This window comes from Streptomyces rishiriensis, from assembly GCF_003112535.1.
In the GTDB taxonomy this organism is placed as follows: domain Bacteria; phylum Actinomycetota; class Actinomycetes; order Streptomycetales; family Streptomycetaceae; genus Streptomyces; species Streptomyces rishiriensis.
On the sequence record NZ_BEWA01000013.1, the window covers coordinates 114,125 to 229,467 of the forward strand.

Annotated in this window: 97 protein-coding genes, 1 tRNA gene and 2 pseudogenes (2 of these 100 running past the window's edge); 43 read left to right on the plus strand and 57 right to left on the minus strand. The window is 71.5% G+C overall.

Annotation, left to right across the window (positions count from 1 at the left end; translation table 11 throughout):
* The 8 genes from tmk to bldG all read right to left on the minus strand — a co-directional run.
* On the minus strand, window positions 1-1,921 hold the 5' portion of the coding sequence (gene tmk / locus Sri02f_RS23575; RefSeq protein WP_109003301.1) for a dTMP kinase. Its footprint begins 1,430 nt before the window's first position; only the first 1,921 of its 3,351 coding nucleotides appear in the window; the start codon lies at window positions 1,919-1,921; the stop codon falls past the left edge of the window.
* Window positions 1,922-2,063: 142 nt separating this feature from the next.
* A complete protein-coding gene (topA, locus tag Sri02f_RS23580) occupies window positions 2,064-4,928 on the minus strand; it encodes a type I DNA topoisomerase (protein WP_109003302.1) in 2,865 nt (954 codons plus the stop codon).
* 359 nt (window positions 4,929-5,287) lie between these two features.
* A complete protein-coding gene (locus Sri02f_RS23585; RefSeq protein WP_109003303.1) occupies window positions 5,288-5,485 on the minus strand; it encodes a hypothetical protein in 198 nt (65 codons plus the stop codon).
* Between the two features lie 547 nt (window positions 5,486-6,032).
* On the minus strand, window positions 6,033-7,574 hold the full coding sequence (locus Sri02f_RS23590) for a DUF7059 domain-containing protein (RefSeq protein ID WP_373865119.1): 1,542 nt from the start codon (window positions 7,572-7,574) through the stop codon (window positions 6,033-6,035).
* A 55-nt stretch (window positions 7,575-7,629) separates the two neighbouring features.
* Window positions 7,630-8,238, minus strand: coding sequence for a small secreted protein (locus tag Sri02f_RS23595; protein ID WP_109003304.1), 609 nt, complete (start codon window positions 8,236-8,238; stop codon window positions 7,630-7,632).
* Window positions 8,239-8,432: 194 nt separating this feature from the next.
* The gene (locus tag Sri02f_RS23600; protein ID WP_109003305.1) at window positions 8,433-10,838 is read right to left on the minus strand and encodes a sodium-translocating pyrophosphatase; all 2,406 of its coding nucleotides are present in this window, start codon (window positions 10,836-10,838) and stop codon (window positions 8,433-8,435) included.
* A 369-nt stretch (window positions 10,839-11,207) separates the two neighbouring features.
* Entirely contained in the window at window positions 11,208-11,636 is a 429-nt protein-coding gene (locus Sri02f_RS23605; protein WP_109003306.1) for an ATP-binding protein, read from the minus strand.
* A gap of 117 nt (window positions 11,637-11,753) precedes the next feature.
* Window positions 11,754-12,095 carry an anti-sigma factor antagonist BldG gene (gene bldG / locus Sri02f_RS23610; protein WP_009189842.1) on the minus strand — a complete coding sequence of 114 codons (342 nt, stop codon included), beginning with the start codon at window positions 12,093-12,095 and terminating at the stop codon, window positions 11,754-11,756.
* Between the two features lie 81 nt (window positions 12,096-12,176).
* On the opposite strand from bldG, the gene sftH reads away from it, so the two are divergent.
* Window positions 12,177-14,723: a DEAD/DEAH box helicase gene (gene sftH, locus Sri02f_RS23615; RefSeq protein WP_245970750.1), complete on the plus strand. Its 2,547-nt coding sequence runs from the start codon at window positions 12,177-12,179 to the stop codon at window positions 14,721-14,723.
* Between the two features lie 106 nt (window positions 14,724-14,829).
* Here sftH and Sri02f_RS23620 read toward each other — a convergent pair.
* The 7 genes and pseudogenes from Sri02f_RS23620 to ssd form a co-directional block, all read right to left on the minus strand.
* Window positions 14,830-15,117, minus strand: a pseudogene (locus tag Sri02f_RS23620) (Rv3654c family TadE-like protein); the annotation flags it as partial.
* Between the two features lie 71 nt (window positions 15,118-15,188).
* Window positions 15,189-15,563: a TadE family type IV pilus minor pilin gene (locus Sri02f_RS23625; RefSeq protein WP_174855691.1), complete on the minus strand. Its 375-nt coding sequence runs from the start codon at window positions 15,561-15,563 to the stop codon at window positions 15,189-15,191.
* A gap of 94 nt (window positions 15,564-15,657) precedes the next feature.
* The gene (locus Sri02f_RS23630) at window positions 15,658-15,867 is read right to left on the minus strand and encodes a DUF4244 domain-containing protein (RefSeq protein ID WP_109003307.1); all 210 of its coding nucleotides are present in this window, start codon (window positions 15,865-15,867) and stop codon (window positions 15,658-15,660) included.
* Window positions 15,868-16,089: 222 nt separating this feature from the next.
* Window positions 16,090-16,875 carry a type II secretion system F family protein gene (locus Sri02f_RS23635; RefSeq protein ID WP_109003308.1) on the minus strand — a complete coding sequence of 262 codons (786 nt, stop codon included), beginning with the start codon at window positions 16,873-16,875 and terminating at the stop codon, window positions 16,090-16,092.
* Window positions 16,876-16,957: 82 nt separating this feature from the next.
* A complete protein-coding gene (locus Sri02f_RS23640) occupies window positions 16,958-17,818 on the minus strand; it encodes a type II secretion system F family protein (RefSeq protein ID WP_109003309.1) in 861 nt (286 codons plus the stop codon).
* Window positions 17,811-19,025 (minus strand): TadA family conjugal transfer-associated ATPase, encoded by a 1,215-nt coding sequence (locus Sri02f_RS23645; protein WP_109003310.1) that lies wholly within the window; start codon window positions 19,023-19,025, stop codon window positions 17,811-17,813. The genes Sri02f_RS23640 and Sri02f_RS23645 overlap by 8 nt, the downstream gene beginning before the upstream one ends.
* A complete protein-coding gene (ssd, locus tag Sri02f_RS23650; protein ID WP_109003311.1) occupies window positions 19,022-20,125 on the minus strand; it encodes a septum site-determining protein Ssd in 1,104 nt (367 codons plus the stop codon). The genes Sri02f_RS23645 and ssd overlap by 4 nt, the downstream gene beginning before the upstream one ends.
* 581 nt (window positions 20,126-20,706) lie before the next feature.
* On the opposite strand from ssd, the gene Sri02f_RS23655 reads away from it, so the two are divergent.
* Entirely contained in the window at window positions 20,707-21,540 is an 834-nt protein-coding gene (locus Sri02f_RS23655) for an HAD family hydrolase (RefSeq protein ID WP_109003312.1), read from the plus strand.
* Window positions 21,541-22,138: 598 nt separating this feature from the next.
* On the opposite strand, the gene Sri02f_RS23660 is transcribed toward Sri02f_RS23655, so the two are convergent.
* Entirely contained in the window at window positions 22,139-22,963 is an 825-nt protein-coding gene (locus Sri02f_RS23660; RefSeq protein ID WP_109003313.1) for a Fic family protein, read from the minus strand.
* Window positions 22,964-23,064: 101 nt separating this feature from the next.
* Here Sri02f_RS23660 and Sri02f_RS23665 point away from each other — a divergent pair, with 101 nt between their 5' ends.
* A complete protein-coding gene (locus Sri02f_RS23665; RefSeq protein ID WP_109003314.1) occupies window positions 23,065-24,045 on the plus strand; it encodes an ATP-binding protein in 981 nt (326 codons plus the stop codon).
* Window positions 24,046-24,078: 33 nt separating this feature from the next.
* On the opposite strand, the gene Sri02f_RS23670 is transcribed toward Sri02f_RS23665, so the two are convergent.
* The gene (locus tag Sri02f_RS23670; RefSeq protein ID WP_109003315.1) at window positions 24,079-25,356 is read right to left on the minus strand and encodes a polysaccharide deacetylase family protein; all 1,278 of its coding nucleotides are present in this window, start codon (window positions 25,354-25,356) and stop codon (window positions 24,079-24,081) included.
* 337 nt (window positions 25,357-25,693) lie between these two features.
* Between Sri02f_RS23670 and Sri02f_RS23675 the strand changes: the two genes are divergently transcribed.
* The 6 genes from Sri02f_RS23675 (at window position 25,694) to Sri02f_RS42990 (ending at window position 34,610) form a co-directional block, all read left to right on the plus strand.
* The gene (locus tag Sri02f_RS23675) at window positions 25,694-28,561 is read left to right on the plus strand and encodes a SulP family inorganic anion transporter (protein WP_109003316.1); all 2,868 of its coding nucleotides are present in this window, start codon (window positions 25,694-25,696) and stop codon (window positions 28,559-28,561) included.
* A gap of 350 nt (window positions 28,562-28,911) precedes the next feature.
* Window positions 28,912-30,873: an acetate--CoA ligase gene (gene acs, locus Sri02f_RS23680; protein ID WP_109003317.1), complete on the plus strand. Its 1,962-nt coding sequence runs from the start codon at window positions 28,912-28,914 to the stop codon at window positions 30,871-30,873.
* A gap of 465 nt (window positions 30,874-31,338) precedes the next feature.
* Window positions 31,339-32,799, plus strand: a complete 1,461-nt coding sequence (nhaA, locus tag Sri02f_RS23685) for a Na+/H+ antiporter NhaA (protein WP_109003318.1) — start codon at window positions 31,339-31,341, stop codon at window positions 32,797-32,799.
* A 59-nt stretch (window positions 32,800-32,858) separates the two neighbouring features.
* Window positions 32,859-33,347: a phage holin family protein gene (locus Sri02f_RS23690; RefSeq protein ID WP_109003319.1), complete on the plus strand. Its 489-nt coding sequence runs from the start codon at window positions 32,859-32,861 to the stop codon at window positions 33,345-33,347.
* Window positions 33,344-34,300 carry an alpha/beta fold hydrolase gene (locus tag Sri02f_RS23695; RefSeq protein WP_109003320.1) on the plus strand — a complete coding sequence of 319 codons (957 nt, stop codon included), beginning with the start codon at window positions 33,344-33,346 and terminating at the stop codon, window positions 34,298-34,300. Before Sri02f_RS23690 ends, Sri02f_RS23695 begins: the two co-directional genes overlap by 4 nt.
* A 127-nt stretch (window positions 34,301-34,427) precedes the next feature.
* On the plus strand, window positions 34,428-34,610 hold the full coding sequence (locus tag Sri02f_RS42990; RefSeq protein ID WP_109003321.1) for a hypothetical protein: 183 nt from the start codon (window positions 34,428-34,430) through the stop codon (window positions 34,608-34,610).
* Between the two features lie 34 nt (window positions 34,611-34,644).
* On the opposite strand, the gene Sri02f_RS23705 is transcribed toward Sri02f_RS42990, so the two are convergent.
* The 3 genes from Sri02f_RS23705 to nth form a co-directional block, all read right to left on the minus strand.
* Window positions 34,645-35,844, minus strand: a complete 1,200-nt coding sequence (locus tag Sri02f_RS23705; protein ID WP_109003471.1) for a MarP family serine protease — start codon at window positions 35,842-35,844, stop codon at window positions 34,645-34,647.
* A 13-nt stretch (window positions 35,845-35,857) separates the two neighbouring features.
* Entirely contained in the window at window positions 35,858-36,553 is a 696-nt protein-coding gene (locus tag Sri02f_RS23710) for an NUDIX hydrolase (protein WP_109003322.1), read from the minus strand.
* Window positions 36,554-36,827: 274 nt separating this feature from the next.
* A complete protein-coding gene (gene nth / locus Sri02f_RS23715; RefSeq protein ID WP_109003323.1) occupies window positions 36,828-37,793 on the minus strand; it encodes an endonuclease III in 966 nt (321 codons plus the stop codon).
* Window positions 37,794-38,121: 328 nt separating this feature from the next.
* Between nth and Sri02f_RS23720 the strand changes: the two genes are divergently transcribed.
* Together Sri02f_RS23720 and Sri02f_RS23725 are read left to right on the plus strand one after the other, a co-directional pair.
* Window positions 38,122-38,796: a Crp/Fnr family transcriptional regulator gene (locus Sri02f_RS23720; RefSeq protein ID WP_020129286.1), complete on the plus strand. Its 675-nt coding sequence runs from the start codon at window positions 38,122-38,124 to the stop codon at window positions 38,794-38,796.
* A 26-nt stretch (window positions 38,797-38,822) separates the two neighbouring features.
* Window positions 38,823-39,677, plus strand: coding sequence for a nucleotidyltransferase domain-containing protein (locus tag Sri02f_RS23725; protein WP_109003324.1), 855 nt, complete (start codon window positions 38,823-38,825; stop codon window positions 39,675-39,677).
* On the opposite strand, the gene Sri02f_RS23730 is transcribed toward Sri02f_RS23725, so the two are convergent.
* The 4 genes from Sri02f_RS23730 to sp36 form a co-directional block, all read right to left on the minus strand.
* On the minus strand, window positions 39,674-40,504 hold the full coding sequence (locus tag Sri02f_RS23730) for an MBL fold metallo-hydrolase (protein WP_109003325.1): 831 nt from the start codon (window positions 40,502-40,504) through the stop codon (window positions 39,674-39,676). The two genes, Sri02f_RS23725 and Sri02f_RS23730, sit on opposite strands and share 4 nt — an antisense overlap.
* A gap of 169 nt (window positions 40,505-40,673) precedes the next feature.
* A complete protein-coding gene (locus Sri02f_RS23735; protein ID WP_109003326.1) occupies window positions 40,674-41,552 on the minus strand; it encodes an NUDIX hydrolase in 879 nt (292 codons plus the stop codon).
* 185 nt (window positions 41,553-41,737) lie between these two features.
* Window positions 41,738-42,202, minus strand: a complete 465-nt coding sequence (locus Sri02f_RS23740; RefSeq protein WP_109003327.1) for a RidA family protein — start codon at window positions 42,200-42,202, stop codon at window positions 41,738-41,740.
* Window positions 42,199-42,357, minus strand: a complete 159-nt coding sequence (gene sp36 / locus Sri02f_RS23745) for a Sp36 family protein (protein ID WP_020129281.1) — start codon at window positions 42,355-42,357, stop codon at window positions 42,199-42,201. Before sp36 ends, Sri02f_RS23740 begins: the two co-directional genes overlap by 4 nt.
* Window positions 42,358-42,476: 119 nt before the next feature.
* On the opposite strand from sp36, the gene bagA reads away from it, so the two are divergent.
* Both bagA and bagB read left to right on the plus strand, forming a co-directional pair.
* Window positions 42,477-43,454, plus strand: a complete 978-nt coding sequence (gene bagA / locus Sri02f_RS23750; RefSeq protein ID WP_109003328.1) for an ATPase BagA — start codon at window positions 42,477-42,479, stop codon at window positions 43,452-43,454.
* Entirely contained in the window at window positions 43,451-44,950 is a 1,500-nt protein-coding gene (gene bagB, locus Sri02f_RS23755; protein WP_109003329.1) for an ATPase BagB, read from the plus strand. The genes bagA and bagB overlap by 4 nt, the downstream gene beginning before the upstream one ends.
* A 14-nt stretch (window positions 44,951-44,964) precedes the next feature.
* Here the strand turns inward: bagB and wblA are convergent, their stop codons facing one another.
* Window positions 44,965-45,303, minus strand: a complete 339-nt coding sequence (gene wblA, locus Sri02f_RS23760) for a transcriptional regulator WblA (protein ID WP_062651442.1) — start codon at window positions 45,301-45,303, stop codon at window positions 44,965-44,967.
* A gap of 407 nt (window positions 45,304-45,710) precedes the next feature.
* Here wblA and Sri02f_RS23770 point away from each other — a divergent pair, with 407 nt between their 5' ends.
* Window positions 45,711-47,993 (plus strand): transglycosylase domain-containing protein, encoded by a 2,283-nt coding sequence (locus tag Sri02f_RS23770; protein ID WP_109003330.1) that lies wholly within the window; start codon window positions 45,711-45,713, stop codon window positions 47,991-47,993.
* Window positions 47,994-48,247: 254 nt separating this feature from the next.
* On the opposite strand, the gene Sri02f_RS23775 is transcribed toward Sri02f_RS23770, so the two are convergent.
* Entirely contained in the window at window positions 48,248-48,712 is a 465-nt protein-coding gene (locus Sri02f_RS23775) for a GatB/YqeY domain-containing protein (RefSeq protein WP_109003331.1), read from the minus strand.
* Window positions 48,713-48,806: 94 nt separating this feature from the next.
* Here Sri02f_RS23775 and Sri02f_RS23780 point away from each other — a divergent pair, with 94 nt between their 5' ends.
* From Sri02f_RS23780 to Sri02f_RS23805, 6 genes are all read left to right on the plus strand, one after another.
* Window positions 48,807-49,733: a metallophosphoesterase gene (locus Sri02f_RS23780; RefSeq protein WP_109003332.1), complete on the plus strand. Its 927-nt coding sequence runs from the start codon at window positions 48,807-48,809 to the stop codon at window positions 49,731-49,733.
* Between the two features lie 112 nt (window positions 49,734-49,845).
* Window positions 49,846-50,631 (plus strand): Pr6Pr family membrane protein, encoded by a 786-nt coding sequence (locus Sri02f_RS23785; RefSeq protein ID WP_109003333.1) that lies wholly within the window; start codon window positions 49,846-49,848, stop codon window positions 50,629-50,631.
* A 42-nt stretch (window positions 50,632-50,673) separates the two neighbouring features.
* Window positions 50,674-50,747: transfer RNA gene (locus Sri02f_RS23790), tRNA-Pro, on the plus strand.
* Between the two features lie 384 nt (window positions 50,748-51,131).
* On the plus strand, window positions 51,132-51,518 hold the full coding sequence (locus tag Sri02f_RS23795; RefSeq protein ID WP_159106771.1) for a hypothetical protein: 387 nt from the start codon (window positions 51,132-51,134) through the stop codon (window positions 51,516-51,518).
* Window positions 51,519-51,755: 237 nt separating this feature from the next.
* Window positions 51,756-52,172: a hypothetical protein gene (locus Sri02f_RS23800; protein ID WP_109003335.1), complete on the plus strand. Its 417-nt coding sequence runs from the start codon at window positions 51,756-51,758 to the stop codon at window positions 52,170-52,172.
* Window positions 52,169-55,939: a caspase, EACC1-associated type gene (locus tag Sri02f_RS23805; protein WP_109003336.1), complete on the plus strand. Its 3,771-nt coding sequence runs from the start codon at window positions 52,169-52,171 to the stop codon at window positions 55,937-55,939. The genes Sri02f_RS23800 and Sri02f_RS23805 overlap by 4 nt, the downstream gene beginning before the upstream one ends.
* Window positions 55,940-55,972: 33 nt before the next feature.
* On the opposite strand, the gene Sri02f_RS42995 is transcribed toward Sri02f_RS23805, so the two are convergent.
* A complete protein-coding gene (locus tag Sri02f_RS42995; RefSeq protein WP_245970751.1) occupies window positions 55,973-56,410 on the minus strand; it encodes a restriction endonuclease in 438 nt (145 codons plus the stop codon).
* Window positions 56,411-57,325: 915 nt separating this feature from the next.
* On the opposite strand from Sri02f_RS42995, the gene Sri02f_RS23815 reads away from it, so the two are divergent.
* The 9 genes from Sri02f_RS23815 to Sri02f_RS23850 all read left to right on the plus strand — a co-directional run bounded on the left by Sri02f_RS23815 (window position 57,326) and on the right by Sri02f_RS23850 (window position 68,270).
* On the plus strand, window positions 57,326-59,410 hold the full coding sequence (locus Sri02f_RS23815; protein WP_109003338.1) for an N-6 DNA methylase: 2,085 nt from the start codon (window positions 57,326-57,328) through the stop codon (window positions 59,408-59,410).
* A gap of 273 nt (window positions 59,411-59,683) precedes the next feature.
* Window positions 59,684-60,067 carry a transposase gene (locus Sri02f_RS41335; protein WP_159106772.1) on the plus strand — a complete coding sequence of 128 codons (384 nt, stop codon included), beginning with the start codon at window positions 59,684-59,686 and terminating at the stop codon, window positions 60,065-60,067.
* Between the two features lie 203 nt (window positions 60,068-60,270).
* A complete protein-coding gene (locus Sri02f_RS23820; RefSeq protein ID WP_245970752.1) occupies window positions 60,271-61,188 on the plus strand; it encodes a DDE-type integrase/transposase/recombinase in 918 nt (305 codons plus the stop codon).
* A gap of 48 nt (window positions 61,189-61,236) precedes the next feature.
* Window positions 61,237-61,728 carry a DoxX-like family protein gene (locus Sri02f_RS23825; RefSeq protein ID WP_218029890.1) on the plus strand — a complete coding sequence of 164 codons (492 nt, stop codon included), beginning with the start codon at window positions 61,237-61,239 and terminating at the stop codon, window positions 61,726-61,728.
* A complete protein-coding gene (locus tag Sri02f_RS23830) occupies window positions 61,725-62,657 on the plus strand; it encodes a BtaA family protein (RefSeq protein ID WP_109003339.1) in 933 nt (310 codons plus the stop codon). The genes Sri02f_RS23825 and Sri02f_RS23830 overlap by 4 nt, the downstream gene beginning before the upstream one ends.
* Window positions 62,658-62,686: 29 nt before the next feature.
* Entirely contained in the window at window positions 62,687-63,436 is a 750-nt protein-coding gene (locus Sri02f_RS23835; protein WP_109003474.1) for a DUF2071 domain-containing protein, read from the plus strand.
* Window positions 63,433-64,182 (plus strand): methyltransferase domain-containing protein, encoded by a 750-nt coding sequence (locus Sri02f_RS23840; protein ID WP_159106773.1) that lies wholly within the window; start codon window positions 63,433-63,435, stop codon window positions 64,180-64,182. The genes Sri02f_RS23835 and Sri02f_RS23840 overlap by 4 nt, the downstream gene beginning before the upstream one ends.
* The gene (locus Sri02f_RS23845; protein ID WP_109003341.1) at window positions 64,179-64,604 is read left to right on the plus strand and encodes a hypothetical protein; all 426 of its coding nucleotides are present in this window, start codon (window positions 64,179-64,181) and stop codon (window positions 64,602-64,604) included. The genes Sri02f_RS23840 and Sri02f_RS23845 overlap by 4 nt, the downstream gene beginning before the upstream one ends.
* A gap of 993 nt (window positions 64,605-65,597) precedes the next feature.
* Window positions 65,598-68,270: an ATP/GTP-binding protein gene (locus tag Sri02f_RS23850; RefSeq protein ID WP_109003342.1), complete on the plus strand. Its 2,673-nt coding sequence runs from the start codon at window positions 65,598-65,600 to the stop codon at window positions 68,268-68,270.
* A 536-nt stretch (window positions 68,271-68,806) separates the two neighbouring features.
* Here Sri02f_RS23850 and Sri02f_RS23860 read toward each other — a convergent pair.
* Window positions 68,807-69,589 carry a TIM barrel protein gene (locus Sri02f_RS23860; RefSeq protein WP_109003343.1) on the minus strand — a complete coding sequence of 261 codons (783 nt, stop codon included), beginning with the start codon at window positions 69,587-69,589 and terminating at the stop codon, window positions 68,807-68,809.
* A 214-nt stretch (window positions 69,590-69,803) separates the two neighbouring features.
* On the opposite strand from Sri02f_RS23860, the gene Sri02f_RS23865 reads away from it, so the two are divergent.
* On the plus strand, window positions 69,804-70,841 hold the full coding sequence (locus Sri02f_RS23865; RefSeq protein ID WP_218029891.1) for a LacI family DNA-binding transcriptional regulator: 1,038 nt from the start codon (window positions 69,804-69,806) through the stop codon (window positions 70,839-70,841).
* A 67-nt stretch (window positions 70,842-70,908) separates the two neighbouring features.
* Here the strand turns inward: Sri02f_RS23865 and Sri02f_RS41340 are convergent, their stop codons facing one another.
* Window positions 70,909-72,195 (minus strand): hypothetical protein, encoded by a 1,287-nt coding sequence (locus tag Sri02f_RS41340; protein ID WP_245970753.1) that lies wholly within the window; start codon window positions 72,193-72,195, stop codon window positions 70,909-70,911.
* Between the two features lie 311 nt (window positions 72,196-72,506).
* On the opposite strand from Sri02f_RS41340, the gene Sri02f_RS23875 reads away from it, so the two are divergent.
* Entirely contained in the window at window positions 72,507-72,728 is a 222-nt protein-coding gene (locus Sri02f_RS23875) for a hypothetical protein (RefSeq protein ID WP_069768375.1), read from the plus strand.
* A 911-nt stretch (window positions 72,729-73,639) separates the two neighbouring features.
* Here Sri02f_RS23875 and Sri02f_RS23880 read toward each other — a convergent pair.
* The 5 genes from Sri02f_RS23880 to Sri02f_RS23900 all read right to left on the minus strand — a co-directional run bounded on the left by Sri02f_RS23880 (window position 73,640) and on the right by Sri02f_RS23900 (window position 77,212).
* On the minus strand, window positions 73,640-73,825 hold the full coding sequence (locus Sri02f_RS23880; protein ID WP_109003346.1) for a ferredoxin: 186 nt from the start codon (window positions 73,823-73,825) through the stop codon (window positions 73,640-73,642).
* 25 nt (window positions 73,826-73,850) lie between these two features.
* Window positions 73,851-74,366, minus strand: coding sequence for a hypothetical protein (locus Sri02f_RS23885; protein WP_109003347.1), 516 nt, complete (start codon window positions 74,364-74,366; stop codon window positions 73,851-73,853).
* A 376-nt stretch (window positions 74,367-74,742) separates the two neighbouring features.
* Window positions 74,743-75,138 (minus strand): luciferase domain-containing protein, encoded by a 396-nt coding sequence (locus Sri02f_RS23890; protein ID WP_109003348.1) that lies wholly within the window; start codon window positions 75,136-75,138, stop codon window positions 74,743-74,745.
* 113 nt (window positions 75,139-75,251) lie between these two features.
* Window positions 75,252-76,019: a TIGR03943 family putative permease subunit gene (locus tag Sri02f_RS23895; protein WP_109003349.1), complete on the minus strand. Its 768-nt coding sequence runs from the start codon at window positions 76,017-76,019 to the stop codon at window positions 75,252-75,254.
* A complete protein-coding gene (locus tag Sri02f_RS23900; RefSeq protein ID WP_245970754.1) occupies window positions 76,016-77,212 on the minus strand; it encodes a permease in 1,197 nt (398 codons plus the stop codon). Before Sri02f_RS23900 ends, Sri02f_RS23895 begins: the two co-directional genes overlap by 4 nt.
* 188 nt (window positions 77,213-77,400) lie before the next feature.
* On the opposite strand from Sri02f_RS23900, the gene Sri02f_RS23905 reads away from it, so the two are divergent.
* Window positions 77,401-79,293, plus strand: coding sequence for an NAD(P)-binding protein (locus Sri02f_RS23905; RefSeq protein ID WP_109003350.1), 1,893 nt, complete (start codon window positions 77,401-77,403; stop codon window positions 79,291-79,293).
* Between the two features lie 176 nt (window positions 79,294-79,469).
* On the opposite strand, the gene Sri02f_RS23910 is transcribed toward Sri02f_RS23905, so the two are convergent.
* Window positions 79,470-81,287: a S9 family peptidase gene (locus tag Sri02f_RS23910; protein ID WP_109003351.1), complete on the minus strand. Its 1,818-nt coding sequence runs from the start codon at window positions 81,285-81,287 to the stop codon at window positions 79,470-79,472.
* Window positions 81,288-81,433: 146 nt separating this feature from the next.
* On the opposite strand from Sri02f_RS23910, the gene Sri02f_RS23915 reads away from it, so the two are divergent.
* Window positions 81,434-82,291: an SURF1 family protein gene (locus Sri02f_RS23915; RefSeq protein WP_109003352.1), complete on the plus strand. Its 858-nt coding sequence runs from the start codon at window positions 81,434-81,436 to the stop codon at window positions 82,289-82,291.
* On the opposite strand, the gene Sri02f_RS23920 is transcribed toward Sri02f_RS23915, so the two are convergent.
* From Sri02f_RS23920 to Sri02f_RS23935, 4 genes are all read right to left on the minus strand, one after another.
* Window positions 82,261-83,292, minus strand: coding sequence for a hypothetical protein (locus Sri02f_RS23920; protein WP_109003353.1), 1,032 nt, complete (start codon window positions 83,290-83,292; stop codon window positions 82,261-82,263). The two genes, Sri02f_RS23915 and Sri02f_RS23920, sit on opposite strands and share 31 nt — an antisense overlap.
* 128 nt (window positions 83,293-83,420) lie before the next feature.
* Window positions 83,421-84,122, minus strand: a complete 702-nt coding sequence (locus Sri02f_RS23925; protein WP_109003354.1) for a SigE family RNA polymerase sigma factor — start codon at window positions 84,120-84,122, stop codon at window positions 83,421-83,423.
* Window positions 84,123-84,475: 353 nt separating this feature from the next.
* A complete protein-coding gene (locus Sri02f_RS23930; protein ID WP_167467607.1) occupies window positions 84,476-85,534 on the minus strand; it encodes an aspartate-semialdehyde dehydrogenase in 1,059 nt (352 codons plus the stop codon).
* Window positions 85,534-86,811 (minus strand): aspartate kinase, encoded by a 1,278-nt coding sequence (locus Sri02f_RS23935; RefSeq protein WP_109003356.1) that lies wholly within the window; start codon window positions 86,809-86,811, stop codon window positions 85,534-85,536. The genes Sri02f_RS23930 and Sri02f_RS23935 overlap by 1 nt, the downstream gene beginning before the upstream one ends.
* A 215-nt stretch (window positions 86,812-87,026) precedes the next feature.
* Between Sri02f_RS23935 and Sri02f_RS23940 the strand changes: the two genes are divergently transcribed.
* Entirely contained in the window at window positions 87,027-87,740 is a 714-nt protein-coding gene (locus Sri02f_RS23940) for a response regulator transcription factor (protein WP_109003357.1), read from the plus strand.
* A 15-nt stretch (window positions 87,741-87,755) separates the two neighbouring features.
* Window positions 87,756-89,108, plus strand: coding sequence for a sensor histidine kinase (locus tag Sri02f_RS23945; RefSeq protein WP_109003358.1), 1,353 nt, complete (start codon window positions 87,756-87,758; stop codon window positions 89,106-89,108).
* A gap of 10 nt (window positions 89,109-89,118) precedes the next feature.
* On the opposite strand, the gene Sri02f_RS23950 is transcribed toward Sri02f_RS23945, so the two are convergent.
* The 4 genes from Sri02f_RS23950 to Sri02f_RS23965 all read right to left on the minus strand — a co-directional run bounded on the left by Sri02f_RS23950 (window position 89,119) and on the right by Sri02f_RS23965 (window position 91,514).
* The gene (locus tag Sri02f_RS23950; RefSeq protein WP_109003359.1) at window positions 89,119-89,625 is read right to left on the minus strand and encodes an SgcJ/EcaC family oxidoreductase; all 507 of its coding nucleotides are present in this window, start codon (window positions 89,623-89,625) and stop codon (window positions 89,119-89,121) included.
* Between the two features lie 196 nt (window positions 89,626-89,821).
* Complete coding sequence (locus Sri02f_RS23955) at window positions 89,822-90,487, minus strand: DUF5063 domain-containing protein (protein WP_109003360.1); 666 nt, start codon at window positions 90,485-90,487, stop codon at window positions 89,822-89,824.
* Window positions 90,480-91,079 (minus strand): recombination mediator RecR, encoded by a 600-nt coding sequence (recR, locus tag Sri02f_RS23960; RefSeq protein WP_109003361.1) that lies wholly within the window; start codon window positions 91,077-91,079, stop codon window positions 90,480-90,482. The genes Sri02f_RS23955 and recR overlap by 8 nt, the downstream gene beginning before the upstream one ends.
* Before the next feature lie 90 nt (window positions 91,080-91,169).
* Window positions 91,170-91,514: a YbaB/EbfC family nucleoid-associated protein gene (locus Sri02f_RS23965; protein WP_109003362.1), complete on the minus strand. Its 345-nt coding sequence runs from the start codon at window positions 91,512-91,514 to the stop codon at window positions 91,170-91,172.
* 336 nt (window positions 91,515-91,850) lie between these two features.
* Between Sri02f_RS23965 and Sri02f_RS23970 the strand changes: the two genes are divergently transcribed.
* Window positions 91,851-92,585, plus strand: coding sequence for an SLATT domain-containing protein (locus Sri02f_RS23970; protein ID WP_109003475.1), 735 nt, complete (start codon window positions 91,851-91,853; stop codon window positions 92,583-92,585).
* A 57-nt stretch (window positions 92,586-92,642) separates the two neighbouring features.
* Here Sri02f_RS23970 and Sri02f_RS23975 read toward each other — a convergent pair whose 3' ends face one another.
* From Sri02f_RS23975 to Sri02f_RS23985, 3 genes are all read right to left on the minus strand, one after another.
* Complete coding sequence (locus Sri02f_RS23975; RefSeq protein WP_109003363.1) at window positions 92,643-94,550, minus strand: serine/threonine-protein kinase; 1,908 nt, start codon at window positions 94,548-94,550, stop codon at window positions 92,643-92,645.
* Window positions 94,551-94,642: 92 nt separating this feature from the next.
* Complete coding sequence (locus Sri02f_RS23980; RefSeq protein ID WP_109003364.1) at window positions 94,643-95,101, minus strand: MarR family winged helix-turn-helix transcriptional regulator; 459 nt, start codon at window positions 95,099-95,101, stop codon at window positions 94,643-94,645.
* A complete protein-coding gene (locus Sri02f_RS23985) occupies window positions 95,098-95,730 on the minus strand; it encodes a type 1 glutamine amidotransferase family protein (RefSeq protein WP_109003365.1) in 633 nt (210 codons plus the stop codon). The genes Sri02f_RS23980 and Sri02f_RS23985 overlap by 4 nt, the downstream gene beginning before the upstream one ends.
* Window positions 95,731-95,995: 265 nt before the next feature.
* Here Sri02f_RS23985 and Sri02f_RS23990 point away from each other — a divergent pair, with 265 nt between their 5' ends.
* From Sri02f_RS23990 to Sri02f_RS24005, 4 genes are all read left to right on the plus strand, one after another.
* Entirely contained in the window at window positions 95,996-97,351 is a 1,356-nt protein-coding gene (locus Sri02f_RS23990) for an aspartate aminotransferase family protein (protein WP_109003366.1), read from the plus strand.
* 280 nt (window positions 97,352-97,631) lie between these two features.
* Complete coding sequence (locus Sri02f_RS23995; RefSeq protein WP_109003367.1) at window positions 97,632-98,333, plus strand: GntR family transcriptional regulator; 702 nt, start codon at window positions 97,632-97,634, stop codon at window positions 98,331-98,333.
* Window positions 98,330-100,858: a glycosyltransferase gene (locus Sri02f_RS24000; RefSeq protein ID WP_373865120.1), complete on the plus strand. Its 2,529-nt coding sequence runs from the start codon at window positions 98,330-98,332 to the stop codon at window positions 100,856-100,858. The genes Sri02f_RS23995 and Sri02f_RS24000 overlap by 4 nt, the downstream gene beginning before the upstream one ends.
* Window positions 100,859-100,945: 87 nt before the next feature.
* A complete protein-coding gene (locus tag Sri02f_RS24005) occupies window positions 100,946-101,596 on the plus strand; it encodes a putative DNA-mimic protein (protein WP_069768357.1) in 651 nt (216 codons plus the stop codon).
* Window positions 101,597-101,683: 87 nt separating this feature from the next.
* On the opposite strand, the gene Sri02f_RS24010 is transcribed toward Sri02f_RS24005, so the two are convergent.
* Together Sri02f_RS24010 and Sri02f_RS24015 are read right to left on the minus strand one after the other, a co-directional pair.
* Entirely contained in the window at window positions 101,684-101,977 is a 294-nt protein-coding gene (locus tag Sri02f_RS24010) for a DUF3303 family protein (RefSeq protein WP_109003368.1), read from the minus strand.
* Window positions 101,978-102,071: 94 nt separating this feature from the next.
* Window positions 102,072-102,659: a TetR/AcrR family transcriptional regulator gene (locus tag Sri02f_RS24015; RefSeq protein WP_109003369.1), complete on the minus strand. Its 588-nt coding sequence runs from the start codon at window positions 102,657-102,659 to the stop codon at window positions 102,072-102,074.
* A 97-nt stretch (window positions 102,660-102,756) separates the two neighbouring features.
* Between Sri02f_RS24015 and Sri02f_RS24020 the strand changes: the two genes are divergently transcribed.
* On the plus strand, window positions 102,757-103,605 hold the full coding sequence (locus Sri02f_RS24020; RefSeq protein ID WP_245970755.1) for an SDR family oxidoreductase: 849 nt from the start codon (window positions 102,757-102,759) through the stop codon (window positions 103,603-103,605).
* A gap of 188 nt (window positions 103,606-103,793) precedes the next feature.
* On the opposite strand, the gene Sri02f_RS24025 is transcribed toward Sri02f_RS24020, so the two are convergent.
* On the minus strand, window positions 103,794-105,077 hold the full coding sequence (locus Sri02f_RS24025) for an adenylosuccinate synthase (protein WP_109003370.1): 1,284 nt from the start codon (window positions 105,075-105,077) through the stop codon (window positions 103,794-103,796).
* 266 nt (window positions 105,078-105,343) lie between these two features.
* Here Sri02f_RS24025 and Sri02f_RS24030 point away from each other — a divergent pair, with 266 nt between their 5' ends.
* Window positions 105,344-106,384 (plus strand): diacylglycerol kinase family protein, encoded by a 1,041-nt coding sequence (locus Sri02f_RS24030; protein WP_109003478.1) that lies wholly within the window; start codon window positions 105,344-105,346, stop codon window positions 106,382-106,384.
* Window positions 106,385-106,461: 77 nt separating this feature from the next.
* Window positions 106,462-106,650: pseudogene (locus Sri02f_RS24035) on the plus strand (efflux permease Rv1217c-related protein); the annotation flags it as partial.
* An 80-nt stretch (window positions 106,651-106,730) separates the two neighbouring features.
* On the opposite strand, the gene Sri02f_RS24040 reads toward Sri02f_RS24035, so the two are convergent.
* The 8 genes from Sri02f_RS24040 to Sri02f_RS24075 all read right to left on the minus strand — a co-directional run.
* Window positions 106,731-107,948: a cytochrome P450 gene (locus tag Sri02f_RS24040; RefSeq protein WP_109003371.1), complete on the minus strand. Its 1,218-nt coding sequence runs from the start codon at window positions 107,946-107,948 to the stop codon at window positions 106,731-106,733.
* A 177-nt stretch (window positions 107,949-108,125) separates the two neighbouring features.
* Window positions 108,126-108,791, minus strand: a complete 666-nt coding sequence (locus Sri02f_RS24045) for a response regulator (RefSeq protein WP_109003372.1) — start codon at window positions 108,789-108,791, stop codon at window positions 108,126-108,128.
* A complete protein-coding gene (locus tag Sri02f_RS24050) occupies window positions 108,788-110,158 on the minus strand; it encodes a sensor histidine kinase (protein WP_174855692.1) in 1,371 nt (456 codons plus the stop codon). Before Sri02f_RS24050 ends, Sri02f_RS24045 begins: the two co-directional genes overlap by 4 nt.
* Before the next feature lie 112 nt (window positions 110,159-110,270).
* Complete coding sequence (locus Sri02f_RS24055) at window positions 110,271-110,948, minus strand: response regulator (protein WP_109003374.1); 678 nt, start codon at window positions 110,946-110,948, stop codon at window positions 110,271-110,273.
* A complete protein-coding gene (locus Sri02f_RS24060; RefSeq protein WP_245970756.1) occupies window positions 110,945-112,393 on the minus strand; it encodes a sensor histidine kinase in 1,449 nt (482 codons plus the stop codon). The genes Sri02f_RS24055 and Sri02f_RS24060 overlap by 4 nt, the downstream gene beginning before the upstream one ends.
* Window positions 112,394-112,403: 10 nt before the next feature.
* Window positions 112,404-113,585, minus strand: a complete 1,182-nt coding sequence (locus tag Sri02f_RS24065; RefSeq protein WP_109003479.1) for an acyltransferase family protein — start codon at window positions 113,583-113,585, stop codon at window positions 112,404-112,406.
* 133 nt (window positions 113,586-113,718) lie between these two features.
* The gene (locus tag Sri02f_RS24070) at window positions 113,719-114,864 is read right to left on the minus strand and encodes an alpha/beta hydrolase (RefSeq protein ID WP_245970757.1); all 1,146 of its coding nucleotides are present in this window, start codon (window positions 114,862-114,864) and stop codon (window positions 113,719-113,721) included.
* A gap of 154 nt (window positions 114,865-115,018) precedes the next feature.
* On the minus strand, window positions 115,019-115,343 hold the final stretch of the coding sequence (locus Sri02f_RS24075) for an alpha/beta hydrolase (RefSeq protein WP_109003376.1). The gene runs 578 nt beyond the window's last position; 325 of the gene's 903 nt are visible here — the last part of the coding sequence; its start codon lies off the right edge, out of view; its stop codon occupies window positions 115,019-115,021.

The window sequence follows — 115,343 nt, forward strand, 5'->3', positions numbered from 1 at the left end:
GCAGGACCGTCAGATGCGGCACCAGGCCGTCCGTCGCCCAGCGCGAGATCCGCGCGATCTCGGTCGGGGACAGATCGCGGCCGGCGCCCTGGTAGGCCACGGACGAGTCGACGTACCGGTCGCTGATCACGACCGCGCCGCGCTCCAGGGCGGGCCGCACGACCGTGTCGACGTGCTCCGCGCGGTCCGCCGCGTACAGCAGGGCCTCCGCGCGGTGCGAGAGGCCGGCGCTGGACACGTCCAGCAGGATCGAGCGCAGCCGCTTGCCCACGGGCGTGGCACCCGGCTCACGCGTGAGGACGACCTCGTGGCCCTTGCCCCTGATCCACTCGGCGAGCGCCTCGGCCTGGGTGGACTTGCCGGCGCCGTCGCCGCCCTCCAGGGCGATGAAGAAGCCGTTCGCGGCCGGGGCCGTCACCGGGTCGTCGCCGCCCAGCAGCGCGTCCCGCAGGTCCTGCCGCAGGGGGACGCCGGAGCGGTCGTCGACCTTGGCGAGCACCAGTGCGGCCACCGGCAGCAGCAGCGCGCCGACCAGCATCAGCGTGAAGGCGGCTCCGCCGTGCGCGAAGACGAACTTGCCGTTCTCCAGCCGGTGCGGCCCGATGAGCGCCGCGACCAGCGGGGCGAGGACCGCGCCCAGCGCCACGAGGACCCGCACGACCGCGTGCAGGTGCTCGGTCGTCCGCGTCCGGCGGTGGTCCTCGGTCTCCTGGTCGAGCAGCGCGTGCCCGGTGTTGGCGGCGACGCCCGCGCCGACGCCCGCAAGGACCATGATCAGCAGCACGCTGGTGACGTCCGGGACCAGCCCGGCGGCGAGCAGGGCGACGCCGGTGAAGGCGATGGCCAGCGCGAGCAGCCGGCGCCGCGACAGCGACACCAGGACCTTCGGCGCCGTCCGGACGCCGACGACGACTCCGCCGGTCAGCCCGAGCACGAGCAGTCCGTACAGCACCGGGCCGCCGCCCAGGTCCTTGGCGTGCAGCACGGCCACGGCGACGGCGGCGGAGGCCGCGCCGGCGACGGCGGCGCACGCGAGCACCAGCAGCGGGATCACACCCGTGCGGCCCGAGTCGACGCCGGTGGCGGTCCTGGGTCGACGCAGGCCCTCGAGGGGTGACCGCGCGCGCGGGGTGCGCACCGCAGGCAGCTCCAGGAAGGTCACGATGGACAGGCACCCGGCGAAGAGCCCGCCGGCGACGTACGAGGCGAGGGCCGCCTGGTGCTGGTCGAACCAGGCGATCCCGGCGCCGAGAAGATTGTTGAAGAGGGCGGCGACGACCAGCGCGGCCGCGCCGAGCGGGATCGTCACGAAGCCCGTGCGCAGCGAGAGGCGGCGCAGGGCGTCCATGTGGTCGGGCAACGGTCGTACGGTCGCGCCCTCCGGGGGCGGGGCGGGCAGCAGGGCGGGCGCCGCGCTCTCCCGGGCGACCGTCCAGAACCGCTCGGCGACGCCCGTCACGAACACCGTGACGAGCAGCAGGGCCAGCGCGTTCTGCGGCGTCCAGTCGATCCACAGGGGCGCGACGATCAGCAGCGCGGCGCGCAGGCCGTCCGCGCCGACCATGGTCCACCGGCGGTCGAGTGGACCCTCCGGCGAGGTCAGTGCCGTCAGCGGGCCCAGAAGGACGGCGCCGAAGAGGAGGGTGGCCAGGATCCGTACCCCGAAGACGATCGCCACTGCGAACGCCACGCCTCGGTAGCCGCCCCCGAAGGAGCCCTCGGCGATGGCCGCCTGGAGGACGAGGAGGACGAACACCAGGAGGGCGAGGGTGTCTGCGACTCCGCCCACCAACTGCGCGCTCCAGAGGCGCTTGAGCTGCGGCTCGCGCAACAGGGCGCGTACGGCGCGCTCGCGGGAGTCGGCCACCAGGGCGTCGTCCGGGGCCGGGTGGTGGGCCGTTGGCTGCTCGGCTCGCGTCATGCTTTCAGCCTATCGGCCGCGACTGACAGCCCGGAGCCCCCGTCCGTACGTACGACCGCCCCGACACCAAAGTGATGCCGGGGCGTTCGTTTCGCGAACCTGCCGTGAAGGAACGGTGGCGGGATCAGGACCCGCCGGGCCGTCAGTCCTCCGACGAGGACGACGGGGAGGCCGTCGCCTTCTTCGCGGTCGTCTTCTTGACGGTGGTCGTCTTCTTGGCGGTGGTCGTCTTCTTGGCGGCCGTCGTCTTCGCGGTGGTCTTCTTGGCGGCCGTCGTCTTCTTCGCCGGGGCCGCCTTCTTGGCCGTCGCCTTCTTCGCGGGGGCCTTCTTGGCCGTCTTCTTGACCGGCGCCTTGGCGCGCTTCTCGGCGAGCAGCTCGTAGCCGCGCTCCGGGGTGATCTCCTCGACGCTGTCGCCGGAGCGCAGGGTCGCGTTGGTCTCCCCGTCGGTGACATACGGGCCGAAGCGCCCGTCCTTGACGACGACCGGCTTTCCGCTGACCGGGTCCGCGCCCAGCTCCTTCAGCGGCGGCTTGGCGGCGGCCCGGCCGCGCTGCTTGGGCTGCGAGTAGATCTCCAGCGCCTCTTCGAGCGTGATCGTGAAGAGCTGGTCCTCGGTCTGCAGCGAGCGCGAGTCCGTGCCCTTCTTCAGGTACGGGCCGTAGCGGCCGTTCTGCGCGGTGATCTCCACGCCCTCGGCGTCCGCGCCGACGACACGCGGCAGCGACATCAGCTTCAGGGCGTCCGCCAGCGTGACCGTGTCCAGCGACATCGACTTGAACAGCGAGGCCGTGCGCGGCTTCACGGCGTTCTTGCCGGTCTTCGGGGTGCCCTCGGGGAGCACCTCGGTGACGTACGGGCCATAGCGGCCGTCCCTGGCGATGATCTGGTGGCCCGACTCGGGGTCGGCGCCCAGCTCGAAGTCACCGCTCGGCTTGGCGAGGAGCTCCTCGGCGAGCTCGACGGACAGCTCGTCGGGCGCGAGGTCCTCGGGGATGTCCGCGCGCTGGTGGCCCTCGGAGTCCTTCTCGCCGCGCTCGATGTAGGGGCCGTAGCGGCCCACCCGCAGCACGATGCCGTCGCCCACCGGGAACGAGGACACCTCGCGGGCGTCGATCGCGCCCAGGTCGGTCACCAGCTCCTTGAGGCCGCCGAGGTGGTCCCCGTCGCCGTTGCCGGCGTCCGCGGCGCCGCCCTCGACCGCGCCGGTGCCCTCGCCGAAGTAGAACCGCTTCAGCCACGGCACGGCCCGCGCCTCACCGCGGGCGATGCGGTCGAGGTCGTCCTCCATCCTGGCGGTGAAGTCGTAGTCGACGAGCCGCCCGAAGTGCTTCTCCAGGAGGTTGACCACGGCGAACGACAGGAAGGACGGGACGAGCGCGGTGCCCTTCTTGAAGACGTAACCGCGGTCGAGGATCGTGCCGATGATCGACGCGTACGTCGACGGGCGGCCGATCTCGCGCTCTTCGAGCTCCTTGACGAGGCTGGCCTCGGTGTAGCGGGCCGGGGGCTTGGTGGCGTGCCCGTCGACCGTGATCTCCTCGGCGGAGAGCGCGTCGCCCTCGCCCACCTGCGGCAGGCGGCGCTCGCGGTCGTCCAGCTCGGCGTTCGGGTCGTCGGCGCCCTCGACATACGCCTTCAGGAAGCCGTGGAAGGTGATGGTCTTGCCGGAGGCGCTGAACTCGACGTCGCGGCCGTCGGCCGCCGTGCCGGCGATCTTCACCGTCACGCTGTTGCCGATGGCGTCCTTCATCTGGGAGGCGACCGTGCGCTTCCAGATCAGTTCGTAGAGCCTGAACTGGTCGCCGCTCAGACCCGTCTCGGCAGGCGTGCGGAAACGATCACCCGAGGGGCGGATCGCTTCGTGCGCCTCCTGCGCGTTCTTGACCTTCCCGGCGTAGGTACGCGGCTGCGCCGGCAGGTAGTCGGCGCCGTACAGCTGCGTGACCTGGGCGCGAGCGGCGGACACGGCGGTTTCGCTCAGCGTCGTGGAGTCGGTGCGCATGTACGTGATGAAGCCGTTCTCGTACAGCTTCTGCGCGACCTGCATGGTGGCCTTGGCGCCGAATCCCAGCTTGCGGCTGGCCTCCTGCTGCAGCGTCGTCGTACGGAACGGGGCGTACGGCGAGCGCCGGTACGGCTTGGACTCGACGGACCGCACGGCGAACCGTGTGTTCTCCAGGGCGGCGGCCAGGGCGCGGGCGTTCGCCTCGTCGAGGTGGAGGGTGTTCGCGCTCTTGAGCTGTCCCAGCGAGTCGAAGTCGCGGCCCTGCGCGACCCGCCTGCCGTCGACGGCCTGCAGGCGGGCGACCAGCGACGACGGATCCGACGAGTCTCCCGCGCGGCCGGTCGCGAAGGTGCCCGTCAGGTCCCAGTACTCGGCAGAACGAAACGCGATGCGCTCGCGTTCCCGCTCGACGACGAGACGGGTGGCGACGGACTGGACACGGCCGGCCGACAGGCGCGGCATGACCTTCTTCCACAGGACCGGCGAGACCTCGTAGCCGTAGAGGCGGTCGAGGATGCGGCGGGTCTCCTGGGCGTCGACGAGCTTCTGGTTGAGCTGGCGCGGATTGGCGACGGCGGCCCGGATCGCGTCCTTGGTGATCTCGTGGAAGACCATCCGCTTGACGGGGATCTTCGGCTTGAGGACCTCCTGGAGGTGCCAGGCGATCGCCTCGCCCTCGCGGTCCTCATCGGTGGCGAGGAAGAGCTCGTCGGACTCCTTGAGCAGGTCCTTGAGCTTCTTGACCTGCGCCCTCTTGTCGGCGTTGACGACATAGATCGGCTGGAAGTCGTGTTCGACGTCCACACCGAGGCGGCGCACCTCGCCCGTGTACTGGTCCGGCACCTCCGCGGCGCCGTTGGGAAGGTCGCGGATGTGCCCGACGCTGGCCTCGACGATGTAGCCGGGGCCGAGATAACCCTTGATCGTCTTCGCCTTGGCAGGCGACTCGACGATCACGAGTCGGCGGCCGCCGTGTGCGGTCTCGCTGGTCGGGGACAACTTCGCTCTTCTCTCCGGATCGACGCTGGGGCCTCCCCAGGCCTTGCTCCCGGGGTCGGGTCATGGGGACGCTGCGGAGTGTGACGGTACATCCCGCCCCCCTGTCAAACGGGAAAAGCCCGCAACGGCCACTCGAACGGTAACCCGACTACCGCCATTCCTGCCGCCTGGAGTACCGACCGGTGCTTTTCCGTACGTCCGGAACACGCCGTCCCCTTTATCGGCGGGACATCGACGGGATCATGCTCACGCCGCTCGAACGAAGATCCGGCGACATCCCCGAAGAGGGCTCACGACCCGGTCCCGTCGGTGGTCCGCGCGGTGATCCCGCCGTATCCGGACGTGATCCCCCAGCGGCCTCAGAGGCGGGTGAAGCACCACGCGCCGAGGGCCAGCGTGGCGACCGCGGCGAGGCCGGCCAGCGTCGCCGATGCGACGGGGCTCACATCCTGGGCCACAGGTTCGCGGTGCCGCACCCGGACCGCGGTCCACACCAGGAGTGCACCCCCGAACAGGACGAACACCATCCCCGCGAAGACCGTCGGCCCACTCTCCATGCTCGTCCCCGCCCCTGCTCTCCCGCTCACGCACGCCCCGGCTCCGGGGAGACTGGCACGCGCGGGCGGCGACCCGGCGAACCCGAGGTGAACGGCGGGACTACGAGCGGGGTCGCGGGGCCGCAGACAGCCACTGAGCGGGGCACGGCGGAGGCGACGGGAGCGACGGGACGGCGGAAACCCGCGGGACGGCCGGGGGAGGCGACGGGACGGCGGAAACCGGCGGGAGGGCCGGGGGGCGAGCGGGCGAGCGGGCGAGCGGGCGAGCGGGCGAGCGGGCGAGCGGGCGAGCGGGCGAGCGGGCGAGCGGGCGAGCGGGCGAGCGGGCGAGCGGGCGAGCGGGCGAGCGGGCGAGTGCAGGCTCCGCCGCAGCGCGGGTTGGTCCGCCGCACGGCAAGGTCCTAGCGCCGACCCGCGGGTTTCCGCCGTTCGACCGCAGGCTCCGCCGCCGACCCGCGGGGTTCCGCCGACGCACCGCAGGCTCCGCCGCCGACCCGCGGGTTCCGCCGTCCCAGCGCAGGCTCCGCCGCCCCGCGCCATTCCGCCGTCACTCCGCAGGTTCGAGGAACCCCTGCTCCACCAGCAGGCGGATCTGGGCCGGAGTGCGGTCCCGCAGCAACACCGGGTCCTCGCCGACCAGTTGCGCGATGGCGTCGAGGATCCGCCCGGCGCTCAGCGAACCGTCGCACACGCCCGCGAAGCCCGCGCCGACCGTGTCCACCTTGGTGGCCCGGCGCATGCCGCGGTTCTGGCGCAGCACGACGTGCTCCGGGTCCTCGGCGCCGGGCAGCCCGACCTGTTCCTGGACGACCTCCGCGGCCAGGCGGAAGCGTCCGGCGAGGAGGGCCGCGTCGTCGTGCGTGCGCAGGTGGTCGAGTCGCTCGAAGTGGGCCAGGACCGTGTCGCCGAGCGGCTGTTCGACGGCGTGCGGCCATTCCTCCACCGTGATCACGGGCTCCGCGGCTTGCGTCCTGCGCAGCGTGATCCAGCCGAATCCGACGGCCTTCACCTTGCGCGCCTCGAACTCGTCCAGCCATGCGTCGTAGCGTGCCTGGTACTCGGCCTGGTCGCCCCGGTGGTCGCCGGCGTCGCGCAGCCACAGCTCCGCGTACTGCGTGACGTCCTGCACCTCACGCTGCACGATCCACGCGTCGCAGCCTCGTGGCACCCATGACCTGAGCCTGTCCTGCCAGTCCTCCCCCTCCACGTGCTGCCAGTTCGCGAGGAACTGTGCGAACCCGCCGGCGTTCAGTCGTTCCCCCGCTCCCTGAACGACCGAGCGGCACAGATCGTCCCCGCCCATCCCGCCGTCCCGGTAGGTCAGCCGGGCGCCCGGAGAGATCACGAACGGCGGGTTCGAGACGATCAGGTCGTACGTCTCGTCCTCGCGGAGCGGCTCGAACAGGGAGCCCTCGCGCAGGTCCGCGGCCGGGGCTCCGGACAGCGCGAGCGTGAGCGCGGTGATGTGCAGGGCGCGCGGGTTGAGGTCGGTCGCCGTCACGCGCGTGGCGTGCTGCGCGGCGTGCAGCGCCTGGATGCCGGATCCGGTGCCGAGGTCGAGAGCCGCGGACACGGGCTTGCGGACGGTGATGCCGGCGAGGGTCGTCGACGCCCCGCCCACGCCCAGGACGACCGCCGCGTCGGCCTGCCGGCCTCCGCTCGCGCTGCCGCCGGCGCCGCCGACCGCGCAGCCCAGGTCGGACACGATGAACCAGTCCTCGCCGTCCGGGCCGCCGTACGGGCGGACGTCGACGGTCGCGGCCACCTCGTCCGGGCCGGCGGGGGCCAGCCAGCCGCTCTCCACGCACGCGCGTACCGGCAGGAACTCCGCCACGCGCGCGTGCGGCGCCGGCTGCTGGAGCAGGAAGAGGCGGACGAGCGTCTCCAGCGGCGTGTCCCCGCGGGTCGCGCGCAGCGCGGGCACGGTCTCGCTGCGGGCGAGGGCCGCGTAGGCGGGGGCGCCGAGCAGTTCGAGGAGGCCGTCCGCGGTGAAGGAGGCCGCGAGCAGGGCTTCGCGCAGCAGGGCGGCGACCTCGGGGCGGTCGGCCGAGGGCAGGGGGGACGGGGTGGCGTTACTCACGCCTCCCATTGTGTCCCGTCGCCACTCGGGTGGCGTCCCCCGGAGCACCCCGGGCCGTGCCGCGTCAGCTCGTCGTCGCGCGGGCCTTGGCGGAGGAGGCGACCTTCTTGCAGGTCTCCTGCTTGGCCATGGCGTCCTTGACGTCCCCCTGTTCGAGGTTCTTCAGCGCGGTGTTGCCGCTCTTGCTGAGCTTGCCGAGGTCGGTGGCGATGTTCTGCAGGCCGTCGGCGAACTTCGCCTGGTCCTTGGTGTCCAGCGCGTCGACCTGCTTCTTCAGGCCGGCGTAGGAGGTCGAGAGGGTGGTGAGCGCCGAGACGGCGTCCTTCTGCTTCTTCTCGCCGCCGTCCACGCCGGGCGGCGTGCCCGCCTTCTGGACGGCCTGGGCGAGCGCGTTGTAGGCGTCGGACATGTCCTGGAAGGCCTGCGAGTCGGTCTTCTGGACGTTCGCCGGAGCGTTGTTGTCCGTGGCGGCCTGCTTGATCGCGGCGTTCGCCGCGTCGACCTTCGCGTCCTGGGCGGGCAGGGCGTCGCAGACCTGCTTGGCCCAGGCGTCGAGTTCCTTGTTGCCGCCGCCGTCGCCGCTGCTGCTGCATCCGGACAGCGCCAGTACCAGTACCGCACCGCCGGACAGTGCGGCCGCGAGCTTCTTGTTCACCGGATTGGTCCCTTCCATGGCTCTCGGCCCCGGAACATACACGCCAACCGGGCGACAGCCCCAGAACGAATGTCCGCTATACCGATGAATGAAGCCATTTGCACCAAGAGAGAGAAGGGTCACGGCATGGTCACACGTCCGACACGGCGGGCGGGCGGCGCGGCAACCCGCGCCGCCCGCCCGCCCTTTGAGCTGGGCCCCGGTGAGCGGGCCTACGAAACCACCGCGGGATCGGCCGACTTGGACGCCGTTCCCGCGTTGTCTTCGTCACCCACGGCGATCCCGCGCCGCTTGGAGACGTAGACGGCGGCCACGATGACGGCGAGCGCCAGGACCGCGATCATGATCCGCACGCCGATGCTCTTGTCCTCGCCGTAGCTGAACTTGATCACTGCGGGCGCGATGAGCAGCGCCACCAGGTTCATGACCTTCAGCAGCGGGTTGATCGCGGGACCGGCGGTGTCCTTGAACGGGTCGCCGACCGTGTCGCCGATCACCGTCGCGGCGTGCGCCTCGCTGCCCTTGCCGCCGTGGTGGCCGTCCTCGACGAGCTTCTTGGCGTTGTCCCACGCGCCGCCGGAGTTGGCCAGGAAGACGGCCATCAGCGTGCCGGTGCCGATCGCGCCCGCCAGGAACGCGCCCAGCGCCCCGACCCCGAGGGTGAACCCGATGAAGACGGGCGCCAGCACGGCGAGCAGTCCCGGTGTGGCCAGCTCGCGCAGGGCGTCCCGGGTGCAGATGTCGACGACCTTGCCGTACTCCGGCTCCTCGCTGTAGTCCATGATCCCGGGGTGCTCGCGGAACTGCCGCCGCACCTCGAACACCACGGAACCGGCCGACCGGGACACCGCGTTGATCGCCAGACCCGAGAAGAGGAAGACGACCGCCGCGCCCGCGATGAGGCCGACGAGGTTGTTGGGCTGCGAGATGTCCATCATCAGGTTGAGGGGCGCGCCCGCTCCGGAGAGTTCCTCGCCGACGTCCTGCGCGCCGGTCGTGATCGCGTCCCGGTAGGACCCGAAGAGCGCCGACGCCGCCAGGACCGCGGTGGCGATGGCGATGCCCTTGGTGATGGCCTTGGTCGTGTTGCCCACGGCGTCGAGGTTGGTGAGCACCTGCGCCCCCGCGCCCTCGACGTCACCGGACATCTCCGCGATGCCCTGCGCGTTGTCGGAGACCGGCCCGAAGGTGTCCATCGCCACGATCACGCCGACCGTGGTGAGCAGCCCGGTGCCGGCCAGCGCCACCGCGAACAGCGCCAGCATGATCGACGTGCCGCCGAGCAGGAACGCCCCGTAGACGCTCAGGCCGATCAACAGGGCCGTGTAGACAGCCGATTCGAGTCCGACCGAGATACCGGCGAGGACGACCGTGGCGGGGCCGGTCAGCGACGACTTGCCGATGTCGCGCACCGGGCGGCGGGTGGTCTCCGTGAAGTAGCCCGTCAACTGTTGGATGACAGCGGCCAGGAGGATGCCGATCGCGACGGCGACCAGGGCGAGGATGCGCGGATCGCCGTCCTTGCCCCGGACCGCCGCGTCGGTGACGCCGTCGAGGTCGGCGTACGTCCCGGGGAGATAGAGGAAGACGGCCACGGCGACCAGCGCGAGCGAGATCACCGCGGAGATGAAGAACCCCCGGTTGATTGCGGACATGCCACTGCGGTCGGCGCGTCGCGGGGCGACCGCGAAGATCCCGACCATGGCCGTGAGCACGCCGATCGCGGGGACGAGCAACGGGAAGGCGAGCCCGGCGTCGCCGAAGGCCGCCTTGCCGAGGATCAGGGCGGCCACCAGGGTCACGGCGTACGACTCGAAGAGGTCCGCCGCCATGCCCGCACAGTCGCCGACGTTGTCGCCCACATTGTCGGCGATGGTCGCGGCATTGCGCGGATCGTCCTCCGGAATGCCCTGCTCGACCTTGCCGACCAGGTCGGCGCCGACGTCGGCGGCCTTGGTGAAGATGCCGCCGCCGACCCTCATGAACATGGCGATGAGGGCCGCACCGAGGCCGAAACCCTCCAGTACCTTCGGCGCGTCGGCCGCGTACACCAGCACCACGCAGGCGGCCCCGAGCAGACCGAGCCCCACCGTGAACATGCCGACGACGCCGCCCGTACGGAATGCGATCTTCATCGCCTTGTGCGAAACGGTGGTGAGATCTTTTTCAGGTTCGCCTTCCGCCGGAGTCGCTTCCCGGGCCGCCGCGGCGACGCGCACATTACTGCGCACGGCGAGCCACATGCCGATATAGCCGGTGGCCGCCGAGAACGCCGCGCCGATCAGGAAGAAGATCGACCGCCCGGCGCGCTGACTCCAGTTGTCCGAGGGCAGCAGCATGAGCAGGAAGAACACGACGACGGCGAATACGCCGAGCGTGCGCAGCTGCCGGGCCAGATAGGCGTTGGCGCCTTCCTGGACCGCCGCCGCGATCTTCTTCATGCTGTCGGTGCCCTCGCCGGCCGCGAGCACCTGGCGCAGCAGTACGCCCGCGACCACGAGCGCGGCCAGCGCCACGACCGCGATGACCACCACGAGCAGGCGGTTCCCGTGGGTCAGTTCTGCCGCTGCGAGAGTTGTGGGGTGGTCCAACGGATGAGAGGTAGAAAGCCCCGCCATTCGTCCTCCTTGACGCTTGGGCTGAGCTCAAGATGTGGACGGATTGTAGGTACCGGAACCTGATCAAAACAGAGCGTGGGAAACGAAATTCGCCTTTTCGTCAAGTAATGCCCTCAAGGCATTGATCGTGAATTGCTTCACGAATTGCAGTCGATTTTCGCCACCGTTTGACTCGGCGTCCCATGATTCACTTTCACGAGACCACTGTCAGCATGCACGAGCACCCGGGTGCGCGCATGCCGAAGGGCCCCACCTGAGTGGGGCCCTTCGGGTGAAGAAAAGCACTGGCCGGCTCGGACCGGCGTTGCGGACTCGGACCGGCGTCCGGATCAGACCGGCGTGGCCGGCTCGGACCGGCCGGTGTCCGGCTCAGACCGGCGTGGCCGCCGCCGAGGCCCTCGGCCAGGTCATGCGGATCTGTCCGCCGTGTTCTCCGGCGGTGACCTCCACGTCGTCGACCAGGCCGCTGATGACCGCGAGGCCCATCTCGTCCTCCTCGGCCTCCACGTCCCCGCCGGAGCCGGGCGCGCGGTCACCGGGCGCCGAACGCGGCGCCTCGTCGCCGACCTCGATGGAGAACTGCTTCTCCTCCTCGATCAGCAGCACCTTCACCGGCGCGGTGATGCCGACACTCTGGTGCAGTCCGACGGCGCGTGAGCAGGCCTCGCCGACAGCGAGTCTGACCTCGTCGAGGACGGCCTCGTCCACTCCTGCCCTGCGCGCCACCGCTGCCGCCACCAGTCGGGCGGTCCTGACGTGCTCGGGCAGCGCGCTGAAGCGGAGTTCAACGGTGGCCATGCGTCCCCCTCGGAACTACGGGCGTGCTGTCAGGGGGCCGGGCCGTCTCGGCCCAGACCCCCTGCTTTGTTCGACCAACCGCGCCCGGGCCGCGCGAGGCGACCCGGGACGGGGTGATCAGTCGGTGGCAGCGACCGCTTCGTCGACCGAGGTGTGAATCGGGAACACCTTGGTCAGACCGGTGATGCGGAAGATCTTCAAAATACGCTCCTGGTTGCAGACCAGGCGGAGCGAGCCCTCATGGGCACGCACGCGCTTCAGTCCGCCGACCAGCACGCCGAGCCCGGTGGAGTCGAGGAAGTCCACGCCCTCCATGTCGACGACGAGGTGGAAATTCCCGTCGTTCACCAGCTCGACCAGCTGCTCGCGCAACTTGGGCGCGGTATATACGTCGATTTCGCCACCGACCTCGACGACCGTACGATCGCCGACGGTACGGGTCGACAGGGACAGGTCCACGGATCCTCCAGCACCTTGCTATCGAGCGGTCGTCCCTCGGAACACCTGAGCAGGAGCCCCCGGGACGGTACGCCAGCCGCGATGGCATTCAATCACTTACCGGCAGGCGTGCACGACGCCTTGGCTCCATTGTCCGTCACGCCAGTGACACACTCGGTGCCGATGGCCAAGAATCACCGATCCGATCGACCCCCGTCCGAGGCCGCGCCCCGCCTGTCTCCGGGCGAGGTCCTGGACCGGCTCGCCCCGGGACCGAGCCGGGCGTCGCGCATCACTCATACGGAGCACTTGCCCCCGCGTGCGGGCCGCCATGCAGTCTGGCCGGACCGGATTCGTTCCGAGGTCATCGCGGCCGTGCAGGCCGGCGGCATCGAACACCCCTGGGCGCACCAGGCCCGGGTCGCCGAGCACGCCCTGGACGGCGAGAGCGTGGTCGTCGCCACCGGCACCGCCTCCGGCAAGTCCCTGGCGTACCTCGTGCCGGTCCTGTCGGCCCTCCTGGACGGCTCGGAGGCCCCCAACGGCCGCGGGGCCACCACCCTGTACCTGGCCCCCACCAAGGCGCTGGCAGCGGATCAGTGCCGTTCGGTGAAGGAACTTTCACAACCTCTCGGCAACGCCGTACGGCCGGCCGTGTACGACGGCGACACACCGTTCGAGGAACGGGAGTGGATCCGCCAGTACGCCAACTACGTCCTCACCAACCCGGACATGCTGCACCGGGGCATACTCCCGTCCCACCCCCGCTGGTCCTCCTTCCTGAAGTCCCTGAAGTACGTCGTCATCGACGAGTGCCACACCTACCGCGGCGTGTTCGGCTCCCACGTCGCCCAGGTGCTGCGCCGGCTACGCCGTCTGTGCGCCCGCTACGGCGCCTCTCCCGTCTTCCTGCTGGCCTCCGCGACGGCCGCCGAGCCCGCCGTGGCCGCGGGCCGTCTGACCGGCCTCCCGGTGGTCGAGGTCGCCGACGACGCCTCACCCCGCGGCGAACTGGTGTTCGCCCTCTGGGAGCCCCCGCTCACCGACATGGTCGGCGAGAAAGGTGCACCCGTCCGGCGTACCTCCACCGCCGAGACCGCCGACCTGCTGACCGACCTCGCAGTCCAGGGCGTGCGCACCGTCGCCTTCGTCCGCTCCCGGCGCGGCGCCGAGCTGATCTCGGTGATCGCGCAGGAGCGCCTCGCCGAGGTCGACCGCTCACTGGCCCGGCGTGTCGCGGCCTACCGCGGCGGCTACCTCCCCGAGGAACGACGCGCCCTCGAGCAGGCCCTGCACTCGGGCGAACTCCTCGGTCTCGCCGCGACCACCGCCCTGGAGCTCGGCATCGACGTCTCGGGGCTCGACGCCGTCCTCATCGCCGGCTACCCGGGCACCCGCGCCTCCCTGTGGCAGCAGGCCGGCCGGGCGGGCCGGGCAGGGCAAGGCGCACTGGCGGTCCTCATCGCCCGTGACGACCCCCTGGACACCTTCCTCGTCCACCACCCGGAAGCCCTGTTCGACCGCCCGGTGGAGTCGACGGTTCTCGACCCCGACAACCCCTACGTGCTCGCACCACACCTGTGCGCGGCGGCGGCGGAGCTCCCGCTGACCGAGGAGGACCTGGACCTGTTCGGCCCCGAGACCGAGGGCCTGCTGCCGCAACTGGAGGCCGCGAAACTGCTGCGCCGCAGGACCAGGGCCTGGCACTGGACCCGGCGGGAGCGGGCCGCCGACCTCGCGGACATCCGCGGCGAGGGCGGCCGGCCGGTCCAGGTCGTCGAGGCCGGCACCGGCCGACTCCTCGGCACGGTCGACGCCGGCTCCTCCCACACCACCGTCCACGAGGGCGCGGTCCACCTCCACCAGGGGCGCACCTACCTCGTGCGGTCCCTGGACCTGGAGGACTCCGTGGCCCTGGTCGAGCAGGCCGACCCGCCGTACTCGACGGTCGCCCGCGACACGACGTCGATCTCCGTCCTGGAGACGGACGTCGAAGTCCCCTGGGGACAGGGGCGGCTGTGCTACGGCTCCGTCGAAGTCACCAACCAGGTCGTCTCCTTCCTGCGTCGACGTGTCATCACCGGTGAAGTCCTGGGCGAGTCGAAGCTCGACCTCCCTCCTCGTACGCTCCGCACGCGTGCCGTGTGGTGGACGGTCACGGAGGACCAGCTCGACGCGGCCCGGATCAACCCCGAGATCCTCGGCGGCGCCCTGCACGCCGCCGAGCACGCGTCGATCGGCATGCTGCCCCTCTTCGCGACCTGCGACCGCTGGGACATCGGCGGGGTGTCGGTGCCCCTCCATCCCGACACGCTGCTGCCGACGGTCTTCGTCTACGACGGCCATCCCGGCGGCGCGGGCTTCTCCGAGCGCGCCTTCCACACGGCCCGCGCGTGGCTGACCGCCACCCGCCAGGCCATCGCCTCCTGTGAGTGCGACGCCGGCTGCCCGTCCTGCATCCAGTCCCCCAAGTGCGGCAACGGCAACGATCCTCTGCACAAGAGGGGCGCGGTCCGCCTGCTCACGGAACTCCTGCGGGAGGCTCCCGAGGAGAAGACGGGGGCAGCGGTGGAGCAGGCATCGGGGCCGTCGGCGACATCTGCGACCTCGGGGTCGTCGGCGACGACGGGGCCGGGGCCGGAGGCGTAGAGGAGACGAACGGGGCCTGCGGGGGCGCAGAGGGGACCTGGCAGGGGCGCGGGTGGGGCCCGCAGGGCGCGGGTGGGGCCTGCAAGGGCGCGGGTGGGGGAATCTGCGCCGCGTCCGGCGGGCCGGCTCGCGCCCTCATCTCGGCGGCGAACAGCCCGCGCCCGGAAGCCGCCGTCACGTCCGAGATCTCACCGACGACCGCACAGCGCACCACCCGTGCACCCTGTGCCCGGGCCACCCGCTCCGCCCGGGCACAGGCCTGCGCGACACCCTCCGACCAGTGATCGGCTGCGGCGAGCGCCGCGAGATCGGCGCCGCCCGCGGCACGGTGCCGGGCCGCCACGGCCTGCCCGAGGGCGAGGACGAGGCCGAACACGACACACAGCACGGTCATCGCTCCGAGACTCCAGACGGTGGCGGAGCCACGATCGGCGTCCCCCGGCCCCCGGCCGAAGCGCCGGGCGCTCACGGCCCCGCCCCTGAGTCCGAGGGCACCTCTGAGTCCGAGGCCCCCCCTCCCGCAGCCGACGCCTCCTCCGCCGCTGCCACGGCTTCTTCCCGCACCTCGATAGGCAGCCCCCTCAACGCCACGGGTTTCGCCACGACCACCACGCGGACCTGATCTCCCTCCCGGCTGACCGTCACGTCCGCCCCGCGCGGCGCCGTCGCACGGGCCACCGCGAGGACCGCGTCGGCCGGGTCCTGCCGGGCCGCGGCCCGCGCCCCGGCCCTGGCCGCGTCCACGCACCTGATCTGGGCGGACATGACGAGCAGCCCCCAGACCAACGCCATCGCGAACGCCACCAGGACCGGCAGCACGACGGCCGCCTCCGCCGTCACGAACCCCCCGTCCCCGGCGAGCACCCGGCGCCGTCCGCGCCTGGACCTGCCTCCACGCACACGCCCACGCCCAGCCACATGCGCCGGCACACGCTCACGCCCCTGCACCGAGCGCCTGCCTTACCAGGGACGTCAGTTGAGCGGAGACCCCCTCGCTCGTCACCACCTGATGGAGAAGCACCGCGAAGCCGACGGCCGCCACGATCCCCATCGCGTACTCGGACGTGACCATTCCCGCGTCCTTGCGCGCCGCACGCGCCCCGCACTTCAGGGCGCACAGCCGCGCCCGTACCGCCTTGTACATTTCAACCCCCGTGAGGTTCGGTTCAGTCGATCTCTGGTCGTCAGGACGTTCACTGTCATCGCGCCCGTGGCGCTCGATGGTGCCCCCATGGCACCTCCCGGCACCGCAGGGCGCCGCGTTCGCATCGCACCGCGCCCGCATCGCACCGCGTCCGCGTCATGCCGCACGGCACCGCACGGCACTCGATCGCGCCGGCCGCGTTGCTCACCGTGGTGTCATCGGTCATCGCCCACCCCCTCCCATCACCCCGCCCGCGAGCCCGATCACGATGGGAAGCACGCCGACCGCGATGAAGGCGGGCAGGAAGCACAGCCCCACGGGCGCGGTGACCATGACAGCCGCCCGCCGTGCCCTCGCCGTCGCGGCCCGCGTCCATTCGGCACGGATGTCGGCGGCGAGCCGGGCAACCGGTCCGGCCGCAGGCAGACCGGAGACGTCGGCCCGTTCCAGCAGCCCTGCCAGGGGTGCCGCCCCCGGCATCGAGGCCAACCTTCTCCACGCGGTGGACGGTTCACCGCCCAGCCGGACCTCGGCGGCGCCACGCGCGAGCCCCTCCCCCACGGGGCCGCCGAGCGCCTCCCCCACGGCCTGCGCCGCGACCACCGGACGGGCGCCGGCTGCGATGCATGCCGCCAGCAGGTCCGCGGCGAGCGGGAGTTGGCGGGCGGCGGGGCGGACGTCTGCGTCGCTCACCACCGCCGACGCCCGCTGCCGACGTCGCCACCGCCCCAGTACGACCGCGGCCGCCAACCCCGGGGCGAGACCGGTCACGCCACCGAACAGGAGCCATCCGGCGGCCGCCACCAACACCTCCGGAAGCCAGCGCAGTACGGCCTCCCGCGTGACGAGCGGCGGACCGTCCCGCCGGCGTCCCGCGCCCAGCACTTCGGCCACTCGTCGTCGCGCCCGGCGTTCGCCTCGTACGCTCTCCAGCCGACGTCCCAGCCACCAGAGGGCCGTCACGATCCCCACCGTCACCCCCAGCCTGTGGACAACTTCCCCGCTCATGCCGCCTCCCTCCTCGTCGTCCGCCCTCGCCGCCGCGCGCGCCCCGTAGCCGGTGCCGCCCGACGTTCGCCCTTCGCGCCCTTCACGTCGCCTCCGCGTTGCGCACGATCCGCAGGGCCCACCACGCGCCCGCAGCCTCCAGCGCGCCGCCGATGAGCAGGCAGCCCAGCCCGGCTCCGCTGTGCAGCAGGACATGCAGGGGGTCGGCGCCGAGCGTGGCGCCCAGCAGAAGGCCGAGGGCCGGCAGGCCTGCGAGCATCACGACCGTGGCGCGCGGGCCGGACAGCTGGGCGCGCAGGTCGGCTCGCTGGTCCCGTTCGGCACGCAACGCCGCCTCGAGGCGGTCGAGCCCGGCCGCCAGGCCCGCGCCGCGGTCCACGGCCACCCGCCAGCACGCCGCGAGCCCCAGCAGCCCTTCCGCCCCCGGCTGCCGTGCGGCGACCGTGAGGGCGTCGGGCACGTCTCCGCCGAACCGGGCGGCCGCCAGCACCGACGGCTGCGCCGCTCCCAGCCCTGCGGAGTCGCGAGCCGCCCGCTGCAGCGCCTCTCCGGGCTGCCGGCCGGCCAGAACTTCCCCGGCCAGCGCCGCGCAGAGCGCGATGACCGCGTCCCCTCGGCGTTCCTGTGTCCGCCGCGCGTCGGCGGCACGTCGCGCACGGCGCAGCAGCGGCACCCCGGCCGCCCCCGCGACGACCGGCAGCACGGAGCCGCCCAGCACGGCCAGGACCAGCCCGGCGACCGGCGCCCACCATTCGGGCCGCCACCGCACCCGCAGTCGTCGGAGCTCGCGATTCAGCAGCTCCCACGACGGGGGCCCGCTGCCGACCGTCCCTTCGCCGGCGAGCATCAACCGTGCGCGCCTGGCTCCGGATTGCGGTCCGCCCAGCAGCCAGGCTGCCGCCCCGGCGCAGGCCACGGCCGCCGCCATCGGCATCTCACCCATCCCGACCGTCCCTCTCCTCGTTCTCGTGGTGGCTCCGCAGCAGCTCGCCGAGCCGCTCCCATCCCCGCTCCTGGACAAAGGCGTCCGCCCGCCATCGCAGCGCCGGCACGGTGCGCACCAGCCCGGACGGGTCCCGCTCCAGCACGTGCACCTCATCGATCCGCCGCCGCCCGGCAGGGTCGCGTACCAGGTGCAGGACCACCGACAGGGCTGCCGCCAACTGGCTGTGCAGGGCGGCCCGGTCGAGCCCGGCCGCAGTCCCGAGCGCCTCCAGACGAGCGGGGACGTCCGCGGCGGCGTTGGCGTGAACCGTGCCGCACCCGCCCTCATGGCCGGTGTTCAGCGCGGCGAGCAGATGGACGACCTCGGGACCGCGCACCTCGCCCACGACCAGCCGGTCCGGACGCATCCGCAGGGCCTGGCGCACCAGGTCCTCCAGCGTGACGAGCCCGGCTCCCTCCTGGTTGGCGGGTCTGGTCTCCAAGCGGATCACATGCGGGTGATCCGGGCGCAGCTCCGCCGAGTCCTCGGCGAGCACGATCCGCTCCCCCGGTCCGACCAGACCGAGCAGCGCGCTCAGCAAGGTCGTCTTGCCGCTGCCGGTGCCGCCGCTGACCAGGAAGGACAGCCTCGCCCGCACCAGGGCCCGCAGCACCCGGTCGCCGCCGGGCGGCACCGTGCCCGCGGCCACCAGTTCGTCGAGCGTGAAGGCGCGCGGCCGTACGACGCGCAGCGACAGGCAGGTGCAACCGACGGCGACCGGGGGCAGCACCGCATGCAGTCGTGTCCCGTCGGGCAGCCGGGCGTCGACCCAGGGCCGGGCGTCGTCCAGACGCCGCCCGGCCACCGCGGCCAGACGCTGCGCGAGGCGGCGCACGGCAGCCGCGTCCGGGAACGAGACGCCGGTCAGCTCCAGGCCCCCGCCCCGGTCGACCCAGACACGGTCGGAGCCCGACACCAGCACGTCGGTGACCCGGGGGTCTGCGAGCAGTGGCTCCAGGGGGCCGCTGCCGATCAGTTCGGACCGCAGTTGTCGGGCCGCGCCGAGGACCTCCGCGTCGCCGAGGACCCGCCCTTGTTCCCGCAGTGCCTGCGCCACGCGCGCGGGCGTCGGTTCGGCCCCGCTCTCGGCGAGCCACTGCCGTACGCCGTCGAGCAGCGTCCCGGTGCTGCTCCGCGGCCGCCGCAGGCCGGGCGGCGTGCTCATGACCCGCCCGCCTCGGTCAGCGCTCGCTCCCAGAACTCCTTGCAGAAGCGGGCAAGAGGCCCCCGCGCGTTGGCGCCCGGCGGAGCCTTGCCGCCGTCCGGACGCAGCAGTCCCGACTCGACGGGCACCTCGCCGGCGAGCGGCAGTCCGAGCAGTCCGGCGACCTCGGTGTCGTCCAGTCCGGGTGCGTAGGGGCCGCGCACCGCGACCCGCAGGTCGCGCACCACCATGCCGACGGCGGAGGCCACACGGCCTCCTGCCGCGACCGCGCGCAGTTCGGCCGGGACGACGAGGAGCCCCAGGTCGAGCTGGGCCAGGACCTCGGCGACCCCGTCGTCGATGCGGCGCGGCAGGTCGACGACGACCGTGCCGCCCCGGCGGCGGGCCGCGGCGAGCACCGCGCGAACGGCCTGGGGGGCGATGGCGACACAGTCGCCCCGGTCCCAGCTGAGCACCCGCAGTGAATGCAGCCGGGGCAGCGACTCCTCCAGGGCGCCTCCGCCGACCCGGCCGCGCGAGGCGGCGAAGGCAGGCCAGCGCAGGCCTTCGGCGCTTTCGCCGCCCAGCAGTACGTCGAGTCCGCCGCCGAGCGGATCGGCGTCCACCAGGAGCGTGCGCAGGCCCTCACGCGCGGAGGTGACGGCGAGGGCGCACGCGAGCGTGGACGCTCCGGCGCCGCCGCGGCCGCCGATCACGCCGACGGTGAGCGCGGGCCGTCCGACGCCCTCGGCCACGTCGGCGATGCGGTCGACGAGCCACTGCTCGCCGTCGGGCAGCATCAGGACGTGGTCGGCGCCGATCTCGACGGCGCGTTGCCACACCCCCGAGTCGTCCTGGTCGCGTCCGACGAGGACCACTCCGCGACGGCGGACGGCCCGGCGGACGCGGCGTGCCGCGTCGTCACCGACCAGGACGAGCGGCGCGGTCTCCCAGCTGCCCCGGCGCTCCGGCACCGAATGGTGCACTTCCGGTGTGGCGCCGGCCGCGGCGCACAGGCGCAGCAGATCGTCGAGGAGGTCCACGTCCTCCGTGACGATCAGCGGCTTGCCGGGCCGCCCTCCGGTGGCGGGCGGCAGATTGTGTGTGACGGTTCCGGCCATGATTTCCAGCCCCCTTCGCCGCGTGACACGCAGTCACTGCGGTCCCGCGATTCCCGAACGTGTGGAGAACCGGCATCCGGTCTCCATATGAACGGCCGACAGAAACCGGCCGCAGACGCCGACAAACGGAACCGGCCATGGGAAGCCGGCACGAGCGGACGTCTGGGAATCACGGTGCAGCGATCCCGGAAATCGTGTGGATCTTGGTGGATAACTGTGGACGAGTGGACACTTGTGAATATCGCCGTCACCCATACCGGTGACGCGCCCGCCATCTCGTGTGCGACTTCCGCAGAGCAGCCCGACGATCACACACGGTGACTGTGGGCAGACATGCAGGTGAGGCGGCCACAGGCCGCCTCGATGTGATGCGAAGGTCGCGTACAGAAGGTGAAAACCCACCCGGACATGCGACGACCCCCGCCGGGGGGGAGAGCGGGGGTCGTCTCCACGGCCGACTCGGGGGGGGAGGAGCCGGACCGGGTTAGCACGGTCGCGAACGATCCGTGACTTCCATGGTGTACCCGAGAGGCCTCTCAGGCAAACCCACGCGCTCACCTTACGCCGAATGGGCTGCCTCTATGCTCTCGGTTGTGGAAAACCACTCCCTGCCCCGCACAGCGGCCTTCTTTGACCTGGACAAGACGGTCATTGCGAAGTCGAGCACGCTCACCTTCAGCAAGTCCTTCTACCAAGGCGGTCTGATCAACCGCCGGGCGGCCTTGCGGACCGCATATGCCCAGTTCGTGTTCCTCGTGGGCGGTATGGACCACGACCAGATGGAACGGACCCGGGAGTACCTGTCCGCCCTCGTACGCGGCTGGAACGTCCAGCAGGTGAAGGAGATCGTCGCGGAGACCCTTCACGACCTGATCGATCCGCTGATCTACGACGAGGCCGCCTCCCTGATCGAGGAGCACCACACCGCCGGCCGCGACGTCGTCATCGTGTCGACTTCGGGCGCCGAGGTGGTCGAGCCGATCGGGGAACTGCTCGGCGCGGACCGGGTGGTCGCCACCCGCATGGTCGTGGGCGAGGACGGCTGCTTCACCGGCGAGGTGGGGTACTACGCGTACGGCCCGACGAAGGCGGAGGCCGTCAGGGAGCTGGCCGAGTCCGAGGGCTACGACCTCTCCCGCTGCTACGCCTACAGCGACTCGGCGACCGACCTGCCGATGCTGCAGGAGGTGGGGCATCCGCACGCCGTGAACCCCGACCGGGCCCTGCGCCGCGAGGCCGTGGCGCGCGGGTGGCCGATCCTCGACTTCCACCGGCCGGTGCGCCTCAAGCAGCGGATTCCCTCGTTCTCCGTGCCGCCCCGCCCGGCGCTCGTCGCGGCGGCGGCCATAGGAGCGGCAGCCGCGACGGCGGGCCTCGTCTGGTACGCGAACCGGCGGCGGGCGGCGGCCGTTTGACGGGGCCGCGTGCCCGGAGGCCCGCCGCTACCCGCCACCGCCCCGGCACCGCCCGTTTAAGGCGCGTTTGGACGCAAAAGCAAAGAACTGCTGTCTGCACTTCCGCTTGTCCGGGTCCTGGAGTACAAAGGACTTAACGGCCCGCGAGACCAAGGACATCCGCGAGGATCCCCTTAACAACGCATTTGGCCCCACGGACCGCGCATGACCACCGGGCACCCACGCGACGTCGACCCGTCGATTACGGGCCAGCCGCACCAGGTGACGGGCGAAGTTCCCGACCTGATGGGCAATACATCGAGGACGCTTGGTAACCGGGTGAGCATGCCAGCGGCGGTACGAGAACTCGTACCGCCGCAACCCTTTTCCGGCCCATACACGTGCCGACACTTTCACCGGCCCCCGAGCGGGGCCATTTTCATGCCGCCGTCCGACGCCCCCTGAGCGCCCGCACTTCGCGCGGCGCAGGTACTCCGCGCGGCGCAGGTACTCCGCACGGCGCAGGTACTCCACACGGCGCAGGTACTCCACACGGCGCAGGCGCTCCGCACGGCGCAGGCGCTCGACACGGTGCAGGTACTTCACCCGCGTGTGGCGGTTACGCGGCGCCGCGCTGCAGCGCCTCGCACACCGCCGTCGACTCCCGGGCGCCGAGTTCGACAGCCCTGCCGCAGTGGGCGATCCACGCCGCCATGCCGTCCGGGGTTCCGGACGCATAGCCGTCCAGAGCCGCCGAATAGGCGGCCCGTCCCAGCTCGGCGTGGCCCACCTCGGCCGGGCACACCGACTTGGGATCCAGGCCGCTGCCGATCAGGACGATGCGTTCGGCGGCCCTCGCGATCAGACCGTTGTACGAGGTGAAGGGCCGCAGCGCCAGGAGCTCGCCGTGGACGACGGCGGCCGTCACCAAAGCGGGCGCGGACCCGCCCGCGATGATCAGCTCCGACAGTCCCTCCAAGCGGCCGGCGACCTCGTCGGCACTCGGCAACGGAAGCTCGATCAGCGGCTCGTCGACGGCTTCGCCGGCCTGCCGCGGACGCCCGACCTCGTCGCCGTCGCTCGCCGCTGCCACCAGGTGCAGCCGTGCCAGCACCCGCAGCGGCGACTGTCGCCAGATGGACAGCAGCTGGCCCGCCTCCGCGGTCAGCCGGAGCGCGGCTCCCATGACCCGCGCCTCGCCGTCGACACCGAAGTCGCTCCGCCGGCGCACCTCCTCCAGCGCCCAGTCCGCCCCGGACAGCGCCGCCGAGCCGCGCGCACCGCGCAGGGCCGCCTCGGAGGTGATCGCGTTGCTGCGGCGGCGCATGACCCGGTGCCCGTAGACGCGGTCCACGGCCTTGCGCACGGACTCCACGGACTCGGCCACACCGGGCAGCGAGCCCAGGGCCGCGAGCGGATCGGCGGACGCGCCTGTCGTACTCATGAGTACGACATTACGCAACGCGCGCCCGCACCCCACGAAGGAGTGGTCTTCTTCACGCACACCTGTCACATACAGCTAGACGGGCACTACGCTTGGTGAACATGAAAATTGCTTTCGTCGGGAAGGGCGGCAGCGGCAAGACGACCCTGTCCTCCCTGTTCATCCGCCACCTCGCAGCCTGCGGCGCGCCCGTGATCGCGGTCGACGCGGACATCAACCAGCATCTGGGCCCCGCGCTCGGCCTCGACGAGGCGGAGGCGGCCGCACTGCCCGCTTTGGGCGATCGACTGCCGCTGATCAAGGACTACCTGCGTGGCTCCAACCCCCGCATCTCCTCCGCCGAGACGATGATCAAGACCACGCCGCCCGGCGAGGGCTCCCGGCTGCTGCGGGTGTGCGAGAACAACCCGGTGTACGACGCGTGCGCCCGCTCGGTGGAACTCGACGGGAACGCCGTCCGTTTGATGGTCACGGGCCCCTTCACGGATGCCGACCTGGGGGTCTCCTGCTACCACTCCAAGACCGGAGCGGTGGAGCTGTGCCTGAACCATCTGGTGGACGGGCGCGACGAGTACGCGGTGGTCGACATGACCGCCGGCTCGGACTCCTTCGCCTCCGGCATGTTCACCCGCTTCGACGTGACGTTCCTCGTCGCCGAACCGACCCGTAAGGGGGTCTCCGTCTATCGCCAGTACAAGGAGTACGCCCGCGACTTCGGCGTCGAGTTGAAGGTCGTCGGCAACAAGGTGCAGGGACCGGACGACCTGGAGTTCCTGCGCGCCGAGGTCGGTGAGGACCTGCTCGTGACGGTCGGGCACTCGGACTGGGTGCGCGCCATGGAGAAGGGCCGGCCGCCCCGGTTCGAACTCCTGGAGGACGCCAACCGGAACGCCATGAGCCTGCTGCGGACGACCGTCGACTCGGCGTACGACAGGCGCGACTGGAAGCGCTACACCCGGCAGATGGTGCACTTCCACCTGAGGAACGCCCAGTCCTGGGGCAACGAACGCACCGGGGCCGACCTGGCTGCGCAGGTCGACCCCGGGTTCGTCCTCGGGGAGGGCGTCACGGCCTCCGTGTGACGGCGGAGCGGCGGGCGTCGTGCACGTCTGCCGCTACTGCCTGACCGCCGGCGCCCCGGGCACGCCCTTCGGGGCCGGGGCCGGGCCGCCGGAGAGGAAGGAGGCCCAGCCCTGCTTCGGGGCTTCGCCGACGTCCAGTGTGCGCAGCTTCGCCAACGTCTTCGGGTCCTGGGCGTCCAGCCAGTCCGCCAACTGCCGGAAGGACACACAGCGCACGTCGGGCTTGTTGCAGACGTTCTCCACGACCTCCTCGACGGCGCGCATGTAGGTGCCGCCGTTCCAGGACTCGAAGTGGTTGCCGATGATCAACGGCGCACGGTTGCCGTCATAGGCCCGGTGGAAGCCCTTGAGCAGGCTGTCGCGCATCTGGTCGCCCCAGAACGCGAACTTGTCGGGGTCGCCCTGGGTGGCGGTCCCGGACTGGTTGACCATGTAGTTGTAGTCCATGGAGAGCTGTTCGTACTTGTGCCCGGGGAAGGGCAGGAGCTGCATCGACAGGTCCCACAGGCCCTGCTTCCTGGCGGGCCAGACCTGGTTGTCGACGCCGCTGGTGTCATAGCGGAAGCCCAGTTCGCGGGCGGCCTCCATGAAGTTCTTCTGGCCCTCCAGGCAGGGAGTGCGGGCCCCCACGAGTTCTTTGTCGTAGTCGAAGGGCAGCGGTGCCGCCTTGTTCAGGCCCGTGTTCGTCTTCCAGGTCTTCACGAACTGCTTGGCCTGCGCGATCTCGTCCTTCCACTCCTCGACCGACCACGCGCCCACTCCGGTCTTCCCGCAGAAGTGACCGTTGAAGTGGGTTCCGATCTCGTTGCCCTCCAGCCACGCCAGCCGCAGCTGTTTCACGGTGTCGGCGATGCCGCGCTCGTCGTTGAAGCCGATGTCGGAGCTGCCGCGCGAGTGCTGCGGCGGTCTGTAGAGCTCCGCCTTCTCCTCCGGCAGCATGTACACGCCGCTGAGGAAGTACGTCATCGTCGCGTTGTTGGCCTTGGCCACCTTGCGGAAGTGGGAGAACAGCTTCTGACTGTCCTCACCGGCGCCGTCCCACGAGAAGACCACGAACTGCGGTGGCTTCTGGCCGGGCTTCAGCCGCTCGGGCCGCGGCAGGTGGGGTTGGGCTCCGGTGTACGCCGTGGAACCGTCGCCGATCAGGCGGACGACGCTCTTGGGCGCGGGGGCGGGCTTCGCCTTCCGCGCGCCCGACGCGCCTTCCGCGGAACCGTGGGAGTCGTGCGGTCCCGTCCCACAACCGGCGAGTGACACGGCGACAGCCGCGGCGACCGCGGTGCCGACGGCGATCCTCTGGGTGGCGGCCATCTTCCGCCCACCTTCTTCCTTCTCTCGGCCAACGCCGACGAGGGCGTTCTCTGGTGACGCGCCGGGCGAGCCGGCAGCGCGGTCAAGGTCGCATGAGGGCCGAGAGGGAATTAATACGACAAGCCGACAAAAAGACCACTTCACTCTTGCGAGTGATTCATTGCACTATTTGCCAGAAAAATCCATGCTTGACCTTTACTCTGCATTACGATTCGTTTACCGAGCGTTGATCTTTTCATCCCGCCACTGCACGCCGTGACCCACGGCCGCGACCGCCCCCGCCACAGCCGGGGGACCACCTGTTCCGCGACCGCGCTGCCCCGGAGGAGACGGGAACATGTCCGCCTGCGTCCCCACCCGTACTGCCCACCCGACGCACACCGAGCGCGTCCACCAGTCCCACAGCTCCCCACAGGCCCCGCGCCGCCGCTTCCGCGTCGAGAGCGCCGACGTGTCCGCCTCGATCGCCGTCTTCCTGATCGCGCTGCCCCTGTCCCTGGGCATCGCCCTCGCCACCGGCGCGCCCCTCCAGGCCGGTCTCGTCGCCGCCGCCGTGGGCGGGATCGTCGCCGGCCGGGTCGGCGGATCGCCGCTCCAGGTCAGCGGTCCCGCGGCAGGGCTGACCGTCGTCACCGCCGACCTCATCCACCGCTACGGCTGGCGGACGACCTGCGCCATCACCGTCCTCGCCGGGTCGGCTCAACTGGGCCTCGGCTGCCTGCGCGTGGCGCGCACGGCCCTCGCCGTCAGCCCGGCCATCGTGCACGGCATGCTCGCCGGCATCGGCATCACCATCGCCGTCGCCCAGTTGCATGTCGTCCTCGGCGGCACGCCCCAGAGTTCGGTCCTCGACAACCTCCGGGCCCTGCCCGCCCAGTTGGCCCGGCTGCAGCCCGCGGCCGTCGTCGTGAGCCTGCTGACCCTGACCCTGCTGCTGCTCTGGCCGCGCATCCCCGGCCGGGCCGGCCGCCTGCTGCAGAAGGTGCCCGCCGCGCTCGTGGCCGTCACGGGCGCCACCGCCATCGCCTCGCTCACCGGTCTCACCCTGCCGAAGGTCGACCTGCCGTCCTGGAGCAGTCATGCCCTGGCCGGGCTCCCCGACGGGCCGGTGCTCGGGCTCGCCGCCGCCGTCCTCACCACCACGCTGGTGTGCAGCGTGCAGTCACTGCTCGGCGCGGTCGCCGTGGACAAACTGATCGCCTCCCGTCCCGGCCTGCTCGGCTCCCGCGCCCCCCGGCTCGGCCGCTCCGACCTGGACCGTGAGCTGCTCGGTCAGGGCGCGGCCAACATCGTCTCCGGCGCGCTCGGCGGACTGCCCGTGGCGGGCGTGGCCGTGCGCAGTTCGGCGAATGTGCGAGCCGGCGCGGTGAGCCGGAACTCCACGATGCTGCACGGCGTTCTCGTAGTAGTCGCCGCGCTGCTGATGGTCCCGATCCTGGATCTCATCCCGCTCGCCTCACTCGCCGCCCTGGTGATGGCCGTCGGCATCCAGATGGTGTCCCTGCACCACATTCGCACGGTGACCCGCCACCGAGAGGTGCTGGTGTACGCCGTCACCACCCTCGGCGTGGTGTGCCTCGGCGTCCTGGAAGGCGTGCTGATCGGCGTCGCCGTCGCCGTCGCCGTCGCCCTCCACCGCCTCACCCGCACCCGCATCACCCACCACGAGAAGGAAGGAGTCCATCACGTACATGTGAGAGGCCAGTTGACGTTCCTCGCCGTGCCACGACTCAGCCGCACCCTGCACCTCGTACCTCAGCACACACACGTGGTCGTCGAGTTGGACGGATCCTTCATGGATCACGCCGCGTACGAGGCCCTGCAGGACTGGCAGAAGGCCCACACCGCCCACGGCGGCACGGCAGAGCTGACCGGCCGCCGGCCCCGCACCGGGCTCGACCCCACACCCGACGCCAGGAGGGGAGCGGGCGACGGCGCGGAGGCCGACGGGGAAATGTGGCCCGCTCCCCCGGGCCTCGAACCCGCCCGCGCCGGCGACGTCCCGATCGCCGACTGTCGCTGTCGCCCCTGGACACCCTGGCGCAACCACCAGTGCGAGGTGCCACAGCCGACGACAGCGACCACCGGCCCACCGAAGACCGCCGCCCCGTCGAACCGGACCGGCACGACGGGCACAACCGGCACCACAGGCACGACAGGCACGACAAGCACGACTGATCCGGCCTGCACGTCGAGCACGAGAAGCACGTCAGGCACGTCAGGCACGAGGAGCAGGCCGGGCTCGACGAGCACATCGGCCTGGGCAGACTCGGCGCCGACAACGGCGGCGGGCCCCGCGCAGGCTGCAGATCGGGCGGACCTGACAGGCCCGGCGCACCCGGCACACCCGGCACGCCCGGCTGACCCCGCAGGGGCGGTCGGGTCGGCAGAGGCGTCACCCCCCTCCGGGGCCGGAGAACCGGCACACAGGAAGGAGACCGGAAAGACCGCGGTGACGAACGGGCACGCCGAGCCTGCTGCGCCCCGCCTGGAGGCGGCTCAGACCCTTGAACCGAGTGGGCATCAACTGGTGCGCGGCATCAGCGCGTTCCAGCGCAACACGGCGCCGCTGGTACGGGGTGAGCTCGCCCGGCTGGCCCGGGAGGGGCAGCGGCCCACCCAGCTGTTCCTCACCTGCGCGGATTCGCGGCTGGTCACCTCGATGATCACGTCCAGCGGTCCCGGCGACTTGTTCGTGGTGCGCAACGTGGGCAACCTCGTGCCGCCGCCCGGGGACGAGAGCGGGGACGACTCGGTGGCGGCCGCGATCGAGTACGCGGTGGACATCCTGGAGGTGCGGTCCATCACGGTGTGCGGGCACTCGGGGTGCGGCGCCATGCAGGCGCTGCTCAACGCCGAGCCCGGCGAGGCGCGAACCCCGCTGAGACGGTGGCTGCGGCACGGTTTGCCGAGCCTGGAGCGGTCGGCCGACGACGACCGGCCACGAGCCCGGCTGGCCGGGCGCGCCCCTGCGGACGAGGTCGAGCAGCTCTGTCTGACCAACGTGGTCCAGCAGTTGGAGCATCTGCGGGCTCACGAGTCGGTGGCCCGGGCCCTGCGGAACGGGGTGTTGGAGCTGCACGGACTGTATTTCCACGTGGGGGAGGCCCAGACGTATCTGCTCACCGAGGCCACCGGGAGCGGCGGGAACGGCGGGGACGGAGGGGTGTTCGACCACGTGGGGATGGTGGAGGCGTCCGCCTGAGCCGGCGTCGGGGTGCCGTCCGCGTCGGGGCGGGACCGACATGCCGGCGTCGTCACGGGAGGTGAAAGGCGTCACACCGGCTGAACTCCGTTCGCCCGGCGTCCGTGGGTACGGATGACCACCGGGCGAGCGGCCACCGGCCGGCACGGGCGACCTGGGCCAGGGGTGCCGAGCAGCAGCAGGGGCAGCACTCAACAGAGGTCTAAACCAATCCGTCGGCGGCCCTTGTCACCAGGCCCCTGGGTCTGATGAGCTGTGGCCTGGGACACAACGGACACGGACACCCTTCGAAAGGGAGATGTCGTGAGCAACGAGAGCCTGGCCAACCTGCCGAGGGAGGAGAGTGGCGTATGAGCGAATCTCCCTCACTTTCCAACCTGCTCAAGGAAGAGCGCAGGTTCGCGCCGCCCGCCGACCTGGCGGCTCACGCCAACGTCACGGCGGAGGCGTACGAGCAGGCCAAGGCTGACAGGCTCGGCTTCTGGGCCGAGCAGGCCCGCCGACTCGCCTGGGCCAAGGAGCCGACGGAGACGCTGGACTGGTCGAACCCGCCGTTCGCCAAGTGGTTCAAGGACGGCGAACTGAACGTCGCCTACAACTGCGTCGACCGTCATGTGGAGGCCGGGCACGGCGAGCGCGTCGCCATCCACTTCGAGGGCGAGCCGGGCGACAGCCGCGCCATCACCTACGCCGAGCTCAAGGACGAGGTGTCGAAGGCGGCCAACGCGCTGCTGGAGCTGGGCGTCCGGAAGGGCGACCGGGTCGCGGTCTACATGCCGATGATCCCGGAGACGGCGATCGCGATGCTGGCCTGCGCGCGGATCGGCGCCGCGCACTCCGTCGTCTTCGGCGGCTTCTCGGCGGACGCGCTGGCCACCCGCATCCAGGACGCGGACGCCAAGGTCGTCATCACGTCCGACGGCGGTTACCGGCGCGGCAAGCCGTCGGCGCTGAAGCCGGCCGTCGACGACGCGGTCACGCGCGTGGACAACGTCCGGCATGTGCTCGTGGTGCGGCGCACCGGCCAGGACGTCGCCTGGACCGAGGGCCGCGACGTGTGGTGGCACGAGGCGGTGGACCGTCAGTCGACGGAGCACACACCCGAGGCGTTCGAGGCCGAGCACCCGCTGTTCATCCTGTACACCTCGGGCACCACGGGGAAGCCTAAGGGCATCCTGCACACCTCCGGCGGCTACCTCACGCAGACCGCGTACACGCACCACGCGGTCTTCGACCTCAAGCCGGAGACCGACGTGTACTGGTGCACCGCCGACGTCGGCTGGGTCACCGGGCACTCGTACATCGTCTACGGACCGCTGGCGAACGGCGCGACGCAGGTCATGTACGAGGGCACGCCGGACACGCCGCACCAGGGCCGGTTCTGGGAGATCGTGCAGAAGTACGGGGTGACGATCCTGTACACGGCGCCGACCGCCATCCGCACGTTCATGAAGTGGGGCGACGACATCCCCGCGAAGTTCGACCTCAGCAGCCTGCGGGTGCTGGGCTCGGTCGGCGAGCCGATCAACCCCGAAGCGTGGATCTGGTACCGCAAGCACATCGGCGCCGACCGGACGCCCGTCGTGGACACCTGGTGGCAGACCGAGACCGGCGCGATGATGATCTCGCCGCTGCCGGGCGTGACGGCGACGAAGCCGGGTTCCGCGCAGACTCCGCTGCCCGGCATCTGCGCGACGGTCGTCGACGACGAGGCGAACGAGGTGCCCGACGGCGGTGGCGGCTATCTGGTCCTCACCGAGCCGTGGCCGTCGATGCTGCGGACCATCTGGGGCGACGACCAGCGGTTCCTCGACACGTACTGGGCGCGCTTCGAGGGCAGGTACTTCGCCGGCGACGGCGCGAAGAAGGACGACGACGGGGACATCTGGCTCCTCGGGCGCGTCGACGACGTCATGCTCGTGTCGGGCCACAACATCTCCACCACGGAGGTCGAGTCGGCGCTCGTGTCCCATCCGTCCGTCGCCGAGGCGGCTGTCGTGGGCGCGATGGACGAGACGACCGGGCAGGCCATCGTGGCCTTCGTCATCCTGCGCGGCACGGCGAACGCCGAGGACGAGCAGCTCGTCGCCGACCTGCGCAACCACGTCGGGGCCACGCTCGGCCCGATCGCCAAACCGAAGCGGATCCTGCCGGTCGCCGAGCTGCCGAAGACACGCTCCGGCAAGATCATGCGGCGGCTGCTGCGGGACGTGGCGGAGAACCGTCAGCTGGGTGACGTCACCACCCTGACCGACTCCACGGTCATGGACCTCATTCAGGCGAAGCTTCCGGCGTCCCCGAGCGAGGACTGACCCCCGGCGGGACAGAGCACCCGGGGGCCGAGCACTGAAGCCCGGCCCCCGGACCTCCCGCGCCGCACCCCCGGACGACCTCCGGGCCCGCACCCCCCTGGCCGGCCGGTCCTCCAGCCCGCCGGAAACCGCGGAAGGCTGCCGCGCCTCACCGAAAGGCGCCCCTCTCGAAGCGGCACGCTGCGGCACGACACGGCATGAAGCGGCACCAAGCCGCACGACACGGCCCGACACCCCGAGTGCCGTGAAGCAGCCCGAGTCGCCATGAAGCAGTACGAGACGTCCTGAAGCAGAGCGAAGCGGCGTGGCACCCTTTTTGCGCCTACCGTGAAAGGTGCCGGATGCCGCCCGACGCCCCGGGCTGCCTTTTAGGTAAACTAAACAAAACAACGTGACGTTCAAGGTGCGCCGGGAAGTCTGGTCGGCAAGTCGCTCTGTCCTGCCCACCGACCGGAGGCCGCCGCCGTGACCGCCCCCCGCACCCCGAACCCCCGCAACGTTCTCGGGCGGCTCTCCCTCCCCGAACGGAACTTCGTCGCGGAGGCGCTGCGCACCGAGACCGTCGGCGGCGTGCTGCTGCTCGTCGCCGCCGTCGCCGCGCTGGTCTGGGCGAACATCCCGGCGCTGCACGACAGCTACGAGAGCCTCAGCGACTTCCACCTGGGCCCCGAGGCCCTCGGACTGCACCTGTCCGTCGCCCACTGGGCGGCCGACGGACTGCTCGCCGTCTTCTTCTTCGTCGCCGGCATCGAGCTCAAGCGCGAACTCGTCGCCGGCGACCTCAAGGACCCCCGGGCGGCCGCGCTCCCCGTGGTGGCCGCGCTGTGCGGTATGGCCGTGCCGGCGCTCGTCTACACGCTCACCAGCCTCACCGGCGGCGGCTCCCTGGCCGGTTGGGCCGTGCCCACGGCCACCGACATCGCGTTCGCCCTCGCCGTGCTGGCCGTCATCGGCACGTCCCTGCCGAGTGCCCTGCGCGCCTTCCTGCTCACTCTCGCCGTCGTCGACGACCTGTTCGCCATCCTGATCATCGCGGTGTTCTTCACGAGCACCATCGACTTCGCGGCGCTGGCCGGCGCGGTCGCCGGGCTCCTCGTGTTCTGGGTGCTGCTGCGCCGGGGGGTACGCGGCTGGTACGTCTACCTGCCGCTCGCGCTCGTGATCTGGGCCCTGATGTACAACAGCGGTGTGCACGCCACGGTCGCCGGCGTCGCGATGGGCCTGATGCTGCGCTGCACGACGCGCGAGGGCGAGGAGCGCTCCCCCGGCGAGCGGATCGAGCATCTCGTGCGACCGCTCTCCGCCGGTCTCGCGGTCCCGCTGTTCGCCCTGTTCAGCGCCGGTGTGACGATCTCGGGCCAGGCCCTGGCGGACGTGTTCGGCAAGCCGGAGACGCTGGGCGTCGTCCTCGGTCTCGTCGTCGGCAAGACGGTCGGCATCTTCGGCGGAACCTGGCTGACGGCCCGATTCACCCGTGCCTCGCTCAGCGAGGACCTCGCCTGGCCGGACGTCTTCGCCGTCGCGTCCCTCGCCGGCATCGGCTTCACCGTCTCGCTGCTGATCGGGGAGCTGGCCTTCGAGAGCGACCCGGTCCTGACCGACGAGGCCAAGGCCGCCGTCCTGCTGGGGTCGGTGATCGCGGCGAGCCTGGCGACGGTCCTGCTGAAGCTGCGCAACGCCAAGTACCGCCGGATGTGCGAGAACGAGGAGCGCGACGAGGACCTCGACGGCATCCCCGACGTCTACGAGCAGGACGACCCGTCGTACCACCTGCGCATGGCGGACATCCACGACGGCAAGGCCGCGGAGCACCGCCGGATCGCCGCGGAGATCACCCGCCGGCTCGCCCGCGAGGACGACGCCGCGCGCCACGGGCTTGCCGAAGTACCGGGCGGGGCAGGCGAGGACGACGACCGTCCGGCATGATCTGACGGGACGGTACAAAAGAAGTCAGAAACACAGAGCAGCATGAATGGGAGAACGCGATGAGCGCACCCGACGGCAGCCCGGTCGGCGCCGAACGCAGCATCGGCCAGCTGTTCGCCTCGGCGACGACCGAGTTGTCGGCGCTGGTGCACGACGAGATCGCGCTGGCGAAGGCCCAGCTGAAGCAGGACGTCAAGCGCGGCGCGGTGAGCGGCGGGGCCTTCTCGGTGGCCGGCGCGGTGCTGGTGTTCTCGCTGCCGATGCTGAACTTCGCCCTGGCGTACGGCATCCGGACGTGGAGCCACTGGAACCTCGCGGTCTGCTTCCTGCTGTCCTTCGCGGCGAACGTGCTGGTCGCGCTGGTCCTCGTGCTGATCGGCGTGGTCTTCGCGAAGAAGGCGCAGAAGAGCAAGGGCCCGCAGAAGGTCGCCGCGTCCATGAAGGAGTCGGCGGGCGTCCTGCAGAACGCCAAGCCGCACCCGCGGCCCGAACTCGCGCAGGACCGGGTCCCGGCGGCCATCGAGGCTGTGGCACGCTCATCGTCATGACGGACCCCGACGGCACCACCCCTCCGGCCCAGCCCGCTTCGGTCGTACGGCCGGACGCCGTCTTCGGCGCGCCGGTCACCCACCGCGAGGTCGCCGCGAACGGCGCGCGGTTCCACATCGCGGAGATGGGCGACGGTCCGCTGGTCATGCTCGTCCACGGCTTTCCGCAGTTCTGGTGGACCTGGCGGCATCAGCTGGTGGCCCTGGCCGACGCGGGCTTCCGGGCCGTCGCGATGGACCTGCGGGGCGTGGGCGGCAGCGACCGCACGCCCCGCGGGTACGACCCGGCCAACCTCGCCCTCGACATCACGGGCGTGATCCGCTCCCTGGGCGAGCCGGACGCCGCGCTCGTCGGCCACGACCTCGGCGGCTACCTGGCGTGGACGGCGGCCGTGATGCGGCCCAAGCTCGTCCGCCGACTCGCGGTCGCCTCCATGCCCCATCCCCGGCGCTGGCGATCGGCGATGCTCGCCGACGTCCGGCAGACCTCCGCGAGTTCCCACATCTGGGGGTTCCAGCGGCCGTGGATCCCCGAGCGCCGGCTCACCGCCGACGACGGCGAGCTGGTGGGCCGGCTGATCCGGGACTGGTCCGGGCCGACGCTCCCGGACGACGAGGCGGTGGAGACGTACCGGCGCGCGATGTGCATCCCCTCCACCGCGCACTGCGCCGTCGAGCCGTATCGCTGGCTGGTGCGCTCCCTGGCCCGTCCGGACGGCGTCCAGTTCTACCGGCGCATGAAGCGGCCCGTGCGGGTGCCCACGCTGCATCTGCACGGCTCCCTCGATCCGGTGATGCGCACCCGCAGCGCGGCGGGCTCCGGCGAGTACGTCGAAGCGCCGTACCGCTGGCGGCTGTTCGACGGACTCGGACACTTCCCGCACGAAGAGGATCCGGTCGCTTTCTCCACCGAACTGGTCAATTGGTTGAAGGATCCCGAACCCGATCGGTGACAGATCGACAGCGCCCGGTATCCGGATCTGAACGTCTGTACTACGAACAGCCAAATGCCCGACGCATAGGCCAATTGGCGGCCCTGAGGGCGGTTATCGACCTTGGGGCAGGGGCAGACGTCCGGGTATGGGCTGGACGCACGACTACAGTGACGCAGCACGCACCCGCCGCTCGGCCAGTGGCCTGAGCCCCCACCAGCGAGGTGCCGACCCGCAGCTGCCGGGTACCGATCTGCGCGTGGGAATCCCGCGCATCCTGCGTCGCCGGGCCCGCTGGGTGTCGGTCCGCCTGCGTCACCCGCGAGGCTGATCACCCGAACGGCCCAGGGCCCGCGCGAAATTCCTCACAGGGCGCAGCTGTCGCTGTCGACCTGCTGACCGGCCGTCCGGCCCGCCGTGATGTCCTGGCGGATCTCGTCGGCGGTGAGGGCGTAGCCGGTCTCGGCGTCGTCGAGTGACTTCGCGAAGACCACGCCGTACACCTTGCCCCCGGTGGTGAGCAACGGGCCTCCGGAGTTGCCCTGACGGACGATCGCGTACAGCGAGTACACGTCACGGCGCACGGTGCCGCGGTGGTAGATGTCCGGGCCGTTGGCGGTGATGCGACCGCGTACCCGCGCGGCCCGCACGTCGTACGACCCGTTCTCCGGGAAGCCGGCCACGATCGCGCCGTCGCCGCTCGCCGCGTCGTCGGTGGAGAACTGCAGCGCGGGCGCGTCGAGTTCCGGTACGTCGAGGATGGCGATGTCCCGCTTCCAGTCGTACAGGACGACCTTGGCGTCGTACTTGCGGCCCTCGCCGCCTATCTGGACGGTCGGCTCGTCGACGCCGCCCACGACGTGCGCGTTGGTCATGACGCGACGCTCGCCGAAGACGAAGCCGGTGCCCTCCAGGACCTTGCCGCAGCTCTCCGCGGTGCCCATGACCTTGACGATGGAGCGCCGCGCGCGCGTGGCCACCGCGCTCTTGGTCAGGGCCGGGTCGGGCGGCTGGACGTCGGTGATCGGCTCGTTGGAGAACGGGCTGAAGACCTGCGGGAAACCGTTCTGCGCCAGGACGGAGGAGAAGTCGGCGAACCAGGTGTCGGCCTGGTCGGGCAGCGCCCGGGACACGCCCTGCAGCACGTTGGAGCTGCGGACCTCCTTGCCCAGCGTCGGCAGGGTGGTGCCGGCGAGGGCGGATCCGATCAGCCACGCGACCAGCAGCATCGCGACCACGTTGACGAGTGCGCCGCCCGTGGCGTCCAGCGCGCGGGCCGGCGACCAGGTGATGTACCGGCGCAGCTTGTTGCCGAGGTGGGTGGTGAGAGCCTGGCCGATCGAGGCGCAGACGATCACGACGATGACCGCGACGACGGCGGCCGTGGTGCTCACCTCGGAGTTCTCGGTCAGGGCGTCCCAGATCACGGGCAGCAGGTAGACGGCGACGAGGCCGCCGCCCAGGAAACCGATCACCGACAGGATGCCGACGACGAAGCCCTGGCGGTAGCCCACGACCGCGAACCAGACGGCCGCGACCAGCAACAGGATGTCCAGCACATTCACGGGGATCACCCTGTCATGACCGCCAGTCGAGCGGGACCTGCTTCTGCCGGTCCCAGGGGACCTCCCAGCCCGCGAAGTGCAGCAGGCGGTCGATGACACCGGCCGTGAATCCCCACACAAGAGCGGATTCGACCAGGAATGCCGGGCCGCGGTGACCGCTGGGATGCACGGTCGTGGCCCGGTTGGCCGGATTCGTGAGATCCGCCACGGGGACCGTGAAGACACGGGCCGTCTCGCCGGGATCGACGACGCCCACCGGGCTCGGCTTGCGCCACCAGCCCAGGACCGGCGTGACGACGAACTGGCTGACCGGGATGTACAGCTTGGGCAGCGCGCCGAAGAGCTGGACGCCGGACGGATCGAGGCCCGTCTCCTCCTCCGCCTCGCGCAGAGCAGCCCTCAGCGGCCCGTCACCGTGCGGATCGCCGTCCTCCGGATCCAGGGCGCCGCCCGGGAAGGAGGGTTGGCCGGCGTGGGAGCGCAGGGAGCTCGCCCGCTCCATGAGCAGCAGCTCGGGGCCGCGCTCGCCCTCGCCGAAAAGGATCAGGACCGCCGACTGGCGACCCGCGCCGTCCTCCGGCGGCAGGAAGCGGCTGAGCTGGCGCGGCCGGACCGTCTCCACCGCGTGCACCACCGGGTCCAGCCAGGCGGGCAGGCCCTCCTTGCTGAGAGACACCGGACCGCCCTGGGTACCGCTTGTGCGCGTCATCCTCACACCACCCCCCGTTCTGCCGAGTACAACGCCCGAATACCGACAGATCGTTCCGCGGGCCGCCGCGCGTCCGCCTCCGCCGTCCCCGCCGCCGCGACCGCTCCGGTGCCGGCTCCCACGAGGCCCGGCGGCATCGGTCCCACCGCCCGTCCCACCGCATGTCCTGCGGTCCGTGCTGCGGTCCGTCCCGTCGTCGGCTCCGCCGTCACCCGTGCCGTCCGTCCGGCGTCGGCCCGGGGTGCTGCCGGTCCCGCCGTCGGCCGTCCTGCCGTCATCCGGCCCCCAGCGGCGGGGCCGGCCGGCCGCCCGCGTCCAGGTACGACCGGGGCGGGTTCAGACGCTGGCCGGGGAAGCCGCCCTTCTCGTATTTCAGGAGCTTCTTCGCCTTCTCGGGGTCCGTCTCGCCCTCGCCGTAGGCCGGGCAGAGCGGGGCGATGGGGCAGGCGCCGCAGGCCGGCTTGCGGGCGTGGCAGATGCGGCGGCCGTGGAAGATCACGTGGTGCGAGAGCATCGTCCACTCGCTCTTCGGGAAGAGCGCGCCGACGGCGGCCTCGATCTTGTCGGGCTCGGTCTGCTCGGTCCACTTCCAGCGCCGCACGAGCCGCTGGAAGTGGGTGTCCACGGTGATCCCGGGCCGGCCGAACGCGTTGCCCAGCACCACGAAGGCGGTCTTGCGGCCGACGCCGGGCAGCTTCACCAGGTCTTCCAGCCGCCCCGGGACCTCGCCGCCGAACTCCTCCACCAGGGCCTTGGAGAGGCCTATCACCGACCTGGTCTTGGCCCGGAAGAAACCGGTGGGGCGCAGGATCTCCTCGACCCGCTCCGGGTCCGCGGCCGCCAGATCCTCCGGGGTGGGGTACGCGGCGAACAGGGCGGGGGTCGTCTGGTTCACCCGGAGGTCGGTGGTCTGGGCGGACAGGACCGTGGCGATCACCAGCTGAAAGGGGTTCTCGAAGTCGAGCTCGGGGTGGGCGTAGGGGTAGATCTCGGCGAGTTCGCGGTTGATGCGGCGCGCGCGGCGCACGAGAGCGGTGCGCGACTCCGGCTTGCCGACGGCGGCTTTCGCCGCTGCCGACTTCCCGACGACGCCCTTCTCGGCGCCGCCGTCCCCGGCGACCTTCTTCGCGGCCGACTTCTTCGGCGCCGCCTTCGCGACCACGGGCTTGTCGGCGGCCTTCCCGTCCGCGGTTTTCCCGGCGGTCGTCCTCGCGTCGTCGGCCGCTTTCTTCGCAGGCATCTCGTTTGTCACCTTTGCCGTTTTCCTACCACCACCGGAGTCCTGTTCGCCCACAGCGGAAACGCGACGTGCAACCACCCGCCCAGCCCCCTAGGCCTGTGCTCTCACCGGCGTTTTGGACACTCGGCCAGCCTAAAGCCCGACACGGACATCCGCCCCGGACCCTGAAGATCGGCCCCCAATTGGACCCCTGCCGCTTACCCCAGGACACCTGTGCGGCATCCTTGTGACAGATCACACTGTTTGGACCGCCCGGCAAAACGGGGAACACGGACCCCTGGTACGCGGGGAGCAAGATCCCCTGAGCAGGTCGACAAGGAGAGAACTCGTGGACGACGTCCTGCGGCGCAACCCGCTCTTCGCGGCCCTCGACGACGAGCAGGCCGCCGAACTGCGCGCCTCCATGAGCGAGGTGACCCTGGCCCGTGGCGACTCCCTGTTCCACGAAGGCGACCCCGGTGACCGGCTCTACGTCGTCACCGAGGGCAAGGTCAAGCTCCACCGCACGTCCCCGGACGGCCGGGAGAACATGCTGGCCGTGGTGGGCCCCAGCGAGCTGATCGGAGAGCTGTCGCTCTTCGACCCGGGCCCGCGCACGGCGACCGCCACCGCCCTCACCGAGGTCAAGCTCCTCGGCCTCGGCCACGGCGACCTCCAGCCCTGGCTGAACGCCCGCCCCGAGGTGGCCACCGCGCTGCTGCGCGCCGTCGCCCGGCGTCTGCGCAAGACCAACGACGCCATGTCCGACCTGGTCTTCTCGGACGTCCCCGGTCGCGTGGCCCGCGCCCTGCTGGACCTGTCCCGCCGCTTCGGCGTGCAGTCCGAGGAGGGCATCCACGTCGTCCACGACCTCACGCAGGAGGAGCTGGCGCAGCTCGTCGGCGCGTCGCGCGAGACCGTGAACAAGGCGCTGGCCGACTTCGCCCAGCGCGGCTGGCTGCGCCTGGAGGCGCGCGCGGTCATCCTGCTGGACGTGGAGCGACTGGCCAAGCGGTCGCGCTAGCACCCGCCTTCCGGCCCCGGACCCCCATGACCGAAGCGGTTTCCTCCCGAGGCCTCGACGCCCAGGGGTACATCGCCCGCGAGGGCTCCCTCGCGCGCGTGACGCACGATTTCCAGCCGGTCGTCGCAGCGGCCCGGGAGCGGATCCCGGGCCTCTTCGGGGCGCGGCTGCACAGCGCGTACGTCAACGGTTCGATTCCCCGCGGCACCGCGCGCGTGGGACGCAGCGACGTCGACCTGTTGATCGCGACTCGCGAGGAGCCCACCGAAGCGGACCGGGCCGCGGGACGCGCCCTGATCCAGAGCCTCGACGAGGAGTTTCCGCAGATCGACGGCGGCGGAGCGCTGCTCTTCGGCCGTGGCCGCCTGCTGAGCGATCTGGAGACGCACGACCTGGGGTTCTTCATCGCCTGTCTGTGCACCCCGCTCCTCGGTGAGGACCTCGCCGAACGCCTGCCCCGCTACCGCCCCGACACGCTGCTCGCGCGCGAGACCAACGGCGACCTCGCCCTGTTCCTGCCGCGCTGGCGCGAGCGCATCGCCTCGACGGACGGCGCCGAGGCGGCCCTGCGGCCTCTGGTGCGGTTCATGTCCCGGCACCTCGTGCGCACGGCGTTCACCCTCGTCATGCCCCGCTGGAAGGGCTGGACGAGCGACCTGCACGAGATGGCGGACGCGTTCGGCGCGTACTACCCCACGCGCGCGGAGCAGGTGCGGACGGCAGCCGTCCTCGGCTACGAGCCGCGGGGCGACCGCGCCGTCCTCTCGTCCTACGTGGACGACCTCGGCCCCTGGCTCGCCGACGAGTACGCGCGCGTGCACGGCGTGAAGGCGCGCAGGCCCGAGGAGGCCCGGGCGAGGAGGCCCGGGACAGGGCTCTAGATGAGCCCGTGCTCCGTCAGGTACTCCAGCTGGGCGCGCACCGACAGCTCCGCCGCAGGCCACAGGGAGCGGTCCACGTCGGCGTACACGTGGGCGACGACGTCGGCGGGATCGCTGCGGCCGTTCTCGACGGCCGTCTCGACCTGGGCGAGCCGGTGGGCGCGGTGGGCGAGATAGAACTCGACGGCGCCCTGGGCGTCCTCCAGGACCGGCCCGTGGCCCGGCAGGACGGTGTGGACGCCGTCGTCGACCGTGAGGGACCTGAGCCGCCGCAGGGAGTCCAGATAGTCGCCCAGGCGGCCGTCAGGGTGCGCGACGACGGTCGTGCCGCGGCCGAGGATCGTGTCACCCGTCAGAACGGCCTGGTCGGCCGGGAGGTGGAAGCACAGGGAGTCCGCGGTGTGTCCGGGCGTCGGCACGACCCGCAGCTCCAGGCCGCCCACGCTGACCACGTCCCCGGCGGCCAGGCCCTCCTCGCCGAGCCGCACCGCCGGGTCCAGGGCCCGCACCTTCGTGCCGGTCAGTCCGGCGAAGCGGACGGCGCCCTCGGCGTGGTCAGGGTGGCCGTGCGTCAGCAGGGTCAGGGCGACGCGCTTGCCGGCCCGTTCGGCGGTGTCGACGACCGCGCGCAGATGGGCCTCGTCCAGCGGGCCCGGGTCGATCACGACCGCCAGCTCGGAGTCGGGCTCGGCGACGATCCAGGTGTTGGTGCCGTCCAGGGTCATCGCGGACGCGTTCGGCGCGAGGACGTTGACCGCGCGCGCGGTGGCGGGGCCCGAGAGGACTCCGCCTCGCGGCTGGCCGGGGAGGGCGGCTGCGTCGGTCATGCGGGAGTGCCTTCCATCGGGCGTCAGACTGTCGTCGGGCGGGGCGGAGCATCACGCCGGCGGTCCGGACCGAGCAACCGGTCAGGGACGAGCCGACGGTCCAGGACGAGCCGACCGTCCACGACGAGGCGGCGGTCCGCGACGGGGACGGCACGGGCGCTCGGGGCCGTCATGCGGGGCCTTCCCCGGGGGCGGCGGCCGGGATCTGCTTGGTGAACTCGTCGTGTCCCGGCCAGGACAGCACGACCACGCCGTCCTCCAGGCGGGCCTGGGCGAGGACCGGGCTCAGGTCGCGGCCGGGGGCCGCGGCGAGCGCCTGCGCCGCCGTGGCGTACGGGACGAGCCGGCGCAGCGTCGCGATGGTGGGCGGCATCATCAGCAGCTCGCCCCGGTCGTACGAGGCCGCCGCGTCCGCCGGGCGGATCCAGACCGTGCGGTCGGCCTCCGTGGACGCGTTGCGGGTGCGCTGGCCCTCGGGGAGCGCGGCCACGAAGAACCAGGTGTCATAGCGCCGCGACTCGAACTCGGGAGTGATCCAGCGCGTCCAGGCGCCGAGGAGGTCGGAGCGCAGCACCAGACCGCGCCGGTCGAGGAACTCGGCGAAGGACAGGTCGCGGGCGGCCACCGCGGCCCGGTCGGCCTCCCAGTCGGCGCCCGTGATGTCGCTGACCACGGAGTCCGGGGTCGGGCCCGCGAGCAGGACGCCGGCCTCCTCGTACGTCTCACGCACGGCCGCGCAGACGATCGCCTGGGCCGCCGTCTCGTCGACGCCCAGGCGCTCGGCCCACCACGCGCGCGTGGGGCCCGCCCAGCGGACGTGCCGGTCGTCGTCGCGCGGGTCGACGCCGCCGCCCGGATAGGCGTACGCGCCTGCGGCGAAGGCCATGGAGGCGCGTCTGCGCAGCATGTGGACGACAGGGCCGCCGTCGGTGTCCTTGAGGAGCATGACGGTGGCCGCGCGCTTCGGGGCGACAGGAGTGAGCGTGCCGTCCGTGAGCGCGCGGATGCGTTCCGGCCAGTCCTGGGGGAACCACTGCCCATTCGCCATGGGCGCGAGGCTATCCCGTGGCGCGCGAATGTTCGAGAGGTACCCGAGGTCAGGGTACGTCCAAGGCCCCGGTGAAGTCCCGGGAGGCCCTCCTGGGGTCCTGGAGCGCCGCAGAACACCTCCGCGGTCTTCCACGGCCCAAGAGGGCCCTCGGGCCTCCACGGCCCAAGTGGACGCCCGGGACGCTACGGGAGGAGTTCCACCTGGATCTCGACCTCCACCGGCGCGTCCAGCGGCAGCACCGCGACACCCACCGCGCTGCGCGCGTGCACGCCCTTGTCGCCGAAGACCTCGCCCAGCAGTTCGCTCGCGCCGTTGAGGACGGCGGGCTGGCCGGTGAAGTCCGCGGCCGACGCCACGAAGCCGACGACCTTCACCACGCGCGCGACACGGTCCAGGTCGCCCGCGACCGACTTGACGGCGGCCAGGGCGTTCAGCGCGCAGGTACGGGCCAGCTCCTTGGCCTCCTCGGGGGTGACCTCGGCGCCGACCTTGCCGGTGACCGGCAGCTTGCCCTCCACCATGGGCAGCTGGCCGGCCGTGTACACGTACGGGCCGGACTGCACCGCGGGCTGGTAGGCGGCCAGCGGCGGCACGACCGCCGGCAGGGTGAGTCCCAGCTCGGCGAGCCTCGCCTCGACCGCGCTCACGCCTTCGCCCGCTTCAGGTACGCGACGAGCTGCTCCGGGTTGTTCGGCCCGGGCACGACCTGGACGAGCTCCCAGCCGTCCTCGCCCCAGGTGTCCAGAATCTGCTTCGTTGCGTGGACGAGCAGCGGCACGGTTGCGTATTCCCACTTGGTCATGGGGCGACTGTATCCGCTGCCGCCGGAGGGGCCGTTCCCCAGGCCATGTGGCCGATTGCCGCCCCCGTTGTCCACAGCCTCCCGGTCGCCTCGGGCGCCGACTGGTTACGCTCGAAGACGTGAGCAGGCTCCAGGTCGTCAGCGGCAAGGGCGGGACCGGCAAGACGACGGTCGCCGCGGCCCTCGCGCTCGCCCTCGCCACGGCGGGGAAGCGCACGCTCCTCGTCGAGGTGGAGGGCAGGCAGGGCATCGCACAGCTCTTCGAGACGGAGGCGTTGCCCTATGAGGAACGCAAGATCGCCGTAGCGTCGGGCGGCGGGGAGGTGTACGCCCTCGCCATCGACCCCGAACTGGCCCTCCTGGACTACCTCCAGATGTTCTACAAACTGGGGGGCGCCGGACGGGCCCTGAAGAAGCTCGGCGCCATCGACTTCGCCACCACGATCGCGCCCGGGCTGAGGGATGTGCTCCTCACCGGCAAGGCGTGCGAGGCGGTACGGCGCAAGGACAGGAACGGGCGGTTCGTGTACGACTACGTCGTCATGGACGCTCCGCCGACGGGTCGCATCACCCGCTTCCTGAACGTCAACGACGAGGTGGCGGGGCTGGCCAGGATCGGCCCGATACACAATCAGGCACAGGCCGTGATGCGGGTGCTGAAGTCGCCGGAGACGGCCGTGCACCTGGTGACGCTGCTGGAGGAGATGCCCGTCCAGGAGACCGCAGACGGCATCTCCGAGCTGCGGGCGGCGAAACTGCCGGTGGGCCGGGTCATCGTCAACATGGTGCGCCCCGAGGTGTTGGACGAGGACGGTCTGGAACTCGTACGGACCGTGACGCGTTCTTCTGTCGCCCGGTCGTTGTCCACTGCGGGGCTGGGCGGGGCGCGACGCGGCGGGCGCGCCGAGCGGCTGGTGGATCCGCTCCTCGCGCAGGCCGAGGAGTACGCGGAGCGGTACGCGCTGGAGCACGAGCAGCGCGCGGTCCTGGACGAACTGGGCCTGCCGTTGCACGAACTGCCGCTGCTCGCCGAGGGCATGGACCTCGCGGGCCTGTACCAGCTCGCCAACGAACTGCGGAAGCAGGGGATCGCATGAGTGCGGACCGGATCCACGACCAGGGAAGCGCCCCGCGCCGTCTCTCCCCCGCGCCCGTGCTGGAGCTCGACCCGCTGCTCGACGACCCGGCGACCCGCATCGTGGTCTGCTGCGGCTCGGGCGGCGTGGGCAAGACGACGACGGCGGCGGCGCTGGGGCTCAGGGCGGCCGAACGCGGCCGCAAGGTGGTCGTCCTCACCATCGACCCGGCGCGCCGGCTCGCGCAGTCCATGGGCATCGACTCGCTGGACAACACCCCGCGCCGGGTGAAGGGCGTCGAGGGGGACGGCGAGCTGCACGCGATGATGCTCGACATGAAGCGCACCTTCGACGAGATCGTCGAGGCGCACGCCGACCCGGACCGGGCCGCCGCGATCCTGGGCAACCCGTTCTACCAGTCCCTGTCGGCGGGATTCGCGGGCACGCAAGAGTACATGGCGATGGAGAAGCTGGGCCAGCTCCGCGCGCGGGACGAGTGGGATCTGATCGTCGTCGACACCCCGCCGTCCCGCTCGGCGCTGGACTTCCTGGACGCGCCCAAGCGGCTCGGGTCGTTCCTGGACGGCAAGCTGATCCGCGTCCTGCTCGCGCCGGCGAAGGTGGGCGGCCGCGCGGGGATGAAGTTCCTGAACGTCGGGATGTCGATGATGACCGGCGCGCTGGGCAAGCTGCTCGGCGGGCAGCTGCTGAAGGACGTGCAGACGTTCGTGGCGGCGATGGACTCGATGTTCGGCGGCTTCCGTACGCGCGCGGACGCCACGTACAAGCTGCTCCAGGCGCCCGGGACGGCGTTCCTGGTGGTGGCGGCTCCCGAGCGGGACGCGCTGCGGGAGGCCGCGTACTTCGTGCAGCGGCTGGCCGCCGAGGACATGCCGCTGGCCGGTCTGGTCCTCAACCGCGTCCACGGCAGCGGCGCCGCCCAGTTGTCCGCCGAGCGGGCGCTCGCCGCCGCGGAAAATCTTGAAGAGCCCGGCATTGTGGATCAGGACGGCGGGAAGGCTGGTCTTCGTAACTCTCCCGACACGCAAGGCAGTTCAGTGTCACCCGCACCTGATCCGGAGCGCGAGGCCCCCACCGACGCAGACCGGACCAGCGACGCTGACCACGCCCCCGACGCGGCCCGGACCACGGGCAGCGGCACAGCCACAGCCAAAGCCACCGCCACGACCCCGGACGCCGGCGTGGACACGACCGGGACCACGGAACCCCACGCGGACCGGGCGGCGACGACGGACGCCGACCGGACGGCGGCGTCCGAAGCGGACCGGGCCGTGGACGACCTCACCGCACGCCTGTTGAGGCTGCATGCGGAACGCATGCACCTGCTCTCCCGCGAGCAGCGCACGCGTGACCGCTTCACCGCGCTCCACCCGGAGGTGCCGGTGACCGAGGTGGCCGCACTGCCCGGAGACGTGCACGACCTGACGGGTCTGCGGGACATCGGGAACCGGCTCGCGACCGAGCGGCCGGAGCTGCCCGAGGCTGCCGACGCCTGAGCCGAGGGCTGTGCTCAGCCCACGGCCGCGTAGTTCTCGTAGATCTGGTCGTCGTCCAGCGGCAGGATGCCCGCCCCACGTTCGTACTCCGAACGCGCCGTCTCCAGGAGCCGGCGCCAGGAGGTCACCGTCGGACGCCTGCGCAGCAGTGCGCGGCGCTCGCGCTCCGTCATGCCTCCCCACACGCCGAACTCGACGCGGTTGTCGAGCGCGTCTGCCAGACATTCGGTGCGTACCGGACATCCGGTGCACACCGCCTTGGCCCTGTTCTGCGCTGCTCCCTGAACGAACAGTTCATCCGGATCGGTAGTGCGGCAGGCAGCCTGCGCACTCCAGTCGGTTACCCAGCCCATACCGGCGCCGTCCTCTCCCGAATCGAGGCTCCCCCACGGCGGCAGCGGCATATTCACCGCAGCCAGTTGAGGACGTTACGGAAGGTGGGCACAGCGCAACACCCCCTTCGGGCCCAATCTTGAATGGCCCGAACGGACTATGGGTAAGCGGCAGATCACCCGGGGGAGTGAGCCCGCGACATATGCGACGTTCCCGGCGAACGGGACAGTTCAGCTGAGTCACAACGGACGCCAAGTGACACACAAGGCGGATTTGGACACGCTCCCACCAAAAAACTCGGGGGATATCCGGAACGATTCGGGGTCGCCGGACGTATTGATACATAGCCCTGCTGCTGTGACAGTTGAGAGCAGCTTAGGCCAAGGCATTGACGCGTGTCCGGCGAATCAGAACGTAGGCTGCCCTCATGCCAAAGAAGCGCTCGGGCGGTGGTCTGTCGCCAACGCAGCAGGCCGCCAAGTTCCTCGGTGTCAGTGTGCTCGCGGGAGCGGTGCTGGCCGGTATCGCCCTGCCTGCGTTCGGCGCACTGGGCCTGGTCGCCAAGGGATCGGTGGAGTCGTTCGACGAACTCCCGGTCAACCTCAAGTCGCCGCCGCTGAGCCAGCGCACCACGATCCTCGACTCCGAGGGCGGCCAGATCGCCACGGTCTACTCCCGTGACCGCACGGTCGTCGACCTGAAGAACATCTCGCCCTTCATGCAGAAGGCGATCGTCGCGATCGAGGACTCACGCTTCTACGAGCACGGCGCGGTCGACCTGAAGGGCGTCCTGCGCGCGCTCAACAAGAACGTGCAGAGCAGCGGGGTCGCCCAGGGCGCCTCCACGCTCACCCAGCAGCTGGTGAAGAACGTCGCCATCGAAGAGGCCGGCGACGACCCGACGAAGGTCGCCCAGGCCACGCAGCAGACCATCGGCCGCAAGATCAAGGAACTGAAGTACGCGATCCAGCTCGAGGAAGAGCTCAGCAAGAAGAAGATCCTCGAGAACTACCTGAACATCACGTTCTTCGGTGAGCAGGCCTACGGCGTCGAGGCCGCCTCGCAGCGCTACTTCTCCACGCACGCCAAGTCCCTCACCCTGCCGCAGGCGGCCCTGCTGGCCGGCATCGTCCAGTCGCCCAGCCGCTACGACCCGGTCAACGACGAGGCCGAGGCCACCAAGCGCCGTAACACCGTGCTGGCGCGCATGGCCGAGGTCGGCGACATCTCCGAGGCCGAGGCGGCCGTGGCGCAGAAGGCTCCGCTGGGCCTGAACGTCAAGAAGCCGAAGAACGGCTGCATCACCGCCGTCCAGGGCGCGAGCTTCTTCTGCAAGTACGTGGAGCGCGTCTTCCTCAGCGACCCGGTCTTCGGCAAGACCAAGGAGCAGCGGGCGAAGATCTGGAACCAGGGCGGCCTGACCGTCCGCACCACGCTCGAACCGCAGGCCCAGAAGTCCGTCCAGTCCTCGCTCAAGGACCACGTCTACAAGTCGGACAAGGTCGCGGGGGCCGCCACGCTCGTCGAGCCCGGCACCGGCAAGATCCTCGGGATGGGCCAGTCGAAGCCCTACGGCTACGGCAAGAACGAGACCGAGTACAACTACTCGGTCGGCTCCTCCATGGGCGGCTCGAACTTCGGGTTCCCGACCGGATCGACCTTCAAGCCGTTCGTGGCCGCGGCCGCGCTGGAGGAGGGCCGGCCGCCGAACCAGGAGTACTCGTCGCCGTACCAGATGCCGTACCCGAGCCCGGTGCAGACCTGCGGCAGCAAGCCGTGGGTCAACACGAACGGCGAGAAGCTGGAGAACGAGAGCGAGTCGGAGAAGGGCCCCTTCCAGCTGAGGAAGGCCATGGAGCTCTCGGTCAACACCTACTTCGTGCAGATGATCTCCGACATCGGTCTGTGCCCCGTGGTGAAGATGACCGACGCGCTGCACGTCGTGCAGGGCAACGGCGACAAGCTGCCCGAGGTGCCCGCGATCGCCCTCGGCTCCAAGGGCATCTCCCCGCTGACGATGGCCACCGCCTACGCCGCCTTCGCCTCGCGCGGCATGTACTGCACCCCGATCGCCATCGAGTCGATCACCCAGAAGATCGGCGACCAGAAGAAGTCGCTGGAGGTCCCGAAGTCCACCTGCTCCCGGGCCATGTCCGAGAAGACCGCGGACACCGTCAACACCCTGCTGAGCGGCGTGGTCGACTCCGGCACCGGCAAGCAGGCCGGCCTGGACGGCCGCGACAACGCCGGTAAGACGGGTACGACGGACTCCCGCAAGAACGCGTGGTTCGTCGGCTACACCCCGAAGCTCTCCGGCGCCGTCTGGGTCGGCAGCGCCACCCAGAAGGTCGAGATGACCAACATCTGGATCGGCGGCCACTTCCACGACCAGGTCTACGGCGGCGACACCCCCGGCCCGATCTGGCGCGACGCGATGACCGGCGCCCTGGAGGGCAAGGACTCCGGCCAGTTCAACATGGTCAGCATCCCGAACCCGCCCGACAAGAACCGCGACAAGGGCAACGGCGACGGGAACGCCAACGGCGGCGCCAACCAGGACGACGGCGGCAACGGAGACCACGGCGGCTTCCTCACCGGCCTGCTCACCAACGGCGGAAACAGCAACGGCGGCAACTCGACCGCCGGCGACGGGGGCGGGTTCTTCCAGGGCCAGAGCAACGGCAACGGAAACGGCGGCCGACGCGGCTGACCCCGCCGAGGCCGAATGCCGGTGCCGGTGCCGGTGACGGTGACGACAGGTACGACGAACGGTCCCTGCCCCCTCTCGAAAGGGGAGTCAGGGACCGTTCGTCGTACCTGTCGGCTTATGCGACGCGAGGCCGCGGGCCGGGCGAGCCCAGGGAGCCGGGCGAGGCCCGATAGCCGGGCGAGGCCGGGGAGCCGGAGGGACAGGCGGGGGGGGGACAGACGGTGCCCGGCGGCCAGCGGCGGGTAGCTGCGGAGTCAGCCCGCGAGGTGCTTCTTGACGACGGCGGCGACCCGGCCGCCCTCCGCGAGACCGGCCACCTTGGGGTTCACGATCTTCATGACGGCGCCCATGGCGCGCGGCCCCTCGGCGCCGCCCGCCTTCGCCTCCGAGACGGCCTGGGCGACGATGTTCTCCAGCTCCTCGTCGCTGAGCTGCTTGGGCAGGTACGTGGCGAGGAGCTCGCCCTCCGCCTTCTCCCGCTCGGCCGACTCGGGGCGACCACCCTGCGCGAAGGCGTCCGCGGCCTCGCGCCGCTTCTTCGCCTCCTTGGTGATCACCTTCAGGACCTCGTCGTCGGAGAGCTCGCGCTTCTCCTTGCCCGCGACCTCTTCCTTGGTGATCGCGGCGAGCGTCAGCCGCAGGGTCGAGGAGCGCAGCTCGTCGCGCTCCTTGATCGCGGCGTTGAGGTCTTCGTGCAGCTTCGACTTGAGCGTGGTCATGGGTCTGATTGTCGCAGGTGCGGACGTCCCCACGCCCGCCGATTTAAGGGGCGGCGAGGCAAAGGGTGTTGGCGGCGTCTGACACGATGGACGTATGCGCGCGCGATACGGAGTACCTCTGTCCATTGCTGCGGCCGGCGCCGCCGGCCTGGCGTACGCGGCGGGTATCGAAACCCGCTCCTTCCGCCTCCGACGGGTCACCGTCCCCGTCCTGCCCGCCGGGATGCGTCCTCTGCGTGTGCTGCAGGTCTCCGACATCCACATGGTGGGCGGTCAGCGCAAGAAGCAGCGCTGGCTGCGCTCGCTGGCCGGTCTGCGGCCCGACTTCGTGATCAACACGGGCGACAACCTGTCCGACCCCGAGGGCGTCCCGGAGACCCTGGACGCGCTGGGCCCCCTGATGGAGTTCCCGGGCGCGTACGTCTTCGGCTCGAACGACTACTACGGCCCCAAGCTGCGCAATCCCGCCCGCTATCTCCTCGAGAAGACCCAGGGCCGCCACGGCCTGAACGGCAACCCGCCCGCGACGAACGTCGTCCACAACCCGTGGGAGGACCTGCGGGACGGTTTCGACGCGGCGGGCTGGCTGAACCTGACGAACACCCGGGGCGTGCTGAAGATCGAGGGCGCTTCGGTGGAGCTCACGGGCCTGGACGACCCGCACATCAAGCGCGACCGCTACACCCGCGTGGCCGGCGGCCCGTCGGCGACGGCCGACGTCTCGTTGGGCGTGGTGCACGCCCCGTACCTGCGGGCCCTGGACCCCTTCACCGCGGACGGCTACCCCCTCATCCTGGCCGGCCACACCCACGGCGGCCAGGTGTGCATCCCCTTCTACGGAGCCCTGGTCACCAACTGCGACCTGGACACCGACCGGGTGAAGGGCCTGTCGACGCACACGGCCGAGGGCCGCACCTCCTACCTGCACGTCTCAGCGGGCTGCGGCGCGAGCCGCTACACCCCGATCAGGTTCGCCTGCCCGCCGGAGGTGACGTTGCTCACGTTGGTGGAGAAGCAGTAGACGTTGGTGGAGAAGCAGTAGGAGCAGGGCGGCACCGAGGCCCCAGGGTGGGGTATCCCTCGAACAGCCCACCCGTATCGCCCGTTTCGTCACCCTTGTCTAGCGTGAGGGCATGACCGCGCCGATACCCAGGGACATCCCGGATCTGCCTAGGATTCCGCGGACCCACGCGCTCCTGCTCTCCTCCGTCCCCGCCTCGGCGGTGGTGACCCCCGTGCGCCGCCCACTGGCCGCCGTCCTGCGCCTGCTGCTGGCCGGCACGGCGGCGGCCGGCGTGACCCTCGCCTTCCTCCTCGGCAGCCCGCTGCGGATCCTGAGCCACTTCGCCATCCAGAGCAACATCCTGCTGGCCCTGGTCGCGCTGCTGTCCGCCCGCCGCGCATGGACCGCCCGCCGACCGCTCCCCGCGGCCCTGACGGGGGCCGCACTGCTCTACGTCGTGATCACCGGCCTCGTGTACCACCTGCTGCTGGCCGACGCGTCCGTCCCCTTCTCGGTGACCGGCGCCAACACCGCCCCCACGGGCTGGCATGCGGTCGCCGGCCACCTCCTCCACACGGTGACGCCGGTGGCCGCCGTCCTGGACTGGCTGCTCCTGACGGCCCCGGGTCGCATGCGCCTGCGCCGCGCCGCGACATGGATGCTCTATCCGGTCGTCTATCTGGCCTTCACCCTGGCCCGCGCCCAGGTCATCGCCGCCGGCACGCCGGGCCGCTATCTCTACCCGTTCCTCGACGCCGAGGCCCACGGCTACCGGCACACCTTGGCCAACGCCCTCCTGCTCGGCCTCGCCTTCTACGCCCTCGCGGTCGTCCTCGTAGCCCTCGACCACACCCGCCCGAACCCGATCACTCACCGCGCCAAAACCGGATTTCGTCTCCGGCCACCCGTGGGCTAAAGTAAACGACGTCGCCGCGACAAGCAGGACAAGCAGCGACATCGGGGTGTAGCGCAGCTTGGCAGCGCGCTTCGTTCGGGACGAAGAGGTCGTGGGTTCAAATCCCGCCACCCCGACAGCCGAAACACCAGGTCAGGCCCGGTGCTGAGAGATCAGCACCGGGCCTGATTTGCTGTGCGGGGCCGTTTTGGGAGCCGTTTGGGAGCCGACTTCAGGAACTGGCTCCCCGACGACTCCTAGCAAGTCGCGTTCCGCTCGAGATGGACGTGCGCTGTGTGCACTCCGCCCAGACACCCCCATGGCTTGTGCCGAGGAAACGGCAGGCGGTACGACGATCGCTATGCACCGATGACCTCCGTTGAACGAGCTTCGCTCCCGTTACGCGAGGGCCGATGGCTGCTATCGCCCGTGAGTCCGCTCCGGCGCTGGGCCACACTGACACTTCGCCTACCAAGTACCGGTCCTCGATGCTCGCCGAGGGGTCCGGTAGATGTGTGCGCGTGACTGACTCCACGCCCGAGGATGGCGAGCCCACCTCCTTCGCCGAGAAGACGAAGAACCTGTTCAGGAAGCACAGGGGGAAGATCCTCGCCGTCGGCGGCACTGTCGGCAGCGTGGCTCTGATCGCCGTTGTCGCGATCGCCAGGAACGCCATGGAACCGAGCGTCCCCGAGGACACCGAGGATCAGGAGCAGACCTCCGCCACTGAAGCCACGGGCGAGCCTCGGCAGTCGCCCACCCCCCACCTACGGAAGCTCGCCGAGGGCCAGAACGCCAGCGAGGAAAAGAGGGCGCAGTACAAGGCGGAGACAGGGGCCGACCTCGCACCCGGTACTACTTGGGTCCACCCCCCAAAGGACGAAGACCCAGGCGAAGCCGCAGCCTGAGCACCGAGGCGAAGGGCGCCGCGGCCTCTCACTCCTGAGCAGCGCCGACGGGATGCTGGCAGAACGTCTCTCCCGCCTCGATGCCAGCGATCGCCAGGGCAGACGCCGCTCCCCCAAAGCGCGGAGGTGGCCGGATGCCGCTCCTCCCCTCGCCCTCGGCTGTCACCAGCGAACGTCCTCGTGCCAAAGTCGCTGAACGGACCGGACAAGCAAATAGGCGAACGCGAGGAGCAGCACATGCGTGACGGGGGACCGCAGTGGACACTCACCGTGCTCACAGGCGGGGACACACTCCGGCAGGAGCGCCTCACCCGGGATCTGCACGACAACCTGGAGAGGGCAGACGGTCTCGTCGTCGGCTTTCATGACGCCGAAGGGTGCGCCGAACCGGGCCGTAAGGGTACGGGCGTGGGCGAGGTGGCTCTCTGGGCCACTACCACTGCCGCTGTCGTTCGCCCGGCGTCCCAGGTCCTGATCACCCTGATCAAGGAGTGGTGCGCCAAGGAACGACACCGCAAGGTCGTGGTCACCATCGCGGGCGACTCCGTCGAGATCACCGGACGTCCTGACGCCGCACAGGAACGCATGGTCCGCGAATTCCAGGACCGTATTTCCGGCGACGCCGGCCTCGGACCGGATGACAACGCGGCGTGACCCGCCTCCATAAGCGCCGGGCTCTTCTGATCGGCAACGAGCACTACGACGACGGCCGCTTCTCGCCACTCGCCTCCGTCCGAGCGGACGTATGGGGACTCGCCCAGGTCCTGCAGCACCGCAACATCGGCAACTTCGTCTCCGTCCAGACAGAATCCGATCTCACCGCAGACGACATGCGGGCGGTCATCGGCGAGTTCCTTCAGGATCGCGACGACGACGAGCTCGCACTCGTGTACGTCTCCGGGCATGGTGTTCGCACGGTGCGTGACGGCGGCGAGTTCCACTTCGTCGCCAAGGACACTGACTACGACAGAGTGGCCGCGACCGGTGTCAGTGCCGGGTTCCTAAATGATTCGCTGGAAGAGTGCGTCGCACCGCAGAAGATCGTGATGATCGACTGCTGTCGCAGTGGCGGGTTCGCCATAGGGCTGCGTACGTCGGACCGACGGCCTGACAGCTCCGTGGCGAAATCCGGCGAGCAGCCCCCGCTGACCAGCAGGGGTGTGTACGTCCTGTCGTCCTCACGGGCCGGGGAAGACTCGTTTACCGACGCGGGCGGCGGCGATGACGTGAAGCCGTCGGCGTTCACCGGTGAGGTCATCGAGGCGCTGCGCACGGGGAAGGTCAGCAAGGACGGCGGCCGTGAAGTACAGGTCAGCGACCTGTTCCACTATGTGAACCGGCGCATGCGTGCCCAGGACGGTGGCCGTCAGGTGCCAGTGCAGTCCGCGCTCGGCGTCGACGACCGAATCGTCATCGCGGACAGTCCATTCGGCCGGGCCCCCATCCTCGATCCCCTGAGTCCGCGGCCCCGCCCCGGCGCCGAGGAGCCGGCACAGTCACACACCCCGAAGTCCGCTCATACGCAGCCCACTTGGGCCGGCCTGCTGGACTACTACCGCGAGTGCGTTCTGGCCGAAGGCGCGGAGACGCCTCTGATGGAGGTGGGCCACCAGAACACTTCGTACGTATGCCTGGACGGCGCGGAGAGGTTCATCTCCGGCGACGTGGACGACGACGGATGCACCGCGCTCCCCGAAGAAGCGGCCTCGCTGGTGGATTCGGCAGCCGAGGAGGATGCGGAGCTCTGGGCGGGCTACCCGGCCGTGGTCCTCACCGGGCCGCGCTCCGGACGCCCCTGGCGGCACCCAAGGTTCGCGCCGCTTCTGGTGCGCCGTGTCGAGATCGTCCGAGGCGAGGACGAGGGGGAAGTGAGGCTGAAGCCGTACGGTCCGGTCCAGCCGCATCCTCAGCTGGCTCTCGACTGGCTCGGCGAGGAGGAGGCCACCCAGCTCATCGACACGTTCCAGCCGTCTTGGCATCGAGGGCAGCACGACCGTATGGCGTTGGAGGTACGCAACCTCCTTACGCAGGAATTCGAGCTGCCGTGCGTGCAGGAGCTCCAGCCCGACCAACTCGCCGACCGCATCGACGTCCGTACCCCTGGCCACGGCGCCCGCAACACCGCGGTCCTCTTCTCGGCGCGCCCCCAGACAGGCTTCACCAAGCGCCTGCTCAACGACTTTGCCGACATCGCCAAGCAGACCGACCAGATCGAGAAGACCGCCCTCGGGGCCCTCGCGCCCGAAGCCTCGCAGCGTGACCGAGCCCTCAGCCACGCGGAACCCGAACCGGCGCGCCTCGTGACGCCACTGCCCTGCAACGAGGCGCAGACCGCGGTACTCCAGTCCGCCATGACCCGCCGGCTCACGGTGGCCACCGGGCCGCCCGGCACCGGCAAGAGTCAGTTGGTCGCCAATCTCGTCGCCACCGCGATCTCCGCCGGTCAGACCGTACTGGTCGCGTCCACCAACAACGAAGCCGTGGACGAGGTCTGGCGCCGCTGCGACACACTGGTGCCCGGCAGCATCGTACGGACAGGTTCGGCGCGGAAAAACGCCAAGAGCAACGCAGAGCACGAGGCCGCCGCGCTGCACGCACTGCGCACCGGCCCGGAGCCGTCGTCCACCGTGGCCACGGCGTTCATGGAGGCCACCTTGGCCGCCGACCGTCTGACAGAAGTACGGCGGGACCTGGCGCACATCGCGGAGACGGAACTGCGGCTCCGCCGGGCAGGCGAGGCCCGCGACCACCACGCGGAACAGCTCGGGATCGCTGTCGCCGAACTCCAGGACCTACTCGATCGTTTGCCCCGGCCGAGAGAGCTGGAGGACAAGGCGCGCCGCCTCTCCCGCGCGCGCTTCCTCGGGTCGTGGCGCCGGGCCCGGTTCCTGCGCGGGACGGGTCTGGATAGGTACGACGGCGATTCCGCCGCGGGCTGCCTCGCGCTCGCTGGCTTCGCTGCGGCCGAGACGGAATGGCGTGATGATCGCGAGCACGCAGCCTCCGTGGACGACACAGCCCTTGCGGGCTCACTGCGCGACGCAGAGACCAGCGTTCAGGACGCTTCACGCGTTCTCCTCGCCACCAAGGTGCAAGCCGCCGCTTGGGCTGGGCGCCGTCGAATCCTCGATCTACTGACCGCCCAGGACGGCAGTCGCAGCGACTGGCCGCAGATGCGGAGGGTTCTGGGCCGCTCAGACGGCTCGCCGGATACGCCCGCAGTGGCCGGATGGGCCGTCACCAGCCTCTCCGCCCGGCGTTTCCCTCTGGGCCCGGCTCTGTTCGATCTCGTCGTCATCGACGAGGCCAGCCAGTGCGCGATCCCGCATGTCCTGCCGCTGCTCTTCCGCGCGCGGCGCGCTCTCGTCATCGGCGACCCCATGCAGCTCACGCACATCACGAAGACCAGCCCACACCGCGAGGCGCTCATTCGCCGCGGGAACGGGCTGCGGTCCGAATGGCTTGAGAAGCACCACCTTGCCTACCGACGCCACTCCGCCTTCCACGCCGCCGAACGCTCCGCGGGCGGCACGTTGCTTCTCGACGAACATTTCCGCTGCCACCCGCACATCGCCGCAATCTCCAACGACCTCTTCTACGATGGCGGACTGACCGTCCTCACCGACACCCGTGGCCGCCCCGCTCTGCCGCGTCCCGCCGTCATCTGGACAAACGTGCCCGGACGGGCCACCCGCCCCCCGCTGGGTGGCTCCTGGGTCAACGAAGACGAGATCCAAAAAGCGCACGCCAGCATCAACTACCTGCTGGAACAGCTGCCACCCGAAGCGTCCGTCGGCGTCGTCACTCCCTTCGCGCCGCAAGCCGAAGCGCTGCGGAGGCGGTTGCAACCGTACGACGAGGAGCGTCTGCGCATCGGTACGGTACACACTTTCCAGGGCGGCGAACGCGATGTCATGGTGTTCACCCTCGTCGCCGGGGACGGCATGCACCCCGGTGCCGTCGAATGGGTCGGCGGACAGCTGAACCTTTGGAACGTCGCCGTCACCCGCGCGCGAAGTCACCTCATCGTGGTGGGAGACAAGGAGCGCTGGCGGAAACGGGGAGGCGTGGCCGCCGCGCTGCTGGAGGCCGCGGAGCGCGACGGCGTACCCCCGCGCGACAGCAGCGAAGACGTGCTGCTCAAACGCCTGTACCAGGTTCTCTCCCGCGAGGCGGGAGTCACTGTCACGCTGGGCGAGACCGTTCATGGGCATCCGACGGACGCTCTGGTGGGAGGCGTCGACGGCACCGCCCCTAGAGCTGTACTGCTCGACAGAGGAGTCGAAGAGGGTGCCGACGCGGCACGTCACCTCCGGCTCATGCTGCACCGTCGGAACCTGCTGGGCAGTGGGGACGGTGCAGTCGAGGCCGCTCGATGGCCGGCCTGGAGGCTGTACGACATGGACGAGCAGCGAGGGTGAGCTCAGGCCCCGCGCCCTGATCCGGCCGGGCTCTCACTCTCCGTACGCCTGCCTCCAGCGCGTCCGGTGCCGAGGATCCCCCTGTCCGCCACCGTTCACCTCGCCGAGCGACGGCAGCGAGGCCCCGCTGTTCCACAGCCCGAGATGGTCACGGTGCACAGCGAGAATGCCGTGCTGTACGGCGAACGCTTCGGAAGGCCGGCTGAACCGCGTGGTCGTCACGAACACCGCCAGATCAGCACCGAAGTGCACCTTGGCCCCCAGCAGGTCACGCATCTCGCGGCTCGCGATCGTCCTGGTAGGCGCGTAGCGCTTGCACTGAATCACCATGGTCCGGCCGTCCGGAAGCCGGCCGACGACGTCAGCGCCGTTGTCGTTCGCGCCGCCCACGCGACGTACGCCGGTGCACCCGTCCCTCCGGCACAGGGCCGCGACCTGCTCCTCGAACTCCGTACCGGTCATCGCGTCCATCTCCGTGAGTGTCCGCCGCCCGCTCTCGACCCTGTCAGCCTGCCGCCACAGGCGGTCACGCCTGCGGACTCTTCGGTCGGTATGCCAGAGCCACCAGGCGGTGCCACCAATGCCTTCGAGAACCAGAACCCAGACGAGGTAGGGCCAGACCGTGGACCAGAACACGACCAAGAGGACTGTCGCTGCGCCGCCGCCCAATGCCACCCGCCGCGACCGGACGGCCGTCCGCCTTCGCACGACCGGACCTCGTCCACGCCGAGCTGCCATGCACGCTCCCTCCCCCGAGGCGTCGTCGTGTCCGACAGTCTGGCCAACGAAACTCGGCACGCGTAGAGGCCGAAGCAAGCCAGTGGCCGAAACCGGGCCTCCGCAAAGTACGTTCACGCGTCTAAGCAGGAGAGAGAACGCACGCCGAGCCATCCGCCAACGGCCTCCCGGACCGAGAACGGCCCCAGCCGCCTACGGCCACAAGGAATGCGACCTGCGTCACATCTCGAACTGCTCCCCACCGCTGATCACTAAGCACTGCACCCCTCTGCATGTCTATGAGCAGCAACTCCCCCTACAGCTCATGCGCAGTATCACTGCGCATTGCGCGCACGCTCAGCCAACGCAGGCCCCAACAGGCACACACCCGCCGTTGTTCGCTGCTAAATTCCTCTCCATTGAACCTCTGCATCCCAGACCTGTCACACGTGGTCGAGACCAGAGGGTGTGCGCAGCGATGCTGCGCACTTTTACTCAGGGTCGAAGACGGGGGGCACGCCAGAGTGAAGTCGTTCTTCGAGCTGCTTGGGAAGGCGATGCAGAGCACAGGCATGACACTGCGCCTATGTCTGCTGATGCTTGTTGCCGCAACGGCGTATGTCATCAGTCAACTGAAGTAAAGCCGACCTGGAGCGGGAGACCCACACGGTGGAGATCACGGAGACGAAAAGCCACGCTGCGGACATCGTTGACCGGCTTTGGCGAGCGTACGCGCCCTACCAGCGGGGCCGGAACACGTTCGACGACCTTACGTCTATGCTCGCAATCCTGTTGCTTGCAGGGTTCGTTGAGTCAGTGGGCCAACCAGAAGACGAATTCGTCAAGCGATGGAATCGAGCTGTCGCGGAGGCCCGCATCGGCCTCTCGCCGCTCATAGACCTCCGCTCTGCGATGGCTAGCGCTAACAGGCACAGGCACTTTCCTGTACTCGACCTCCGCAACCTTGAAGTCGGGCTCCTCGACGGTGACGAGGAGTCGGGCGATGTACCGTGGGCAGCTGCCTTCCTCACCGCACTGAACCAGCGTCCGTCTCTGGCCAAGGCCGGATTGGCGGAAGTCTGCGAACTGCTCCTAGAACGCCACGTACAGGAGAGCACCTTTTCGGCAGGGGAGTTCTACACACCGCGCGCGGTCGCGCGCCTGCTCATCGAGTCTGCATCTCCTCAGCCTGGAGACCGGATCCTTGACCCGGCCTGTGGCTCCGGCGGACTTCTCACGGCCGCAGCACAGTGGATCGCCAAGTCCGGCCACGTTGACGGAACTACTTTCGAGGCATACGCCACGGATCGCAGTAATCCGCGCCTGGCGATGATGAATATGGCCATCCATGGGGTGGATCAGCCAGTCGTAGGCGCCTCCGACCCTGTGTCGCTGATTCAGCGCCGGGGTAACGGCCTTGCCGACCTGGTACTGAGCAATCCACCGTTCAACCAGCGTATCGAGAACGTCGACATCGTCGACTGGCCCTTCGGCGAGCCTCCCCAGTCCAATGCGAACTTCGCCTGGCTTCAGCTCTCGTGGAGCCGGCTGAGCGAGAACGGCACCGCCGCGGTGATCATGCCGCAGGGAGCCGCCTGGTCCAACGGTCGCCAGGCGGAGATCCGCAAGGGGATGATCGTCGGCGGTGCACTCCTCGCCATCATCGCGTTGCCGCCAAATCTCTTCTATGACACCTCCATCCCCGTGCACATCTGGATACTTGCCCGCGACAAGTCCCGCCATTTGCCGCTCGGCGATGCGAATGACGTCCTGTTCATTGATGCCGGCCGACTCGGTACACAGGTGCCACGGCGGCCGCGCATCTTGACCGCAGAGGACAGAGACCGCATCAGCAGTCGCTTTCACACGTGGCAGCGGTCTCCTCGTGCAACACCAGATGAACCGGACTTCTCCCGTTCGGTCTCGCACGAAGAGATCCTCGAGAACAACGGCAGCCTCGACCCCCGGCTGTACATCGAAGTCGAACAGGAACGACCGACGAGGGCACTGGATCTGAGTCTCATGCTCGATGAGTTGGATCGACATGACGAGGCGATGTCCAGTTCGAGAGTCAGCCTCCGGAAGAGCTTCAGCACGTGCGAGCGCCTGACCCGCAGCGGGATCCGACCTCTGCGCGTGCCTCTCCGAAGCATCGTGGACGGCACAGCAGAGGGACCGTTCGAGAACTCAACGTCAGGTGAGCTGCTCGCTGGACCTTCAGGAAGTCTCATCCGCGCCGAAGACTACGTCGAGGGCACCGGCGTCCCCGTAGTCATGCCCAAGGACCTGACAGACAGCGGTTTCAGCGTGGCGAACATCAGATACATCACCGAGCAGCAGGCCGAAGGTCTGGAACGCTTCCGCCTCCACCGTGGCGACGTCGTGCTGGCGCGCCGTGGAGAACTGGGGCGATGTGCTGTCGTTCGTGAGGAGCAGCAGGGCTGGATCTGCGGAACAGGCTGCTTCGTGCTTCGGCCTCCCGCCGAGCTCAACGCCGACTACCTCGCGGCATATCTCCGCAGTCCGGAGGCACGCAAGTGGCTCGAATCCCACTCCACTGCGAGTACGAACATGAAGACCATCTCTCTCAACGTATTGAGCGAGTTGCCGGTTGTGCTGGCCGATTTCGGTACACAGCAGGCAATTGCTGACGCGATGGCACGACTGGATGAACATGAGCGACTCTTGCAAGAGCATCTCGCAGTAACGCAGAAGATCCGCAGTGACGCGCTGAACGGGATCCTGTCGAGCTAGCCGAACGCGCGCTGCGCACTCTCGAAGAAACCGCGAGGCTTAAAGCACAGCAGCGGGACGGCAGAAGCGCGGCGTCAGAGCAAGCATCTCGCCGACGAAGCCGCTGAGCCGTAACGCGAGTCCGAGAACGCGCGGAGGACGGGGGACCTGTACCGAGCATGCCCTTCAGGAGCGCCACCTACCGAAGTCCAAACCCCTCTCTGTCAGCCTTGGGTGAGACGTCCCGCTTCGTCGGGTTAGCCTGAGAGGGCACGACAGGAAAACCACCCCCTCATGACCAGCACCACCCCCGCCGGGTCCGATCCGGCTCCCCGGCCGAAGCGTCGTACCTTCAGTCCCGAGTACAAGCTGCGGATCGTGGCCGAGTACGACGCCGCGCCCAAGAACGAGAAAGGCGCGGTCCTGCGCCGCGAGTGGCTGTACCACTCGCACGTCAAGGAATGGCGGGCCGCCCGGGATGCCGGGGCGCTGGAGAAGCTGGTCGACCAGCGGACCAGCCCGGCGAGGCCGAAGAAGCCGGCTGCCGAGGCGGAGAACGAGAAGCTGCGCCGCCAGGTGGAACGACTGGAGAGGGAACTGGCCCGGAACAAGGCCGCGTTGGAGGTCACGGGAAAAGCTTCCGCGCTCTTGGAAATGATCTCCGAGGGCGCGAACTGAACGCTGCCGTCGGCCCGGGGGCCGACGACGCGTTCACCGGCGTCGAGGGCGAGCTCGGTATCACGGCGGCCTGCCGGCTGACCGGCCGCTCCCGGGCCACCCACTACCGCTGGCTGCGTCCCGCGCCGCCGCGCGGACCCCGCAAGCGGCAGGTCCAGCCCTCGGCTCTGACGGCTGAGGAGCGGGCTGCGGTCCTGGAACTGATGAACTCGGGCGAGTACGCCGAGCTGCCGCCCGCGCAGATCCGGGCCCGTGAGCTGGATGCCGGGCGCTACCACGGCTCCGTCTCCACGATGTACCGGATCCTGCGCGAGAAGGGGCAGTCCGGCGAGCGCTGCCGCCAGGCCACCCACCCGGCGAAGACGGTGCCCGAGCTGGTCGCCACCGCGCCCTCGCAGGTGTTCACCTGGGTCATCACCAAGGCGGCCGGACCGGTCAAGGGTGTCTGGTATCACGCCTACGTCATCATCGACATCTTCAGCCGCTACGTCGTCGGCCATACCGTCCAGCGGGTCGAATCAGCGGTGCGGGCCGAGGAGTTGATCCGCGAGACCATCGCCCGCAACGGCATCGTGCCCGAGACCGTGCACGCGGACCGTGGCACGTCGATGACCTCGAAGAAGGTCTCACAGCTGCTGATCGACCTCGGCGTCACCCGGTCGCACTCGCGGCCGAAGACCTCCAACGACAACCCCTACAGCGAGGCCCATTTCAAGACCACGAAGTACATGTCCGACTACCCCGAACGGTTCGACTCGCTGGCCCATGCCCGCGAGTGGTTCGACGCGTTCATCGCGTACTACAACCACGAGCACCGGCATTCGGGCATCGGCTGGCACACACCGGCCAGCGTGCATTTCGGAACCGCCGAGGAGGTCCGCGACCAGCGTGCCGTCACCCTCGCCGAGGCATACGCCCGCCACCCCGAACGCTTCGGCCGCCGCCCCGACCACCCCGGATACCCCAGCAGGCATGGATCAACGACCCGGCCAAGCGCAGGGAACCCGCACCACAAACCTCATAGCGTCACGACCGTCTCACTGGACTTGAAATCTTCCGCCACCACGCTCTGCCTCGGTAGAGGCTTCGTCTCGCCCCTGATCTCCGACGGTCGTACATGAGTAGGCTGTTCTTGAACGCGTTCAACTCTGCGATCGGGTGTGGTGTCCATGGACTTTCTGGTCGGGTTTTCTCCAGCCGCGCTTCGCGCCGGTGCGTCCGATGTACCGCCCGCCGCAGAGGCACCACCCGAAGGGCGGGGAGACCGAAGCGTAGTGATGGGGTGGCAAGGGGTGCTGGCGCGCTGGGCTGTTGCTCTGGTGTGGTTCTACGAGGGCCTGTGGTGCAAGGTCTGGCCGGGGCGGGACGATCAGCAGGCCATTGTCGGGGACGTTCCCCATATGCCGGCTTGGGCGGTGACGACGGCGCTGATCGTCATCGGGATCGCGGAGGCGGCCATCGGTTTGTGGGCGCTCTCCGGGCTGTGGGCGCGGGCCGCCGCTGTCGTTCAGACGGCGCTCCTGGTGGTGTTCAACGCGGGCGGACTGCTGTTCGGCCTGGATCACATAGCGGAACCGGGGCGGATGCTCACCCAGAACCTGGCCTTCGTAGCGCTGATCTGGCTGGTGGAACGGACCTCACCCGGAGTGGTGGTCCGGTGAGCGGCACACCGTGGGCACGCGGCCGGATCATCAGCGGGTCAGGCGGCCCCCGCCTCCTGTTCGGGCGGATGTACGAGGACTGCGGCATCGAGCTCGGCGTCCTGCCCAGCGCAGGGGCGCGGGTGCTGTGCATCGCCTCCGCGGGCGACACCGCCGCCGCCCTGCAGCAGGCCGGTCACGACGTGACAGCCGTCGACGTCAACCCGGTACAACTCGCCTACGCGCGTGACCGGCTCGCTGGCAGAACCACCACGGAAGGCTCCGCAGAGACACTTATGCGGCTGGGCCGTGGAACGGCCGGCGCGCTGCTGCCGACCTGGCGCGGGCCCGCACTGCGCGCCTTCCTCGCCCTCGACGATCCGGCCGAACAGGCCCGGCGCTGGCGCACCGCCCTGGACAGCCCGGGGCTGAGACGGCTGATGCGGCTCGCGCTGCGGCCGGGCGGCGCGCTTGCGGTCGCGCTGCGCCCCTCGTTCGCGCAAGTGGTCCCGGCACGCTTCGACGAGGTGCTCAGACGACGTCTGGGGCGGACCGTCGCCGGGCACGCCAATGCCCGTAACCCCTGGATGTGGTGGCTTCTCGCGGGGGTCGACCTTCCGGGGACACAGCCGCTGTTCGCGCCGGACGTCCGCCTCGTCCACGCCGACGTGGTCGATGCGCTGGAACAGGCTCCGCGGGCCGGCTACGACGCGGTGACCCTCTCGAACGTGCTCGACGGGCCTGGCCCCGCCTTCGCCGGCCGGCTGCGCGCCGCCGTGCGTCGTGCCGTGCGTCCCGGCGGCATCGTCGTTCTGCGCAGCTTCCGCGAGCCCACGGCGACCGGACCCGGCTGGGCGGCGCAGGACCGATCGGCGCTGTGGGGCGTGGTGCGCGTCGTGCGGCTGGGCGCAGACCCCTCGGGCGCCGAGGACAGGAGGATCGACCCGTGAGGCACTTGATGCAACGTCATCCCATGGCGATGAGCACGCATTTCGCGCACTCGCTCGTGCTGACCTACGCTCTGCCCGCCGAGGCGCTGCGCCAGCTGGTGCCACCGGGCCTGGACCTCGACACGTACCGCCGTGGCGAGCAGGGCGTGGAGTACGGCTTCGTGGCCGCCGCCCTGGTCGACACCCGTGCCCTGCGGCCGGCGTTCCTGCCCGCGCGGCTGGGCCGTGACTTCCTGCTGACCGGATACCGTGTTTTCACCCGCTTCCGCACCCCTGGCGGGCGCACCATGCGGGGGCTGCGCATCCTGCGCAGCGACACCGATACCCGGTTGATGCGGCTGGGCGGCAACCTGCTCACTCACTACAACTACCGCCTTGCCCAGATCAGTTCGCGCGCCACGGACGGCACCCTGGAATTCCGGGTCGACAGCGCCGACGGGCGCGCCGACCTGCTGGTGCGTGCCGACCTGCGCAGCGCTCCGGCACCGCTGCCCCCGCACAGCCCCTTCGCCGACGCCCGAGCCGCCCGCCGCTTCGCCGGCCCCCTGCCCTACACCTTCGAGTACGAACCCCAGACCCGCTCCGTGATCGTGGTGAAGGCATTCCGTACGCAGTGGGACCCGCAGCCGGTCTGTGTCGATGTGCGCCGGCTGACCTTCTTCGACCACGGCCCGCTCGCCGGAACCCGCCCCGTCCTCGCCAACGCCTTCCACGTCGCGGGCGTCGACTACGGCTGGCACCGCGGTGTGCGCCGCACCGAGAGCGGCGGCATACGGTGACGCCGCGGCACTCCGGCGTCCGCGAGGTCATCGCCTACAACTGGCCCCAGTACGCAGCGGGTGCGGCGACTGCAGCGGCTGCGGCCCTCCTTGCTCCACGTCTGCCTCGCGCGCTGCGCCCCCTCGCCCGGACGGGATCGGTCGCGGCACTCACTCTGCTGTGCACCGCCACGGCGGCGAGCTGGCACGTCTACGACCGCTCCGGCCTATACACGTACGACTGGCTGGAGGACCTTCTGCCTCGCATCCCGTCGGCATACGTGGTGGTGAGCACCGGCCTGGACGAGGTGAGCGCCCCACTCGCCGCACGCTGGCCGAAGGCCCAGCGCACCGCCATCGACCTGTACGACCCGGCCTTGACGAGCGAGGGCTCCCTGCGCCGCGCCCGACGCCGGGTGCCTCCCCCCGCCCACGCCGCACCGGGCCGCCCAGAGACGCTGCCGCACCCGGCGAACTCGGCCGACACCGTCCTGCTCGTCTTCGCCGCGCACGAACTGCGCCGCGCACAGGACCGGGAGCGGCTGTTCACCGAATGCGCCCGGCTGCTGCGGCCCGGCGGCACACTGCTGGTCGCCGAGCACCTGCGAGATGCCGCCAACACAGCCGTGTTCGGGCCCGGCGCCTGGCACTTCCTGCCCCGCCAGGAATGGTTGCGGCTCGCCGCCCACGCGGGGCTGGAACACAGCGCCGAGCGCCGCTTCGCGGGCCTGATCGCGGCATTCGCCTTCAGCAAGGATCGAGAGTGACCCAACTTCTCAGTCTCACCGGCCAGTTGCACCTGGTCGGCGTCGCCCTGATCTTCATGGGACTGGTGCACGTCGCGCTCCCGCGCATACTGGGGTGGCCCGCCGACCTGCGCGCCAGCAGCCTGCTCACCCGCCAGGTCTCTTACGCGCACCTGTTCTTCATCGCATTGACCTGCGCACTGCTCGGCTCCCTTCCCCTGGCCTTCGCGCCGGCCCTGCTCACCGGCGCACCCCTGCCGACGTTCCTGCTCTGTGGCCAGACCCTGTTCTGGGGCCTGCGCTGGATCATGGAGTTCGCCTACTTCTCACCCCGGACATGGCGCGGCCATCGCCTGCGCACTGCAGGCCATGTCGGGCTCGCGGTGCTGTGGACCTGGGTGACGGCGGTGTTCGCGGCAGCGACGGCGCACGGGCTGCGGTGAACCCGGCACCCCTGCTCAAGTTCACCGCCAAGGGAGCGGAGGAAGGCGGCAGTCCCTCGGTCTCCTCGCCGACCGCGACCTCGAAGAGCGCCGAGAGCACCAAGCCGGTCACGTCAAGCAGCGATTCTTCTGCCCGCGGACTCTTCGTCGCCGGGCTGATCGTGGGCGTCCTGCGGCTGGCGGCAGCGGTGTTCGCCATCACGCGCAGCCGCTCCGCCGGATCCCGGGCCGGGGAAAACGCCTTCCGTGCCCCGCCGACCGCTACCTGTCGGCGGGGCACGGGGTGCCGACGGACAAAGGGTTATGGCACTGGTCGACGTGCTGACCGCGCTGCGCGGCTGAAGTCCGTCAAAGATCAGCAGAGCTGGGAGCCGTCTGGGAGCCGACCCGCTCCCCGAGTCCTCCCGAGACCATGCGAGACCCGTCGAGCCAAACGCCCTGCCCGGCAGAAACGCCAAAGCGGCTGGTGACGATCTTGACCGAACCTCATTCGGGACGAAGAGGTCGTGGGTTCAAATCCCGCCACCCCGACAGCTAAGCACCAGATCAGAGGGCCCTTACCGACTCGGTAAGGGCCCTCTGGCGTTGCTGCGTGTCTATCGACTCTTGATTCCGCGCTGAGTGCTTACGGCTGCTCCGGCAGGCTCAGCCCATACCCGCGCAGCCGCCAGAGGTCGAGGACCTCGCTCCCGTCAGCTGCGAAGTCACCATCGACCTCAGTGCCGTCGGGAACGTCGCGGCCCGCCCCAGGACTTTTCTGCTGCTGGGCCTGTTCTACCCGCGCCGGCATGTCGTCGAGAACTTCCAGGAGAGTCTGTTCGACCTGTGAGGGTGCGTGCGCAGGGTGGAGGACCCGTTGCGGCCGTCCCCTGACCGGGGCCGTCGGCTCGGCTGCCGCGTGCGGATGCGATCTGCGGGCCTGCGTGAATGCGGGCGTGCCATGCTGTCGCCAAAGGAGCTTGAATTGGCTTTAGTTGATTGTCAGGGGGAGTTGTGGCAGGGCGGGACCTTAGAGCGTTGTTCAGCTCGAACGACCGGAGCTTCGCCGCCGGTGAGGCGTTCACGAACCGCCAGGCACAGTGGCGGGCCGTGACGGCTGGCCTCGCCGAGCACATACGACACGTGGCCCGTCCGGACTTCGACGTGGAGGACTTGGAAGCTCCCCGCCGCAACATCCTCGTGTTCCACGGTGTGGGCGGGATCGGCAAGTCCACGCTCTCCCGCAAGATCGAGGCATCGCTGGCGCGCAGCGAGCATCGCCCGGAGCAATGGGAAGCGCCGTCCCACCCCGAGTGGCGGACTCTGCCGGTCCGTATCGATCTCGCGCGCGCCGCGGGAACGGACTTCGAACGCGTCATCCTCACCATCCGTCTTGCCGTCGCCGCGCTCGGCCGGCCAATGCCCGCCTTCGACCTCGCCCTGCGCCGCTACTGGGAGCACAACCGCCCGGGCGAACCGATCGAGGACCATCTGCGGCGGGGCGGGCTGCTGAGCCGCTTCAGCGCCGCTGCCGCCCTGCCCGAGCAGATGCAGTCCGCCCTCAGCGATGTCGCCCAGGCCCTGCTCCTGCCCGGCACAGTCGGCAGTGCGCTCGGGCACGGAGCCGGAACGCTCATCAAGGCGTTACGCGAGCGGCGCCAGTCCGTACGCGCCCTGGCCGGCTGCTCCCGCCTGGCCGACCTCCTTGAGGCCGAGCCCGACCTGGAAGCCCTCAGCTTCTACCCGCACCTCCTCGCCTGGGACCTGGCCCAAATCCCGGCGGGGAAGAGCGCACTACCCGTGATCCTGCTGGACACCTTCGAGGACACCGGCGACCGCACACACCGCGACTTCGAGCGTTTGCTCCAACGCGTCGTGTGGTTGATGCCCAACGCGTTCTTCGTCGTCACCGGACGCAACCGCCTCCAGTGGGCGGAGGCGAGCCTGGAGGGGCAGCTCGACTGGACTGGGCGCCACGCGTGGCCCGGCCTCGCAGCTGATACGGCTCAGGCGGGGCGATCCGTACCGAGCCGTCAGGTCCTGATCGGCGACTTCTCTCCCGAAGACTGCGAGGACTACCTGGTCCGCAGGTTGAGCCGCGACGGGCAGGCGCTGATCGACGAACCGGTCCGTCGGATCATCACCGAGCGCTCCCATGGGTTGCCTCTGTACCTGGACCTGTCGGTCATGCGCTACTTGGAGCTCCGACGCGGCGGCAGAGAGCCGCAGGTCACGGACTTCGACCACGACTTCCCCGCGCTGATCGCCCGTACCCTCAGCGACCTGACCGCCGATGAGCGCCACATGCTCCGCTCGGTCAGCCTGCTCAGCGCATTCTCTGTACCCCTGGCCACCCAAGCCGCCGGCATGGACCACGACGCCCCCGCCCTACGGCTGACCGAGCGCCCTTTCGTCCGGGAGTCCTCTGGCGGCGTGTGGCCCTTCCACGTCCACGACCTGATCCGCTCAGCGATTCGCAACGCGAACGACGGCAGTGACGACCGCTGGTCGGATGAGGACTGGCGGCGCGCGGCCCAACGAGCTTTTCACGCCCTGGAATCACAGTGGCGCCAGGACCTGCGACACGATCGCGCCGTCCTGGTCGGCTGTCTCCAGCAGGGACTGCTCCTCGCACGGGACTTCCGTCTCGCTCTCGACTGGCTCGCCGATGCCGCGTTCCAGTACGTAGGGGACTCCGTCTGGGAACCACTGTCGCTTCCCGCAGCACCTGCCACGTCGTCCGGTGGCCTGCAGACCGCGGCGGATGCCCTGGTGGAAACGCTGAGCGCCATCGCCCGGCGCCAGCACGAGCACCGTGAACGCACGTCCAGCCGGCTCTCGGCCGTCCTCACGTCGGAATTGCTCCCCGATGACCTCGTCGAACTGGCCACGTACTACCTGGCGAAGGCCCAGCGAGACCTCGGGCTGACCGACGCTTCGCGTCGCGGGATGCAGCGCGTCGCCTCGGCAGGGGGTCGGCTCGCGCCCGCCGCTCGGCGCGGCCTGGCACACCTGAGCCGACTGTCCGGAGACTTCCCGACCGCGGTCGAAGCCGCGGAGAGGCTGGGCTGGGAGGGGCGGCACCATCGGGTGCTGGGAGACGTGTGGTGGGTGCAGGGCGACATGGAGCGGGCGGAAGCCGCCTACCTGGCGGGCCGGAGCGAAGCCGAGGAGCACGGTGTGGTCGGCGAGACCGCCATGGTGCAGGCGCATCTCGCCTTCGCTGTCTCCTTCTCCGACCCGCTTCGGGCCGATGACGAACTCGATCTGGCGGAAAGGCTGTTGTCTCACCTCAGCCTGCGCTCCAGCGAGGTGACCGCTCGTATCGCCGTGCTCGTACGCGATGCCGGGTTCGCCGCCGACCTGCCCGACCGGGCAGCCGTGCTGCTCGCCGATATCGGTGTCTCCGGCATTCCCTACGCCGCCTCGAAACTGCAACTGGCCCTGTGCTTCCACTACGCAGTCCTCAACGCCGAGGACGACCTCGCCACCGCGATCACCCGCCTGCGTGAACTCACGCAGAGCGGCGACTACGCCTACTACGCCGACATCGCCCACTTCATGGCCGGACTTCCGCTTCCCGAGCACACCGCGCGAGCACGGTGGATCGAAGGAGAGCAACAGACCCGCGAACGATGGCACCACCTGGTCAGGACTCGTCGCCATCACCTCGCCACGACTCGTTAGGCTTTCTCCACACATGCGCAGATCGCTGGTCAACGAGCCGCGATTACGATCGCCGGTCATGGACTGGCTGGAGCGCACCGCCAATCTGAGGCAGTGGACCAGAAGCGGGACCCGCGCTCCGCGGGAGGATGATCGCCTGGCTCGACCTCGCGGCGCGAGGGGAGACCGAAGTGGTGACGTCGCCGATGACTCTGGTCGAGGCGTGCGACGACAGAACGACGGAACGGCGCTGGGGCTGGGTACTGTCCCGGCTTCAGGTCGTCGACATCGGGAAGGACGAGGCCCGTCAGGCACGCCGGCTCCTGGCGGGCGCCGAGTTGCACGGCCACAAGTACGCGATCGAGGCGCTTCGGGCGTCGACGACCTGGAGAAGCTGGTCCCGGACACGATCGTCGTCGAGAAGGTGTGACCCGACCCGCGCTCCTCAAGGGCCTGCAGCCGGGATGGCACCAGCCTGGGAGTGGGACATCCTGCACGGCTTCGGCTGGGCTCCCCCTCCCCGTCTCACGGTTGCCCGGTGGTTCGGTGGTGGGGGCTCAGGGGGTGAAGGCTTCGCGGAAGCGGGCGAGGGCGGACTCGGGGGTTTCGGAGGCCCATGCCTCCATCGCGATCGTGCCCTCGTATCCGAGCTCCTTCAGGGCGCGGGCCACGGCGGGGTAGTTGATCTCCCCGGTTCCGGGTTCGCGGCGGCCGGGGACGTCGGCCACCTGGATCTCGCCGATCAGGTCCAGCGCGTGCGCCCGGCGGACCAGTTCGATCAGGTTCCCCTCGCCGATCTGGGCGTGGTAGAGGTCCAGGTTCATCCGCAGCCCCGGCCGGTCCACCGCCTGGACCAGGGCCAGGGTGTCGGCGGCCGTCGCGAACGGCACTCCGGGGTGGTCGACGGCCGTGTTGAGGTTCTCCAGCGTGAAGACCACGCCGGCGCTCTCGCCCAGCTCCGCGATCCGGGTGAGCGTGCGGTGGGCGGCGATCCACATCGCGCCGGTGACCTCCCCGGTCACGGGCGACACGGGCAGGCCCTGGCCGTCCAGTCCCGTGCCGTGCAGATTCAGCCGGGGGCAGCCCAGTTGCTCAGCCGCCCGGACCGACTCCTCCGCCGTGCGCAGGAGTTCGGCCGCGCCCGCCTCGTCGGTCAGGCTGCCCCGGACGTACCCGGTCATGGAGGAGAACTCGGCCGGGGTGCGGGCCAGGGCTTCCAGGTCGTGCCGGGTCCAGTCCCAGATCTCCACCTGGAACCCGGCCTCGTGCACGCGCCGCACCCGCTCGCGCATCGGCAGATCCAGGAAAACCATCTCGGCGCAGACGGCCAGTTCGTACATTCCCCAGCACCCTTCCGGAAGCCTTGCCGGCATCGCTGCTTGAACGTTCTAGTCGCTAGAACGTTCCAGTCATGCCGCTCATGTGCAGCAGTACGCCAGTCGGCGTTCCGTCCTGTCAAGCCTTCGGCTCCGGCACCCGGTCAGCCCGTCATAGAACGTTCTATAGTCGGGGTCGGCGAGACGGTCGTCGCGTATGCGGAGGGAGGGGGCGCCGGTGTCACTCACCCCCGCTGTTCCGGACGGGAAGCGGCCCACGCTCGCGGACGTCGCGGCGCGAGCCGGCGTGTCCACGGCTCTGGTGTCCATCGTGATGCGCGACGCCAAGGGCGCCGGCGCCGCCACCCGCGAGCGCGTGCTTCAGGCCGCGCGGGAGATCGGTTACCGGCCCGACGCGCGGGCGCGGCTGCTGCGCAGCCGGCGTTCCCGGCTGATCGGGGTGCAGTTCGGTCTGCAGCATCCGTTCCACGCCGACCTGGTGGAGGGCGTCTACGCGGCGGCCGAAGCGGCCGGCTACCAGATCGCGCTGAGCGCGGTGACCGCCGGGCGCAGCGAGCAGCGTGCCGTCGAGACGCTGCTCGCCGACCGCTGCGAGGCGCTGATCCTGCTCGGTCCGCAGGCCCCCGCCGCCCGCCTGGCGGAACTCGCCGGGCAGCTGCCGGTCGTCTCCGTGGCCCGGCGGTTGCGGCCGTCGGGCTCGGGACCCGAGGTCGTGCGGACGGCCGACGACGAGGGGGCCCGGCAGGCGGTGGACCATCTCGTCGGCCTCGGCCACCGGGACGTCGTCCATGTCGACGGCGGTCGCGCGCCCGGCGCCGCCGGCCGGCGCCGTGGGTACCGCACCGCCATGAACCGGCACGGCCTGGGCGCGCACCTCCGGGTCATGCCCGGCGGGCCGACCGAGGAGGCGGGCGCCGCGGCCGCCCGCGCCCTGGTGACCGCGGGCCCGCGCCCGACCGCCGTGCTCGCCTTCAACGACCGCTGCGCGAGCGGCGTCCTCGACGTCTTTCTGCGCGCCGGCGTCGCCGTTCCCGGGGACGTCTCGGTCGTCGGCTTCGACGACAGCCGGCTGGCCCGCCTGGCCCACATCGGCCTGACGACCGTCGGGCAGGACGTCGCCCGCCTCGCCCGCCTGGCCGTCGGCCGGGCCGTCGCCCGCGTGGAGGGGGGAGCCGCCTCGGGCGGGACGGGCGCGGTGGAGGACGTCGTCCCTCCCCGTCTCGTCGTCCGCGGGACGACGGCCCCGCCCCGCTGAGCCTCGGCGTCCGTCGCGGCGCGGTCCGGGTGGCCGTCCTGCCGCTCTCCGGGCGCCCGTCGTGGCGTCAGTGGGCTTCCTCCGGCTCCCCCGGTGTGGGGGGAGGAACGTATCTGCCGTCGTCGAACGGCGTGAACCACGACCTGAAGGCCGTCGAGGTGACTCCCGGTGCGGCTCTGGTGGGGGCTTCGTCGCTTCCCTCGGCCGAGTCGTCGTAGAGCCACTCGTTGCCCGTGCCCCCGTACGCGTCGTGGACCTCGTGGACCTCATAGACCTCATCGACCTCGTTGACCTCGTAGACGTGGTCCGTGAACGCGTCGAGCGCGGCCGACACCTCGTCGTCGAGGAGCCCGTGCAGCTCCAGGGTCGTGGTCGCCTGGTTCAGGAGGAACCTCAGGGCGATCTCCTCGGCGACGCAGTTCAGGCGTCGGAAGCTTCCGTCGGTGAAGCGGGTGGTCAGGGCGATCACCGTCACCAGGAACCGGCGCGCGAAGCGGGCGTCGTACTGGAGGGCGTAGCGGTCGGGGAGGCGTTCCAGGTGCCACAGGGGGCCTTCGCACTCCGCGACGCTGGCGTCCTCCTGGGCCAGCACCTGGATGTCCTCGAACAGCTCCTCCACCAGGATGTCGGTCGCGTAGACCAGGGCGCCGGCGGCGAGTCTGGCGCCCTCGGCCCCTTCCCCCGCCGCCCCGCCTCCGGCGGCCCCGGCGGCTCCGGCGGCTCCGGCTGTTCCATCGGCCCCATCGGCCCCATCGGTGCCATCGGTGCCATCCGCCCCGCCGGCTTCGGCTGGTCGTTCGGAAGCGCGGGCGCCGAACATCGTCAGGGGGAAGGAGCGCAGTTCTTCGGCCATGGCCAGGATCCGGGTGCGTACGGCCGTCGCGCTCTCGCCGTCGTCCCGGCCGGCGTCGTGGCCCTCGTCGGCGTCCTCGGGGGGCAGGGCCGCCATGTGGCGGGCCTTGCGGGCGGCCGGGTCGTCGGGCGGGGCGTCCGGGCCCTCGGCCGCGTCGAGGCTGGCCCGGGCCCGGTCCTGGTGCAGCTCGACCTCGCACCGCTCGATCGTCCAGTCGGCCAGCAGCTCGGTGCGTTCCAGCAGCTCGTCCACGAGCACCTGCACCGAGTCCTCCGCGAACTCCAGCGCCGGAGCGTCCACGACGACCTTCAGAAGGGCCCCGCCGGGGTGGACGGACACGATCGTGTCGAGGAGGTCGACCTTCACGCCGTCGGGCCCCTCGACGGCCCGGACGGAGTCGAAGCCGTCCTCGATGAGCGCCACGGCGCCGGCCCGTTGAAGCGGATCCATCTCCGGAGTGCCCTCCGGGATGCAGGTGTCCACGGTCACTACGTACGTCACGTGACCGAGCCTGTCAGGAGAGGGGCTCCCCGCGCGAGGGAGCGGTTCGGTCGGCGAAGTGAAATCCGGTCTGCGCGGTCCGGCCGGCCGGACATCACGCCACAAGTGTGCCGGATGCAGAAAATCAGTCGAAGTAAACAAGGCGTCAAACAGTCGCGGCCTCCGCCGCTCCCCCGGCGCCAAAACCCCAGGTCAGTAGCGCGCGGTCGCGCATTCTCCGCCGTGCGGCGGTGGGTGTCGGCGCGGTGCGTGCCGAAGAGCGCACGCGGACGGCTGCCTCGAACCGACCACCTCAGGCCATACTGGAGGCAATGACGAAGCCAGCTGCACAGAAGCGCTACTTGCCTACCAGCCCCTTCAAGGCTCCGGTCGCCCCACCGCCCAAGCATTTCGCCGTGGGCGACCAGGTCACGCACGACATGTACGGCCTCGGCCGCGTGATCGGCATCGAGGACGGCATCGCGGCGCTCGTGGATTTCGGGTCGGCCCAACTGCGGATCTTGAGTCCGTACGCCAAAATGAGCAAGCTGTAGTACCGCTGTGCCCGGTCACGGCACGCCAGGCCCCTGAGTGGGCCTGTATCGAAGGGGAGACCTCTCATAGACCTGACCTCGCTGTTCTCCGCCCCGGAGGGGGCCCTCTCGCACTCCGCCGCGGCCTCGCCGCCTCCGGTGACGAACCCGTTCCAAGCTCCGGACTTCGGGGATGACGAGACTTTCGCGGCCTCCTTCGGTGCCGAGGACGCGGACCCGTCCGGCTCGAGTGCGAGCACGGCCCGCCGCAGGGCGAGCTAGTCCGGACCGCTACGTTCACGGCCGTTCAGGCGGGATGCCGAGCAGACCGCCTCCTGGGCCGTCCGGCCATGAACGCAGTACGACTCCGGTGAGGCGCCGCCGGCCACGGCGGTCGCCCCCAGCCGGAAGCCCACCCGCCCCCGCGGCCCGTTCACTCCGTGGACGGTGAACCGGCGGCAGGCCTTCCCATGCTCCGAGGTCGTCGCACTCCTCGAGCGTCCTCGGATGCGCCGAGCGTCCTCGGATGCGCCGAGCGTCTTCTTCGCGCTCCGGGCAGATCTACGTGCGGCTGCTCCGCCCTGTGCGGCGGCTCCACGTCGCCTTGCAGATCCTCGCTGTGCGGCGGCTCCACGCTGTGCCGGGACTCCGCGCTGTGCCGGGACTCCACGGCCGTGCTGCGGCACTGCACCGACATGTCAGGACCCTTCCCGCCCGTGCCGGCCCGTTCAGCCGATCGTCGGCACGGACGACGTCGGCCTGCCCGGCCGGTGAACGGGCAGACGGCCGAACCGGCCGCAGAGAGTGATCCCGATCACAACGGCAGAGCAGGTGAGAAGTCGACTCCCGCCGGACCAGCCGCCTTGTTAGCCTTGGCCATAGCCCGGTCGCTGGTGCATCCCCCGTCGCCAGCGACCGGGTCTTTCGCTGCCCTAGTGGAGACGGATGGCCTGTGACGGGCATCGTTCGGCCATGTCCCGCACCCGGGGGTCCCCGCCCGTCTCCTCGCGTCCCGGTATGACGGCTCCGAGTCCGTCCACCGCGGTGAAGACGGAGGGCACGCGGTGCGCGCACTCTCCGGAGCCGTAACACACCTCAGGGTCCACGGAGACTCTCATACGAGCTGCCTGCCCGCCGGACGGGTCACTCAACCGGCCTCCCCGCCAGGGCCATCCAGTGCGCGACCCGGCGCAGCGTGGTCTCGTCGACGCGGTCGACCAGCGTCCGCACGGCCGTCTCGTCGTCCGGGTCGAGGTCGTAGAGGCCCGCCTTGCTCAGGCCTGCCATGAGGACCTGGTGCCGGCGGTCCTCCAGGCGTTCCGCGTGCCTGGCGTGGCCGGGCCGCGCGGAGTCCTCGGCCGTCGGCGGGACGGCGGGCTCCGGCGCGGGGACGTCGACGGCGTTCGCCGCGGCGAGGTCGAAGCGCTGCCACTCACCGGCGTCGGGACCCCACAGGGCGACCGTCACGTCGTCGCCCCTGGCGCGCTTGACCTGCGTCATCTCGCCGATCGCGTAGAGCACGGGCGTGCGGTCGGGGGATTCGGCGGCGCACCGCCAGGACGCGGACAGCGGGTCGTAGAACATCGCCGCCCAGCGGGGAGTCCCCGGCGGCTGCGGGCTGTGCGGGGGCCGGGTCGAACGGTCCGGGTCTGCCGCCATGGCGCTCACCCCTTCTGCGTCGGCTCGAGTTCCGATGCGGCCGACCATAACTGACGCGTCGTCAGCTCACCAGCCATCAGGTGACCGGGGGGCGGGTTGCCAGGTGGGCGGGTTGCCGGGTGGGCGGTCGTCGTGGAGCCCCGCCGGGCCGTGCGCCCGAGAGGCCGACGGGCCGTCATGCCGAGAGGCCGACGGGCCGTCATGCCGAGAGGCCGACGGACCGTCATGCCGAGAGGCCGACGGACCGTCATGCCGAGAGGCCGACGGGCCGTCATGCCGAGAGGCCGACGGGCGGGGAGGCCCCGGGGGGTGAACGGGTCGACCGGCCGACCAGTCAGGAGGCCGACCGGTTAACGAGGCGGCGAGGCAATGGAGTTCAGACGCCGCCGACGCTCTCGCGGGTGAGCGCCGCTTCCCGGTGGTCGTTGCATCGCGGGAGGGGAGCGTCGTCGGCGCCGGGATGTCTCTGGTGGGCCTGGAGAGCGGCGCTGACCAGCGTCATGAGCAGGTCGATGTCCGTCTCGCACTCCAGATGGACGGTGACCCACGACGAGCCGGGCAGCAGCCGGACGGCCGTGGAGTGTCTCAGGTCCTTCTCGAACCGGCGGATCGCCCTGGCGGTGAGATGCAGGTCGACACTTCGGTCGGAGTGGAAGTGCACGATCTCGACAAGGCCGGAGCGCAACGCCCGGCCGGTGCCGCAACTGGGCCGGCCCTCCGCGAGGTCCGGCCAGATCGCCAGTCGTGTCATGGCACGCGAAGCCGCCGTCATGGCCCCATCATGAGGCGCTCACCGCCCGGCCACCAGAGGTTGAGAAAGGCTTAACCCGGCTGATCGCGGGAGACGGGCACTCTCCGGCACCGATCGTGATCCACCCGGAACCCTCAGTTGTTCCACGACTCGTCGTACGGATCCCCGGGCGTCGGCGCCGGCTTGGCCTGCGTGACCTGCAGGAAAGGGATCGGGCCGTCGTTGACCGGGTCGCGGGCGACGCGCGGGGTGTAGACGCCGGTGACGGTCAGCCAGGCGTCCGGTTGGAGCACCGGGGGAATGCGGCCGCTCAGACCGATCTTGACCGGCTGGGCGTCGGCGGCACAGCAGTTGAGCGCCATGCGGACCAGGTAGGGGGTGCCGTCGTGGCCCAGGGCCACGAAGCCGGTCAGCCGGACCTCCCGGCCGGCGAGGGTGCGGCCGTGGTCGTATACGGCCCGGCCCGCGTAGTCGACGACGCCGAGCGGGAGGGGGTCCGTGGCGGGCAGGGACGGATAGGCGAGGGGCTCCTGCAGGGCCGTGCCGGTGCGGGTCGCGCTGTACGAGCCCAGAGCGGGCGGGGCGACCAGGATCAGCGCCAGGAGGGGCAGGACCAGCAGCCAGGCGACCCGGGGTTCGGGGTGGGAGTGGGCGGCCGGCGCGGGGGCTTGATCGTCGGCCTGCGCCTGGACCTGGGGGACGGCTTGGTGGTGGTGCCGTTTCGTTCTGCGCCGCTCGTACCACCAGGTCGCCAGCGCCGTCACGATGAGAACCACGCCGGCCGCCAGCAGCAGCGGCTGCAGGCCCGCCTTGACGTAACGCAGGTACAGGTCGGTGGCGCCGGCGTGCAGCAGGGCCGCGCCGAGGAGGAAGAGGACGGCCGACTGGGACTGTCGGTTCACAGCAGCACCCACCCTGTGAGCAGCGCCGACGCGATGGCCAGCGCGAAGGTCGCCGGGGCGAAGCGCAGCGCGAAGCCCCGGCCGAACGTGCCCGCCTGCATCGCGAACAACTTCAGGTCGATCATCGGGCCGACCACCAGGAAGGCGAGCCGGGCCGTGAGGGAGAACTGGGTCAGGGACGCGGCGACGAACGCGTCCGCCTCCGAACAGATGGAGAGGATCACCGCGAGGACGGCCAGCGTCAGGACGGCCACCGCCGGGTTGTCCGCCGCCGTGCGCAGCCAGCTCGCCGGGGCGACGGCCTTCAGCGTCGCCGCCGCCATCGCGCCCACGACCAGGAAGCCGCCCGCGTGCATCACGTCGTGGCGGACGGAGTCCCAGAACGCGGCCCCCTTCGTCTCCCCCTCGTGCGGCGCGTGGGCCGGCAGCCGCAGCCAGTCCGTGCGGCCCAGCCGCTGCCACAGCCAGCCCATCGCGCACGCCGCGAGCAGACTGGCGGCGAACCGGGCCAGCACCATCTCGGGGTCGCGGGGGAAGGCCACGGCCGTCGCCGTCAGCACGATCGGGTTGATCGCCGGGGCGGAGAGCAGGAAGGCGAGGGCCGCGGCCGGGGTGACGCCCCGGCGGACCAGCGCACCGGCCACGGGGACCGACGCGCACTCGCAGCCGGGCAGCACCGCGCCCGCGAGCCCGGCGACCGGCACCGCGAGCGCGGGACGCGAGGGCAGCGCGCGGGCGAAGAAGGAGGGCGGCACGTAGACGGCGATGGCCGCCGACAGCAGCACCCCGAGAACCAGGAACGGCAGCGCCTGGACCACCACCGCCACGAACACCGTCATCCAGCTCTGCATCACCGGCGCGGACAGCGCGCGGCGGACCGGGCTCTGCAGCAGCACCATCAGGAGCAGCAGCATGGTCAGCACGAGCGGAGAGCTGAGACGTGCGGGCCGGTCGGACGACGCGACCTCCCCCGCCGCTCCCTGCCCGCCCTGCGGGGCCTGCCCGCCCTGCGGGGCCTGTGGGGCTCCCAGGACCTGGCGGCCCGGTCGGCCCGGTCGGTCCTGTCGGTCCTGCTCGTCCGGCCCGGTGTGAGGGGCCTTGCGGTCCCCGTCGGCGTCCTGCCGGGCCGGGTGCGTGCCCTCCTCGTCGGGGGCCGCTTTGGCGTCGTCGGGGGCCGCTTTGGCGATGGCCACGGGTCGGGCACCTCCGGCTTCCGGGTTCTCCCTGTTGCCTGTTTCTCGCATTCCCTCCCCTTTCATACGAGAGTTCCGCCCTGAGTGTTCACGTCCCTCGTGGAACCTCCCGTCCCGGTGAGGCAGTCTTCTCCCTCGTGGCAAGCGTTCCGAATCAGGGTCAGCCGCCGGGCGCCACCGGCGCGCACATGGTGGTGTGCGGCGACGACGGCCTGGCGCACCGGCTCGCCGCCGAACTGCGGGGCGTGTACGAGGAACAGGTCACGCTCGTCGTGCCGCCCGCCGAGCGCATGGTCCGGCCGCCGGTCGTCGGGCGCGCACGGGCGGTGTCGGCGGCGCTGCTCGACCGGGTGGTCAGCGCGGCCGTCAACCGGGCGGCGGGCAACGGCACGCCGTCCACGGCCACGGGTGAACCCGTGGGCGGCCAGCGCACGTTGGAGGCCGTCGAGGCCACCGAGGCCGTGCTGGCCGAGGCGGGCGTGGAGCGGGCCGCCGCGCTGGCCCTCGTGTACGACGACGACGAGACCAACATCCGCGCCGCCCTCACCGCCCGGCGGCTCAATCCCCGGCTGCGACTGGTACTGCGGCTCTACAACCGGCGGCTGGGCCAGCACATCGAGGAACTGCTCGACCAGGCGGCCGCGTTGGCCACCGGCGACGGCCCGGACTCCCCGGACTTCCCGAACTCCCGCGGGGACGCCTCGACGACCGTCCTGTCCGACGCCGACACCGCCGCGCCCGCGCTCGCCGCGACCGCCGTGGTCGGCACCAGCAAGGTCGTCCAGACGGACGGGCTGCTGCTGCGCGCCGTCGAGCGGCCGCCGTCCGGGGCCGGGGAGACGGGCGAGCCGGGCCGCCCCACGCTCGCGCTGCTGTCCGCGACCGGCGGCGATCCGGCGTTCGCGGACGGTTCCGAGACCAGCGGCGAGCAGGGCCCGCTGCTGCTGCCGGACGCGGCGGCGGTGCGGGAGGCGGCCGCGTCGGGCCGGCGCGGGTCGGTCGTCCTGGAGCAGGTCGCGTACTCGGCCGGGCCGGCGCTGCCCGCCGGACGGGGCGTCGGGGTCATGGCGCCGTTCGCCTCGCTGTTCTCGCGGCGGCTGAGGTGGTCGCTGGCCGGGCTGGTCGGGTGCGTGTTCGCGCTGGCGGTGGCGCTGTGGCTGGCGACCGGGATCCATCCGCTGGGCGCGCTGTACCTGACGCTGCTGGACCTGTTCGCCATCAACGACCCGGCGGTCGGGGCCACCACCCAGCGACAGGTCCTGCAACTCCTGTCCGGGCTGGTCGGGTTGCTGCTGCTGCCGGTGCTGCTGGCGGCGGTGCTGGAGGCGCTCGGGACGTTCCGCGGGGCGGGGGCGCTGCGCCGGCCGCCCCGGGGGCTCGGCGGGCATGTCGTGCTGCTCGGGCTGGGGAAGATCGGCACGCGGGTGCTGATCCGGCTGCGTGAGCTGAACATCCCGGTGGTGTGCGTCGAGGCGGGGCCCGAGGCGCGCGGGCTGGCGGTGGCGCGGCGGCTGCGGGCGCCGGTGGTGCTGGGGGACGTCACCCAGGAGGGGGTGCTGGAGGCCGCGAAGATCCACCGTGCGCACGCGTTGCTCGCGGTGACCAGCTCCGACACGACGAACCTGGAGGCCGCGCTGTACGCGCGCTCGCTGCGGCCCGATCTGCGGGTGGTGCTGCGGCTGTACGACGACGACTTCGCGACCGCCGTGTACCGGACCCTGCGGGCGGCGCATCCGCAGGCGCTGACCCGCAGCCGGAGCGTCTCGCACCTGTCGGCGCCGTCGTTCGCCGGGGCGATGATGGGCCGGCAGATCCTGGGCGCGATCCCGGTGGAGCGGCGGGTGCTGCTGTTCGCCGCGCTGGAGGTCGCGGGGTACGCGCAGTTGGAGGGGAAGACGATCGGGGAGGCGTTCCGGGCCGGCTACTGGCGGGTGCTGGCGCTGGACACCGGGCGGGAGCGGCAGGGTGGGCCGGGGCTGGTGTGGGATCTGCCGGACGGGTATGTCCTGGGGGGCTCGGACCGGGTGGTGCTGGCGGCTACCCGCCGGGGGCTGGCCGAGTTGCTGCGGCGCAGGCGGTAGGGGCCGGGCCGCGCGCCCCCGGCCCGGCGGTTCCCTGGGCCCCGGCCTCTGTCCCCGACCCCGACCCCGACCCCAGCCCTGCCTCCTGAGCACCGTCCCCCGGGGCTCCGCCCCCGAACCCCCGCTCCCAGCAGCGGGGTCGGGAGCCGGGGGGCAGGGGGCAGGGGACAGGGGGTTCAGGAGGGAAGGTGGCGTTGTGCGAACTCCAGTTCCAGGCGGACCTGCTTGATGCGTTCGTCCACCACCAGTGAGCCGTGGCCGGCGTCGTAGCGGTACACCTCGTGCACCGCTCCTCTCGCCTCCAGGCGCTTGACGTAGTTGTCGATCTGGCGGATCGGGCAGCGGGGGTCGTTCACGCCGGCCGAGATGTGGACGGGGGCCCGCACCTTGTCGACGTACGTCAGGGGGGACGAGGCCTCGAAGCGCTCCGGGACCTCCTCCGGGGTGCCGCCGAGCAGGGTGCGGTCCATCGCCTTCAGGGCCTCCATCTCGTCGTGGTAGGCCGTGACGTAGTCGGCGACGGGGACGGCGGCGATGCCCACAGCCCAGGCGTCGGGCTGGACGCCGAGGCCGAGGAGGGTGAGGTAGCCGCCCCAGGAGCCGCCGGTGAGGATCAGCCGGGCGGGGTCGGCGAGGCCGGAGCTGACCGCCCACTCCCGCACGGCCTCGATGTCCTCCAGCTCGATCAGGCCCACCCGGTGCTTCAGCGCGTCCGTCCAGGCGCGCCCGTAGCCCGTGGAGCCGCGGTAGTTGACGCGGACCACCGCGTAGCCGTGGTCCACCCAGGCCGCCGGCGCGGCCGCGAAGGCGTCGCTGTCGTGCCAGGTCGGGCCGCCGTGGATGTCGAAGACGGTGGGCAGCGGGCCGGTGGCGTCCGCGGGCTTCTGCACCAGCGCGTGGATGCGGCCGCCGGGGCCCTCCACCCACACGTCCTGCACCGGCACCGAGCCCGGGGACTTCAGGCCGGGCGGGTCGAGGACCACCTCGCCGGTCGTCGAGCGGACCGCGGGCGGCCGGGCGGCGGAGGACCACAGGTACTCCACGCTGCCGTCCGGGCGGGGGGTCGCCCCGGAGACCGTGCCCGGCGGGGTCGGGATCCGCTCCAGCGCGGCGCTCTCCAGGTCGTAGCGGAACATCTCGCTGCGGGCCTCGAAGCCGTGCACGATGAGCAGGCCCGAGCCGTCCGGGTACCACTCGGCGCTGACGTCGCCGGGCAGGTCCAGGTCGAGATCCGTCTCGGAGCCCGTCGTCACGTCCCAGACCAGGGGCTCCCAGCGGCCGCGGCGCTGGTGGCCGATGAGCAGGCGGGGGTCGCCGTCGACGGGGGCGAAGCCCAGCACCTCCAGGCCCAGCTCGACGGTGCCGCCGCGGGTGTCGTCCAGCTCGGCGACCTTCGTGCCGTCCGGGCGCAGGACGCGCAGCGCGGAGTGCATCGCGTCGCCGTGCTCGGTGTGCTCGAGGGCGATCAGGCTGCCGTCGTGGGAGAGGTCGCCGACGCCCGCGGACTCCCGGTGGCGGTAGAGCTCGAAGGGCGGCTCGCCGGTCCGGGCCACGTGGATCGTCGTGCCCTCCTCGTCGGTGGAGCGGCCGACCACCGCCGTGCGGCCGTCGCGGCCGAGGGCGAGGCCTGCCGGGTAGGAGGCGTCCAGGCCGGGCGTGGCCAGCTCGTCCTCGCCGCCGGCGAAGGACTGACGGCGCCAGACGCCGAACTCGTCGCCGTCCTTGTCGTCGAACCACCAGATCCAGGCGCCGTCGGGGGAGAGCACGCCGTCCGTGGTGCCGTTGGCCCGGTTGGTGACCTGCCGCCGTTCGCCGGTGGCACGGTCCCAGGCGTACAGCTCGTACGTCCCCGTCGCGTTCGACACGAAGAGGGAGTGGTCGGGGGCGTCCTGCGCCCAGTCGGGCAGCGACACCCGGGGCGCCCGGAAGCGCTTCTCCCAGTCAGGCATGTCCTCGTACCGTTCGGGTGCGGCGGACCCGTTGCTCTCAGTCATGGCCCCATACTGCCCGCCCGCGCCCACAAAGAGACGCCGAGGTCCCCAGCCTGTGGACAACTTCCCACCGTCTTCGCACCTGCTTCCCACCTGAGAGGCTCACCCCGCGGGGCGCGGGCCCGTCGCGGCCCCGTACCGTGGGGGGCGTGTACCGGTTTCTGCTGACGCCCCGCTGGTGGGGGATCAACGTCTTCGTGCTGCTGGCCATCCCCTTCTGCCTGTTCATGGGGTCCTGGCAGCTGAGCCGGTTCGAGGCGCGGGTGGACGACCACCGTGACGCGAAGGCGCAGGCCGAGTCCGCCCGCACGGACGCCGCCCGCCCGCTGGCCGAGCTGCTGCCCGTGGACAAGGCGACCTCCGGCAAGCAGGCCACCGCCACCGGCCGCTACGGCAGGCAACTGCTGGTGCCGGACCGGGAGCTGGGCGGCAGGAACGGCTTCTACGTGCTGTCCCTGCTGCGCGTCGACGGCGGCCGGGCGCTGCCGGTCGTGCGCGGCTGGCTGCCGGGCCGGGCCGACGCGGCGAAGGCCCCGGCGGCGCCCGCCGGCGAGGTGACCGTCACCGGCGCGCTCCAGGCCTCCGAGCAGCCCGGCGACGACGGGGTGAGCGACCGGGGCGGCCTGCCGGCCGGGCAGACCGCGGCGATCAGCGCCGCGTCGCTGGTCAACCTGGTGCCCGACGACCTCTACGACGCGTGGATCACCCTCGACACCCCCGGTCCGGGCATGACGGCGGTGCCCGCGAAGGCGGCGTCCGACACGGGGCTCGACCTGAAGGCGTTCCAGAACCTCGGCTACACCGGTGAGTGGTTCGTCTTCGCCGGGTTCGTGGTGTTCATGTGGTTCCGGCTGCTGCGCCGCGAGGTGGAGTCCGTGCGGGACGCGCGACTCGGGATCCTCCCGGAGGAACCCGCGGCCGCCGGCTCGCCGCCCCTCCCCGGCCCGTCCCCGGTCAGCGGGGCGTCGGACCGGGCTCAGGACGACGCGAGCACGCCCGTCCGGTAGATCGTCCCCGCGCACGCGTTCGGCACGGCCGCCTTCGTCGTCACCGAGCCGTCCTCGCCCTTGTACGACACCACGACGCTCCCGTCGGCCGTGCCGTCCTCGGTGTACAGCTGGGCCGTGGCGCCGGAAGCGGTCTCGCCGCCGGTCGGGCCGGTCTGGTCGCTCGGCGTCGGCGAGGGGGAGGCCGTGCCGCCGCCGTCGCCGCCGCCGCCGGCACCACCGGTGGTGGGGCAGGTCTCGGAGGGCGCCCAGGCGAACCTCACCTCGTAGGCGGAGCCGGGGGCGAGGGTGAGCTGGGCGACGTTGAGGGAGGGGTCGGGCAGGCCGGCTGCCACGTCCCCGGAGGCGTGCGCCGCCACGGTGATCTTCGCGGCGTCCGCGGCGCCCTGGGCGTCGTACGTCAGAGAGACGGCGCCGCCGACGGTGCAGGCCCCGGAGGAGGAGTTCTGCACGCGGAAGACGCCGTAGACGATGCCGGCCGCGTCGGGAACGGCGACGGTGGGCTCGGCGGCCGTCAGCTGGGCCGGCAGACAGGCGGGCGCGCTCGCCGCGGAGGAGGCGGTGGGGCCGGTCGGGGTGGCGCCGCCCGTGGACTCCTTGCCCTGACCGGAGTCGGTGGCGCCGCTCTTCCCCGGTTCACCGGTCTTGCCGGAGGAGTCGCCGACCTTGCCCGAGGAGCCGCCGTCGGGGTTCTTGCCCTGATCCACGCCTCCCTGCGCCTGGGATGCCTGGCCGGCGATCGAAGGGTTTGCGTCGGAGCCGCCGGAGTTCGAGACGTGCACGAGGGCGGGGACGGCGGTGCCCAGGAAGAGGGCCGCGGCCGCCATGCCGACGGCCGCCTGCCGCTTGCGGGCCCGCCGGACGGGGACGGCTCGCCGCAGGTGGTCCAGGGCCCCGTCACGGGGCTCCATCTCCTGGACGACGTCGTGCAGCATCCGGCGCAGTGCCAGCTCGTCCGAGTCGAGCCCGTCGAGGCCCTGGTCGTCGAGGCGGTGGTTCACGGTTGAGTTCCCAGCGTGCGATTGCTTCGGCTCTTGTGTGGGCGACGGCGGCTCGTGCCGCGCGAGAGGCTCGTCGCGCTCATGACCGTCGGGGCTGCCGTGGGGGCCCCGCTCTCCGGCTGCTCCGCTCACGCCGGCTCCTCCATGGCGATGCGCAGGGCCGCGATGCCGCGCGAGCCGTACGCCTTGACCGAGCCGAGGGAGACGCCGAGGGTCTCGGCGACCTGGGCCTCGGTCATGTCCGCGAAGTAGCGCAGCACGAGGACCTCGCGCTGGCGGCGCTGCAGGCCCTTCATCGCCTTGATGAGCGAGTCGCGTTCCAGCTGGTCGTAGGCGCCCTCCTCCGCGCTGGCCATGTCCGGCATCGGCTTGGAGAGCAGCTTCAGGCCGAGGATGCGGCGGCGCAGGGCGGAGCGGGAGAGGTTGACGACCGTCTGGCGCAGGTAGGCGAGGGTCTTCTCCGGGTCGCGGACGCGCTTGCGCGCGGAGTGGACGCGGATGAACGCCTCCTGGACGACGTCCTCGCAGGAGGCGGTGTCGTCGAGGAGGAGGGCGGCGAGACCCAGCAGCGAGCGGTAGTGCGCCCGGTAGGTCTCGGTGAGGTGGTCGACGGTGGTGCCGGCCGCCACGGTGTTCTCGGCGGATTCGGCGGTTTCGGCGGTTTCGGCGCCGTCACGCTGGCTGGGGACGCGGGCCGGCCGCGCTGCGGGCATCGGCGCGATCACCGGCATGCCGCCGGGCGCGCCGGACGTGCGGGGTCGCACGACGCCGCGCGGCGGTCGTAGGGCCGCGCCGAGGGGCGCCACCGGGAGTTCGAGTACCTCTGCCACGTCTGTTGGACACACTTCCCCCCGTGGGGGTTGTACGCGTCCGGCGTCTCTTTTGCGTCGGCCAAGGCCCCGCGCGCCCGTCTCATGTGCCCCGCTCTTCCCCTGTATCCCATAGGAACGGGCGTCCCCACGCCCGGACCACGGCGTCCCCATACGCTGTGATCGTTCACACGCCTGCGCACACCGAAGGGTGACCGCAAAGACGCTCCCCGCCCTGTGCACGGTTGCGGAGGGCGGGGAGGAAAATCTTCGGATGCCAAAGGTGTCCGATACAAGTGGTTCGGACCGTCGACCGGCTCACATTGCTTGAAAGATCTTACAATCCGACGAAGCGCTGGTCAGCGCCCTACGCCTCAGGACAGCTCCGCCGCCAGCAGCTCAGCGATCTGCGCCGTGTTCAGCGCGGCCCCCTTGCGCAGGTTGTCGCCGCACACGAACAGCTCCAGCGCCGTCGGGTCGTCCAGGGCCCGCCGCACCCGGCCCACCCACGTCGGGTCGGTGCCGACCACGTCGGCGGGCGTGGGGAACTCCCCGGCCGCCGGGTTGTCGAAGAGGACGACGCCCGGAGCCGTCGCGATGATCTCGCGGGCCCCGTCGACGGTGACCTCGTCCTGGAAGCGGGCGTGGACGGTGAGCGAGTGCGTGGTGACGACGGGGACCCGCACGCAGGTCACCGCCACCGGCAGCCTGGGCAGCCCGAGGATCTTGCGGGACTCGTCCCGCACCTTCATCTCCTCCGAGGACCAGCCGTCCTCGCGCAGCGACCCCGCCCACGGGACGACGTTCAGCGCGACCGGCTCCGGGAACGGCCCGGTGTTGTCGCCGACGGCCCGCCGCACGTCGCCCGGGTGCGTGCCCAGCTCGGTGCCGGCGACCAGCGCGATCTGCTGCCGCAGCGTCTCCACCCCGGCCCGCCCGGCCCCGCTCACCGCCTGGTACGAGGACACCACCAACTCGCGCAGCCCGTACTCGGCGTGCAGCGCGCCCAGGGCGACGATCATCGACAGCGTCGTGCAGTTGGGGTTGGCGACGATCCCGCGCGGCCGGTTGCGCACCGTGTGCCCGTTGACCTCGGGGACCACCAGCGGGACGTCCGGGTCCATCCGGAAGGCGCCGGAGTTGTCCACCACGACCACGCCCCGGGCGGCGGCGACCGGCGCCCAGTGCGCGGCGACCTCGTCGGGCACGTCGAACATCGCGACGTCGACCCCGTCGAAGACCTCCTCCGACAGGGCCAGCACCTCGACCTCCTCGCCGCGCACGGCCAGCTTGCGGCCGGCCGAACGCGGCGAGGCGACGAGTCTGATCTCGCCCCAGACGTCGGCGCGCTGGGACAGGATCCGCAGCATGACCGTGCCGACCGCCCCGGTCGCCCCCACGACCGCGAGCGTCGGTCGGCGCGTTGCCGAGATCAACGCCCGGTGCCCCCGTAGACGACGGCCTCGTCGCTGTCGGAGTCGAGCCCGAAGGCGCTGTGCACGGCCCGCACCGCCTCGTTGACGTCGTCGGCGCGGGTCACGACCGAGATGCGGATCTCGGAGGTCGAGATGAGCTCGATGTTGACGCCCGCGTCGGCCAGCGCCTTGAAGAAGTCGGCCGTGACGCCCGGGTTGGTCTTCATCCCGGCGCCGACCAGGGAGATCTTGCCGATCTGGTCGTCGTAGCGCAGCGAGTCGAAGCCGATGCCGGCCCGGTTCTTCTCCAGGGCGTCGATGGCCTTGCGGCCCTCGGCCTTGGGGAGCGTGAAGGAGATGTCCGTCAGGCCGGTGGAGGCCGCGGACACGTTCTGCACGATCATGTCGATGTTGATCTCGGCGTCGGAGATCGTGCGGAAGATCGCGGCGGCCTCGCCCGGCTTGTCCGGCACGCCGACGACCGTGACCTTGGCCTCGGAGGTGTCGTGCGCGACACCGGAGATGATGGCCTGCTCCACCGGCTTGTCCCCTTGCTCGATCGGTGCACTGCTGACCCACGTGCCCTCGTGTCCGCTGAAGGACGACCGGACGTGGATCGGGATGTTGTAGCGGCGGGCGTACTCCACACAGCGGTGGAGCAGCACCTTGGAGCCGGAGGCCGCGAGCTCCAGCATGTCCTCGAAGGCGATCCAGTCGATCTTGCGCGCCTTCTTCACCACGCGCGGGTCGGCGGTGAACACGCCGTCCACGTCGGTGTAGATCTCGCAGACCTCGGCGTCGAGCGCGGCGGCCAGGGCCACGGCCGTGGTGTCGGACCCGCCGCGTCCCAGCGTGGTGATGTCCTTCTTGTCCTGGCTGACACCCTGGAACCCGGCGACGATGGCGATGTTGCCCTCGTCCAGCGCGGTCCGGATGCGACCCGGCGTGACGTCGATGATCCGGGCTTTGTTGTGGACCGAGTCGGTGATGACGCCTGCCTGGCTGCCGGTGAACGACTGGGCGCTGTGGCCCAGGTTTTTGATCGCCATCGCCAGCAGGGCCATGGAGATCCGCTCTCCGGCGGTCAGCAGCATGTCGAATTCCCGGCCGCTGGGCATCGGTGACACCTGCTCGGCGAGATCGATCAGCTCGTCCGTCGTGTCGCCCATCGCGGAAACGACGACGACCACCTGGTGGCCGTTCTTCTTCGCTTCCACGATCCGCTTGGCGACGCGCTTGATGCCCTCGGCATCGGCTACGGAGGAGCCTCCGTACTTCTGCACGACAAGGCCCACGTGCGCTCCTCGCTCAGTTTGTCTCTTTGCCGCACATACGCCCTTGTACTGCGGTCGGCTCAGTCTAACGAGCGCCCGAAATCCGCCCCCCGGGTACCGCATGATGAGACTCGCGGACCTGCGGAGGACGCACGGACGCCCGTCGTCGGGTCTTCCCTGCCCACTGACGCCGAAGTGATAGCTGTGAATTAAGTTTCAAGCACTATCGTGCGGCTGTGCATGTACTCCTGGTGGAAGACGACGAACCGGTCGCCGAGTCGCTCCGGCGCGGTCTGATGCGCTACGGCTTCGAGGTCGACCGGGTCGCCACGGGCGCCGCCGCCCTCGCCCACGCCGGCCCCTACGACGTCGTCCTGCTGGACCTCGGCCTGCCCGACACCGACGGCCTGGACGTCTGCAAGGCCCTGCGCGACCGCGGCAGCGTGCCGATCATCGTGATCAGCGCCCGCAGCGACGAGACGGACCGCGTGGTCGGCCTGGAGCTGGGCGCCGACGACTACGTGTCCAAGCCGTTCGGGGTGCGTGAGGTCATCGCGCGGATACGGGCGGTGCTGCGGCGCGTGCAACCGCGTCCGGCGGGGACCGTCGCCGTCCCGGACCGCTACGGGTCCCGGCTGACCGTCGACCGCAAGGCGGCCCGCGTCCACGTGGACGGCGCCGAGGTCGCGCTCGCGCCGAAGGAGTACGACCTGCTGTCCTTCCTCACCGAGGAGCCGGGCGCGCTGATGTCCCGCGAACAGATCATGGAAGCGGTCTGGGACGCGAACTGGTTCGGCCCGACGAAGACGCTGGACGTGCACGTGGCCGCGCTGCGCCGGAAGCTCGCCGGGGTCGTCGTCATCGAGGCGGTGCGGGGGGTGGGCTTCCGCCTGGAGATCGTCGAGGACGCCGCACGCCAGGGCGTCGAGGACACCGGCCCCCGGGGCTGAGGACGGCGGATCCTCATGAACCGTCAGCTCATCCGCAGCTACATCCTGATCGTCGCCGTCGCCATCCTGCTGTTCACCGTGCCGGTGGCCTTCACCCTCACCCAGCAGCTGCGGGACGACACCGAACTGTCCGTCCTGCGCGAGGCCGACACCATGGCGCTGCTGCTGGGCAACGGCGACCGCATCTCGTGCGAGGCCCTGACCGAGGTGGCCCAGGCCTACGGCGACAAGACCCCCGGCGACGTCCAGGCGACCCCCACCCGCACCTGCGCCCCCGGCCTGCCCCGGCCCGCCGAGGACGCGGCGCTGACCCGGGCCGTGCGGCACGACTCCCCCAGCACGGACTGGGGTTCGGACTTCATCTGGGGCAGTCGGCTGACGGTCACCGTGCCCGCGCGAGGGGAGGCGGCGGTCCGGATCGTCTACTCGACCTCGGACATGACCCGGCGGCTGTGGCAGATCTGGGGCTTCCGGGCCGGGCTCGCCGTCATCGTCCTGGCGGCGGCCGCGGCGATCGGCGCGTTCGCCGCCCGCCGGATCACCGCGCCGCTGCGCGCGCTCAACTCCATGGCGAGCAGGTTCAGCGACGGGGACCTGACCGCCCGTTCCCCGGTCACGGGCCCGCCGGAGACGCGGACGCTGGCGCGCACCCTCAACCAGGGCGCGGAGCGCCTGGACACCCTGGTCGACTCGCAGCGCGTCTTCGTGGCCGACGCCTCGCACCAACTGCGCACCCCGCTCACGGCGTTGCGCCTGTCGCTGGACAACATCGCGGACGGCGTGGACGACGAGTCGGTCCGGGAGGACGTGGAGCAGGCGACGGCGGAGGTGGTCCGCATGAGCCGGCTGGTGAACGGCCTGCTGGTGCTGGCCCGGGCCGAGGCGAAGGTGACGGCCGCGGAACCGCTGCCGCTGACGGACATCGTGTCCGAACGGCTCACGGTGTGGAGACCGGCCGCCGACGAGCGCGGAGTCACCATCGCGCTCAGGGGGAGTGGTGTCGACGGCCGGCCGTCTGTGCTGGCCGGCCCCGGTCATCTGGACCAGGTGCTGGACAACGTGCTCTCGAACGCCCTGGAGGTGTCGCCGGACGGCGGGACGATCACCGTCCGTGTGGAGTCCGGGGCGGGGGAAGCGGTCCTGTCCGTGGCGGACGAGGGACCGGGCATGCCGGACGCGGACAAGGCCCGCGCCTTCGACCGCTTCTGGCGTGGTCAGGGCCTGACCGGACGCTCCGGCTCCGGGCTCGGCCTCGCCGTCGTCAGACAGCTGGTGACCGACGACGGCGGGACGGTGACCCTGACGGACGCCCCCGGCGGCGGGCTGTGCGTCCGCATCGCGCTGCGGGTCGCCCAGCGGACGGGGTGAGCCGCGGCGGTCAGCCCTCGGGCATCGCCGAGGAGTGGTGGTTGACGATCAGCCACGTGCCGCCGCGCTTCTCGTACTCGTAGGTGTAACGGGCCTGGACGACGCGCTTCTTCCCGGTGGCGGGGTCGGTCAGGGTGAACTCGTAGACGCCCGTGTCGAGGGCGGAGTCGGCGTCGAGGACGTTGACGATCGTGCGGACCTTCTTGCCGACCGGCTTGTTCCGCAGGAAGTGCTCGAAGTAGTCGACGATGCCGGCGCGGTCGGTTCTGACCTTGTTGGACACGGTGGGCAGCAGGACCGCGTCCTTGGCATAACGGTCGGCCACGACCTCGGCGTCACCGGTCCGCAGCGCGGCGTTCCAGCCGTCGAAGAGGGCGGCGATCTGCTTCTTGCCGGGCTTGGCGGGGTGGGCGGACTTCTCGGGGCCGGCCGCGCTGACCCCGGCCGAGACCGTCGCCGCGGTGACGACGGCGGTGGCGGTGACGAGGGCGGCGCGTATGCGGGTCTTGCGGGTCATCGCAACTCCTGTGCGGCTTGGTGCTGTTGTGATGACCCAAGACTCGCGGCCGGCCCGACAGGGCCCGTGCAGCCGCCGTACAGGGGACGTCCAACACCTTGCCAACTCTCGGAACGGCGACGCGGGAGCCCGCCCGCTCCCGGGGACACGGTGCGGCCGTCCGCACCGTGCCGCCTCAGTTCCGCACCGTGCCGCCTCAGCTCCTGACGCCGCCGAGCCCCAGCTGTCCGCCGATCTCCTCCGCCATCACACGGCCCGCCTCGAACTCCAGCGTCTCGTCGCCCAGCGGCGACTGGTCGGTGTCGAGACCGTCCAGTTCCTCCAGGGGCTGGTCCAGACGGATATGGGCGAGCACCGAGTGCAGGGCGCGCAGGGTCGCCGAGGCCGTGGAGCCCCAGTTGGAGAAGTAGGAGAACTGCCACCACCACAGGGCCTCGGTGGTGCGGCCCGCCCGGTAGTGGACCATGCCGTGGCGCAGGTCGGCGATGACGTCCGCGAGATCGTCGGAGATCCGGGCCGGCACGGGCGCCTTGCGGGGCTCGTAGGGGTCGAAGACCTCGGAGTAGACGTCGACCGGCTCCAGGAGGCGGGCCAGGTTCTCCCGCAGTTCGTCCGCGTCCGGCTCGAAACCCGGGTCGGGCTCGTAGCGCTCGTCGGGGAGGATGTCCTCGTGGGCGCCGAGACGGCCGCCGGCGAGCAGCAGCTGGGAGACCTCCAGCAGCAGGAAGGGGACCGCCCAGCCCGGCTCGTCGCCCTTCGCCACCTCGGTGACGGCCACCAGGAAGCTCTCGATCTGGTCCGCGATCTGGACGGCGAAGTCGTCCGGGTTCTGCTCGGTCGCGTGCAGCGTGGCGTCAGACATCTAGGAGTCGTCTCCCCTCGAAGGCGCGGCCGAGGGTCACCTCGTCCGCGTATTCCAGGTCGCCGCCCACAGGGAGGCCGCTGGCCAGGCGGGTGACCTTCAGGCCCATGGGCTTGATCATGCGGGCGAGGTACGTGGCCGTGGCCTCGCCCTCCAGGTTCGGATCCGTGGCCAGGATCAGTTCCGTGACCGTGCCGTCGGCCAGCCGCGCGAGGAGTTCCCTGATCCGCAGGTCGTCGGGACCGACCCCCTCGATGGGGCTGATCGCGCCGCCCAGGACGTGGTACTTGCCGCGGAACTCGCGCGTGCGCTCGATCGCGACGACGTCCTTCGGCTCCTCCACCACACAGATGACGGAAGGGTCGCGGCGGCTGTCGCGGCAGATGCCGCACAGCTCCTCCTGCGCCACGTTGCCGCAGGTGGCACAGAAGCGGACCTTCGCCTTGACCTCCAGGAGGGCGTGCGCGAGGCGCCGTACGTCCGTGGGCTCCGCCTGCAGGATGTGGAAGGCGATCCGCTGCGCGCTCTTGGGACCGACGCCGGGCAGTCGCCCCAGCTCGTCGATGAGGTCCTGGACCACGCCTTCGTACAACGGACTGCCGTCCTTCCTGGGGTTCCTTGCCGTACGTACGGTAGTCGGCCGGGGCCGGTCCGCGTAAGGGCGGACCGGACTGCGGTCGGGCTAGAAGGGCAGACCCGGGATGCCGCTGCCGCCGCCCAGGCCCTGGGTCAGCGGGCCGAGCTTCTGCTGCTGCAGCGTCTGCGCGTTCTCGTTGGCCGCCTGGACGGCCGCGACGATCAGGTCGGCGAGGGTCTCGGTGTCCTCCGGGTCGACGGCCTTCGGGTCGATCCGCAGGCCCCGCAGCTCGCCCGAGCCGGTCACGGTCGCCCGCACCAGGCCGCCGCCCGCCTGCCCGTCGACCTCCGTGTTCGCCAGCTCCTCCTGAGCGCGGGCCAGGTCCTGCTGCATCTTCTGGGCCTGCTGGAGCAGCTGCTGCATGTTGGGCTGGCCACCACCGGAAATCACGATCAGCTCCTGTGTCTACGACTGTCGGGCGTGCCTCCGAGCGGGTTTCACCCCGCTCGGCACGAGCCTACGTGGTCTGTGCGGGTGTCGCCCCAGCACTCTTTCGAGTGAGTTACGCGGGCGGTCTATACCTGATCAAGGCCCACTTCCAGGGTGGAAAGGGATGAAACCTTCCTCTCAGCCACCCATTGGGAGGTAGGAAAGGTCCGGCGCAGCGGCATCGGCGTCGCGGGTGTCACGCAACGTGATCGGTCGGGATCGGTCGGCGTCATCGGGACCGGTCGGGATCCGTCGGTCGGGATCAGTAGGGAGTGCCGGGTGGTTCAGCAGCCGGAGATGCAGCCCGAGGGTCCGCCCCAGGACGGGCGGGGTGAGGGCGCGGCCGGGCTGCGGCCGGGCGACCTGACCGGGCGGGCGCTGCCGCTCGGGGACTGGGGGGAGCCCGCGGAACGGCTGGACGAGCTGTACCGGTGGGTGGAGCGCGGCGCGCTGGAGACCGCCGCCTGGTATCTCGCCGACCGGGTGTGGAAGCGGCGCGGCGCCCGGGTGCTGCGCACCGGGGCGGCGGCCGGGGCGGTGTGCGGGGCCGCGCTGCCGTTGCTGGACCTCACCCGGGTGATGGGCGGGGTGGCTCCCTGGGGCTATCTGGCCCTGCTGCTGGCGGTGGCCTGTGTTGCGGTGGACCGGTTCTTCGGGGTGACGTCCGGCTGGATGCGGGACGTGGCCACCGCGCAGGCCGTGCAGCGCCGGCTGCAGGTGCTGCAGTTCGACTGGGCGTCCGAGAGCGTCCGGGAGGTGCTGGGCCCGGCCGAGGGCACGGCGAGCGAGGCCGCGGAGCGGTGCCTCGGGGTGCTGCGGCGGTTCTCGGAGGACGTCACGGACCTGGTGCGCGCGGAGACGGCCGACTGGATGGTGGAGTTCCGGGCCGGTCCGACGACCATGGGCGTCCAGGCCGCGATCGCCTCCGGCGGCCGGCCGGACGCCGGCGGGGGCCCCGGCCGCTTCCCCTCCCCGCCCGGGGTCAACGCCCGCCCCAACATGCCCCGCCAGCGGCCGCCGGAGCCTCGGTGAGGGGCGAGCCTCGGTGAGGGGCGGGAGCGGGGCGGAGCACAGGACCGGAGGGGCCGCTCAGTCCCTGGTGTAGGTGAGCTTCTCGCCCGTTCCGGTGTTGGTGCGCTGGAGTCTGCCGTCGGCGAGGAGGGTGATCTCGGAGGCGGCGCCGGGGCTGCAGGAGGAGAGCGGACGGCCCGTGGTGACTTCGGAGGGACCGATCCGCAGCGGGCCGTCGGCGCCCGGCGCCCGGGTGAGGGCGGCGCTGAACTCGCAGTGGTACGCCTTCCCGTCGGCGACGAGAGCGAGCACGGCGTCGCCGACCCCGCCCTGGGTGATGGTCAGCCTGCGGGTGTTCGTGCCGCTCTCGTTCTCGATCGTGGTCGTCCAGGCGCCGAGGAAGGCCGCCGGCACCCCGCCGGCCGAGGAGGACGGGGAGGCGGACGGCGTCCCGGAGGCGGACGACGAGGGCGGCTTCGAGGCCGCCGCGGAGGGGGTCGTGGAGGCGGAGGCGCCGGCCGTCGGGCCGCCCCCGGAGTCGCCGTCGCCGTTCATGAACGCGTACACCGAGCCGCCCGCCGCGATGGCGACCACCAGGGCGACCAGGACGAGCAGCAGCGTGGTCCGGGCGCTGCGCCGCGGCGGCTCCTGGGCGCCGGCGGGGTCGGCCGGTCCGTAGGGGGCGTAGGGCGGCGCGGCCGCGCCCGGACCGCCCGCGCCCTCCGCGTAGGGGTTGTACGGAGCCGGGATGCCGGGCGCCGCGGACCAGCCGTCCGACGGTCCGGGCGCATGCCCGTGGCCGGGGGCCGGCTGGGGATGCTGCTGGGCGTGGCCGTACGCCGGGTGCGCGAGGGTGTCCGAGCCGGGCGGGGGCGTCTGCGGCGGGATGCCGTCGGGGCCCGCGACCAGCGTGCGGCGGTGGTCCGGCGCGAGCATGTCGCCGCGCGGCCCGGAATGCTCCTCGGCGGCCGCCGCGAACCCCGTCCGGTGTCCGAACCGGCCGGCCGGGAGACCGGCGGCCGGGCCTTCGGCGTTCCCCGTGCTCTCGGGGTTCTCGGGGTTCTCGGGGTCCTCCACCTCCAGGAGCCGCACGGCGTGCCGGCCGAGCTGGGCCACCAGCGCGCTGGGCAGCCACGGGTCGCGGGAGCGGCCGTCGGAGACGGTGTCGTCGACGCCGGTGAGCTCCAGGACGCGGGCGAGGGAGGGACGGGCGGCCGGGTCCTTGCGCAGACAGGCGCGGACCAGGTCGGCGACGCCCTCGGGGACGCCCGCGAGATCGGGCTCGTCCTCGGCGATGCGGAACATCAGCGCGTGCGCCCCGTCGTCGGGGGCGCCGAAGGGCAGGACGCCGGTCGCGGCGTAGGCGATGACCGAGCCGAGGCAGAAGACGTCGCTGGCCGGGGTGACCCCGTCGCCGCGCACCTGCTCGGGCGCCATGAAGCCGGGCGAGCCGATGACCGCGCCGGTCTGGGTCAGCCCGCTGTCGCCGGTCACGCTCTCCAGCGCCCGCGCGACGCCGAAGTCGATGACCCGGGGCCCTTCGATGGTGACCATCACGTTCGACGGCTTCAGGTCGCGGTGGACGATGCCGGCCGCGTGGATGTTGGTGAGCGCGTGGGCGAGCCCGGCGGCCAGGATGCGCACCGACCGCTCGGGCAGCGGACCGTGGTCGTGGCTCACCACCTGCTGCAGGCTCGGCCCGGCGACGTAGCCGGTGGCCACCCAGGGCACGGCGGCCTCGGTGTCGGCGTCGAGGACGGGGGCCGTCCAGAAGCCGCCGACCCGCTGGGCGTTGCGCACCTCCTGGCGGAAGCGCGCCCGGAACTCCTCGCGCGCGGCCAGTTCGCGCCGGACCAGCTTCACGGCGACCGTGCGCCCCCGGTCCGAGCGGGCGAGGTACACCCGTCCCATCCCGCCCGCCCCCAGCCGCGCGAGCAGCCGGTAGCCGCCGATGCGCTGCGGGTCCCCGGGACCCAGCTTCTCCATCGCAGCGCCGCCTTTCCGCCACATGTGTGATCGGGACATGTGTGTGGAGGCGAGAATAATCCGGTCGTTCGGGGGATAGGGCGGCGCGGTGTCTACGGTTCCGTAACAGGCGGCTCCAGCCCGTCCAGCACCTTGGACAGGCGTTCCAGGACGTGGACGGCCCCGGCCAGCTCCGCCTCGCCGAACTCCCGTGCCAGCCGGTCGGCGAAGGCCTCGTGCCCGGGGGCGATCGCGGCGATCGCGGCCCGCCCCCGCCCGGTGGGCGCGAGCAGCTTGGCCCGCCGGTGGGCCGGGTTGGGCCGGTACTCGGCGAGGCCGCGCTCCACCAGCAGGTCGGCGACGCGCTGCACGCTCTGCCGGGTGATGCCCATGGCGCGCGCGATGCCGGACACGGGCAGCGGTTCGCCCAGCACCGCGCCGAGCACCTGCCACCGGGCGGCGGTGAGTCCGCAGGGCCGCGCCAGTTCCTCGGCGACGGCGAGGAACTGGCCGTTCAGCCGGAACACCCCGAGGGCGCTGCGGCTGAGCAGTTCCTGGCGCGACCGGCTCACCGGCCGGCCGTCGCCTTCTCCAGGACGGCGTAGGCCTGCGGGTCGGAGTCGTGGAACAGGCGGTACCAGGCGTCCAGGGTCTCGCCCTCGTACACGCCCAGCAGCCGGAGGATCTCGCGCGCGAAGGCGACGGGTTCGGTGGGGCCGGCGGTGACCAGAGCGCCGTCCGTCACCGCGTCCGCCTCGACGTACCGTCCGCCGCCGCCGTAGCCCGTGGCGGCCAGGTAGAAGGAGACCGCGCCGGTGTGGTCCCGCTCGTCGAGCAGGCCCTCGCGGGCGAGTCCGGCGGTGGCTCCGCAGATCGCCGCGACGGGCACGCCGGCGTCGAGGAACCGGCGCGCGGCGCGGGCGAAGGGGGCCAGATCGTCGGTGGTGTCCCACAGGTCCGCGCCCGGCAGGATCAGCAGCGCGCTGTCCTGCGGGCGGACGTCGGCCAGGGCCAGGTCGGGCTGGACGCGCAGGCCGCCGATGCTGACGACGGGTTCGCGGGTCGGGCCCACGGTCCGGATCTCGTACCCGGCGCGCGCGAGGTACGCCGTGGCGTGGCCGGTCTCCCAGTCGGCCAGCGAGTCGTAGACGGCGAGATGCACGGGCTTGCGGCCGCCACGGCCGCCGCGCCCGTCGCTCACGGCTTCTCGGGTCAGGGCTCCTCGGGTCACGACTCCTCCTCGGGGCGGTGGGGCGGGGGAATGGTGGAACGGTGAGGCGGGGGAACTGTGAGACTGTGAGGCTTATGACAGCATACTGCTACTTGGACAGCATGCTGTCAATGAACGCCGACGGGCTCGGCGGCCCCGCCCTGCCTCACGCCCGACAACCTGTCGCGGAAACGGCCCGTCCACGGAACAGGACGCCGATACCGCTTCCGCATCGCGGACATTTACGCTCGCCGACATGACCCCTCAGACCGATCCCCGGGCCGGCGCCGCCGTGAAGGCCGCGGACCGCGCGCACGTCTTCCACTCCTGGTCCGCCCAGGAGCTCATCGACCCGCTCGCCGTGGCCGGCGCCGAGGGGTCGTACTTCTGGGACTACGACGGCAAGCGCTACCTCGACCTCACCAGCGGGCTCGTCTACACCAACATCGGCTACCAGCACCCGAAGGTCGTCGCCGCGATCCAGGAGCAGGCCGCACACCTGACCACCTTCGCGCCCGCGTTCGCGATCGAGGCCCGCTCGGAGGCGGCCCGGCTGATCGCCGAGCGCACCCCGGGCGACCTGGACAAGATCTTCTTCACCAACGGCGGCGCGGACGCCGTCGAGCACGCCGTGCGCATGGCCCGGCTGCACACCGGCCGGCCCAAGGTGCTGTCCGCCTACCGCTCGTACCACGGCGGCACCCAGCAGGCCGTGAACCTCACCGGCGACCCGCGCCGCTGGGCGTCCGACACCGGCGCGGCCGGGGTCGTGCACTTCTGGGCGCCGTTCCTGTACCGCTCCCGCTTCTACGCCGAGACGGAGGAGCAGGAGACCGCGCGGGCGCTGGAACACCTGGAGACGACCATCGCCTTCGAGGGTCCGGGGACGATCGCCGCGATCATCCTGGAGACCGTCCCCGGAACGGCGGGGATCATGCTGCCGCCGCCCGGCTACCTGGCCGGTGTGCGCGAGATCTGCGACCGGCACGGGATCGTCTTCGTGCTGGACGAGGTCATGGCCGGGTTCGGCCGCACCGGCGAGTGGTTCGCGGCCGACCTGTACGGCGTGACGCCCGACCTCATGACCTTCGCCAAGGGCGTGAACAGCGGATACGTGCCGCTGGGCGGCGTCGCCATCTCCGGCGCGATCGCGGAGACCTTCGCCAGGCGGCCCTACCCGGGCGGTCTGACGTACTCCGGGCACCCGCTGGCCTGCGCGGCCGCCGTCGCGACGATCAACGTCATGGCGGAGGAGGGCGTCGTCGAGAACGCGAAGCGGCTGGGCGCCTCCCTGGTCGGGCCCGGGCTTGCGGAGCTGGCCGAACGGCACCCGAGCGTCGGCGAGGTCCGCGGCGTCGGCATGTTCTGGGCGGTCGAGCTGGTGAAGAACCGCGAGACGCGCGAGCCGCTGGTGCCGTACAACGCGGCCGGCGAGGCCAACGCGCCCATGGCCGCCTTCGGCGCCGCCGCCAAGAAGGCCGGGGTGTGGCCGTTCGTGAACATGAACCGCACCCACTTCGTGCCGCCGCTCAACGTCTCCGAGTCCGAGGTCAAGGAAGGCCTCGCGGCGCTGGACGCGGCCCTCTCGGCGGCGGACGAGTACACCGAGTAGGGCCGCGGGCCGCAGGCGCCGCAGGCGGATCCGCACGCGAGCGGGCGTCGTCGCGGGCCGGTCCGGGAATCGTCTCGGGCCGGTCCGGACATCGGCGCGGGCCGGTCCCGGAGCCCGTCGCGGGCGGGATCCGCAAGCCGTCGCGGGCGGGATCCGCGAGCCGTCGCGGGACCGGTGTGCACGAAGGGGCTTGATTTCGTCGAACGCGTAAGGTGGCGTGCTCGTACATACCGACGAGCACGCCATTTTTTCCGCCCCCGACGAGGGAGACGCCTCGACCATGCCCGGCAGCACCGGCACCGGCGCCGTGACGCGCAGCACCCTGCGCCAGCAGATCGCCGACGCGCTCCGCGACGAGGTGCTGGGGGGCCGGCTGCAACCGGGACAGGAGTTCACGGTCAAGGAGATCGCCGAACAGTACGGCGTCTCGGCGACGCCCGTGCGCGAGGCCCTCGTCGATCTCTCCGCGCAGGGCCTCCTGGACGCCGACCAGCACCGGGGCTTCCGGGTCCCCGAGTACTCGGTCGAGGACTACCGGGGCATGATCGAGGCCCGCAGCCTGATCATCGAGGGGATGTTCGCCGCCTTCGACGAGGGCCGCCACGGCCACCAGAACTTCGAGGAGCCGCGGGTCGCGGCCGCGATAGCGGGGGTGCGCCGACGCGGCGAGGAGGCCCAGCGAGCCGCGTCCGCCGGCGATCTCACCGTCCTCATCGGCTACGACCTGCGGTTCTGGCGCGAGTTGAGCGCCCTGTTCGGCAACCCCTATCTCGCCGACTTCCTGCACCGGCTGCGGGTGCAGTCCTGGGTGTGCACGGTGCAGCACCTGCGCCGGCTGTCCGACCTGCGCGGCTGCCTGTGGTCCGGCCACACCGAACTGGTCGACGCCCTGTACGCCCGCGACACCGGTGCCGCCCGCGTGATGCTCGCCGCGTACAACGACGAGTCCATCGACCTGATCGAGCGGCTGGCGACGCGGTGAGCCGTGCGGACGCCCCCGGCACCCGCCGCGTGCCGCGCCCCGCGCCCCGCTCCGCGACCCGTCCCGCCCGGCGCCCCGCCGGTCCCGCGGCCGGCGCCGTGGACCTCTCCGTCGTCATCCCCGCCTACAACGAGGAGCGCCGGCTCGGCCCCACCCTGGACGCGGTCGGCCGCCACCTCGACGCGACCGGGAGCCCCTGGGGCAGCTGGGAGATCCTGGTCGCCGACGACGGCTCCACCGACGCCACCCGCGAGCTCGTCACGGTCCGCCGCGACCCCCGCGTGCAGCTCGTCGCCGGCTCCGGCAACCGGGGCAAGGGGCACGCCCTGCGCCTGGGCGTCGCCGCCAGCCGGGGCCGCCGCGTCCTGGTCATGGACGCCGATCTCGCCACGCCCGTCGAGGAGTTGGAGCGCCTGGAGAAGGCGCTCGCCGCCGGACACGCGGCGGCGATCGGATCGCGGGCCGTGCCCGGCGCGACCCTCGGCAACCGGCAGCACCGCACACGCGAACTCCTCGGCGCCGCGGGCAACCTGCTCATCCGCCGGACGACCCTGCGCGGGATACGCGACACCCAGTGCGGTTTCAAGCTGTTCGACGGCGACAAGGCCCGTGCCGCGTTCGCCGCGTCCCGCCTCAACGGCTACGCCATCGACGTGGAGGTGCTGCGGCACTTCCAGCGCGCCGGCTGGCCGGTCGCCGAGGTGCCCGTGCACTGGTCGCACCGGCCCGGCTCGAAGATCCGCCCGGCGGACTACCCGCGGGTGCTGCGCGACCTGGTCCGCCTGCGGGTCCCGGCGCCGCGGCCGGCGGACGTCCTCGCGGCCGTCCTCTTCCTGGCGATGGCCGCGGTCCTCTACTCCGGCCGCGTCCTGGACCCGGCCCACCGCTATCTCACCGACTCCCTCCAGGACCAGAACCAGTGGGAGTGGTTCTTCGCGGTGACCGCCGACAACGTCGCCCATCTGCGCAATCCCCTGTTCACCGACCTCCAGGGCTTCCCCGGCGGCGTGAACCTGATGGCCAACACGACGATGCCGGGCCTGTCGGCGCCGCTCACGCCGGTCACCCTGCTGCTCGGCCCGGCCGTCTCCCTCAGCCTGGTGATGACGCTGGGCCTGGCCGCCACCGCGCTCGCCTGGTACCGGCTGATCGTGCGACGGCTCGTGCGACAGCGGGCGGCCGCCTTCGCCGGGGCCGCCCTGGCCGCGTTCGCGCCGCCGATGGTCAGCCATGCCAACGCCCACCCGAACTTCGTCGTGCTGTTCATGATCCCGATGATCATCGAGCGGGCTCTGCGGCTCACCACCGGCGAGCGGGTCGCGCGCGACGGGGTCGTCCTCGGCCTGATGGCGGCCTACCAGCTCTTCCTCGGCGAGGAACCCCTGCTGCTGACCGCCCTCGGACTGCTCGTGTTCGCCCTCGTCCACGGCGCCGCGCGCCCCGCCGAGGCCCGTGCGGCCGCACGCCCCCTGCTGAACGGCCTGGCGATCGCCGCCGCCGTCTGTCTGCCGCTGGTCGTCTACCCGCTGGCATGGCAGTTCTCCGGCCCGCAGAGCTACAGCGGCATCGACCACGGGAGCGCGACCGGCGTCGGCAACTCGGTGCGCGCCCTCCTGTCGTTCGCCGAACGCTCCCTGGTCGCGGGCGACGCCGGGCGCGCCGACGCCCTCTCCCTCAACCCGACCGAACAGAACGCCTTCTACGGGTGGCCGCTGGTCCTGCTCGCGTTCGCCGTCACGGTGGCGCTGTGGCGGCGGCCGGTCGTCAGGGCGCTGGCCTGCACGGCGGCGGCCGCGGCCGTGCTGTCCCTCGGCCCGCGCATCACCCTCCCCCTCACCGACGTCACCGTGCCCGGCCCCTGGGCCGCGCTGGCCGGCCTCCCCCTCTTCGAGTCGGTGATCGAGAGCCGGGTCGCGCTGGTCTGCGCCCCGGCGCTGGGGATGCTGCTCGCCCTGGCGGTCGACCGGCTGGCGCGCGCCCGCCGCCTGAGCACGCTGTACGCCGGGCTGCTCGCCGTCTGCCTCGCCCTGCTGCCGCTGATCCCGGCCCCGCTGAAGTCCGCGCCGCGCGCCCCGACGCCCGCCTTCTTCGCCGACGGCGCCTGGAAGTCGTACGTCCGCGACGGCGAGACGCTGGTCCCGGTGCCGCTCGCCGAGCCCGAGGCGGCCGAGGCCCTGCACTGGCAGACGGCGGCCGGCCTCGGCTTCCGGATGCCCGGCGGCTACTTCAACGGCCCCTACGGCGACGGCGACCGCACCGGCGTCTACGGCGTCCCGCTGCGCTTCACCGCGAGCCTGCTGCGGGACGTCCGGTACACGGGGGTGGTCCCGGTGATCGACGCCCGCGCCCGGGCCGCGGCCCGCGAGGACTTCGCGTACTGGCGGGCGGGCGCGCTGGTGCTGGCCCCGCAGCCGCACGAGGCCGGGCTGCGTGAGACGGTGGACAAGCTGGTGGGCCGCCCGGGGAGGAGGGTGGCCGGAGTGTGGGTATGGGACCTGCACCAGGGGACGCAGAACGGGAGCTGACGTGAGCCGTACCGACTACCCTTCCCTGACCGGCATTGCCGCATTGTCCGTGCACGACCGTGCAACGCGCTGAGTGAGGAGCTCTCTTTGGCCTGTGACCTGTGGCTGGTGCCGCTCGTCGACGTGTTGTGCCACACCCCCGACAACCCCTTCGCCGACGAACTCGCCCAGTACAACAAGGTGCTGGCCGAGGCGGGTCTCCCGCCGGTGCCGGTGTACCAGTACATGCCGGGTCTGACCGGCGAGGTCGCCCCCGTGGCCGGCTTCGACTACGACGCCCTGCACTTCCTGCGCCGCGCCTACCTGCTCCAGGTGTGCGGGCTGCCGGTGACGCCGGTGGACGAGCTGGGCGGCGACTACGAGCAGCTCCTGGAGATGTTCGAGGCGACGGCCAAGCAGTCGCATCTGGTCTGGCACTACGACCACGCGGGCGCTTACGTCCCCGTCGACTTCCTGCAACCGCTGTCCAACGACGAACTCCTCGCGGGCGGCGGCCCGTTGGGCTCCGCGCAGTCACTGCTGCGGGAACTGGAGTTCGTGGCGCCGTCCCTCGGCATCGATCCGGCCAATCCTCCGGCGGCGCCCCAACCGCCCGCCGGTCCCACGGAGCTGGAGGAGCCCGCCGTCCCGGCGCCGTACGATCCCAGCCCCTTCGCCCGTGAGCGGCACGTCTGGCTGGGGCTGCACGCGGCGGCCACGCGCAGCCTCGCGCAGGGGTCGATGATCGTGTTCAGCTGAGCCGGCGTCCCCGCCCGGCGTCCCGTCCGGCGTCCGATGTGCGTCCCCTGCGCGTCCCGTTCGGCGGGTGTCCGCCTGCGGGGACGGTCAGCGGCCGAGCTGCGAGAGGCCCTTCTGCACGTCCTCCATGTTCATCACGGGGGTGTAGGTGATCTCGGCTCCGACGTGCTGGAACCAGGGCTCGCTGAGCACCGGCATCTGCGAGCTCTCCTGCATGTCGAAGACGAGGTAGGCGGTGCGCCGGCCGTGGTCGGTGGTGAAGTAGGCCGCCTCGGGCTTGATCTGCTCCATCGACTCCTGGATCAGTTTCGTCAGAGTGCCGTTGTGAATGGCCTCGTTGGCCTTGTCCGTGTCCATGGAAGCCTTGAGCAATACGCGCATCGCACTCACCTTCTCCGGACCGACGCACGCGGTCGCGTGATCACAGAATATTCCCATTTGTCACATATGACCTCCGCTGCACCAGGAGGCCGGCTCACGTCAGGGCGTCGATCTCGCGGACGAGACGGGCCCCTTCGCGCGTCATGACCTCGGGGTCGCGCAGGGCGCTGGCGAGCAACGACATGCCTTGGTAGGCGCCGACGAGCGCGAGCGCGTGACCGTCGGGCTCGTCGACGCCCATCTCGCGGTACTGCCGATCCACCCAGTCCAGCAACCGCCGGATGACGAGCCCGGCCGCGAGGTCGAGACCACCCTCGTCGCGCTTGTCGAGCTCCACGGCGAGGGTGCCCGTCGGGCAGCCGTGACGGGCCGCGACTTCCCGCGCCTCGACCCAGCCGGCGACAAGGCTCTTCAGGCGTTCACGCGGGTCGGCGAGTTCGTCGAGCCGGGCGGTGAGCGCGTCGAGATACTCGGCGTGCCGGTCGAGGGCCGCCTCGACCAGCTCGTCCTTGGTCTTGAAGTAGTAGTACACGTTGCCCACCGGGACGTCCGCGGCGCGGGCGATGTCGGCGATGGTCGTCCGCTCCACGCCCCGCTCGTGCAGCACCGAGGCGGCGGCCGCCACGAGCCGCTGCCGCTTGTCGCCCCGCTTCGCGGCGCGCTTCTCGATTGAGTCAGTCACCCGACTGACTATAGACAACCCCCCGGGAGCCCGTGCTAGCTTCACGTCCACCGAATCAGTTAGTTGACTAACTAATAACGAGGGACGGGAACGGGACATGACAGTCAAGAAAGACATGACCGGCGCGATCGTGGTGACCGGAGCGACCGGGAACGTCGGCCGCGCCCTGGTGCGGACGCTCAGCGAGGCCGGATCGCCCGTGACGGCCGTCGCCCGCTCCGTCACCGACGCCGACGTGCCGGCCGGGGTGCGGGCGGCGCCCGCCGATCTGGCCGAACCTGCCGGCCTGCGGACCGCGTTCGCCGGAGCCGAGGCACTGTTCCTGCTGGTGGCGGGCGAGGACCCGCACGGTGTCCTGGCCGAGGCGAAGTCCGCCGGGATCCGCAGAGTCGTCCTGCTGTCCTCACAGGGCGCCGGAACCCGTCCCGAGGCGTACCGGCATCCGCGCCTGTTCGAGGAGGCGGTGAAGGAGTCGGGTCTCGGCTGGACGATCCTGCGGTCGGGCGGAATGGCCACCAACGCGTTGGCCTGGGCCGGGTCGGTCAGCGAGCGGCGGGAGGCGGCGGCGCCCTTCGGCGACGTCGGCCTGCCCTTCGTCGACCCCGACGACGTGGCCGCGGTCGCCGCCGCCGCCCTGCTCGGCGACGGCCACCTGAGCGCCACCTACACCCTGACCGGCCCCGCGCCGACCACCCCGCGCGAGCGGGCCGCGGCCATCGCCGCCGTACTGGGCGAACCGGTGCGCTTCACCGAGCAGACCGAGGAGGAGGCCCACGAGCTGATGTCGCGGTTCATGCCGCTGCCCGCGGTCGAGGGCACCCTCGCGATCCTGGGCCGGCCGACCGAGGAGGAGCGGCGCCCGACCCCCGACGTCGCACGCGTCCTGGGCCGGGCCCCGGGCAGCTTCGCCGACTGGGCCGCGCGCAACGCGCCCGCGTTCCGCTGAAACACCGCCCACGGCCGCACGCGGACCGTTGAGGCGACGCCCGGACAGGCCACGGGCCGGTCAAGGATGTCCTTGACCGGCCCGAGCCGATGTACCGCGCTACCGACTGCCACCGGTGCCGGCTGCCGGGCACCGGCTGTCCCCGGCGCCGACCGCCCCCGGCGCCGACCGACCGCCCCCGGCGTCGACTACAGGAACGAGTTGACCTCGATCGTCTCGTCCCGGCCGGGGCCCACGCCGATCGCGGAGATCGGGGCGCCGGACATCTCCTCCAGCGCCTTCACGTACGCCTGGGCGTTCTTCGGCAGGTCGGAGAACGACTTCGCCTTGGTGATGTCCTCGGACCAGCCGGGCAGAGTCTCGTAGATCGGCTTCGCGTGGTGGAAGTCGCTCTGCGAGTAGGGCAGTTCCTCGACCCGCTTGCCGTCGATCTCGTACGCCACGCAGACCGGGATCTCCTCCCAGCCGGTGAGGACGTCGAGCTTGGTCAGGAAGAAGTCCGTCAGACCGTTGACGCGGGTCGCGTAACGGGCGATGACGGCGTCGAACCAGCCGCAGCGGCGGTCGCGGCCGGTGGTGACGCCCCGCTCGCCGCCGATGCGGCGCAGCGCCTCGCCGTCCGCGTCGAGGAGCTCCGTCGGGAAGGGGCCCGAGCCGACACGGGTCGTGTACGCCTTCAGGATGCCGATGACCCGGCTGATCTTCGTCGGACCCACGCCCGAGCCCGTGCAGGCGCCGCCCGCGGTCGGGTTCGACGAGGTGACGAACGGGTACGTGCCGTGGTCGATGTCGAGGAGCGTGCCCTGTCCGCCCTCGAAGAGGACGACCTTGTCCTGCTCCAGCGCCTGGTTGAGGACCAGGACCGTGTCGGTGACGTACGGAGCGAGCTTCTCCGCGTAGCCGAGCAGTTCCTCGACGACCTGGTCGACGGCGATGGCGCGACGGTTGTACAGCTTGGTCAGCAGCTGGTTCTTGCCGTCGAGGGCCGCCTCGACCTTCTGGGTCAGGATCGACTCGTCGTAGAGGTCCTGGACCCGGATGCCGACCCGGTTGATCTTGTCGGCATATGTCGGACCGATGCCCCGGCCGGTCGTGCCGATCTTGCGCTTTCCGAGGAAGCGTTCCGTCACCTTGTCGACAGTCACGTTGTAGGGCGTGATGATGTGCGCGTTGCCGCTGATCAGCAGCTTCGACGTGTCGACGCCGCGCTCGTTCAGACCGCTCAGCTCGGAGAGCAGGACCGACGGGTCGACGACGACACCGTTACCGATGACCGGCGTGCAGCCGGGAGACAGGATTCCGGAAGGGAGCAGGTGGAGTGCGTACTTCTGGTCGCCGACGACGACCGTGTGGCCGGCGTTGTTGCCGCCCTGGTAGCGCACTACGTAGTCCACCGAGCCACCGAGAAGGTCGGTGGCCTTTCCCTTGCCTTCGTCACCCCACTGAGCACCGAGCAGCACAAGTGCGGGCACGCGCGTACACCCCTTCCGGGTGGGGCATGTCCAAGGCCAGAGGTGTACGCGATGGATCGTTCCACCGCGTGCACCGCACGCACCGCGACCGTGGTCGGCCGCCGCTCGTCGGACCCGGATGCCCCGGAATAGACGAAGCCCCTGGCGCAATAGCGCAAGGGGCTCTTGCACAAAGATGCTACCCGAGGAAGCGAGGCAGGACCGAGGTGGCGACTTCTCCGACGTCCGAACAGCTGCTGGTGATCATCGATCCGGTCGCCCGGCGTATGGACGGGGAGTCCGTACGGATCGCGAAAGACGTGCTCAGCGCGGGTGCGGCGGGCACCAAGGTGTGCCTGCCGGACGGCCCGGAGGAATTCGCCCGGGTGCTGGCGCGGCGGGGCTCCCGGCGGCCGGTGGTCATCGGGGACGACCGTGCGCTGACCCGGGCGGTGGCCCTGCTGCACCGGCAGCGGGCGCTGGCCGCCTGTGTGCTGTCGGTGGTGCCGGTGGGCGGTTCGCTGGGCGTCGCGCGCGCCCTGGGCGTGCCCACGGGGGCCGTGGCGGCGGCCCGCGCCGTCCTGGACGGGGCCGAGCGGCGGCTCGACCTGCTGGTGGACGACAGCGACGGCGTCGTCCTGGGGGCGCTGCGCATCCCGCCCCTCTCGCTCGTCCCGCAGGACGCCGAGAGCTCACGTGACTCCTGGGACCCGCGCGACGCACATGACTCACGTGAGGCACACGACGCACGTGACCCCGGGTCCCCCCGTGCCTCGCGGGGCGACCAGCGGCTGCACGGCGGTTGGGGCCTGCACGGCGGATGGGGGCTGCACGGGGCGTGGGGCTCGGGCGGCCCGCGGGGTTCGAGGGATGCGCCGGACCTGGAGGACTCACGGGGCGCAGGAGGCCTGCGAGGGGACGGCGGGGGCGGGGCGGACTCCGGCCGGCCGTGGCTGCGCACGTGCCAGTCCCTCGTCCGGACCCTGGTGCCCTCCCGGCCGTCCCGGCTCTCCGCCGTCCCCACGCCGCCGGGGCCGGCCCGGCTGCGGATCGAGGTCGACGGGGTGACGCTGATCGACCTCGACCAGCCCGTCGAGGCGGTGTCGGTGATCCCGGGAACGGGCGGCGCCTCCGGCATGGTGACGGTGGAGGTGCGGCCGCTGTCGCTGGGCGCGGAGGCGACGCCGCTGCTGGCCCGGGGGCGCACGGTGACCGTCTCGGGAGCGGACTTCCGCTACCGGGCGGACGCGTCGATCGCCGGTCCGGTGCGGCGGCGGACGTGGACGGTGCGGGAGGGCGCCCTGGGCCTGATGCTGCCGGGTCGCTGACGACGCGTGACCCAGGGGCCGCCGGCCCGGCGGTCCCGGTCACGCTGCGCCCCCAGGCCGTGGCGCCGCAGCGCGCCATGGCCTGGATCGGCCCGGCCCTCGACGCCCCGCAGACGGTTCTGGACCTGTCCCCGTTCGGCCACCTGCCCAAGCTGCCGGGCGGGGGGATGGAGTGGGCCCCGGTGCTGACGCTCCTGGCCGGAGCGGCGCTGCTGGTGACCGCCGGGCCGGCGGGACTGCGACACCGGGACATGACCTCGCCCTAACCCCCGGGGCTCGGCCGGGGCGGGGCACGGCGTCGCGCCGCGGGCTGCGGGCCGCGCTCAGTCTGTCGGAGGGTCACCTTTCAGAGGGTCACGCTCAGTCCCTCCAGCCCGCGGATCACGAAGTTCGGCTTGCGCCGCGGCTCGGCGGCGAGCGCGAGGGTCGGGGCCCGCTCCAGCAGGGCCGTCATGGAGGCCGCGAGCTCGATCCGGGCCAGAGGCGCGCCGATGCAGTAGTGGATGCCCGCGCTGAAGGAGATGTGCGGGTTGTCGGCGCGGGCCAGGTCCAGCCGGTCCGGCTCGGCGAAGACGGCGGGGTCGTGGTTCGCCGAACCGAACAGCATCGCGATCTCGGCCCCCCGGGGCACGACCGTCCCGTCGATCTCGATGTCGTCCAGCACCCACCGCTCGAAGAGCTGCAGCGGGGTGTCGTACCGCATCAGCTCCTCGACGGCTGAGGGCGCCAGCGAGTGGTCCGCCCGCAGCGCCGCCAGCTGCTCCGGGTGCTGAAAGAGCGTCCACCAGCCGTTGACCGTGGCGTTGACGGTCGCCTCGTGGCCGGCGTTCAGCAGCAGCACGGCCGTCGAGATCAGCTCCTGCTCGGTGAGCCGGTCGCCCTCGTCGTGCGCGGCGATCAGGCCCGACATCAGATCCTCCCCCGGCTCCTTGCGCCGCTCGGCGATCAGCTCCCGCAGGTAGTCGGAGAACTCGACGGAGGCCCGCACGGCCTTCGCCGCGGTCTCCTGCGACGGGTTCAGCTCGTACATCCCGCAGATGTCGGCCGACCAGGGCCTGAGCGGCGCCCGGTCCGCCTCCGGGATCCCGAGCATCTCCGCGATCACGGCGACGGGCAGCGGCTCGGCGACGTCGCGCAGCAGATCACCGCCGCCCTCCCGCACCAGCCCGTCCACCAGTTCCGCGGCCAGCCGCCGCACATACGGCTTCAGCCCCTCCACCGTGCGCGGGGTGAACGCCTTGGACACCAGCCGGCGGATCCGGGTGTGGTCCGGCGGCTCCAGGTCGAGCATCCCGTGGTCGTTGAGCGTGTGGAACGGCTCCTGCTCGGCCGGCGGCGCCGTCCGCCCGAAGTCCTCGTGCGTGAAGCGGTGTTGATACGTCCGCCCCAGCCGCCGGTCCCGCAGCAGCGCCGAGACGTCCGCGTGCCGCGGCACCAGCCACTGGCGGGTCGGCTCGAAGTAGATCACCCGCCCCCGCTCCCGCAGCTCGGCGTAGGCCGGATACGGGTCCGACACGAACGCCGGGTCCCAGGGATCGAAGGAGAGGTCGTCGACTGCTGCCATGAACGGACGCTAACCGCTCCACGGCCTGCTGACCAGGGGGTCCTGAAGAAGCAGGCGCCCGGTGGCGACTCCGGGCGCGGGGAGGGGCGGCAGGGGAGAGGGGGCGGCGAGGGAGGGAGGGAGGCGGCGAGGGAGAGAGAGGGGCGGCTAGCGGGAGGCCGGTGTCACCGGCCTCGCTCAGCCCGGTGTCACCAGCCTCGCCTCGTATGCGAACACCGCCGCCTGAGTGCGGTCGCGCAGACCCAGTTTCACCAGGATCCTGCTCACATGGGTCTTGATGGTCGACTCGGCCACCACCAGCCGCCCGGCTATCTCCGCGTTGGACAGCCCCTGGGCGATCAGGACCAGCACCTCCGTCTCCCGTTCGGTGAGGTCGCCGTACGCCGCCTGGGCCGTCGCGGACAGCCGCGGGGCGTCGGAGAGCTTCGAGAACTCCGTGATCAGCCGCCGGGTGACGGACGGGGCGAGCAAGGCCTCCCCCGACGCCACCACCCTGACCCCGTCGGCCAGTTGACGGGCCGACGCGTCCTTCAGCAGGAACCCCGACGCTCCCGCGCGAAGCGCCTGGTAGACGTACTCGTCCAGGTCGAAGGTGGTCAGGACCAGGACCTTCGCCGTTCCGTCCGCCGCCACGATCTCCCGGGTCGCCTCGATGCCGTTCATCTCCGGCATACGGATGTCCATCAGGACCACGTCGGGGGACAGCTCACGGACGCGGTCCACCGCCTCCCGGCCGTTGACGGCTTCGCCCACCACCTCGATGTCCGGCATCGCGTTCAGCAGGACCGAGAAGCCCTCGCGCACCATCATCTGGTCGTCGGCGACCAGTACTCGGATCGTCATGCTCCACTCTCGCTCGGGGCGGGCACCGGCAGGAACACCGTCACCTCGTAGCCGCCGGCCGGCGTCGGCTCCGCCGTCATCTCGCCGTTCAGCATCGTGACCCGCTCGCGCATCCCCGTGACGCCGTGACCGGCTCCCGGCGAGGGCTTGATCAGCGTCGGGTTCGGCGGGGGGCCGTTGACTATCCGCAGCCCGAGACCGCCCAGCACATAGCCGATCTCCACGCGGGCGCTCGCGCCGGGCGCGTGGCGCAGGGTGTTGCTCAGCGCCTCCTGCACGATCCGGTACGCCGACAGCTCCACGCCCTGGGGCAGCTCGCGCACCGCTCCCGTGACCGTCTTCTCCACGTCCAGGCCCGTCTCCCGCACGTTGGCGAGGAGCCCGTCCAGTTCGGCGAGCGTGGGCTGCGGGGCGTCGGGGACCTCGTAGTCCTCGGCGCGGACCACGCCCAGCACCCGGCGCAGCTCCGTGAGGGCCGCCACCGCGTTCTCCCGGATCGTGACGAAGGCCTTCTCCAGCTCCGGCGGCGGGTTCTCCACCCGGTAGGGAGCGGCCTCCGCCTGGATCGCGACCACGGACATGTGGTGCGCGACCACGTCGTGCAGCTCGCGCGCGATCGTGGTCCGCTCCTCCAGCAGGGTGCGCCGCGAGCGCTCGTGCGCGGTCACCGTCTGCTGGGCCGTGACCTCCTCCTCGGCCTGGCGGCGGATGTGCCAGACCGTGACGGCGAGCAGGAGGATCGCGGAGAACACCAGCATGGGAGCGGTGTTCGTGTAGGAGTGGTCCCAGCTGAAGACGGTCTCGGCGACGAAGCCGTACGCCGCCGTCAGCAGCCACATCCACGCCGCCGTGCGCGGGCGGGTGCGTATCGCCACGACCGTCAGGACGATCAGGTGGGTGGCGAAGCTGCTCGGCAGCCAGGGCCAATCGCTGTACGTGGTGCCGACGACCGCGGTGATCGTGGTCGCCGCGAGCGACACCCAGAACGCGCCCACCGGCCGCACCAGCGTGAGCAGCACCGGGATCAGAGCGAGCAGGCCGGTCAGGAGCCCGACGCCGCCCCCCTGTCCGTCGATCCAGGCGATCAGCATCGCCAGGGCGCCGGCCGCCCCGACCGTCGCGTGCCGGGACCAGGCCGCGTACTCCCGCTTGCGCCCCTTCATCCTGCGCAGGAGGCGTCCCGCGGGCTCCTTGCGGGGCAGCGGGCGGTAGGCGAAGGCATCGTGGAACAGGTCCTCTCGCAGGCCGCGCAGGGCTTCCGCGGCCGCCCGGAACTCCGGGCTGCGCGGCCGGAGGGGCTCGTAGGAGTCGTCCGGTCCGTCCAAGCCGTCCGGGTGCACAGGGTGCCTCTGCGTAGTCTCGGTCACGTTCAGAACGGTATGTGCAGCCGGGGGTCGCGGTCGTCACCAGTAAGAGGGGTTCCTGTGGATCCCTCTCAGGTACTACGGGTCCCACGGAGAGCCGCCGGCCCGCCGCCGGTCAGTATCCCGCCGGTCTCACCAGCCCCGACTCGTAGGCGAACACCGCGGCCTGGGTGCGGTCCCGCAGGCCCAGTTTCACCAGGATGCGGCCCACATGCGTCTTCACGGTCTGCTCGGCGACGACGAGGTGGTGCGCGATCTCCGCGTTGGACAAGCCCTGCGCGATGAGGGCGAGCACCTCCGTCTCGCGTTCGGTGAGCGCGCCGACCCGCTCCTTCAGCGGAGCCCTGGGCTTGCCGTCGAGACGGGAGAACTCGGCGATCAGCTTGCGGGTGATGCCGGGGGCCAGCAGGGCGTCGCCGGCGGCCACCACCCGGACCGCCTCGGCCAGCTGGTCGGCGGAGGCGTCCTTGAGCAGGAAGCCGGACGCGCCGGCCCGCAGCGCCTCGTACACGTACTCGTCGAGGTCGAAGGTGGTGAGCACCAGCACCTTGATGTGCGGGTGGTCGAGCGTGATGCGGTGGGTGGCGTCGATGCCCCCGAGGTCGGGCATCCGGATGTCCATGAGAACCACGTCGGGGGTCAGCTCGGCGACCTTCGCCACGGCGTCGAAGCCGTCCACCGCCTGCCCGATCACCTCGATGCCCGGGTGCGCGTTCAACAGCACGGTGAAGCCTTGCCGGACCATCTGCTGGTCGTCGGCGATCAGTACGCGGATGGTGCCGCCGGTCGTCATCGTTTTCCTTCTCGCGTCGAGGGCCGGAGCGGATGCTCCCGGTCGCCCGGTTCGTCGTGCGGCTCGTGCGCGTCACCGGGCGGGGCGGGCAGCGCGGGCGGGTCGTCCGGGAAGACGAGTTCGAGGCCTTCCAGGGCGCCGAGGTCCTCGGCGTCCTCGAGGTCGCACGCCACGCCGTCCCTCGGCAGGAACGCCGACACCGCGAAACCGCCGTGCAGGGTCGGATACGCGCTGACGTGACCGCCCAGCATGGTCGCCCGCTCGCGCATGCCGAGCAGACCGTGACCCGCCCCGGGGGAAGGCCGTACGGGGTGGCGCGGACGGGAGTTGGCGATCTCCAGGTACAGACCCCGGGCATGGTGGCCGAGCGTCACCCGCACCTGCGAACCCGGCGCGTGCCGCAGGGCGTTGCTCAGCGCCTCCTGGACGATCCGGTACGCCGACAGCTGCACGCCCGGCGGGTAGGCGGGCGCGTCGCCCCTGATGACGGCGGCCACGTCCAGACCCGCCGCGCGGGTGTTCTCCAGCAGGGCGTCCAGACGGTCGAGCGTGGGCTGCGGGGTGTCCGGGGCGGCTCCCGCCCCGGCCGCGCCCAGACCGTAGGGGTCCTCGGGGTTCTCCGAGCGCAGCACCCCGAGCACTCGGCGCAGTTCGCCCAGCGCCTCCAGGGCGTTCTGCCGGATGCCGGCGAGGTTCTCCTTCAGCTCCTCGGACGGATCCGGCACCAGGTGGGGGGCGACCTGCGCCTGGATGGAGATCACCGACATGTGGTGGGCGACCACGTCGTGCAGCTCGCGCGCGATCCGGTTGCGCTCCTCCAGGACGGTGCGACGGGCCCGTTCCTCGGCGGTGATCGTCTCCTGCTCGACGAGCTGGGTGCGGGCCTCCCCGAGACCTCTCAGGGCGGTGCCGACGAGGACGACCGCGCCGAAGACCCCGACCGCCGTGACGCCCGTAGAGGTGTAGTTGGCTCCGCCGATGAGGCCCTGCACCAGCCACGTCATCAGCGCGGTGGCCCCCAGCACCGAGAAGGACAGCCGGGGACGGACCCGGAGCGCCAGCAACAGCAGCACGAGGGCCTGGGCCAGGACTTCGGCGGTGGTCCACGGCCAGGACGGCCCCGGCAGCGGGTGGCCCACCAGAACCGGCCGGGCGGTCAGTGCCGCGACGACTACCCCGGCCAGGGACAGCGCCCACGCCTGCAGCGGCCGCCACAGGGCGAGGACGACGGCCGCGCCCTGCGCGAAGCCGGCCAGCACCGCCAGTTCCGTGCCCAGGTCGTAGCCGCCCAGCTGTTCCCGGGCGGCCAGCGCGATGCCGAGGCCGGCCCAGCACACCACCACGTATCCCGGCAGCCGCAGCCAGCGCAGCCGGTGAAGCCGGAGCACGCCCGCTCGGGCACGGGCGGCGCGCTCGGTCGACCTGGGGCTCTCCTCGCCGTTCACGGGCCCAACCCTAGGCATTGCGGGCCGCCTTCACGCCCGCCGGATCAGGGCGTCCGCGGTGGACGCGGACCACCCGCGACCCACGGCCGTCCCTGCGGCGCGGCCCTCGTTCGTAGGAGTGGAACGCCGCCCAGCACACCCCCAGCACCGCGGCGAAGACCGGCAGCCACACCAGCCGCCAGGCCAACCAGGCCAGCCCGTCGGGGAGCGTGTGCAGGCCGGGCAGGCGGCCCGCGAAGAGGCCGGTCGCGGTGGTCGCCATCATCGCCGTCTGGTGCCAGAGGAACACCGTCATCGCGGACAGGTTGAGCACGGCCACCGCCGCCCACAGCGGCGGACGCGTCATGGCCCGGCGCAGACGCTCGCGCAGCAGCAGGGCCAGGCCGCACTGGGCGAGACCGAAGGCGACGGCCGCCAGCGTCGGCGGGTCGAGGTTGGACACCGCCGCGCCGGGCACGCCCACCATCGACGCCGGGTAGCCGGCCCACCCGACGAGCGCCGCCGTCACCGCCGCCCCGCCGACGAGCAGCGTCCACCCCGCGCGGGGGCGTTCCAGCTCGCCCCGGGTCCAGGCCGCGCCCAGGGTGTACGGCACCAGCCAGCCGGCCGCCAGGTTCACCCAGCCCAGCCAGGACGGGCCGCCCAGGCCGAAGCGCACCAGGTCCACATGGAGGACGACGGCCAGCGGCCACAGCGGGTTGAGCCGGACCAGCCACGGGGTCGCCGCCGTCAGCACGGCGAACACCAGCAGGAACCAGAGGGGGGACAGCGCCAGTTTGACCACGGTGTGCACGGTGACGAACGACGCGCCGCCCAGCAGCAGTCCGGCCGCCGCCACCGCCCACACCGTCAGCACCGCAGCCACGGGGACGAACAGCCGGGACATCCTGGCGCTCAGCCACCCGCCGTAGGTCCCGCCCCGCGCCCGCGCCGACGCGAGGCTCCTGGTCGCCACATGGCCGCCGACCATGAAGAACACCGCCAGTGTCTGGAACATCCACGACACCGGCGCCAGCCAGGACATGGAGCCCAGCGGGCTCGCGGCGCGCAGGGCGCCGCCGTCGGCGACGAGCGCCGTCACCAGCCAGTGACCGAGCACGACGCCCAGGATCGCCAGGGCCCGCAGCGCGTCCACGGCCCGGTCGCGCCGGGGCGGCGTGGCCGCGTCGACCCGGGCCGCCGCCTCCCGCAGCCGCAGCCGCAGCCGCAGCCGCAGCCGCAGCAGGACGTTCGGCCGGTCCCGCCCGTCCTGCCGGTCCTGCCGGTCCTGCTGCTGGTCCCGTCCCTTCTGACGAGCCCGCAGGTCCCGTCGGTTCTCCTGTGTCTCACGCACCGGTGACCTCCGAGGTCTCGCCGAGGACGATCCGGGCGATGTTGGCCAGCGCGACCGAGCCGGGCCGGAAGTAGTCGCTGTGACCGCCGGAGCCCGCCGCGAAGACACGGGCGCCGAACGAGGGGGACATCGGGTCGGCGCCGAAGCCGACCGTCGTGCCGAACAGGTCGGCCCTGACGTGAGGGACGTCCGCCACCCAGTCGTCGGAGCCACGGGCCGCCCAGACCCGCGCGCGGGTGTGCAGGTCCGCCGCCGCCTCCACGCCGGTGCCCGGGCTGCCGAGGAGGACGATGTCGCTCGCTTCCACGCGGGAGGCTGCCCGCGCGCACACGACGGTGCCGTAGGAGTGGCACAGGAGGGTGACACGAGCGCCTGCGCCGGTCACCGCACGCAGCTCGCGCAGGAAGTCCCGCAGGCCGGGGGCCGCTTCCTCGGCGCGGGTCGGGGTGATGGCCGTCGTGCTGACCGTGCCCGGGGTGGAGTAGCCGAGCCAGGCCACCACCGCCGTACGCGCGCCTGCGCCGGGCTGCCCCACGAGCCGCTGCCGCAGCGCGGCCGCTCCGGCGTGGAAGCGCCCGTAGGTGTCCAACGAGGTGTCGGAGCCCGGTACCAGGACGGCGACGCGGTCGGCGTGCACCAGGTCGCCGAGCACCTCGACCGCCCGGCCGGAACCGCGGCCGTCGAAGGAGAGGAGGCGGCGGGAGGGCGCGGCGAGGGCACGGACGGCGGACGCGCGGTGGCGGTCGCCGTGCGCGGCGGCCATCCGGGAGGCCAGAGCGGCGTCGGCCCGGTTCGCGGCGTACGCCTGCTCCAGCGTCGCGGCGGTCAGCGGGGCGAGGGCGGCGGGGGCCGGGGCCGGTATGCGCGGCCGGGCCGCGGCCGTGGTGAGGGGGACGACCACGGCGGCGGTGATCAGGAGAGCGAGCAGGGCGCGCAGCCGACGCCGCCCCCGGGACCCGCCCTCCCACCGCTCCGGCCGCTCTCCCCCGCCCCGCCGGTCCTGCCGCCCTCCCTGATCCCGCCGGTCCCGGCAGTCCCGCCGCCCTCCCCCATCCCGCCGGTCCCGGCGGTCCCGCCGCTCTTCCCGGTCCTGCCCGTCGCCGTCGTGCCGCCGCCCGCGCACTCGAAGCTGCGCCATCCCGCCCCTCCCCCGCCAGTCCGCCCGGCCATCGGGCCCGTCAGGCTTGGAAGTTACGGATCGGAGCGCGTCGTCCGCGTCCCGCCCGGGAGCTGTTCTGCGCTGTAGCTCTCAGGTACTACGGGTACGACACCTACGGGATCAGGGAGCTTTCTCACCAGGCCAGTTGGGCGATCTCCTCCGCGACCACCGCGCACGCGTCCGCCGCCGGGTCGATCAGCGGGAAGTGGCCGACGTCCTCCAGAAGAGTCACGCCCACGACCTCGCCCGCCTTCGCCGCCGCGTCGGCGTACGCCTCCGCGACCGCCTCGGGGACGACGAGGTCGGCGCGGCCCTGGACCAGGGTCGTGGCGATGCCGGTCGGCAGCAGCAGCGCGGGGTCGGCATACGGCCGGCGTTCCTCGAACCGGTCCTCCCCGCCGAGGAGTTGGCAGGCCGCACCGCCGCACACGTCCAGTTTCCCGGCGACCGCGAAGTCG

Bases quoted from the DNA above. Each gene is read 5' to 3' on its own strand.
- Sri02f_RS24030 (WP_109003478.1), top strand. From the start codon at position 105,344: ATGGACGGGGAGTCCGTACGGATCGCGAAAGACGTGCTCAGCGCGGGT.
- bagB (WP_109003329.1), top strand. From the start codon at position 43,451: ATGAGTGCGGACCGGATCCACGACCAGGGAAGCGCCCCGCGCCGTCTC.
- Sri02f_RS23730 (WP_109003325.1), bottom strand. From the start codon at position 40,504: ATGACCGACGCAGCCGCCCTCCCCGGCCAGCCGCGAGGCGGAGTCCTC.
- Sri02f_RS23835 (WP_109003474.1), top strand. From the start codon at position 62,687: ATGAGCACGCATTTCGCGCACTCGCTCGTGCTGACCTACGCTCTGCCC.
- Sri02f_RS24040 (WP_109003371.1), bottom strand. From the start codon at position 107,948: ATGGCAGCAGTCGACGACCTCTCCTTCGATCCCTGGGACCCGGCGTTC.
- Sri02f_RS23970 (WP_109003475.1), top strand. From the start codon at position 91,851: ATGCAGCCCGAGGGTCCGCCCCAGGACGGGCGGGGTGAGGGCGCGGCC.
- Sri02f_RS23630 (WP_109003307.1), bottom strand. From the start codon at position 15,867: ATGTACAAGGCGGTACGGGCGCGGCTGTGCGCCCTGAAGTGCGGGGCG.
- Sri02f_RS23785 (WP_109003333.1), top strand. From the start codon at position 49,846: ATGACCGCGCCGATACCCAGGGACATCCCGGATCTGCCTAGGATTCCG.
- Sri02f_RS23875 (WP_069768375.1), top strand. From the start codon at position 72,507: ATGACGAAGCCAGCTGCACAGAAGCGCTACTTGCCTACCAGCCCCTTC.
- Sri02f_RS23690 (WP_109003319.1), top strand. From the start codon at position 32,859: ATGAGCGCACCCGACGGCAGCCCGGTCGGCGCCGAACGCAGCATCGGC.
- Sri02f_RS23885 (WP_109003347.1), bottom strand. From the start codon at position 74,366: ATGGCGGCAGACCCGGACCGTTCGACCCGGCCCCCGCACAGCCCGCAG.
- Sri02f_RS23880 (WP_109003346.1), bottom strand. From the start codon at position 73,825: ATGAGAGTCTCCGTGGACCCTGAGGTGTGTTACGGCTCCGGAGAGTGC.
- Sri02f_RS24055 (WP_109003374.1), bottom strand. From the start codon at position 110,948: ATGACGACCGGCGGCACCATCCGCGTACTGATCGCCGACGACCAGCAG.
- nth (WP_109003323.1), bottom strand. From the start codon at position 37,793: ATGCCTGCGAAGAAAGCGGCCGACGACGCGAGGACGACCGCCGGGAAA.
- Sri02f_RS24070 (WP_245970757.1), bottom strand. From the start codon at position 114,864: ATGGCGCAGCTTCGAGTGCGCGGGCGGCGGCACGACGGCGACGGGCAG.
- Sri02f_RS23735 (WP_109003326.1), bottom strand. From the start codon at position 41,552: ATGGCGAATGGGCAGTGGTTCCCCCAGGACTGGCCGGAACGCATCCGC.
- Sri02f_RS23585 (WP_109003303.1), bottom strand. From the start codon at position 5,485: ATGGAGAGTGGGCCGACGGTCTTCGCGGGGATGGTGTTCGTCCTGTTC.
- Sri02f_RS23780 (WP_109003332.1), top strand. From the start codon at position 48,807: ATGCGCGCGCGATACGGAGTACCTCTGTCCATTGCTGCGGCCGGCGCC.
- sftH (WP_245970750.1), top strand. From the start codon at position 12,177: ATGGCATTCAATCACTTACCGGCAGGCGTGCACGACGCCTTGGCTCCA.
- Sri02f_RS23825 (WP_218029890.1), top strand. From the start codon at position 61,237: ATGGACTTTCTGGTCGGGTTTTCTCCAGCCGCGCTTCGCGCCGGTGCG.
- Sri02f_RS24010 (WP_109003368.1), bottom strand. From the start codon at position 101,977: ATGCGCGTATTGCTCAAGGCTTCCATGGACACGGACAAGGCCAACGAG.
- Sri02f_RS23770 (WP_109003330.1), top strand. From the start codon at position 45,711: ATGCCAAAGAAGCGCTCGGGCGGTGGTCTGTCGCCAACGCAGCAGGCC.
- Sri02f_RS23775 (WP_109003331.1), bottom strand. From the start codon at position 48,712: ATGACCACGCTCAAGTCGAAGCTGCACGAAGACCTCAACGCCGCGATC.
- Sri02f_RS23710 (WP_109003322.1), bottom strand. From the start codon at position 36,553: ATGACGCGCACAAGCGGTACCCAGGGCGGTCCGGTGTCTCTCAGCAAG.
- Sri02f_RS42995 (WP_245970751.1), bottom strand. From the start codon at position 56,410: ATGGACGCGATGACCGGTACGGAGTTCGAGGAGCAGGTCGCGGCCCTG.
- Sri02f_RS23975 (WP_109003363.1), bottom strand. From the start codon at position 94,550: ATGGAGAAGCTGGGTCCCGGGGACCCGCAGCGCATCGGCGGCTACCGG.
- Sri02f_RS23800 (WP_109003335.1), top strand. From the start codon at position 51,756: ATGCGTGACGGGGGACCGCAGTGGACACTCACCGTGCTCACAGGCGGG.
- Sri02f_RS23655 (WP_109003312.1), top strand. From the start codon at position 20,707: ATGCTCTCGGTTGTGGAAAACCACTCCCTGCCCCGCACAGCGGCCTTC.
- Sri02f_RS23725 (WP_109003324.1), top strand. From the start codon at position 38,823: ATGACCGAAGCGGTTTCCTCCCGAGGCCTCGACGCCCAGGGGTACATC.
- Sri02f_RS23950 (WP_109003359.1), bottom strand. From the start codon at position 89,625: ATGACCCGCAAGACCCGCATACGCGCCGCCCTCGTCACCGCCACCGCC.
- Sri02f_RS23660 (WP_109003313.1), bottom strand. From the start codon at position 22,963: ATGAGTACGACAGGCGCGTCCGCCGATCCGCTCGCGGCCCTGGGCTCG.
- Sri02f_RS23955 (WP_109003360.1), bottom strand. From the start codon at position 90,487: ATGTCTGACGCCACGCTGCACGCGACCGAGCAGAACCCGGACGACTTC.
- Sri02f_RS23590 (WP_373865119.1), bottom strand. From the start codon at position 7,574: ATGGGAGGCGTGAGTAACGCCACCCCGTCCCCCCTGCCCTCGGCCGAC.
- Sri02f_RS23675 (WP_109003316.1), top strand. From the start codon at position 25,694: ATGTCCGCCTGCGTCCCCACCCGTACTGCCCACCCGACGCACACCGAG.
- Sri02f_RS23640 (WP_109003309.1), bottom strand. From the start codon at position 17,818: ATGGGTGAGATGCCGATGGCGGCGGCCGTGGCCTGCGCCGGGGCGGCA.
- ssd (WP_109003311.1), bottom strand. From the start codon at position 20,125: ATGGCCGGAACCGTCACACACAATCTGCCGCCCGCCACCGGAGGGCGG.
- wblA (WP_062651442.1), bottom strand. From the start codon at position 45,303: ATGGGCTGGGTAACCGACTGGAGTGCGCAGGCTGCCTGCCGCACTACC.
- Sri02f_RS23890 (WP_109003348.1), bottom strand. From the start codon at position 75,138: ATGACGGCGGCTTCGCGTGCCATGACACGACTGGCGATCTGGCCGGAC.
- Sri02f_RS23945 (WP_109003358.1), top strand. From the start codon at position 87,756: ATGAACCGTCAGCTCATCCGCAGCTACATCCTGATCGTCGCCGTCGCC.
- Sri02f_RS23695 (WP_109003320.1), top strand. From the start codon at position 33,344: ATGACGGACCCCGACGGCACCACCCCTCCGGCCCAGCCCGCTTCGGTC.
- Sri02f_RS23665 (WP_109003314.1), top strand. From the start codon at position 23,065: ATGAAAATTGCTTTCGTCGGGAAGGGCGGCAGCGGCAAGACGACCCTG.
- Sri02f_RS23905 (WP_109003350.1), top strand. From the start codon at position 77,401: ATGGTGGTGTGCGGCGACGACGGCCTGGCGCACCGGCTCGCCGCCGAA.
- Sri02f_RS23820 (WP_245970752.1), top strand. From the start codon at position 60,271: ATGAACTCGGGCGAGTACGCCGAGCTGCCGCCCGCGCAGATCCGGGCC.
- Sri02f_RS24045 (WP_109003372.1), bottom strand. From the start codon at position 108,791: ATGACGATCCGAGTACTGGTCGCCGACGACCAGATGATGGTGCGCGAG.
- Sri02f_RS23635 (WP_109003308.1), bottom strand. From the start codon at position 16,875: ATGAGCGGGGAAGTTGTCCACAGGCTGGGGGTGACGGTGGGGATCGTG.
- Sri02f_RS42990 (WP_109003321.1), top strand. From the start codon at position 34,428: ATGGGCTGGACGCACGACTACAGTGACGCAGCACGCACCCGCCGCTCG.
- Sri02f_RS23645 (WP_109003310.1), bottom strand. From the start codon at position 19,025: ATGAGCACGCCGCCCGGCCTGCGGCGGCCGCGGAGCAGCACCGGGACG.
- Sri02f_RS23910 (WP_109003351.1), bottom strand. From the start codon at position 81,287: ATGACTGAGAGCAACGGGTCCGCCGCACCCGAACGGTACGAGGACATG.
- Sri02f_RS23860 (WP_109003343.1), bottom strand. From the start codon at position 69,589: ATGTACGAACTGGCCGTCTGCGCCGAGATGGTTTTCCTGGATCTGCCG.
- Sri02f_RS24020 (WP_245970755.1), top strand. From the start codon at position 102,757: ATGACAGTCAAGAAAGACATGACCGGCGCGATCGTGGTGACCGGAGCG.
- Sri02f_RS23595 (WP_109003304.1), bottom strand. From the start codon at position 8,238: ATGGAAGGGACCAATCCGGTGAACAAGAAGCTCGCGGCCGCACTGTCC.
- acs (WP_109003317.1), top strand. From the start codon at position 28,912: ATGAGCGAATCTCCCTCACTTTCCAACCTGCTCAAGGAAGAGCGCAGG.
- Sri02f_RS23670 (WP_109003315.1), bottom strand. From the start codon at position 25,356: ATGGCCGCCACCCAGAGGATCGCCGTCGGCACCGCGGTCGCCGCGGCT.
- Sri02f_RS23605 (WP_109003306.1), bottom strand. From the start codon at position 11,636: ATGGCCACCGTTGAACTCCGCTTCAGCGCGCTGCCCGAGCACGTCAGG.
- Sri02f_RS23995 (WP_109003367.1), top strand. From the start codon at position 97,632: ATGCCCGGCAGCACCGGCACCGGCGCCGTGACGCGCAGCACCCTGCGC.
- Sri02f_RS23990 (WP_109003366.1), top strand. From the start codon at position 95,996: ATGACCCCTCAGACCGATCCCCGGGCCGGCGCCGCCGTGAAGGCCGCG.
- Sri02f_RS41335 (WP_159106772.1), top strand. From the start codon at position 59,684: ATGACCAGCACCACCCCCGCCGGGTCCGATCCGGCTCCCCGGCCGAAG.
- sp36 (WP_020129281.1), bottom strand. From the start codon at position 42,357: ATGACCAAGTGGGAATACGCAACCGTGCCGCTGCTCGTCCACGCAACG.
- Sri02f_RS23600 (WP_109003305.1), bottom strand. From the start codon at position 10,838: ATGGCGGGGCTTTCTACCTCTCATCCGTTGGACCACCCCACAACTCTC.